General features: G+C 75.8%; 117 protein-coding genes, 3 tRNA genes, 1 rRNA gene and 1 pseudogene. 91 read left to right on the top strand and 31 right to left on the bottom strand.

Annotated elements, in window-relative coordinates:
- Positions 1–97: 97 nt before the first annotated feature.
- The 5 genes from ACI79B_RS03970 to ACI79B_RS03950 form a co-directional block, all read right to left on the bottom strand.
- Complete coding sequence (locus ACI79B_RS03970; protein WP_456929182.1) at positions 98–703, bottom strand: dihydrofolate reductase family protein; 606 nt, start codon at positions 701–703, stop codon at positions 98–100.
- 207 nt (positions 704–910) lie between these two features.
- Positions 911–1,564, bottom strand: coding sequence for a response regulator (locus tag ACI79B_RS03965; RefSeq protein ID WP_456929183.1), 654 nt, complete (start codon positions 1,562–1,564; stop codon positions 911–913).
- Positions 1,561–2,673, bottom strand: a complete 1,113-nt coding sequence (locus ACI79B_RS03960; RefSeq protein WP_456929184.1) for a sensor histidine kinase — start codon at positions 2,671–2,673, stop codon at positions 1,561–1,563. Before ACI79B_RS03960 ends, ACI79B_RS03965 begins: the two co-directional genes overlap by 4 nt.
- Before the next feature lie 112 nt (positions 2,674–2,785).
- Entirely contained in the window at positions 2,786–3,115 is a 330-nt protein-coding gene (locus tag ACI79B_RS03955) for a putative quinol monooxygenase (RefSeq protein WP_456929185.1), read from the bottom strand.
- A gap of 133 nt (positions 3,116–3,248) precedes the next feature.
- Positions 3,249–3,629: a VOC family protein gene (locus ACI79B_RS03950; RefSeq protein WP_456929186.1), complete on the bottom strand. Its 381-nt coding sequence runs from the start codon at positions 3,627–3,629 to the stop codon at positions 3,249–3,251.
- Between the two features lie 54 nt (positions 3,630–3,683).
- Between ACI79B_RS03950 and ACI79B_RS03945 the strand changes: the two genes are divergently transcribed.
- The 10 genes from ACI79B_RS03945 to ACI79B_RS03900 all read left to right on the top strand — a co-directional run bounded on the left by ACI79B_RS03945 (position 3,684) and on the right by ACI79B_RS03900 (position 12,116).
- Positions 3,684–4,496: a fumarylacetoacetate hydrolase family protein gene (locus ACI79B_RS03945; RefSeq protein WP_456929187.1), complete on the top strand. Its 813-nt coding sequence runs from the start codon at positions 3,684–3,686 to the stop codon at positions 4,494–4,496.
- The gene (gene gltX / locus ACI79B_RS03940; RefSeq protein WP_456929188.1) at positions 4,493–5,983 is read left to right on the top strand and encodes a glutamate--tRNA ligase; all 1,491 of its coding nucleotides are present in this window, start codon (positions 4,493–4,495) and stop codon (positions 5,981–5,983) included. The genes ACI79B_RS03945 and gltX overlap by 4 nt, the downstream gene beginning before the upstream one ends.
- Positions 5,984–6,156: 173 nt before the next feature.
- Positions 6,157–7,254 (top strand): CPBP family intramembrane glutamic endopeptidase, encoded by a 1,098-nt coding sequence (locus ACI79B_RS03935; protein ID WP_456929189.1) that lies wholly within the window; start codon positions 6,157–6,159, stop codon positions 7,252–7,254.
- A 61-nt stretch (positions 7,255–7,315) separates the two neighbouring features.
- Positions 7,316–7,387: transfer RNA gene (locus ACI79B_RS03930), tRNA-Gln, on the top strand.
- Positions 7,388–7,432: 45 nt separating this feature from the next.
- Positions 7,433–7,505: transfer RNA gene (locus ACI79B_RS03925), tRNA-Glu, on the top strand.
- A 114-nt stretch (positions 7,506–7,619) separates the two neighbouring features.
- Positions 7,620–7,692, top strand: a tRNA-Glu gene (locus tag ACI79B_RS03920).
- Between the two features lie 130 nt (positions 7,693–7,822).
- A complete protein-coding gene (gene galT, locus ACI79B_RS03915; protein ID WP_456929190.1) occupies positions 7,823–8,911 on the top strand; it encodes a galactose-1-phosphate uridylyltransferase in 1,089 nt (362 codons plus the stop codon).
- Positions 8,908–10,071 carry a galactokinase gene (gene galK, locus ACI79B_RS03910; protein ID WP_456929191.1) on the top strand — a complete coding sequence of 388 codons (1,164 nt, stop codon included), beginning with the start codon at positions 8,908–8,910 and terminating at the stop codon, positions 10,069–10,071. The genes galT and galK overlap by 4 nt, the downstream gene beginning before the upstream one ends.
- A 21-nt stretch (positions 10,072–10,092) precedes the next feature.
- The gene (locus ACI79B_RS03905; protein ID WP_456929192.1) at positions 10,093–11,775 is read left to right on the top strand and encodes a sodium:solute symporter family protein; all 1,683 of its coding nucleotides are present in this window, start codon (positions 10,093–10,095) and stop codon (positions 11,773–11,775) included.
- A gap of 14 nt (positions 11,776–11,789) precedes the next feature.
- A complete protein-coding gene (locus ACI79B_RS03900) occupies positions 11,790–12,116 on the top strand; it encodes a hypothetical protein (RefSeq protein ID WP_456929193.1) in 327 nt (108 codons plus the stop codon).
- Between the two features lie 43 nt (positions 12,117–12,159).
- On the opposite strand, the gene ACI79B_RS03895 is transcribed toward ACI79B_RS03900, so the two are convergent.
- Positions 12,160–12,411, bottom strand: a complete 252-nt coding sequence (locus ACI79B_RS03895) for a hypothetical protein (protein WP_456929194.1) — start codon at positions 12,409–12,411, stop codon at positions 12,160–12,162.
- Between the two features lie 178 nt (positions 12,412–12,589).
- Here ACI79B_RS03895 and ACI79B_RS03890 point away from each other — a divergent pair, with 178 nt between their 5' ends.
- The gene (locus ACI79B_RS03890) at positions 12,590–13,366 is read left to right on the top strand and encodes a helix-turn-helix domain-containing protein (protein WP_456929195.1); all 777 of its coding nucleotides are present in this window, start codon (positions 12,590–12,592) and stop codon (positions 13,364–13,366) included.
- 17 nt (positions 13,367–13,383) lie between these two features.
- On the opposite strand, the gene ACI79B_RS03885 is transcribed toward ACI79B_RS03890, so the two are convergent.
- From ACI79B_RS03885 to ACI79B_RS03875, 3 genes are all read right to left on the bottom strand, one after another.
- Complete coding sequence (locus ACI79B_RS03885) at positions 13,384–13,611, bottom strand: hypothetical protein (protein WP_456929196.1); 228 nt, start codon at positions 13,609–13,611, stop codon at positions 13,384–13,386.
- A 158-nt stretch (positions 13,612–13,769) separates the two neighbouring features.
- The gene (locus ACI79B_RS03880; protein WP_456929197.1) at positions 13,770–14,879 is read right to left on the bottom strand and encodes a sulfite oxidase; all 1,110 of its coding nucleotides are present in this window, start codon (positions 14,877–14,879) and stop codon (positions 13,770–13,772) included.
- Positions 14,880–14,918: 39 nt separating this feature from the next.
- On the bottom strand, positions 14,919–15,581 hold the full coding sequence (locus tag ACI79B_RS03875) for an IclR family transcriptional regulator (RefSeq protein ID WP_456929198.1): 663 nt from the start codon (positions 15,579–15,581) through the stop codon (positions 14,919–14,921).
- Positions 15,582–15,685: 104 nt separating this feature from the next.
- Between ACI79B_RS03875 and leuC the strand changes: the two genes are divergently transcribed.
- Positions 15,686–17,104 (top strand): 3-isopropylmalate dehydratase large subunit, encoded by a 1,419-nt coding sequence (gene leuC, locus ACI79B_RS03870; protein WP_456929199.1) that lies wholly within the window; start codon positions 15,686–15,688, stop codon positions 17,102–17,104.
- Between the two features lies 1 nt (position 17,105).
- Positions 17,106–17,711 carry a 3-isopropylmalate dehydratase small subunit gene (gene leuD, locus ACI79B_RS03865; protein ID WP_456929200.1) on the top strand — a complete coding sequence of 202 codons (606 nt, stop codon included), beginning with the start codon at positions 17,106–17,108 and terminating at the stop codon, positions 17,709–17,711.
- A 22-nt stretch (positions 17,712–17,733) separates the two neighbouring features.
- On the opposite strand, the gene ACI79B_RS03860 is transcribed toward leuD, so the two are convergent.
- The 3 genes from ACI79B_RS03860 to cofC are packed head-to-tail and all read right to left on the bottom strand — an operon-like array spanning position 17,734 to position 21,453.
- Complete coding sequence (locus ACI79B_RS03860; protein WP_456929201.1) at positions 17,734–18,669, bottom strand: NUDIX hydrolase; 936 nt, start codon at positions 18,667–18,669, stop codon at positions 17,734–17,736.
- Positions 18,659–20,764: an RNA degradosome polyphosphate kinase gene (locus ACI79B_RS03855; RefSeq protein ID WP_456929202.1), complete on the bottom strand. Its 2,106-nt coding sequence runs from the start codon at positions 20,762–20,764 to the stop codon at positions 18,659–18,661. The genes ACI79B_RS03860 and ACI79B_RS03855 overlap by 11 nt, the downstream gene beginning before the upstream one ends.
- Positions 20,765–20,817: 53 nt before the next feature.
- Positions 20,818–21,453 (bottom strand): 2-phospho-L-lactate guanylyltransferase, encoded by a 636-nt coding sequence (gene cofC, locus ACI79B_RS03850; protein ID WP_456929203.1) that lies wholly within the window; start codon positions 21,451–21,453, stop codon positions 20,818–20,820.
- Between the two features lie 112 nt (positions 21,454–21,565).
- Here cofC and ACI79B_RS03845 point away from each other — a divergent pair, with 112 nt between their 5' ends.
- From ACI79B_RS03845 to ACI79B_RS03830, 4 genes are read left to right on the top strand one after another with little or no spacing between them, the layout of a single operon-like run.
- Positions 21,566–22,366 carry a lysophospholipid acyltransferase family protein gene (locus ACI79B_RS03845; RefSeq protein WP_456929204.1) on the top strand — a complete coding sequence of 267 codons (801 nt, stop codon included), beginning with the start codon at positions 21,566–21,568 and terminating at the stop codon, positions 22,364–22,366.
- Positions 22,363–23,385: an NAD(P)H-dependent glycerol-3-phosphate dehydrogenase gene (locus tag ACI79B_RS03840; RefSeq protein WP_456929205.1), complete on the top strand. Its 1,023-nt coding sequence runs from the start codon at positions 22,363–22,365 to the stop codon at positions 23,383–23,385. Before ACI79B_RS03845 ends, ACI79B_RS03840 begins: the two co-directional genes overlap by 4 nt.
- A complete protein-coding gene (locus ACI79B_RS03835) occupies positions 23,382–24,521 on the top strand; it encodes a cystathionine gamma-lyase (protein ID WP_456929206.1) in 1,140 nt (379 codons plus the stop codon). Before ACI79B_RS03840 ends, ACI79B_RS03835 begins: the two co-directional genes overlap by 4 nt.
- A 4-nt stretch (positions 24,522–24,525) precedes the next feature.
- Positions 24,526–26,166 carry a TIGR03767 family metallophosphoesterase gene (locus tag ACI79B_RS03830; RefSeq protein ID WP_456929207.1) on the top strand — a complete coding sequence of 547 codons (1,641 nt, stop codon included), beginning with the start codon at positions 24,526–24,528 and terminating at the stop codon, positions 26,164–26,166.
- A 75-nt stretch (positions 26,167–26,241) separates the two neighbouring features.
- Here the strand turns inward: ACI79B_RS03830 and ACI79B_RS03825 are convergent, their stop codons facing one another.
- Positions 26,242–26,979 carry a CDP-alcohol phosphatidyltransferase family protein gene (locus ACI79B_RS03825; RefSeq protein WP_456929208.1) on the bottom strand — a complete coding sequence of 246 codons (738 nt, stop codon included), beginning with the start codon at positions 26,977–26,979 and terminating at the stop codon, positions 26,242–26,244.
- A 157-nt stretch (positions 26,980–27,136) separates the two neighbouring features.
- On the opposite strand from ACI79B_RS03825, the gene ACI79B_RS03820 reads away from it, so the two are divergent.
- Positions 27,137–28,285, top strand: a complete 1,149-nt coding sequence (locus ACI79B_RS03820; RefSeq protein WP_456929209.1) for a D-alanine--D-alanine ligase family protein — start codon at positions 27,137–27,139, stop codon at positions 28,283–28,285.
- Positions 28,282–28,920 carry a hypothetical protein gene (locus ACI79B_RS03815; RefSeq protein WP_456929210.1) on the top strand — a complete coding sequence of 213 codons (639 nt, stop codon included), beginning with the start codon at positions 28,282–28,284 and terminating at the stop codon, positions 28,918–28,920. Before ACI79B_RS03820 ends, ACI79B_RS03815 begins: the two co-directional genes overlap by 4 nt.
- 6 nt (positions 28,921–28,926) lie before the next feature.
- Here ACI79B_RS03815 and ACI79B_RS03810 read toward each other — a convergent pair whose 3' ends face one another.
- Both ACI79B_RS03810 and ACI79B_RS03805 read right to left on the bottom strand, forming a co-directional pair.
- A complete protein-coding gene (locus tag ACI79B_RS03810) occupies positions 28,927–29,421 on the bottom strand; it encodes a DUF3515 domain-containing protein (protein WP_456929211.1) in 495 nt (164 codons plus the stop codon).
- 94 nt (positions 29,422–29,515) lie between these two features.
- Positions 29,516–29,749 (bottom strand): Lrp/AsnC ligand binding domain-containing protein, encoded by a 234-nt coding sequence (locus ACI79B_RS03805; RefSeq protein ID WP_091212468.1) that lies wholly within the window; start codon positions 29,747–29,749, stop codon positions 29,516–29,518.
- Positions 29,750–29,841: 92 nt separating this feature from the next.
- Between ACI79B_RS03805 and ACI79B_RS03800 the strand changes: the two genes are divergently transcribed.
- From ACI79B_RS03800 to ACI79B_RS03790, 3 genes are read left to right on the top strand one after another with little or no spacing between them, the layout of a single operon-like run.
- On the top strand, positions 29,842–30,876 hold the full coding sequence (locus ACI79B_RS03800; RefSeq protein ID WP_456929212.1) for a thiamine-phosphate kinase: 1,035 nt from the start codon (positions 29,842–29,844) through the stop codon (positions 30,874–30,876).
- Positions 30,860–31,390: a GNAT family N-acetyltransferase gene (locus ACI79B_RS03795; RefSeq protein ID WP_456929213.1), complete on the top strand. Its 531-nt coding sequence runs from the start codon at positions 30,860–30,862 to the stop codon at positions 31,388–31,390. The genes ACI79B_RS03800 and ACI79B_RS03795 overlap by 17 nt, the downstream gene beginning before the upstream one ends.
- Positions 31,378–32,007 (top strand): cytidylate kinase-like family protein, encoded by a 630-nt coding sequence (locus tag ACI79B_RS03790; RefSeq protein ID WP_456929214.1) that lies wholly within the window; start codon positions 31,378–31,380, stop codon positions 32,005–32,007. Before ACI79B_RS03795 ends, ACI79B_RS03790 begins: the two co-directional genes overlap by 13 nt.
- An 84-nt stretch (positions 32,008–32,091) precedes the next feature.
- On the opposite strand, the gene rpmB is transcribed toward ACI79B_RS03790, so the two are convergent.
- Positions 32,092–32,274, bottom strand: a complete 183-nt coding sequence (gene rpmB / locus ACI79B_RS03785; RefSeq protein WP_436277817.1) for a 50S ribosomal protein L28 — start codon at positions 32,272–32,274, stop codon at positions 32,092–32,094.
- A 182-nt stretch (positions 32,275–32,456) separates the two neighbouring features.
- Here rpmB and ACI79B_RS03780 point away from each other — a divergent pair, with 182 nt between their 5' ends.
- The 12 genes from ACI79B_RS03780 to smc all read left to right on the top strand — a co-directional run bounded on the left by ACI79B_RS03780 (position 32,457) and on the right by smc (position 44,964).
- Positions 32,457–34,052 carry a DAK2 domain-containing protein gene (locus ACI79B_RS03780; protein ID WP_456929215.1) on the top strand — a complete coding sequence of 532 codons (1,596 nt, stop codon included), beginning with the start codon at positions 32,457–32,459 and terminating at the stop codon, positions 34,050–34,052.
- A gap of 4 nt (positions 34,053–34,056) precedes the next feature.
- Positions 34,057–36,243, top strand: coding sequence for an ATP-dependent DNA helicase RecG (recG, locus tag ACI79B_RS03775; protein ID WP_456929216.1), 2,187 nt, complete (start codon positions 34,057–34,059; stop codon positions 36,241–36,243).
- A gap of 130 nt (positions 36,244–36,373) precedes the next feature.
- The gene (gene rsmD / locus ACI79B_RS03770) at positions 36,374–36,928 is read left to right on the top strand and encodes a 16S rRNA (guanine(966)-N(2))-methyltransferase RsmD (protein WP_456929217.1); all 555 of its coding nucleotides are present in this window, start codon (positions 36,374–36,376) and stop codon (positions 36,926–36,928) included.
- Complete coding sequence (gene coaD, locus ACI79B_RS03765; RefSeq protein ID WP_456929218.1) at positions 36,925–37,413, top strand: pantetheine-phosphate adenylyltransferase; 489 nt, start codon at positions 36,925–36,927, stop codon at positions 37,411–37,413. The genes rsmD and coaD overlap by 4 nt, the downstream gene beginning before the upstream one ends.
- Positions 37,410–38,099, top strand: a complete 690-nt coding sequence (locus ACI79B_RS03760) for a hypothetical protein (protein WP_456929219.1) — start codon at positions 37,410–37,412, stop codon at positions 38,097–38,099. The genes coaD and ACI79B_RS03760 overlap by 4 nt, the downstream gene beginning before the upstream one ends.
- A gap of 125 nt (positions 38,100–38,224) precedes the next feature.
- Positions 38,225–38,851, top strand: a complete 627-nt coding sequence (locus tag ACI79B_RS03755) for a YceD family protein (RefSeq protein ID WP_456929220.1) — start codon at positions 38,225–38,227, stop codon at positions 38,849–38,851.
- Positions 38,852–38,853: 2 nt separating this feature from the next.
- Positions 38,854–39,033, top strand: a complete 180-nt coding sequence (gene rpmF, locus ACI79B_RS03750) for a 50S ribosomal protein L32 (RefSeq protein WP_089402499.1) — start codon at positions 38,854–38,856, stop codon at positions 39,031–39,033.
- 11 nt (positions 39,034–39,044) lie between these two features.
- Complete coding sequence (gene rnc, locus ACI79B_RS03745; RefSeq protein WP_456929221.1) at positions 39,045–39,821, top strand: ribonuclease III; 777 nt, start codon at positions 39,045–39,047, stop codon at positions 39,819–39,821.
- 3 nt (positions 39,822–39,824) lie between these two features.
- Positions 39,825–40,700, top strand: a complete 876-nt coding sequence (gene mutM / locus ACI79B_RS03740) for a bifunctional DNA-formamidopyrimidine glycosylase/DNA-(apurinic or apyrimidinic site) lyase (protein ID WP_456929222.1) — start codon at positions 39,825–39,827, stop codon at positions 40,698–40,700.
- The gene (locus ACI79B_RS03735; RefSeq protein ID WP_456929223.1) at positions 40,697–40,972 is read left to right on the top strand and encodes an acylphosphatase; all 276 of its coding nucleotides are present in this window, start codon (positions 40,697–40,699) and stop codon (positions 40,970–40,972) included. Before mutM ends, ACI79B_RS03735 begins: the two co-directional genes overlap by 4 nt.
- A 151-nt stretch (positions 40,973–41,123) precedes the next feature.
- Complete coding sequence (locus ACI79B_RS03730) at positions 41,124–41,315, top strand: hypothetical protein (RefSeq protein ID WP_456929224.1); 192 nt, start codon at positions 41,124–41,126, stop codon at positions 41,313–41,315.
- A 76-nt stretch (positions 41,316–41,391) separates the two neighbouring features.
- Entirely contained in the window at positions 41,392–44,964 is a 3,573-nt protein-coding gene (gene smc / locus ACI79B_RS03725) for a chromosome segregation protein SMC (RefSeq protein ID WP_456929225.1), read from the top strand.
- A gap of 6 nt (positions 44,965–44,970) precedes the next feature.
- Here the strand turns inward: smc and ACI79B_RS03720 are convergent, their stop codons facing one another.
- Both ACI79B_RS03720 and ACI79B_RS03715 read right to left on the bottom strand, forming a co-directional pair.
- Positions 44,971–45,786: an endonuclease/exonuclease/phosphatase family protein gene (locus tag ACI79B_RS03720; protein ID WP_456929226.1), complete on the bottom strand. Its 816-nt coding sequence runs from the start codon at positions 45,784–45,786 to the stop codon at positions 44,971–44,973.
- Between the two features lie 4 nt (positions 45,787–45,790).
- Positions 45,791–47,506 (bottom strand): alkaline phosphatase D family protein, encoded by a 1,716-nt coding sequence (locus tag ACI79B_RS03715; protein WP_456929227.1) that lies wholly within the window; start codon positions 47,504–47,506, stop codon positions 45,791–45,793.
- Between the two features lie 72 nt (positions 47,507–47,578).
- On the opposite strand from ACI79B_RS03715, the gene ftsY reads away from it, so the two are divergent.
- A complete protein-coding gene (gene ftsY, locus ACI79B_RS03710) occupies positions 47,579–48,814 on the top strand; it encodes a signal recognition particle-docking protein FtsY (RefSeq protein ID WP_456929228.1) in 1,236 nt (411 codons plus the stop codon).
- Here the strand turns inward: ftsY and nicT are convergent.
- Positions 48,811–49,938 (bottom strand): Nickel transporter NicT, encoded by a 1,128-nt coding sequence (gene nicT, locus ACI79B_RS03705; protein WP_456929229.1) that lies wholly within the window; start codon positions 49,936–49,938, stop codon positions 48,811–48,813. The genes ftsY and nicT overlap by 4 nt on opposite strands.
- Before the next feature lie 335 nt (positions 49,939–50,273).
- Here nicT and ACI79B_RS03700 point away from each other — a divergent pair, with 335 nt between their 5' ends.
- The 6 genes from ACI79B_RS03700 (at position 50,274) to ACI79B_RS03675 (ending at position 57,457) form a co-directional block, all read left to right on the top strand.
- Entirely contained in the window at positions 50,274–51,614 is a 1,341-nt protein-coding gene (locus ACI79B_RS03700) for an ammonium transporter (protein ID WP_456929230.1), read from the top strand.
- Entirely contained in the window at positions 51,611–51,949 is a 339-nt protein-coding gene (locus tag ACI79B_RS03695; protein WP_073421809.1) for a P-II family nitrogen regulator, read from the top strand. Before ACI79B_RS03700 ends, ACI79B_RS03695 begins: the two co-directional genes overlap by 4 nt.
- Before the next feature lie 103 nt (positions 51,950–52,052).
- Entirely contained in the window at positions 52,053–54,419 is a 2,367-nt protein-coding gene (locus tag ACI79B_RS03690; RefSeq protein ID WP_456929874.1) for a [protein-PII] uridylyltransferase, read from the top strand.
- Positions 54,420–54,506: 87 nt separating this feature from the next.
- Positions 54,507–54,713, top strand: coding sequence for a hypothetical protein (locus ACI79B_RS03685; protein WP_456929875.1), 207 nt, complete (start codon positions 54,507–54,509; stop codon positions 54,711–54,713).
- Positions 54,714–54,806: 93 nt separating this feature from the next.
- Complete coding sequence (gene ffh, locus ACI79B_RS03680; RefSeq protein ID WP_456929876.1) at positions 54,807–56,378, top strand: signal recognition particle protein; 1,572 nt, start codon at positions 54,807–54,809, stop codon at positions 56,376–56,378.
- Positions 56,375–57,457 carry an amidohydrolase family protein gene (locus ACI79B_RS03675; protein ID WP_456929877.1) on the top strand — a complete coding sequence of 361 codons (1,083 nt, stop codon included), beginning with the start codon at positions 56,375–56,377 and terminating at the stop codon, positions 57,455–57,457. Before ffh ends, ACI79B_RS03675 begins: the two co-directional genes overlap by 4 nt.
- Positions 57,458–57,463: 6 nt before the next feature.
- On the opposite strand, the gene ACI79B_RS03670 is transcribed toward ACI79B_RS03675, so the two are convergent.
- Positions 57,464–58,027, bottom strand: a complete 564-nt coding sequence (locus tag ACI79B_RS03670; RefSeq protein WP_456929878.1) for a hypothetical protein — start codon at positions 58,025–58,027, stop codon at positions 57,464–57,466.
- A gap of 156 nt (positions 58,028–58,183) precedes the next feature.
- On the opposite strand from ACI79B_RS03670, the gene ACI79B_RS03665 reads away from it, so the two are divergent.
- A complete protein-coding gene (locus ACI79B_RS03665; RefSeq protein WP_456929879.1) occupies positions 58,184–59,950 on the top strand; it encodes a proline--tRNA ligase in 1,767 nt (588 codons plus the stop codon).
- On the opposite strand, the gene ACI79B_RS03660 is transcribed toward ACI79B_RS03665, so the two are convergent.
- A complete protein-coding gene (locus tag ACI79B_RS03660) occupies positions 59,917–60,318 on the bottom strand; it encodes a VOC family protein (RefSeq protein WP_456929880.1) in 402 nt (133 codons plus the stop codon). The two genes, ACI79B_RS03665 and ACI79B_RS03660, sit on opposite strands and share 34 nt — an antisense overlap.
- Positions 60,319–60,476: 158 nt before the next feature.
- Here ACI79B_RS03660 and rpsP point away from each other — a divergent pair, with 158 nt between their 5' ends.
- The 10 genes from rpsP (at position 60,477) to ACI79B_RS03610 (ending at position 66,807) form a co-directional block, all read left to right on the top strand.
- Positions 60,477–60,956: a 30S ribosomal protein S16 gene (gene rpsP, locus ACI79B_RS03655; RefSeq protein WP_456929881.1), complete on the top strand. Its 480-nt coding sequence runs from the start codon at positions 60,477–60,479 to the stop codon at positions 60,954–60,956.
- Positions 60,957–60,959: 3 nt separating this feature from the next.
- On the top strand, positions 60,960–61,196 hold the full coding sequence (locus tag ACI79B_RS03650; protein ID WP_387993447.1) for an RNA-binding protein: 237 nt from the start codon (positions 60,960–60,962) through the stop codon (positions 61,194–61,196).
- Between the two features lie 10 nt (positions 61,197–61,206).
- Positions 61,207–61,737 carry a ribosome maturation factor RimM gene (rimM, locus tag ACI79B_RS03645; RefSeq protein ID WP_456929882.1) on the top strand — a complete coding sequence of 177 codons (531 nt, stop codon included), beginning with the start codon at positions 61,207–61,209 and terminating at the stop codon, positions 61,735–61,737.
- Positions 61,734–62,477 carry a tRNA (guanosine(37)-N1)-methyltransferase TrmD gene (gene trmD, locus ACI79B_RS03640; protein ID WP_456929883.1) on the top strand — a complete coding sequence of 248 codons (744 nt, stop codon included), beginning with the start codon at positions 61,734–61,736 and terminating at the stop codon, positions 62,475–62,477. The genes rimM and trmD overlap by 4 nt, the downstream gene beginning before the upstream one ends.
- A gap of 22 nt (positions 62,478–62,499) precedes the next feature.
- Positions 62,500–62,985 carry an NUDIX hydrolase gene (locus tag ACI79B_RS03635; protein ID WP_456929884.1) on the top strand — a complete coding sequence of 162 codons (486 nt, stop codon included), beginning with the start codon at positions 62,500–62,502 and terminating at the stop codon, positions 62,983–62,985.
- 194 nt (positions 62,986–63,179) lie between these two features.
- Positions 63,180–63,536: a 50S ribosomal protein L19 gene (gene rplS / locus ACI79B_RS03630; protein ID WP_387993438.1), complete on the top strand. Its 357-nt coding sequence runs from the start codon at positions 63,180–63,182 to the stop codon at positions 63,534–63,536.
- A gap of 87 nt (positions 63,537–63,623) precedes the next feature.
- A complete protein-coding gene (lepB, locus tag ACI79B_RS03625; protein WP_456929885.1) occupies positions 63,624–64,529 on the top strand; it encodes a signal peptidase I in 906 nt (301 codons plus the stop codon).
- Positions 64,530–64,774: 245 nt separating this feature from the next.
- Complete coding sequence (locus ACI79B_RS03620) at positions 64,775–65,500, top strand: LuxR C-terminal-related transcriptional regulator (RefSeq protein WP_456929886.1); 726 nt, start codon at positions 64,775–64,777, stop codon at positions 65,498–65,500.
- A gap of 234 nt (positions 65,501–65,734) precedes the next feature.
- Positions 65,735–66,490, top strand: a complete 756-nt coding sequence (locus ACI79B_RS03615; RefSeq protein WP_456929887.1) for a ribonuclease HII — start codon at positions 65,735–65,737, stop codon at positions 66,488–66,490.
- On the top strand, positions 66,487–66,807 hold the full coding sequence (locus ACI79B_RS03610; protein ID WP_456929888.1) for a DUF2469 domain-containing protein: 321 nt from the start codon (positions 66,487–66,489) through the stop codon (positions 66,805–66,807). The genes ACI79B_RS03615 and ACI79B_RS03610 overlap by 4 nt, the downstream gene beginning before the upstream one ends.
- Before the next feature lie 46 nt (positions 66,808–66,853).
- On the opposite strand, the gene ACI79B_RS03605 is transcribed toward ACI79B_RS03610, so the two are convergent.
- Positions 66,854–67,831, bottom strand: a complete 978-nt coding sequence (locus tag ACI79B_RS03605) for an SDR family oxidoreductase (RefSeq protein ID WP_456929889.1) — start codon at positions 67,829–67,831, stop codon at positions 66,854–66,856.
- Positions 67,832–67,993: 162 nt separating this feature from the next.
- On the opposite strand from ACI79B_RS03605, the gene ACI79B_RS03600 reads away from it, so the two are divergent.
- From ACI79B_RS03600 to ACI79B_RS03575, 6 genes are all read left to right on the top strand, one after another.
- Positions 67,994–68,353 (top strand): YraN family protein, encoded by a 360-nt coding sequence (locus ACI79B_RS03600; RefSeq protein WP_456929890.1) that lies wholly within the window; start codon positions 67,994–67,996, stop codon positions 68,351–68,353.
- Entirely contained in the window at positions 68,350–69,870 is a 1,521-nt protein-coding gene (locus tag ACI79B_RS03595) for a YifB family Mg chelatase-like AAA ATPase (RefSeq protein ID WP_456929891.1), read from the top strand. Before ACI79B_RS03600 ends, ACI79B_RS03595 begins: the two co-directional genes overlap by 4 nt.
- Positions 69,867–71,123: a DNA-processing protein DprA gene (gene dprA / locus ACI79B_RS03590; protein WP_456929892.1), complete on the top strand. Its 1,257-nt coding sequence runs from the start codon at positions 69,867–69,869 to the stop codon at positions 71,121–71,123. The genes ACI79B_RS03595 and dprA overlap by 4 nt, the downstream gene beginning before the upstream one ends.
- A 115-nt stretch (positions 71,124–71,238) precedes the next feature.
- Positions 71,239–72,174, top strand: coding sequence for a tyrosine-type recombinase/integrase (locus ACI79B_RS03585; protein ID WP_456929893.1), 936 nt, complete (start codon positions 71,239–71,241; stop codon positions 72,172–72,174).
- 73 nt (positions 72,175–72,247) lie between these two features.
- Positions 72,248–73,051: an RNA polymerase sigma factor WhiG gene (gene whiG / locus ACI79B_RS03580; RefSeq protein ID WP_456929894.1), complete on the top strand. Its 804-nt coding sequence runs from the start codon at positions 72,248–72,250 to the stop codon at positions 73,049–73,051.
- Positions 73,052–73,058: 7 nt separating this feature from the next.
- Complete coding sequence (locus ACI79B_RS03575; RefSeq protein WP_456929895.1) at positions 73,059–73,433, top strand: antibiotic biosynthesis monooxygenase family protein; 375 nt, start codon at positions 73,059–73,061, stop codon at positions 73,431–73,433.
- On the opposite strand, the gene ACI79B_RS03570 is transcribed toward ACI79B_RS03575, so the two are convergent.
- Together ACI79B_RS03570 and ACI79B_RS03565 are read right to left on the bottom strand one after the other, a co-directional pair.
- Positions 73,358–73,963 (bottom strand): TMEM175 family protein, encoded by a 606-nt coding sequence (locus ACI79B_RS03570; RefSeq protein ID WP_456929896.1) that lies wholly within the window; start codon positions 73,961–73,963, stop codon positions 73,358–73,360. The two genes, ACI79B_RS03575 and ACI79B_RS03570, sit on opposite strands and share 76 nt — an antisense overlap.
- Before the next feature lie 48 nt (positions 73,964–74,011).
- Positions 74,012–74,524: a peptidoglycan DD-metalloendopeptidase family protein gene (locus tag ACI79B_RS03565; protein ID WP_456929897.1), complete on the bottom strand. Its 513-nt coding sequence runs from the start codon at positions 74,522–74,524 to the stop codon at positions 74,012–74,014.
- A gap of 302 nt (positions 74,525–74,826) precedes the next feature.
- On the opposite strand from ACI79B_RS03565, the gene rpsB reads away from it, so the two are divergent.
- The 5 genes from rpsB (at position 74,827) to ACI79B_RS03540 (ending at position 79,248) form a co-directional block, all read left to right on the top strand.
- The gene (gene rpsB / locus ACI79B_RS03560; protein ID WP_456929898.1) at positions 74,827–75,684 is read left to right on the top strand and encodes a 30S ribosomal protein S2; all 858 of its coding nucleotides are present in this window, start codon (positions 74,827–74,829) and stop codon (positions 75,682–75,684) included.
- A gap of 65 nt (positions 75,685–75,749) precedes the next feature.
- Complete coding sequence (tsf, locus tag ACI79B_RS03555; protein WP_456929899.1) at positions 75,750–76,565, top strand: translation elongation factor Ts; 816 nt, start codon at positions 75,750–75,752, stop codon at positions 76,563–76,565.
- Between the two features lie 139 nt (positions 76,566–76,704).
- Positions 76,705–77,493, top strand: coding sequence for a UMP kinase (gene pyrH, locus ACI79B_RS03550; RefSeq protein WP_456929900.1), 789 nt, complete (start codon positions 76,705–76,707; stop codon positions 77,491–77,493).
- Between the two features lie 71 nt (positions 77,494–77,564).
- Positions 77,565–78,122 (top strand): ribosome recycling factor, encoded by a 558-nt coding sequence (frr, locus tag ACI79B_RS03545; protein ID WP_387993397.1) that lies wholly within the window; start codon positions 77,565–77,567, stop codon positions 78,120–78,122.
- Between the two features lie 22 nt (positions 78,123–78,144).
- Positions 78,145–79,248: a phosphatidate cytidylyltransferase gene (locus ACI79B_RS03540; protein WP_456929901.1), complete on the top strand. Its 1,104-nt coding sequence runs from the start codon at positions 78,145–78,147 to the stop codon at positions 79,246–79,248.
- On the opposite strand, the gene ACI79B_RS03535 is transcribed toward ACI79B_RS03540, so the two are convergent.
- Genes ACI79B_RS03535 through ACI79B_RS03525 form a run of 3 tightly spaced genes read right to left on the bottom strand, consistent with a single transcriptional unit; the run spans position 79,212 to position 81,774 of the window.
- Positions 79,212–80,342: a GNAT family N-acetyltransferase gene (locus tag ACI79B_RS03535; RefSeq protein WP_456929902.1), complete on the bottom strand. Its 1,131-nt coding sequence runs from the start codon at positions 80,340–80,342 to the stop codon at positions 79,212–79,214. The genes ACI79B_RS03540 and ACI79B_RS03535 overlap by 37 nt on opposite strands.
- A complete protein-coding gene (locus ACI79B_RS03530) occupies positions 80,339–81,103 on the bottom strand; it encodes a polyphosphate kinase 2 family protein (RefSeq protein WP_456929903.1) in 765 nt (254 codons plus the stop codon). Before ACI79B_RS03530 ends, ACI79B_RS03535 begins: the two co-directional genes overlap by 4 nt.
- Positions 81,104–81,135: 32 nt before the next feature.
- Positions 81,136–81,774, bottom strand: a complete 639-nt coding sequence (locus ACI79B_RS03525) for a TrmH family RNA methyltransferase (protein ID WP_456929904.1) — start codon at positions 81,772–81,774, stop codon at positions 81,136–81,138.
- Positions 81,775–81,900: 126 nt separating this feature from the next.
- On the opposite strand from ACI79B_RS03525, the gene ACI79B_RS03520 reads away from it, so the two are divergent.
- The 3 genes from ACI79B_RS03520 to ACI79B_RS03510 all read left to right on the top strand — a co-directional run bounded on the left by ACI79B_RS03520 (position 81,901) and on the right by ACI79B_RS03510 (position 84,975).
- On the top strand, positions 81,901–82,989 hold the full coding sequence (locus ACI79B_RS03520; protein WP_456929905.1) for a hypothetical protein: 1,089 nt from the start codon (positions 81,901–81,903) through the stop codon (positions 82,987–82,989).
- A gap of 62 nt (positions 82,990–83,051) precedes the next feature.
- A complete protein-coding gene (rlmN, locus tag ACI79B_RS03515; protein ID WP_456929906.1) occupies positions 83,052–84,242 on the top strand; it encodes a 23S rRNA (adenine(2503)-C(2))-methyltransferase RlmN in 1,191 nt (396 codons plus the stop codon).
- A gap of 16 nt (positions 84,243–84,258) precedes the next feature.
- Positions 84,259–84,975, top strand: coding sequence for a VIT1/CCC1 transporter family protein (locus ACI79B_RS03510; protein ID WP_456929907.1), 717 nt, complete (start codon positions 84,259–84,261; stop codon positions 84,973–84,975).
- 55 nt (positions 84,976–85,030) lie between these two features.
- Here the strand turns inward: ACI79B_RS03510 and ACI79B_RS03505 are convergent, their stop codons facing one another.
- Entirely contained in the window at positions 85,031–85,351 is a 321-nt protein-coding gene (locus ACI79B_RS03505; protein ID WP_456929908.1) for a DUF2631 domain-containing protein, read from the bottom strand.
- A gap of 86 nt (positions 85,352–85,437) precedes the next feature.
- Here ACI79B_RS03505 and dxr point away from each other — a divergent pair, with 86 nt between their 5' ends.
- From dxr to ACI79B_RS03480, 5 genes are all read left to right on the top strand, one after another.
- Positions 85,438–86,640 carry a 1-deoxy-D-xylulose-5-phosphate reductoisomerase gene (gene dxr, locus ACI79B_RS03500; RefSeq protein ID WP_456929909.1) on the top strand — a complete coding sequence of 401 codons (1,203 nt, stop codon included), beginning with the start codon at positions 85,438–85,440 and terminating at the stop codon, positions 86,638–86,640.
- Complete coding sequence (locus ACI79B_RS03495; protein WP_457000066.1) at positions 86,592–88,025, top strand: M50 family metallopeptidase; 1,434 nt, start codon at positions 86,592–86,594, stop codon at positions 88,023–88,025. The genes dxr and ACI79B_RS03495 overlap by 49 nt, the downstream gene beginning before the upstream one ends.
- 41 nt (positions 88,026–88,066) lie before the next feature.
- A complete protein-coding gene (ispG, locus tag ACI79B_RS03490) occupies positions 88,067–89,242 on the top strand; it encodes a flavodoxin-dependent (E)-4-hydroxy-3-methylbut-2-enyl-diphosphate synthase (RefSeq protein WP_456929910.1) in 1,176 nt (391 codons plus the stop codon).
- Between the two features lie 34 nt (positions 89,243–89,276).
- The gene (locus ACI79B_RS03485) at positions 89,277–90,128 is read left to right on the top strand and encodes a GNAT family N-acetyltransferase (RefSeq protein WP_456929911.1); all 852 of its coding nucleotides are present in this window, start codon (positions 89,277–89,279) and stop codon (positions 90,126–90,128) included.
- Between the two features lie 104 nt (positions 90,129–90,232).
- A complete protein-coding gene (locus ACI79B_RS03480) occupies positions 90,233–92,128 on the top strand; it encodes a penicillin-binding transpeptidase domain-containing protein (protein WP_456929912.1) in 1,896 nt (631 codons plus the stop codon).
- On the opposite strand, the gene ACI79B_RS03475 is transcribed toward ACI79B_RS03480, so the two are convergent.
- Together ACI79B_RS03475 and ACI79B_RS03470 are read right to left on the bottom strand one after the other, a co-directional pair.
- On the bottom strand, positions 92,125–92,583 hold the full coding sequence (locus ACI79B_RS03475) for a ferritin-like domain-containing protein (RefSeq protein ID WP_456929913.1): 459 nt from the start codon (positions 92,581–92,583) through the stop codon (positions 92,125–92,127). The two genes, ACI79B_RS03480 and ACI79B_RS03475, sit on opposite strands and share 4 nt — an antisense overlap.
- A 12-nt stretch (positions 92,584–92,595) precedes the next feature.
- A complete protein-coding gene (locus tag ACI79B_RS03470; protein ID WP_456929914.1) occupies positions 92,596–93,072 on the bottom strand; it encodes a hypothetical protein in 477 nt (158 codons plus the stop codon).
- A 316-nt stretch (positions 93,073–93,388) separates the two neighbouring features.
- Here ACI79B_RS03470 and rimP point away from each other — a divergent pair, with 316 nt between their 5' ends.
- The 11 genes and pseudogenes from rimP (at position 93,389) to truB (ending at position 103,050) form a co-directional block, all read left to right on the top strand.
- The gene (gene rimP, locus ACI79B_RS03465) at positions 93,389–94,006 is read left to right on the top strand and encodes a ribosome maturation factor RimP (protein WP_456929915.1); all 618 of its coding nucleotides are present in this window, start codon (positions 93,389–93,391) and stop codon (positions 94,004–94,006) included.
- A complete protein-coding gene (gene nusA, locus ACI79B_RS03460; RefSeq protein ID WP_456929916.1) occupies positions 94,003–95,136 on the top strand; it encodes a transcription termination factor NusA in 1,134 nt (377 codons plus the stop codon). The genes rimP and nusA overlap by 4 nt, the downstream gene beginning before the upstream one ends.
- Before the next feature lie 8 nt (positions 95,137–95,144).
- Positions 95,145–95,528, top strand: a complete 384-nt coding sequence (locus tag ACI79B_RS03455; protein ID WP_456935796.1) for a YlxR family protein — start codon at positions 95,145–95,147, stop codon at positions 95,526–95,528.
- Between the two features lie 94 nt (positions 95,529–95,622).
- Positions 95,623–95,769 (top strand): annotated as a pseudogene (locus ACI79B_RS03450) (translation initiation factor IF-2 N-terminal domain-containing protein); the annotation flags it as partial.
- Between the two features lie 1,035 nt (positions 95,770–96,804).
- The gene (gene infB / locus ACI79B_RS03445; protein ID WP_456929932.1) at positions 96,805–98,637 is read left to right on the top strand and encodes a translation initiation factor IF-2; all 1,833 of its coding nucleotides are present in this window, start codon (positions 96,805–96,807) and stop codon (positions 98,635–98,637) included.
- Between the two features lie 91 nt (positions 98,638–98,728).
- Positions 98,729–99,031 (top strand): DUF503 domain-containing protein, encoded by a 303-nt coding sequence (locus ACI79B_RS03440; protein ID WP_456903791.1) that lies wholly within the window; start codon positions 98,729–98,731, stop codon positions 99,029–99,031.
- A 65-nt stretch (positions 99,032–99,096) separates the two neighbouring features.
- On the top strand, positions 99,097–99,576 hold the full coding sequence (gene rbfA, locus ACI79B_RS03435; protein ID WP_456929917.1) for a 30S ribosome-binding factor RbfA: 480 nt from the start codon (positions 99,097–99,099) through the stop codon (positions 99,574–99,576).
- Positions 99,573–99,818, top strand: a complete 246-nt coding sequence (locus ACI79B_RS03430) for a hypothetical protein (protein WP_456929918.1) — start codon at positions 99,573–99,575, stop codon at positions 99,816–99,818. The genes rbfA and ACI79B_RS03430 overlap by 4 nt, the downstream gene beginning before the upstream one ends.
- Before the next feature lie 3 nt (positions 99,819–99,821).
- On the top strand, positions 99,822–100,832 hold the full coding sequence (locus ACI79B_RS03425; protein WP_456929919.1) for a DHH family phosphoesterase: 1,011 nt from the start codon (positions 99,822–99,824) through the stop codon (positions 100,830–100,832).
- Positions 100,829–102,133, top strand: coding sequence for an MATE family efflux transporter (locus ACI79B_RS03420; RefSeq protein ID WP_456929920.1), 1,305 nt, complete (start codon positions 100,829–100,831; stop codon positions 102,131–102,133). The genes ACI79B_RS03425 and ACI79B_RS03420 overlap by 4 nt, the downstream gene beginning before the upstream one ends.
- A complete protein-coding gene (truB, locus tag ACI79B_RS03415; protein ID WP_456929921.1) occupies positions 102,130–103,050 on the top strand; it encodes a tRNA pseudouridine(55) synthase TruB in 921 nt (306 codons plus the stop codon). Before ACI79B_RS03420 ends, truB begins: the two co-directional genes overlap by 4 nt.
- Here the strand turns inward: truB and ACI79B_RS03410 are convergent.
- Positions 103,047–103,727 (bottom strand): HAD family hydrolase, encoded by a 681-nt coding sequence (locus ACI79B_RS03410; RefSeq protein WP_456929922.1) that lies wholly within the window; start codon positions 103,725–103,727, stop codon positions 103,047–103,049. The two genes, truB and ACI79B_RS03410, sit on opposite strands and share 4 nt — an antisense overlap.
- 72 nt (positions 103,728–103,799) lie before the next feature.
- Here ACI79B_RS03410 and ACI79B_RS03405 point away from each other — a divergent pair, with 72 nt between their 5' ends.
- The 9 genes from ACI79B_RS03405 to ACI79B_RS03365 all read left to right on the top strand — a co-directional run.
- Positions 103,800–104,123: an antibiotic biosynthesis monooxygenase family protein gene (locus ACI79B_RS03405; RefSeq protein WP_456929923.1), complete on the top strand. Its 324-nt coding sequence runs from the start codon at positions 103,800–103,802 to the stop codon at positions 104,121–104,123.
- Between the two features lie 119 nt (positions 104,124–104,242).
- The gene (locus tag ACI79B_RS03400; RefSeq protein ID WP_456929924.1) at positions 104,243–105,382 is read left to right on the top strand and encodes a branched-chain amino acid aminotransferase; all 1,140 of its coding nucleotides are present in this window, start codon (positions 104,243–104,245) and stop codon (positions 105,380–105,382) included.
- 32 nt (positions 105,383–105,414) lie between these two features.
- Positions 105,415–106,383, top strand: a complete 969-nt coding sequence (locus tag ACI79B_RS03395; RefSeq protein ID WP_456929925.1) for a bifunctional riboflavin kinase/FAD synthetase — start codon at positions 105,415–105,417, stop codon at positions 106,381–106,383.
- Positions 106,384–106,511: 128 nt separating this feature from the next.
- The gene (gene rpsO / locus ACI79B_RS03390; protein WP_072920360.1) at positions 106,512–106,781 is read left to right on the top strand and encodes a 30S ribosomal protein S15; all 270 of its coding nucleotides are present in this window, start codon (positions 106,512–106,514) and stop codon (positions 106,779–106,781) included.
- A gap of 248 nt (positions 106,782–107,029) precedes the next feature.
- Complete coding sequence (locus ACI79B_RS03385) at positions 107,030–109,306, top strand: polyribonucleotide nucleotidyltransferase (protein WP_456929926.1); 2,277 nt, start codon at positions 107,030–107,032, stop codon at positions 109,304–109,306.
- 40 nt (positions 109,307–109,346) lie between these two features.
- Positions 109,347–110,687: a M16 family metallopeptidase gene (locus tag ACI79B_RS03380; RefSeq protein ID WP_456929927.1), complete on the top strand. Its 1,341-nt coding sequence runs from the start codon at positions 109,347–109,349 to the stop codon at positions 110,685–110,687.
- A 28-nt stretch (positions 110,688–110,715) separates the two neighbouring features.
- Positions 110,716–111,147: a VanZ family protein gene (locus ACI79B_RS03375; protein WP_456929928.1), complete on the top strand. Its 432-nt coding sequence runs from the start codon at positions 110,716–110,718 to the stop codon at positions 111,145–111,147.
- Entirely contained in the window at positions 111,144–111,950 is an 807-nt protein-coding gene (dapB, locus tag ACI79B_RS03370) for a 4-hydroxy-tetrahydrodipicolinate reductase (protein WP_456929929.1), read from the top strand. The genes ACI79B_RS03375 and dapB overlap by 4 nt, the downstream gene beginning before the upstream one ends.
- Before the next feature lie 332 nt (positions 111,951–112,282).
- Positions 112,283–112,407: ribosomal RNA gene (locus ACI79B_RS03365) — 16S ribosomal RNA — on the top strand; the annotation flags it as partial.

The following is a 112,407-nucleotide window of genomic DNA, read 5'->3' as shown; positions in this document are numbered from 1 at the left end:
CCGGAGGTCACGGCCGCCGGTCACGGTCCGGCGTGACCGGTCCCACCGGCCGTGTCCCTGCGAAGACCACCAGGTACGTGACGACCGCGTCGGTTCCTCACGCAGGGGCGCCGAGCGGCGGGTGCTCGAGCACGCGTGGCCTGTACTCGACCAGCTGGATGCGGCCGTCGAAGGTGCGGTGCCCGATCATCTCGAGGGCGACGTCCGGGTAGCCGTCGTAGATGCGTTCTGCGCCCGTGGCCCCGGTGATCACCGGGAAGATCCCGACCCGGAAGCGGTCGACGAGTCCGGCCCGCAGCAGGGACCGGGCCAGGCTGAGGCTGCCGATCGTGCTGAGGAGCCCCGAGCCGTTCTCCTTCATGGCACGGACCGCCTCGACGGCGTCGCCGCGGACGAGCGTGCAGTTGGCCCACGTCAGCGGCTCCTCGAGCGAGGAGGAGAACACCACCTTGGACGCTCGCGTGAGCTCGTCGATGGACGCCTCTTCCTCGGCCCTGAACTCGTCCTGGCCGTCCGGGACCTCGCCGGCGGCGAAGCCCGACATCAGGCGGTAGGTGTTCGCCCCCATCAGGTACGTGACCTCGGGCTGCTCGCCGAGCCATGCGAGGTACTCCGGGCCCTCGAGGCCCCAGAACCCGGGCCAGCCCTCTCCCGACGCGTAGCCGTCCAGGGAGGTGATGAAGTCGACGAGAAGCTCTGACACGGCGGTGTCCTTTCCTCGGGTGTCTCCAGCTCGGACCGGTCGCGGACCACGAACTCATCGGGTCCGTTCGGTCGTTCCGACGAACCGGCCCGTCGCCTCGAAGCGAGCCAGGTGCCCGGGTCCGGGATCCGCAGCGCCTGGTCGTGCTGGGCTGGACGGGGTCGGCCGGGGGCGGCCGGCCTGCCCCGCGAACGGGGACACGGCCGGTCAGACCAGGTCGAGCGCGCGGGCGCGCAGCGCCGCCTGGGTGCGGTCCCGGGCGCCGAGCTTGCCCAGCACGTTGGTCACGTGGTTCTTGACCGTGCCCTCCGCCAGGTAGAGCGCCTGGGCGATCTCCCGGTTGCTGCGGCCCTCGGCCAGCAGCCGGAGGACGTCGAGCTCGCGGTCCGACAGCGGCACGACCAGCGGCTGGGGCCGCGGCCGCGGGGCGTCGTCGAGCTGGGCGAGGCGGGCGACCACCTTGGCCGCGACCGACGGCTGCAGCACCGACTCGCCCCGGGCGGCCGACAGCACAGCCTCGACCAGGCGGTCGGAGGAGACGTCCTTGAGCAGGTAGCCCAGCGCGCCGGCCCGGAGCGCGGCGAAGACGTCCTCGTCGTCGTCGAAGGTGGTCAGCGCCAGCACCCGGACGTGCGGCTGCTCCACCCGCAGCCGGCGGGCCGCGCCGATCCCGTCCAGCACCGGCATGTGCAGGTCCATGAGGACGACGTCGGGACGCACGGCCGCCGCCCGCTCCAGCGCCTCGTGCCCGTCGCCGGCCTCGCCGACGACCTCGACCTCCGGCCGCGCGCCGAGCAGGGTGACCAGCGCCTCGCGGAACAGCGCCTGGTCGTCGACGACGAGCACGCGGACGGCGCTCACCCGGGCACCTCGACCAGCAGTTCGGTGCCCGCCCCGCCGCACGACCCGACGGTGACCCGGCCGCCCACCCGGGCGGCGCGCTCGCGCAGCCCGAGCAGGCCGAAGGTGGGCCGGTCCCCGGGGGCGTCGGGGATGCCGCGGCCGTCGTCGCGGACCGCCAGCCGCACGGTGCCGTCCCCGCCGTAGGTCAGCGTCACCCGCGCGCAGGTCGCCCCGGCGTGCTTGCGGACGTTGGTCAGGCCCTCCTGCGCCGACCGGAACAGCGACTCCTCGGTCTCCTCCGGCAGCGGTCGCTCGGGGCCGGTGACCTCGAGCGTGGCGGGGAGTCCCGCGGCCGCGGCCTCGCCGGTCAGCGTCTCCAGCGCCACCCGCAGCGGCGGGCGGGACACGGGCGCCCGCAGCGTCGCCACCGACCGGCGCACCTCGGCCAGCGCCTCGCTCGCCTGGGACTGGGCCTTGGCGAGCACCTCGTCGGCGCGCGCGGGATCGGTCGGCAGCACCGCGCGGGCGGCCTGCACCTGCATCTGCACGACGGTCAGGTGGTGGCCGAGGCCGTCGTGGATGTCGCGGGCCAGCCGGTTGCGCTCGCGCGTGGTGGCGAGCTCCCCGGCCTGGGCGGCGTACCCGCGGAGCAGCTCGTTGGCCTCGGCGAGCTCCGCCCGCGCCCGCTGCGCCTGCCGGAGCAGGGCGGTCACGACGGCGGTGAACACCGCGGCGCCGAGCAGCCCGAGCGCGTTGCGGGCGAAGTCGGCCCACCCCATCCCGAGGTGCACCAGCGGCACGGCCAGCGTGACCGCCGCGGCGGCGGGCAGGGGGAGCAGCAGCACGCACTGGGCCACCAGCACCAGCAGCAGCAGCGTCGCCCCGACGCCGGCGTGCGCCGCGCCGAACAGCAGGACCCCGAGCGGCAGCTGCAGGCAGACGTGCCCGGCGGTCAGCCAGTACCGGCGCGGGGCCGGCTGCCGGGACAGCCACGGGAACGCCACCAGGCTGTGCGCCGTGTACGTCGTCCCGAGGGCGACGGCGAGCAGCGGGTGGGGGTCGTCGGTGGCCTCGACCGCGACGGTGAGCAGCGCCAGCAGGGTCAGCACCGCGAGCGCGCGGGTCACCCGGTCACTGTCGCGCCGTCGCCGCGCCGGGGTCAACCACCGGGCCGACGACACGGCAGTGGCCCCCTCCCGGCGGGGGAGGGGGCCACTGCCGTGTGCTCGACGCGGGGCGTCAGCTCCTGGGCGTGACCTCGCCCATCGGACCGAAGCCGGGGACCGACGGTTCGTCGACGTAGATGATCTGCGGCTGCTCGGCCACGAGGTCCGACATCCAGTCGAAGGCGGCCTTGGCGTGCGGGGTGGCCACGTGCGAGGCGCCGGCGTCGGCGTCCCGGAAGCCCTCGATGCAGACGAAGGTGTTCGGGTCCAGCACGCTGCGGGACCACTCGAAGAACAGGCTGCCCTCCTCGGCGTTCACCGCCGCCGCGTACTCGTCGGCCTTGGCCCGGAACTCGTCGATCCTGTCGGGCCGGACGGGGAACTTGATGACGATCAGGATCACGGGATCTCCTCTGGTCGGAGCGGGTCGAGGGTCAGCGCAGGGCGAGGGTCAGCGCAGGGCGAGGGTCAGCGCAGGGCGAGGGTCAGCGCAGGGCGAGGGTCAGCGCAGGGCGAGGGTCAGCGCAGGGCGAGGGTCACAGCGGGTCGAGCCGGCGGCGCAGCAGGCAGAAGGGGTTGCCCTCCGGGTCGGCGAGCACGTGCCAGCTCTCCTCGCCGGTCTGCCCGACGTCGGCCCGGGTGGCGCCGAGGTCCAGCAGGCGCTGGAGCTCGGCGTCCTGGTCGCGGTCGGTGGCGTTGACGTCCAGGTGCAGCCGCGGCTTGCCGGGGCCGGGCTCGGCCACCGGGGCGAACACCAGCGTCGGGGCGGCGGCGCCGAACCCGGCCTCCGGGCCGATCTCGACCGCCCCGTCGTCGTCGCGGCCGAGCACCCGGTAGCCGAGCACCTCGGCCCACCAGGCCGCGAGCGCCTCGGGGTCCCGGCTGTCGACGACGATCTCGCTCAGGCGGCAGGCCACCCGGTCACCGTAGGGCGGGCGGCGGGTGCGCGCGGGGTCAGTAGCCTCGACGTCGTGCGCATCGTCCGCTTCGCCTCGCCCTCGGGCATGTCCTTCGGAGTCCTCGACGGCGACGGCCAGGTCGCCCAGATCGAGGGCCACCCGTTCGGGACCATCTCCTTCACCGGCCAGCGGTTCGCCCAGGCCGACGTCCGGCTGCTCTCGCCGATCCTGCCGAGCAAGGTGGTCTGCGTCGGCAAGAACTACGCCGACCACGTGAAGGAGATGAACACCGGCGACGCCCCGGAGCGGCCGCTGCTGTTCCTCAAGCCCTCGACGTCGGTCATCGGCCCCGGCGACGCCATCCGCATCCCCGCCGGCAGCACCAACGTGCACCACGAGGTCGAGCTCGCCGTCGTCATCGGCGCCCGCGGCGCGCGCAACCTGACCCCCGAGCAGGTCCCGGGCAGCGTCTTCGGCTACACGGTCGCCAACGACGTCACCGAGCGCGACATGCAGAAGGCCGACGGGCAGTGGACCCGCGCCAAGGGCTTCGACTCGTTCTGCCCGCTCGGCCCCTGGATCGAGACCGACCTGCGCGGCCTCGGCAAGGACCCGGCCGACCTGGAGATCACCTGCACCGTCGACGGCGAGCCGCGGCAGGCCGGGCGCACCAGCCAGTTGCTGTTCGACGTCCCGACGCTGGTCAGCTACATCTCGCAGGTGATGACGCTGCTGCCCGGCGACGTCGTGCTCACCGGCACCCCGGCCGGGGTAGGGCCGATCCGGCCCGGACAGCGGGTCGAGTGCTCGATCGACGGCCTGGGCACGCTGACCAACACGGTCAGCGGCGCCGACACCGCCTCCACCGCGGGCGGTGCGCGATGACCGGCGTCCGCACCCGCTTCTGCCCCTCGCCGACGGGCATGGTGCACGTCGGCCTGCTGCGCACCGCGCTGTTCAACTGGGCGCACGCGCGGCACACCGGCGGCACGTTCGTCTTCCGCATCGAGGACACCGACGCCGCCCGCGACTCCGAGGAGTCCTACCGGCACCTGCTGGACTGCCTGCGCTGGCTGGGCCTGGACTGGGACGAGGGCCCCGAGGTCGGCGGCCCGCACGGCCCCTACCGGCAGTCGGAGCGGCACGAGGTCTACCGCGAGGTCGCGGCGAAGCTGCTCGAGGCCGGGCACGCCTACGAGTCCTTCTCCACCAACGAGGAGGTCGAGGCGCGGCGGCTGGCCGCCGGCCAGGACCCCAAGCTCGGCTACGACAACGCCGACCGCTTCCTCACCGACGCGCAGAAGGCCGCCTTCCGCGCCGAGGGCCGCGACCCCGTGCTGCGGCTGCGGATGCCCGACGAGGACCTGGTGTGGACCGACCTGGTCCGCGGCGAGGTCCGCTTCGCCGCGGGCACGGTGCCCGACTTCGTCCTCGTGCGCGGCAACGGCGTGCCGCTGTACCCCTTCGTCAACCCCGTCGACGACGCCCTGATGGGCATCACCGACGTGCTGCGCGGCGAGGACCTGCTGCCCTCGACCCCCCGCCAGCTCGCCCTCTACGCGGCGCTGCAGGACGTCGGCGTCGCCGGCGGCACCCCGCGCTTCGGCCACCTGCCCTACGTCACCGGCGAGGGCAACAAGAAGCTGTCCAAGCGCGACCCGCAGTCCAACGTCGACGTCTACCGCGAGCGCGGCTTCCTGCCCGAGGGGTTCGCCAACTACCTGGCGCTGCTGGGCTGGTCGATCGCCGAGGACCGCGACGTGTTCTCCACCGCCGAGATGGTCGAGGCCTTCGACGTCACCCGGGTCAGCGCCAACCCGGCGCGCTTCGACGTCAAGAAGGCCGAGGCGATCAACGCCACGCACGTCCGCGAGCTGCCGGTGGAGGAGTACGTGGCCCGCGTCGTGCCCTTCCTCGCCGGTGCCGGGCTGGTCGCCGACCCGCCGACGGCCGAGCAGGACCGGGTGCTGCGCGCGATCGCCCCGATGGCGCAGGAGCGGACGGTCGTCCTCTCCGACGCCGTCGGCCTGCTCGGCTTCCTCTTCACCGCGGAGGTGGCCGTCGACCCGGCCGCGGCGGCCAAGAACCTGCGCCCCGACGACGCCGCGGTGCTCGACGCCGCCGCCGACGCGCTGCGCGACCTGGGCGACTGGAGCCCCGCCGGCATCGAGCAGGCGCTCAAGGCGGCGCTGGTCGAGGGCCTGGGCCGCAAGCCGAGGCAGGCGTTCGGGCCGGTGCGGGTGGCGGTGAGCGGCCGCACGGTCTCCCCGCCGCTGTACGAGTCGATCGAGCTGCTCGGCCGCGAGCGCACCCTGGCTCGGCTGGCGGCGGCCCGGGCGACGACGGGCACGACGGGGGACACGGCGGGGTGACCGTCCCGCCCTGGGGACCGCCGCCTCCGGACCGCCCGCCGGCCCCGGAGGACGAGTCCTACACCGGCCCGCCGCCCACCGGCCCGTACGGGGCGCCGCCGCAGGTCCCGGGCACGCCGTACGGCGCCGGGGCGGCCCCGTGGGCGCCGGCCGGGGGAGGAGGGCCCGGGCCGGTGCCCTGGCCCCTGGGGCCGGTGCCGCTGCCGCCCGGCCCGCACGGCCCGGCCGGGCACGGTGCGTTCCCCCCGGGGCCGTTCCCGCCCGGCCCCCACCCGTACGCCCCGTTCCCGGCCGCGCCGTACCCGCCCGGCGTCGCGCTGGCGCCGCCGCCCGGGACCCCGCCGCACGACGAGCCGCAGCCCTACCTGCTCGCGATGCGCGCGCGGGACTGGGGCTGGTGGCGGCCGCTGCTGGGCCTGCTGCTGTTCACCGTCGCCTACGGGGTCGCCGCGTTCGTCGTGGTCCTCGCCGTGCTCCTCACCGGCGTCTCGCCGGACCTGCAGCTGCTCGACCTGGTCGACCCCGGCGTGCTGCTGCTCACCAACCTCTCGCTGATCGTGGCGATCCCCATCGTCTGGCTGGCCTGGGTGGCCGCCCACGGCATGGCGCCGGGGTGGTCGTCGTCGGTGCTCGCCCGGCTGCGCTGGCGGCTGTTCGCGCCGCTCACCCTCCGCGCGCTGGCCACCCTCGGCGTCGGCATCGCGCTCTCGGTCACCCTCGGCTACCTGCTCGACGACGGCGAGGTCACCGGGCCGGTCGACGACCTGGGCTGGCTGCTGGTGGTCGTGGTCCTCACCACGCCGCTGCAGTCGGCGGCCGAGGAGTACGTCTTCCGCGGCTACCTGAGCCAGGCGATCGCCGGCTGGATCCGCAGCCCCCGCACGGGCGCGGTGGTGGCCGCGGTGGTCACCGCCGCGCTGTTCTCGCTGGCGCACGCGCCGGGCGACGTCGTCACCTTCCTCGACCGGTTCGCCTTCGGGCTGGCCGCCTCGGCAGTGGTCTTCCTCACCGGCGGCCTCGAGGCGGCGATCGTGCTGCACGCGGTCAACAACGTGCTGGTGTTCGTCCTGGCCGGGACCCTCGGCGAGGACGTCGCCACGGAGGAGGTCCCGGCCGGCGTCGGGCTGCTGTACCTGCTGGTCACGCTGGTGTCGATGGGCGCCTACGTGGCGGTCGTGGCCGCCTCCCGCCGCCGGCTGCGGGTCGAGACCCTGACCGGGGCGATGGACCTGCGCGTCCCGGCCGTCGACCCGCGGACCGGGGGGTGGTGACACGTGCTCCGGGAACGTCGGGTATCGTCTTCCCCGGCGCCGCGAGGTGCCCGCCAAACCTTGGGGTATGGGGTAATTGGCAGCCCGACGGATTCTGGCTCCGTTAGTCTAGGTTCGAGTCCTGGTACCCCAGCGAGGAAGCACCATCTCCTCAACAGCACGACCAGCACCACCGCACGGCCCCGTCGTCTAGCGGCCCAGGACGCCGCCCTCTCACGGCGGTAGCGAGGGTTCGAATCCCTTCGGGGCTACAGCGCAGCGAGAGCCCCCGGTCACCGACCGGGGGCTTTCGCCGTTCCGGGGGACCGGTCGCCCGGACCCGGTCGCGGGTGCCGGTGCGGGGCGTGGCAGGATGGTCGCCGTCCGGCCCCGTCGTCTAGCGGTCCAGGACGCCGCCCTCTCACGGCGGTAGCGAGGGTTCGAATCCCTTCGGGGCTACAGCGCAGCAGGGCCCCCGGCCACCCGGCCGGGGGCCCTGCGCCGTTCCCGGCCCCCGAGTGGCCCATGATCGCGAGCGGACGTAGCGTTCCCAGGGCCCCATCCCGGGCCGGGAACGGAGGCGGACCTGGTGATCCGGACCAGTCGACGGCTGGCCGACGGCCGCGAGATCGTCTACTTCGACGCGGACGGCACGCCCGCCCGCGTCGCCGAGGACACCCGCGACCTGCCGCCCGTCGGCACCCACTCGCAGCTGCGCCGGGACGCGCTGCTCGGCGAGTGGGTCGTGATCGCCGCCCACCGGCAGACGCGCACCTTCCTGCCGCCGGCCGACCAGTGCCCGCTGTGCCCGTCGCGGCCCGGCCGGCCCACCGAGGTGCCCGAGGCGGACTACCAGGTCGCCGTCTTCGAGAACCGCTTCCCGTCGCTGTCGACCGCCGTCGACCGCGACGTGCCGCCCACCGCGCCCGGCGCCCCGCTGGCCGAGCTGCGCCCCGGGTTCGGCCGCTGCGAGGTGGTGCTGTTCACCAGCGACCACGACCAGCACTTCGCCGGGCTGGGCCGCGACCGCGCGCGGCTGGTGATCGACGTCTGGGCCGACCGCACCGCGGAGCTCGGCGGCATCGACGGCGTCGAGCAGGTCTTCTGCTTCGAGAACTCCGGTGAGGAGATCGGGGTGACGCTGTCGCACCCCCACGGGCAGATCTACGCCTACCCGTTCGTGACCCCGCGGGTGGAGAAGGTGCTCGCCTCGGTGCGCCGGCACCGCGAGGAGACCGGCGGGGACCTGTTCGCCGAGGTCGTGGAGTCCGAGCGCACCGGGCCGCGGGTGGTGGCGGCGAACGAGCACTGGGTGGCCTTCGTCCCGGCCGCGGCGCGCTGGCCCTACGAGGTGCAGCTGTTCCCCACCCGCCGGGTGCCCGACCTGCCCGCCCTCGACGACGCGCAGCGGGACGCGCTGGCCGAGGTCTACCTCGACGTCCTCGGCCGCTTCGCGCACCGCATGGACACCCCGATGCCCTACATCGCCGCGTGGAACCAGGCGCCGGTGCGCACCGGCCGCGAGGAGTGGTGGCTGCACCTGCAGCTGTTCTCGCTGCGGCGCGCGCCGGGCAAGCTCAAGTACCTGGCCGGCTCGGAGTCGGGGATGGGCGCGTTCATCACCGACACCAACCCGGAGGACGTCGCCGAGCAGCTCCGGAACGTGGTGGTCCCGTGAGCGACCTGCCCACCGACGAGGAGGCCGTGGCCCGCGCCGTCGCCGCCTTCACCGAGCGGTTCGGCGCCGCGCCCGAGGGCGTCTGGGCCGCGCCCGGGCGGGTCAACGTCATCGGGGAGCACACCGACTACAACGGCGGGCACGTGCTGCCGGTCGCCCTGCCGCACACCACCCGGGCCGCGGTCGCCCGCCGCGACGACGGCCGGCTCGTCCTCGTCTCCGCCCAGCACCCCGGCGCCGACGCCGACGTCGCGGTCGCCGACCTCGAGCCGGGCACCCCGGGCGGCTGGGCCGGCTACCCGGCCGGCGTCGTCCACCAGCTGCGCGAGGCCGTGCCCGGGGGCCTGAACCTGCTGGTCGACGGCGACGTCCCGGCCGGCGCGGGGCTGTCGTCGTCGGCGGCGCTGGAGTGCGCCGTCGCCGTCGCCCTGCGCGACCTGCTGGACCTGGATCTCGGCCCGGACGAGCTGGTCGACGTCGCCCGCCGGGCCGAGAACGACTTCGTCGGCGCGCCCACCGGGATCCTCGACCAGTCCGCGTCGGTGCTGTGCACCGCCGGGCACGCGCTGCACCTGGACACCCGCGACCGCGGCAGCGAGCAGGTGCCCCTCGACCTGGAGGCGGCCGGCCTGGCGCTGCTGGTGGTCGACTCCGGCACCACCCACAGCCACGCCGACGGCGGCTACGGCGACCGGCGCCGCGAGTGCGAGGAGGCCGCCCGGCGGCTCGGCGTCGGCCTGCTCTGCGAGGCGACCGGCGTCGACGCCCTCGCGCCGCTGGACGACGGCACCGGGCCCGGCGCGCTGCTGCTGCGCCGGGCCCGCCACGTGGTCACCGAGGACGCCCGCGTGGCGGAGGTCGTCGGCCTGCTGCGCGCCGGCGGCGACCCGCGGGAGGTCGGCCCGGTGCTCACCGCCGGGCACGCCTCGCTGCGCGACGACTTCGAGGTGTCGGTGCCCGAGCTCGACGCGATCGTCGAGGCGGCGCTGGCCGCCGGGGCGCACGGCGCGCGCATGGTCGGCGGCGGCTTCGGCGGGAGCGCGGTCGCGCTGGTCGACGCCGCGGCCGTCGACGACGTCGCCGCCGCCGTCACCGGGCGCGCCGGCGCCACCCGTTCCTACGTCGTGGTCCCCTCCGCGGGGGCCCGCCGCCTGTCCTGACCTGACCCGAGGGAGGCCCGAGTGGACGACCTGAGACTGGACGCGGGGTTCGTCGACTACCTGCTGGTGGCCGTCTACTTCGCCGTCGTGCTGATGATCGGCGCCGCCGCCCGCCGGCGGGTGTCCGACAGCCTGGACTTCTTCCTGTCGGGTCGCTCGCTGCCCGCCTGGATCACCGGCCTGGCGTTCATCTCGGCCAACCTGGGCGCGGTCGAGATCGTCGGTATGTCGGCCAACGGCGCGCAGTACGGCATGAGCACCGTGCACTACTTCTGGATCGGCGCGGTCCCGGCCATGCTGTTCCTGGGCGTGGTGATGATGCCCTTCTACTACGGGTCGAAGGTCCGCAGCGTCCCGGAGTTCATGCGCCGCCGGTTCGGCACCGGCGCCCACCTGGTCAACGCGCTCAGCTTCGCCACCGCGCAGATCCTCATCGCCGGCATCAACCTGTTCCTGCTCGCCACGATCGTCAACGCCCTGCTCGGCTGGCCGCTGTGGGTGTCGCTGATCGTCGCGGCGGCCGTGGTGCTCAGCTACATCACCCTCGGCGGGCTGTCGGCGGCGATCTACAACGAGGTCCTGCAGTTCTTCGTCATCGTCGCCGCGCTGCTGCCGCTGACCCTCATCGGCCTGCACCGCGTCGGTGGCGTCGACGGTCTGGTCGACAAGGTCACCGACGCCGGACGCGCCGAGGAGCTCAGTTCGTGGCCGGCCACGGAGCTCTCCGGCATCGAGAACCCGGTCCTGTCGGTGATCGGCATCGTCTTCGGCCTCGGGTTCGTGCTGTCGTTCGGCTACTGGACGACGAACTTCGTCGAGGTCCAGCGGGCCATGGCGACCAAGTCGATGTCCGCGGCGCGCAGCACGCCGGTCATCGGGTCCTTCCCGAAGATGTTCGTGCCGTTCATCGTGGTGGTCCCGGGCATCATCGCCACGGTCCTGGTGCCGGAGGTCATCGAGGCCCGGGCCAACGCCGACGCGGAGTTCGACTACAACAACGCGCTGCTCATGCTGATCCGCGACACCCTGCCCAACGGCCTGCTCGGTGTCGCGCTCGCCGGCCTGCTGGCGGCCTTCATGGCCGGCATGGCGGCCAACATCTCCGCCTTCAACACGGTCTTCAGCTACGACCTGTGGCAGCAGTACGTGAAGAAGGGCCGGCCCGACCACTACTACCTGGTCGTGGGCCGGTGGGCGACCGTCGGCGCCACCGTGGCCGCCATCGGGACGGCGATCATCGCGTCGGGCTACACGAACCTGATGGACTACCTGCAGACGCTGTTCGGCTTCTTCAACGCCCCGCTGTTCGCCACGTTCATCCTCGGCATGTTCTGGAAGCGGATGACGGCGACGGCCGGATGGGCGGGCCTGGTGTCCGGGACGCTGGCCGCGGTCACCGTCGCCTTCCTCAGCGAGGACGCGTTCGGGGCGGCGTCGCTGGGTGTGCTCCCCATCAGCGGCCAGGGCGCGAGCTTCGTGGCCGCCAGCGCCGCGTTCCTCGTCGACATCGTGGTCAGCGTCGTGGTCAGCCAGGTGACCGCGCCCAAGCCGGTCGCCCAGCTCGCCGGGCTGGTCTACTCCGAGACGCCGAAGGAGCAGCGGACCGACCCCGACGCGGCCCGGCTGCCCTGGTACCAGTCGCCGACCAAGCTCGCCGGCATCTCGCTGGTGATGGTCATCATCCTCAACGTGATCTTCCGGTGAGTCAGGAGCCCGACATGAGCAGCAGCACCTCGCGCTCCGGCGCCTCGCACCCCGGCGCTCCGGCGCACCAGGCCGGCGCGTTCGACGTCCGCAACGTCATCGCCGCCCTCATCGGGTTCTACGGCGTCGTGCTGGTCCTCGCGGGCCTGTTCGGGAACTCGCCGGCCGAGCAGGAGAAGACCGGCGACGTCAACGCGAACCTGTGGGCGGGCCTGGCCATGCTCGTGTTCGCGGCCGCGTTCGCGCTCTGGTCGCGGCTGCGCCCCATCGTCGTCGAGGCCCCGCCGGACCGGCAGGACCCCGAGGACGACGGCAGCGGCCGCACGGTCCCCGGGCACTGACCCCCGGCCCGCCGTCCCCACGGACGGCGGGCCCGGGCGCCGCTCAGCAGAGCAGCGCGGCGGCCACCGACTCCAGGTTGCCGCAGATCTCCACGGAGGGCGGGACCCCGCCGGTGTCCTCGACGGCGGGTTCGGCCGGGGGCGTCGTCCCGGTCACGGGCTCGTCGCTGCTCAGCTGCACGAGCAGGACGATGCCCACGGTGACGGCGGCCGCCATGAGGACGGCGATGACGGCGATGAGCATGCGGTGCGTGGTGGCCCACGCGCCGGCCGGGTGGTGGACGGGCACGGTCATCGGGAGCCCCTCTCCGGGTGCGGCCGTGCCGCCCCTGAGGCGCCGGTCCCGGGCGTGGCACACCCGGGGACGACGACGCTGCACCTCCGCCGCGACAGGCGGAATACGTCAGAGTGCGTATCCCGCGAGCGCGGCCGGGCGGCCTAGCGTGTCCGGCACGGCCGACGGGGGGTCCGCCATGGCCTCGGGGCACCTGCGCGCGCGGGACGCCGAGGACCTGCTCGCCCTGCTCCGGGCGGCGCGGGCCCTCGACCCCGGGCCGGTGCTGCCCTGGGAGCTGCTCGAGGGGCTGCTGCGCCTGGTGCCCGCCGACCTCGACCTGACCTCCCGGCTGGTCGACCATCGGGACCTCCGGACCGTCGTCGTCCAGGGCGTGCTGGCCGACGGCACCCGCGGCGTCGAGCGCGCCGGCGAGGACGCGCTGAGCGCCTCCTCCGGCGGGCTGCGCTCGCCGCTGGTCGGGCCGCAGCCCCAGCGCGTCCTGCGCCGCGTGCTGTCGGCCGCGGACCTCTCCCCGGGCGACGGCACCGGCCCGCTGCACCCCGAGGTGACCGCCGACGTGCCCGGGGAGCTGGTGGTGCCGCTGCGCGCGCCGCTCGGCGAGGCCCCGGTGCTGCTGTTCCTCCGCTCCGGCCGCACCCCGTTCGGCGAGCGGGACCGGCGGCTGCTGGAGCTGGCCCGGCCGCACCTGCTGGAGCTGTGGCTGCACGCCGAACACCGCCGGGCGGGCGTGCCGCGGCTGACCGCGCGGGAGTGGGAGGTCCTCGGCCTGGCCGGCGCGGGGCTGTACGCCGAGGAGATCGCCGCGGCGCTGCGCATCGCCGTCGGCACGGTGCGCAAGCACACCGAGCACATCCGGGAGAAGTGCGGGACGCACACCGTCGCCGAGGCGGCCGCCCGGTGCCTGCCGTACGGGCCGGGACCGGGTCAGCCGGTGGTGCGGTGGGGTGGCTGACCCGGTCCGCGGAGCCGTCAGCAGAACGGCTTGGCGAGGGCGACCGTCATGGCGCCGGGCAGGGCGCAGGCCTCCTCGGCCGGCGCCGGCGACGGCGCGACCGGGGCCGCGTCGTCGGTGGCCAGCAGCACCGTCAGGGTGACGGCGGCGACGACGGCGAGCGTCGCCACGACGGCGAACAGGACGAGCAGGGAGCGGTGGGCGGCGGCCCAGGCGGCGGCCGGGCCGTGCGTGGCAGTGGTCATCGGGAGGCCCCTCCGGGTGCGGCACGGGGCCGTCCCTGGGATGTGCCGACCCGGCGGTGGGTGACCGGGGACCACGACGTTCCGCCCGCGCCGGGCCGCGCGGAATACGCGACGGGGCGTATCCCGGGCGGCCCGCCGGCCCGGTCGTCCCGGCCGGCTCAGTCGGCGAGGACGGTGACCGGCACCCGCTGCACGAGGTTGTTGGCCATGCCCTGGCGGTTCCAGGGCTGCTCGACCGGCTGCGGGCCCTCGGCGTCGGCGGCGCGCACGACCACCTCGTACCCGCCGGGCTCCGCGTCCCAGGTGCAGGTCCACGCCCGCCAGGCGTGCGGGTGCGCCGGGTCGGGCGGCGCGAGGTCGGCCGGGGTCCAGGTGGCCCCGCCGTCGGTGCTCACCTCGACACCGGTCAGCGGGGCGCGGCCGGACCACGCCCGGCCGGTGAGCGTCACCGGGCCCGGCCGCAGGAACCGCTCCCGGGTCATGAAGTCGGGGAAGCCGGGCGGGGCCACCAGCGCCCGCGGCGCGATCCGGGTGACCGGCACGCCGGCCTCGTGCGCCTCGGTCTTCAGCCGGTAGGCCGTCGCGTTCTGGAACCCGTCGAAGGGGTGCTCGAGCACCTCGACCCGGGTCAGCCACTTCACGTGCGCCATGCCGTACCAGCCGGGCACCAGCAGCCGCACCGGCGCCCCGTGCTGCGGCGGCAGGGGAGCACCGTTCAGCTCCCACACCAGCAGCACGTCGGGCCGCAGCGCCTCGGCCAGCGGCAGGCCGCGGGTGTAGTCCTGCTCGACGCCGCGCTCGACCCCGTGGTCGGCGCCGGTGAAGGCGACGTCGACCGCGGCGGGGGAGACGCCGGCCTGGGCCAGCAGCGGCGCCAGCGGCGTGCCGGTCCACTCGGCGTTGCCGACGGCCTCGAGCAGCCACGGCTGGCTGACCGGGCGGGGCTCCAGCCGGGCGCGGCCGTTGCCGGCGCACTCGAGCAGCACCCGCGCGGAGACCGCCGGCCGCCGGCGCAGGTCGTCGAGGTCCAGCCGCAGCGGCCGCTCGACCGCGCCGGTGACCTCCAGCCGCCAGGTGGCGGGGTCGACGGCGGGGATGTCGTAGTGGGTGAGCACGTAGTGCAGGCCCGGCGGCGTGACGTCGTAGCGCAGCGCCTCGAGCGGCAGGCCGTGGTTGCGGGTGGCCAGCGCGAGCTCGTCCAGGCCGATGCCCTCACCGGGCCCGGCGATCCGGGCCCGCCCGCGCTGCCGGGGCTCCGTGGCGGTCATGGGAGGAGTCTCCGCCCCGCGGCCGCCGGCGAGAACCTCCTAGGAGGCGGCCCGGGCGATCGCCGCCGCCGTCTCCAGGACCGCGCCGACCACCTCGGGGCTCGGCCGGCGGCCCAGCCGCTCGACCGGGCCGGAGATCGACACCGCGCCGAGCACGGCGCCCGCCGGGTCGCGCACCGGCGCCGACAGCGAGGCCACCCCGGCCTCGCGCTCGGCCACGCTGTGCGCCCACCCGCGCCGGCGGACGTCGAGCAGCGTGCGGGCGGTGAAGCTCGCCTGCGGCAGCAGCGGCGTGACCTCCTCCGGCGGCGCGAAGGCCAGCAGCGCGTGCGCCGCCGACCCCGCCGTCATGGGCAGCCGCGCGCCCACCGGCACCGTGTCGCGCAGCCCGTGCGCCCGCTCGGCGGCGGCGACGCACACCCGCGACCCGCCCTCGCGGACGTAGAACTGGGCGCTCTCCCCGCTGGCGTCGCGCAGCGCCGCGAGGTGCCGGCCGGCGACCCGGGCCAGGTCGGCGCTGCCGTGGCTGAGCTCGGCCAGGGCGGGACCGGGCGCCCAGGTGCCCGCCGGCGTGCGCCGGAGCAGCCGGTGGCCCTCCAGCGCGACGGCCAGCCGGTGGGCGGTCGCCCGCGGCAGGTCGGTGCGCGCGACGAGGTCGGCGAGCGACGCCGGCTCCTGCGCGACGGCGCGGAGGATGGCCACCGCTTTGTCCAGAACGGCGACGGGGTTAGGCTGTCCCACACAGCGATACTCTCATCCCACACAGTGAGATGCCACCGTGGGATGACCCGATCGGGAGGGACCCCGTGCCGAAGACCCTGGCGGAGAAGGTCTACGACGCCCACGTCGTGCGCAGTGCCGCGGGCGAGCCGGACCTGCTCTACATCGACCTGCACCTCGTGCACGAGGTCACCAGCCCGCAGGCGTTCGACGGGCTCCGGGCCGCCGGCCGCCCGGTCCGCCGACCCGACCTCACCATGGCCACCGAGGACCACAACGTCCCGACGCTCGACGTCCTCGCGCCGATCGCCGACCCGGTCAGCCGGGCGCAGGTCGAGGCGCTGCGGCGGAACGCGGCGGAGTTCGGCATCCGGCTGGCCCCGATGGGCGACCGCGACCAGGGCATCGTGCACGTCATCGGCCCGCAGCTGGGGCTGACCCAGCCGGGCACGACGATCGTCTGCGGCGACAGCCACACCTCCACCCACGGCGCCTTCGGCGCGCTGGCGTTCGGCATCGGCACCAGCGAGGTCGAGCACGTGCTGGCCACCCAGACGCTGCCGCAGTACCGGCCCAAGCAGATGGCGGTCACGGTGAACGGGGAGCTCCCCGAGGGCGTCTCGTCGAAGGACGTCATCCTCGCCGTCATCGCGCGGATCGGCACCAACGGCGCCGCCGGCCACGTCATCGAGTACCGCGGCAGCGCCATCGAGGCGCTGTCGATGGAGGCCCGGATGACGATCTGCAACATGTCGATCGAGGCCGGCGCCCGCGCCGGGATGATCGCCCCCGACGAGACGACGTTCGCCTACCTGCGGGGCCGCCCGCACGCCCCGCAGGGCGCCGACTGGGACGCCGCCGTCGCGCACTGGCGCACGCTGCGCACCGACGAGGGCGCCATCTTCGACACCGAGGTCGTCCTCGACGCCGCGGAGCTGTCGCCGTTCGTCACCTGGGGCACCAACCCCGGCCAGGGCCTGCCCCTGACCGGGCGGGTGCCCGACCCGGCCGACTTCGCCGACGACAACGAGCGCCGCGCCGCCGAGCAGGCGCTGGCCTACATGGGCCTGACGCCGGGCACGCCGCTGCGCGAGATCGAGGTGGACACCGTCTTCCTCGGCTCCTGCACCAACGGCCGGATCGAGGACCTGCGCACCGCCGCCGAGCTGCTGCGCGGCAAGCGGATCGACGCCCACACCCGGATGCTCGTCGTCCCCGGGTCGATCGGGGTCAAGCTGCAGGCCGAGGCCGAGGGCCTGGACGAGGTGTTCACCGAGGCCGGGGCCGAGTGGCGCGGCGCCGGGTGCTCGATGTGCCTGGGCATGAACCCCGACCAGCTCGAGCCGGGGGAGCGGTCGGCGTCGACCAGCAACCGCAACTTCCAGGGCCGGCAGGGCAAGGGCGGGCGCACGCACCTCGTGTCGCCGTCCGTCGCCGCCGCCACCGCGCTCACCGGCCGGCTGACCGCCCCCGCCGACCTCGCCGACGTCCCCGCTGGAGTCTGAGATGCAGCCGTTCACCACGCACACCGGCACCGCGGCCCCGCTGCGCCGCAGCGCCGTCGACACCGACCAGATCATCCCGGCCGAGTACCTCAAGCGGATCACCCGCACCGGGTTCGAGGACGGCCTGTTCGTCGCCTGGCGCACCAACGAGCCGGACTTCGTGCTCAACCAGCCGCACCACGCCGACGCCTCGATCCTGGTCGCCGGCCCCGACTTCGGCACCGGCTCCTCGCGGGAGCACGCCTGCTGGGCGCTGCTCGACGGCGGCTTCCGCGTCGTGATCAGCTCGCGGTTCGCCGACATCTTCCGGAACAACTCGACCAAGTCGGGCCTGCTGACCGTCGTCCTGCCGCAGGCCGAGGTCGAGGCGCTGTGGCAGGCGGTCGAGGCCGACCCGGCGCTGCCGGTGACGGTCGACCTGCAGGCGAAGACGGTCACCTACGGCGACACCACGGTGCCGTTCGAGGTGGACGACTACATCCGCTGGCGGCTGCTGGAGGGGCTCGACGACGTCGGCCTCACCGAGCGGCACCTGACCGACATCGAGGCCTACGAGGCGCAGCGCCCCTCCTGGCTGCCCAAGGCGCTCCCGGCCCTCCCCGCCTGACGTCCGCCGACCCCGGCGCCCCTCACTCGGGGGCGTCGGGGTCCGGGCCGAGGTCGCGGTAGTAGTCGGCGAGCAGCGCGCCGGGGTGGCCGCCCAGCGCCCACACGCTGCCCTTGGCCGCCGGCGGGTACAGCCGCCCGGCGACGCCCTCCCACCGGACGCCGATGCTCATCAGCACCGACGGGATCGCCCCGCCCTGGCTGCACACCACGGTGACCCCGGCGCCCTCGCGCGGCTCCAGCAGCCGCTCCACGACGGCCAGGCCCGCCTGCGGGTCGGCGGCGAACTCCTCCTCGCCGAGCTCCGGCAGGTCGCCCACGGGCAGGCCGGTCCGCTGGGCCAGCGGCTCCAGGGTCTGCCGGCAGCGCACCCGCGGGGCGGTGAGCAGCTCGACCGGCCCGAACGCCGGCAGGACGTCGGCCAGCTGCTGCGCCTGCCGCCACCCCTTGGTCTCCAGCGGCCGCTCGTCGTCGGGGCCGTCCCAGTCGCTGCGGCTGCCGGCCTTGGCGTGGCGCACCAGCAGCAGCGACGGCGCCCGCGGGACGTCGTCGCGGGCGAGGTCGGCCAGCACCCGCCGGTCGTGCTCGTGGGTGACCAGCGCGGAGGCGTCGTCGAGGGGCAGCCAGCGCAGCTCGTCGACCTCGTCGTTGGGCTCGAACGGCTGCTCCGTGCCGACCGCCTGCATGAGCCAGTAGTCCACGTGCTTGGGCCCGGCGGCGACCTCGTAGAGGGTGCGCAGGCTGCGGCGGCCGAGCGCGACCCGCAGGCCGGTCTCCTCGACGACCTCCCGCACCGCGGCGGACAGGGCGTTCTCCCCGGCGTCGAGCTTTCCCTTGGGCAGCGACCAGTCGTCGTAGCGCGGCCGGTGCACGAGGACCGTCTCGACCCCGCCGTCGGCGGCCGGCCGCCAGACCACCCCGCCGGCGGCCGCGACGACCGCCGTCCGCTCAGCCGGCATGCTCGGTCACCCGGTGCATGAGGGCGGCCTGGTAGTCCCGGGTGCCGGTGCGGGTCCACTGGCCCTCGGAGCCGAGCTCCCAGCAGCGCACGCCGGGGGCCATGGCGGCGTCGAAGACCGCCTGCAGCTCCCGCTGGGCGGTGTCGTCGCACACCCGCAGCAGCACCTCGACCCGGCGGTCGAGGTTGCGGTGCATGAGGTCGGCGCTGCCGAGCCACCACTCCGGCTCGCCCGCGTTCTCGAACGCCATGACCCGGGAGTGCTCGAGGAACCGGCCGACGATCGAGCGCACCCGGACCGTCTCGCTCAGCCCGGGCACGCCCGGGCGCAGCGCGCAGATGCCGCGGATGAACAGCTCGACCGGGACCCCGGCGCCGGAGGCCTCGTAGAGCGCGTCGATGACCCGCTCGTCGACCAGCGAGTTCACCTTGAACCGGATGCCCGACGGGCGGCCCTCGGCGGCGTGCCGCGCCTCCCGGCGGATCTTCTCCACCAGCCCGGCGCGGATCCCCTGCGGCGCCACCATCAGCTGCCGGTAGGTGGTCTGCCGCGAGTAGCCGGTGAGCACGTTGAACAGGTCGGTGAGGTCGGCGCCCACCCGCGGGTCGGCGGTGAGGATGCCGAGGTCCTCGTACTGCCGCGCCGTCTTCGGGTTGTAGTTGCCGGTGCCGATGTGCACGTAGCGGCGGATGACGCCGTTCTCCCGGCGCACCACCAGCGCCGTCTTGCAGTGCGTCTTCAGGCCCACCAGGCCGTAGACGACGTGGCAGCCGGCCCGCTCCAGCGACCGGGCCCAGGTGATGTTGGCCTCCTCGTCGAAGCGCGCCTTGATCTCGACCAGGACGACCACCTGCTTGCCCAGCTCCGCGGCGGTGATCAGCGCGTTGACGATCGGGGAGTCCCCGGAGGTGCGGTACAGCGTCTGCTTGATCGCCAGCACGTGCGGGTCCTCGGCGGCCTGCTCGATGAAGCGCTGCACGCTCGTGGCGAACGAGTGGTACGGGTGGTGGACCAGCACGTCGCCCTCGCGCAGCGTCGCGAACACGCTCTTGGGCGTCTCGCCCTCGGACAGCCGCGGGTGGGTGGCCGGCACGAACGGCTCGTCCTTGAGCTCGGGGCGGTCGATGTCGTACAGCGCCCACAGCGAGGCGAGGTCCAGCAGCCCGGGCACCGTGACGACGTCCTGCGGGCTGACCTCGAGCTCGGAGACGAGGACGTCGAGGATCTGCGGGTCCATCGTCTCGGTGACCTCGAGCCGGACCGCGGGCCCGAACCGGCGGCGGGCGAGCTCCCGCTCGAGGGCCTGCAGCAGGTCCTCGTCGCGGTCCTCCTCGACCTCGAGGTCGGCGTTGCGGGTGACCCGGAACAGGTGGTGGTCGATGACGTCGAGGCCGGGGAACAGCAGCGACAGGTGCGCGGCGATGAGGTCCTCGAGGGGCAGGAACGTCGCCTGGGAGTCGACCGGCCCCACCGGCACGAACCGCGGCACGTTGTTGGGCACCTTGAGCCGGGCGAAGCGCGGCGCGCCGGTCTCCGGGTCGCGCACCACGACGGCGAGGTTGAGCGACAGGCCGCTGATGTAGGGGAACGGGTGCGCCGGGTCGACGGCCAGCGGGGTGAGCACCGGGAACACCTGGTCGCGGAAGTACTCGCGCAGCCGCCGGGTCTCGGTCTCGGCGAGGTCGTCCCAGTGCACGATCCGGATGCCCTCGGCCTCCAGCCGCGGCGTGACGTCCCGCTCGAAGCAGTCGGCGTGCCGGTGGACCAGCTCCTGGGTGCGCTCGGTGACCCGGGCCAGCTGCTCGCGGATGGTCAGCCCGTCGGGGGAGCGCACGGTCAGCCCGGTGCTCAGCCGCCGCTTCAGCCCGGCGATGCGGACCATGTAGAACTCGTCGAGGTTGCCCGCGAAGATCGCCAGGAACTTGACCCGCTCGAGCAGCGGCATCGACGCGTCCTCGGCCAGCTCGAGCACCCGCGCGTTGAAGTCCAGCCAGGACAGCTCACGGTTGAGGAAGCGGTCCGCGGGCAGCGGGGGCTGCTCCGCGGGCACGGGCGTCTCGGGCCCGGTGATCGGGGACGTCGTCTCGGCTGCCACGGCGCTCATCGTGCCCCACGCACGTGAACGGCCGGTGCCCCTGCGCGGTCCCGTCAGGCGGCCGGGCGCGGGAGCCGCGGCAGCAGCGCCGCCGTCGCCGTCCCGACGCCGAGGCCGGCGGCGGCGGCCAGGTCGGCGGGCGTGTCGACGTCGCGGCGCAGCCCCGGCCAGTCGCCGTCCAGCGGCACCGCGCCGGCGGCGGCGTGCGCGGCGGCGGAGTCCCGGCCGAACCGCGGGTCCAGCGGCACGCCGGCCGCGGTGAGCAGGGTGGTGCCGGTGCCCGCGGCGTCGGCGACGAAGCAGCGCGGCGCCGCCGCGGCCGCGGCCAGGGCGGCGGCCAGCTCCGCCGGCCGCAGCGCCGGCAGGTCCGACGACAGGGCGGCGACGGCGCGCCCGCCGCTGGCCCGGGCGCCGTGGGCGAGCGCCGGGTTGAGCCCGCGGTCGGGCTCGTCGGGCACCGTGCGCGCGCCGAGCGCCCGGACGGTGGCGGCCGCGCGGTCCTCGTCGGTGACGACGACGACGTCGGCCACCGCGGGGCAGGCGCGGGCCGCGGAGACGGTGTCGGCCAGCAGCGCCAGCACCAGGTCCGCGTGCAGGCCGGGACCGCCGCCGGTCAGCGGCACGAGGCGGGTCTTGGCCGCGGACAGCCGCTTCGCCGGGACGACCAGGGACCACCGCACGGGCACCATGTGAGCACACCGCCGCGGCCCGCCGCGGACGCCGGGAGGACCCCGGTGCGCACCCGGACCGCCCGGAGGGTCGATCATGTGCCGGTCGTCACGACCGAGCGGAGGTGTGCCGGTGACCGAGGAGCAGTCCTCCGGGACCACTGCGGTACAGCGGCGCGCGCTGCACGAGCGCGGCCGGCTGCCGTGGTCGCTGAAGCTGGCGGTCGCGCTCATCTACCCGACCACGTCGCTGGTGTTCCGGCTGCGCTACCGGGACGGCGACCGGCTGCCGCGCACCGGCCCGGTGCTGCTGGTGGCCAACCACGTGTCGGTGCTCGACCCGCTGGCCTGCGCGCGGCTGGTCTACGACAACGGGCGGGTGCCGCACTTCCTGGCCAAGCAGGCGGTGTTCAAGGGCGTCATCGGGAAGATCCTCCGGCACGCCGGGCAGATCCCGGTGGCCCGCGGATCGGCCGACGCCCGCGGCTCCCTGGCCGCCGCGGCGGCCGACCTGGAGGCGGGCAACGTCGTCGTCATCTACCCCGAGGGCTCGGTGACCCGCGACCCCGACTGGTGGCCGATGCAGGCGCGCACCGGCGTCGCGCGGCTGGCGCTGACCACCGACGCGGTGGTGCTGCCGGTGGCCCAGTGGGGCCCGCACCGGGTGCACGACTACCACGCCAAGAAGCTGCACCTGCGCTTCCGGGCGCCCGCCGACTACGCCGTCGGGGAGCCGGTCGACCTGTCCGCGCTCCGGGCCGAGGTCCGCGCCGGCCGGCCGCTGACCCCGGACCTGCTCCGCGAGACCACCGACCTCATCATGGGCCGGGTGCGCGACCTGCTGTCCGGCCTCCGGGGTGAACCGGCCCCCGCCTCGTTCGCCCCCCGGCCGGGGCGGTCGCTGCCCGGCGACCTCCCGGGGAGCGCTGCGTGAGCGAACTGGACCGCCTCGGGCGGGGCACCCGCGCCGCCGTCCTGGGCGCCGGCTCCTGGGGCACCACCTTCGCCAAGGTGCTCGCCGACGCCGGCTGCACGGTGTCCCTGCACGCCCGCCGGCCGGAGCTGGCCCGGGCGATCGCCGAGACCGGGGAGAACGCCGAGTACCTGCCCGGCGTGCCGCTGCCCCGCGCGCTGACGGCGACCCCCGACGCCGCGGAGGCCCTCGACGGCGCCGACGTCGTGGTGCTCGCCGTCCCCTCCCAGTCGCTGCGCACCAACCTGCTCGAGTGGGCGCCGCTGCTGCCCCCGGACGCGACGCTGCTGTCGCTGATGAAGGGCGTCGAGCTCGGCACGACCAAGCGGATGAGCGAGGTCATCTGCGAGGTCACCGGCGCGGGCCCGGACCGGGTGGCGGCGCTGTCGGGGCCGAACCTGGCGCGGGAGATCGCCGAGGAGCAGCCGGCCGCCACCGTCATCGCCTGCACCGACGCCGACCGGGCCGCCGCGCTGCAGGCCGCCTGCCACACCGTGTACTTCCGGCCGTACACCAACTCCGACCTCGTCGGCTGCGAGCTCGGCGGCGCGGTGAAGAACGTCATCGCGCTGGCCTGCGGCATCGCCGAGGGGATGGGCTTCGGCGACAACACCCGGGCGTCCCTGATCACCCGCGGCCTGGCCGAGACCACCCGCCTGGGCGTGGCCCTGGGCGCGGAGCCCTCGACCTTCGCCGGGCTGGCGGGGCTGGGGGACCTGGTGGCCACCTGCAGCTCGCCGCTGTCGCGCAACCGCACGTTCGGGGAGAAGCTGGGGCGGGGCCTGTCGCTGGAGGAGGTGCAGGCCACCACCCGGCAGACCGCCGAGGGGGTCAAGAGCTGCCGCCCGGTGCTGGACCTGGCCCGCGCGCACGGCGTGGACGTGCCGGTGACCGAGGCGGTCGTGCGGGTCTGCCACGAGGGCGTGCCGGCCGCGCAGATGGTGAAGGAGATCATGTCCAGGGAGGCCAAGCCGGAGTGACGACGCTCCCCGCTGGGTGGGGCGACGGCACCCGCGCGGTCCGGGCGGGCGACGCCCCGCCGGTGCCGGGCACCCCGCTGCGCCCCTCGCCGGTGTTCGCCGCCCCCTTCCACCTCGGCGACCGCCCGCCGCGCGCGGACGGCGCCGACGCCTACGCCCGCACCGAGCACCCGACGTTCCGGGCGTTCGAGGAGGCCGTCGGCGAGCTCGACGGCGGCCGCTGCCTCGCCTTCTCCACCGGCATGGCCGCGGTCACCGCCGCGGTGACGGCGCTGGTGTCGGCCGGCGACCGCCTGGTGCTGCCCGCCGACGGCTACTACGCGACCCGGCTGCTCGCCCGCGACGAGCTCGAACGGCTCGGCGTCCGGGTGGAGTACGTGCCGACGACCGGGATCGGCGACGTCGCCGCCCGCGGGGACCTCGACGGCGCCCGGATGGTCCTCCTCGAGACGCCGAGCAACCCGCAGCTCGACGTCTGCGACGTCGCGGCGGTGGCCCGCGCGACCCGGGCGGCCGGGGCGCTGCTCGCCGTCGACAACACCACGGCCACCCCGCTCGGCCAGCGGCCGCTGGCGCTGGGCGCCGACCTCACCGTGGGCGCCGACACCAAGGCGCTCACCGGGCACAGCGACCTGCTGCTCGGCCACGTGAGCACCACCTCCGGCGAGGTGTTCGACCGGCTCAAGGGCTGGCGCGACCACACCGGCAGCACGCCCGGCGCGTTCGACGCGTGGCTCGGCCACCGGTCGATGAGCACGCTGGACCTGCGGCTGGCCCGCCAGGCGCAGACCGCCGCGGCGGTGGCCGAGGTCCTCTGCGCCCACCCGGCGGTGACCGGCGTCCGGTGGCCCTGGCTCCCCGCGGACCCCTCCCACGAGCTCGCCACCCGGCAGATGCTGCGGCCGGTCGGCGTCGTCTCGGCCGAGCTCGCCGACGAGGCCGCGGTGTCGCGGTTCCTCACCGCCAGCCGGCTGTGGACCGCGGCGACCAGCTTCGGCGGCGTGCACAGCACCGTCGACCGGCGGGCTCAGTGGGGCGGGGACGCCGTCCCGGGGGGCTTCCTGCGCTTCTCCTGCGGCATCGAGGACACCGATGACGTCGTCGCCGATCTCACCGCCGCGCTCGACGCCGTCTGACGGGATGAGCCGCACCACCCTCGACCGCGTCCTCGCGGCCGGCCCCGTGCTGCACGCCGGCCGGGACGGCGACTACCGGGCGCTCGCCTGGGCGGCCGGCGAGCCGCACCGGGTGCGCCGCGAGCTGGTCGGGCCGGCGTGGCAGCCGCCGCGCCGGGGCGTGCGGGCGGTCGCCTGCCTCGCGCACGTCACCGACCTGCAACTGGCCGACGTCTGCTCGCCGGCCCGCTTCGAGTTCTTCCACCGCTTCGAGGCCGACCCGCGGATGCGCGCGCTCGTGCCCATGCACCGGCCGCAGGAGGCGCTGACCGCGCACGCCGTCGACGCGCTGGTGCGCACCCTCAACGGCCTGGCCGGGGCGCCGCGGACCGGCCAGCCGCTGCAGGTGGTGGTCACCACCGGCGACGCCATCGACAACGCGCAGTGGAACGAGCTGGAGCTGTACCTCGCCGTCCTCGGCGGGGGAGTGGTCTCACCCGGCGCCGGGCTGACCGCCTACGACGGCGTGCAGGCCTCCGGATGGCCGCACGACCTGTTCTGGCGGCCCGACGACGACGGCGGCGTCCACCACGAGCGGTTCGGCTTCCCCGCCCGCCCCGGGCTGCTGGAGGCGGCGTTCGCGGCCTTCGCCGCCGAGGGGCTGCGGCTGCCGTGGCTGGGCTGCCACGGCAACCACGAGGCGCTCATCCAGGGCGTCGGCGTCCCCACGCCCGCGCTGGCCGCCGTCCTCGGCGCCGGGCGCAAGCCGGTCGACGTCGACCCCGCCCTGCCGCTGGACGACGCGCTGCACCTGTTCACGCACCGCTCCGAGGTCTTCACCACCGCCACCTCCCGCCCGGTGACGCCCGTGGCCGACCGCCGGTTCATCGACCGCCGGTCCTTCGTCGCCGCGCACCTCTCCGACGGCGGGGCGCCGGCCGGCCACGGGTTCACCGAGGAGAACCTGCGCGACGGCACCGCCTACTACGCCTGGGACGGGCTGCCCGGGGTGCGCGTGGTCTGCCTGGACACCACCCGGGTCACCGGCGGCGCCGCGGGCTCGGTCGACGCGGCGCAGGCGCGGTGGCTGGAGGAGCGGCTGCGCGAGGTGTCGTCGTCGGCGCCCGGTCCCGACGGCGGGCGGGTGGCCACCGGCAACGCCGACCGGCTGGTGGTCCTGCTCTCGCACCACGGGTCGGGCACGCTCACCCGCTCCGACGCCCTCGGCGGGCAGCCGGCCGCCGACGACACCGCGCTGGGCGCCCCCGAGCTGCTCGCGCTGCTGCACCGGTACCCGAACGTGGTGCTGTGGCTCAACGGGCACACGCACGTCAGCGAGGTGCGGCCGTGGGCGCACCCGCACGAGCCCGGCCGCGGGCTGTGGGAGGTCACCACCTGCGCCGTCGTCGACTGGCCCGGGCAGGCCCGGCTGGTGGAGCTGCTCGACAACGGCGACGGCACCCTGTCGCTGGTCTGCACGATGGTCGACCACGACAGCCCCGCCCGGCCGCCGGCCGCCGACGACCCCGCCGCCGGGGACCCCGCCGCGCTGGCGGCGCTGCACCGCGAGCTGGCGGCCAACGTGCCGTACGCGGGCCTGGGCTCGCCGCTGGCCGGCACGCCCGCCGACCGCAACGTCGAGCTGGTCCTCCGCGCCCCGTTCTGACCCGCGGCACCGAGCGTGTGCGCCGACGCGGGGTTCCGGCGTCCGGGGTGCGGCGTCAGCGCACCCGCTCGGCGGTCACCCGGCGGTGCGGGCGTCCCGGCGGCGGCGGTGGGCGGCGCGGGCAGTAAGCCAGCCGCTGAAGGCCAGGTAGTAGACGACGTAGGCGAACGACAGCGCGACGACGAACGGGTTCGGGTCGGGCAGCTGGGCGACCAGCACGGCGTAGGAGACGAACCAGACGGCGGTCAGCGCCATGCTCACCTGCCACAGCGCCTCGGTCCGCGACGGGTAGAGGTAGCGCACCGGCACGAACACCAGCACCGAGCAGACGACGAGCACCACGCCGACGGCCACCTGCGACAGGTCGAGCACGACCGCGTAGAACGCGACGACGTTCCAGTAGCTCGGGAAGCCGAGGAAGGTGTGGTCGTCGGTCTTCGCGTCCACCCGGCAGAACTGGTAGCTCGACGCCAGCAGCGGCAGCGCGGCCAGCACCCAGCCCACCGGCCCGTGCGGCAGCACGCCGGTGGTCCACAGCAGGACGACCGGGGCGAAGACGTAGGTCAGGTAGTCGACGATGTTGTCCAGCAGCGAGCCGTCGAACCAGGGGATCGTCTCCTTGACCCGCGCGCGCCGGGCCAGCATCCCGTCGGTGCCGTCGACCACCAGCGCGGCCAGCCCGATCCACAGCGCGGCCTCGACCTCGCCCTCGATCGCGGCCAGCACGAACAGCAGCGCCAGCACCGAGCCCAGCGCCGTGTAGGCGTGCACCGCGGCGCCGGCCAGCCGCAGGGGGAGCGGGTGCCGGCGCACGGCGGCGTCCCCCTGGTGCGCCGTCGTCGCCGGAGGTCGGGGGTCCACCGGAGGGGCCGCGTTCTCCCGCATCGCCGACGAGGTTCCCACACACCCCGCGTGCCGGCTCCGCGGGAGCCGGGGGACGCGCGGAGGCCGTCGACTAGGGTCGGCCGCGATGAGCGGAACGGGCAAGGTGCGCGTCGCGGTCGTGTTCGGGGGGCGCAGCGCCGAGCACGCCATCTCCTGCGTCAGCGCCGGGAGCGTGATGGCGGCGCTGGACCGGGAGCGCTACGAGGTGGTCCCCGTCGGCATCGCCCGCGACGGCCGCTGGGTGCTCCCCGACGAGGGCCAGCGGCTGGCCATCGACGGCGGCCGGCTGCCCGAGGTCACCGGCGGGACGGCGGTGTCGCTGGTCGGCGACCCCGCCGGGCGCGGGCTGGCCGTCCTGGAGCCGGCCGCCGCGATCGGCCCGGTGCTCACCGAGGTCGACGTCGTCTTCCCGGTGCTGCACGGCGCCTACGGCGAGGACGGCACCATCCAGGGGCTGCTGGAGATGAGCGGGCTCCCGTACGTCGGGTCGGGCGTGTTCGCCAGCGCCGCGTCGATGGACAAGGAGTTCACCAAGAAGCTCCTGGCCGCCGCCGGGCTGCCGCAGGGCGACCACGTGGTGCTCCGCGACGCCGAGGGCGCCCTGTCGGCCGACCCGGACCTGCTGACCGCCGAGGACCGCGAGCGGCTGGGCCTGCCGGTGTTCGTCAAGCCCTCGCGCGCCGGGTCCAGCATCGGCATCACCCGGGTCACCGACTGGGCGCAGTTCCCCGAGGCGGTGGCCACCGCGGCCGCCGTCGACCCGAAGGTCGTCGTCGAGGCCGCCGTGCCCGGCCGGGAGATCGAGTGCGGCGTGCTCGCCGGCCGCGACGGCGGGCCGCCGGAGGCCAGCCTGCCGGCGGAGATCCGGCTGAGGCCCGGCACCGACTGGTACGACTTCGACGCCAAGTACCTCGAGGACGCCGTCGAGTTCGACGTCCCGGCCGACCTCACGCCCGAGCAGACGCGGATGGTGCAGGAGGCCTCCCGCCGCGCCTACCTCGCCCTGGACTGCGAGGGCCTGGCGCGGGTGGACTTCTTCCTCGGCACCGGGCCCGACGGCCGCGAGCGGCTGGTCGTCAACGAGGTCAACACCATGCCGGGCTTCACGCCCATCTCGATGTTCCCGCGGATGTGGGCGGCCAGCGGGGTGTCCTACCCCGAGCTGGTGGACCGGCTGGTCACCTCCGCACTGACCCGTGCGGGCCGGCCGGGGGACCAGCGGACCCCCCGGTGACCCCGGGCCGCCTCGCGGCCGTCCTCGCCGGGCTGGTGTCGCTCGTCCCGGCCACCGGCTGCACGCCGACCAGCGCCACCCCCGCGCCCGCCCCCGCCACGCCGGAGGGCGTCGAGGAGCTGGAGGAGCTGCTGCTCGACGAGGTGCCCTCCGGCCTCCCGCGGATCGCCGACGCCGACCTGCAGCCCCCCGCCGGCGCCAAGACCGTCGACGACGTGGCCACCTACTCCGACGACCCCGCCCGCGAGCGCGCGGTGCTGCGCGAGTACGGCTACCGGCACGGCTGGGAGCGCTTCTGGGGCGCCACGGCCGGCCCGCTCACCAGCGTCTTCCTCGACCAGTTCGCCGACCCCGCCGGCGCCGCGGCCTACGCGCGCGACCTCGCCGGCAACGACGCCGAGCTCTACGACGGCGTGCTGCGGCACGACCCGGCGTCGCTGCCCGAGGGCTGCAGCCTGCTCACCGTCGCCGAGGTCGACCCGGCGACCGGGCTGTCCGGCCCGGCGGCGTTCGCCTGGTGCGCGCACGGGGTGTTCAGCGTCGGGGTGACCGCCGTGGCGGCCACCGAGCAGGCCGCGGGCGACGAGGTGCACGACGCCGTCCGGGCCCAGCTGGACGAGCTCCCGGTGGCCTGAGGGGCCTCAGCGCGGCGGCAGGGTGTCGGCGACGACGCCGCTGAGCACGGTGACCGGGGCGCTGTCGACACCGGGCGGCAGGGTCACCTGCACGTAGGCGGCACGGTCGACCGCGGTCCAGGTCGTCGCCTCCTCGGTCTGCTCGACGAACCAGGTGACCTGGTCGATCTGCAGCAGGCCCTCGCCGGCGACCAGGCCCGCGGGCTGCGGCACACCGCACACCAGCACGACCGGCGGCTCGCCCCAGGCGGCGGCGTACGGGGTGTCGGAGTCGACCAGCCGCTGCGGCTCCCCGGTCAGGTCGAGGGGGAGGCCGGACATCAGCGCCGGGCAGGTCGCGTCGGCCTCCGGCGTCGGCGGCGGGACCTCGACCGGCAGCACCGGGAGGTCCTCCGCGCGCTGCTGCGTGGGGGCACCGCTGACGTCGGCGACCGGCTCGTCGCCGTCGTCGTCGCCGCCGACCACGCGGACCAGGACGAGCAGCGCCACGAGCACCGGCACGACCACGGCGGTCGCGACCAGCGCCAGCCGGCGCAGCGGGTCGCGCGCGGGCGCCGGTGCCGGGTCCGGGGCGGGGGTGTCCTCGCTCAGCGGCTCAGATGTTGACGACGGGGCAGGTCAGCGTGCGCGTGATGCCGTCGACCGACTGGACGCGGGCGACCACCAGGCGGCCCAGCTCGTCGACGGTCTCTGCCTCGGCGCGGACGATGACGTCGTAGGGGCCGGTGACGTCCTCGGCCTTGGTCACGCCGGCGATCTCGCTGATCGTGGACGCCACCTGGGCGGCCTTGCCGACCTCGGTCTGGATCAGGATGTAGGCGTGGACCACGGGACGACCTTCCTCGGACGGCTCTGCGGGTGGCTGCCTGCCACCGGCAGACGGACCGGAGCGCAACGTACCCCAGCGACCCGGAGTGGCCTGTGACACGGCCCCGTCCGCTCGTGCCGCGCGAGGACCCCGCCGACAGCGTGCGGGTCGTGGGGGAGTTCGGCGTCATCGCCCGGGTGGTCGCCCGCGCCGGCTCCGCCCAGGTCGCGCAGGTCGGCCCCGGCGACGACGCCGCGGTGCTGCGGGTGCCCGACGGCCGGGTGGTCGCCACCACCGACGTGCTCGTCGAGGGCCGCCACTTCCGCCGCGACTGGTCCTCGGCCGAGGACGTCGGGCACAAGGCCGCCGCCGCCAACCTCGCCGACGTCGCCGCGATGGGCGGGGTGGCCACCGCGCTGCTGGTCGGGCTGGCCTGCCCCGCCGACACGCCCACCTCGTGGCTGGAGGGCGTGGCCGCCGGGATGGCCGCCGAGTGCGCGCCGCTGGGCGCCGCCGTCGTCGGCGGGGACACCGTGGCCTCGGCGTCCGACAGCGGCGCCGTCGTCCTGTCGGTCACCGCGCTGGGCGACCTCGGCGGCCGGGCGCCGGTGCTGCGCTCGGGGGCCCGGCCCGGGGACGTGCTCGCCGTCGCCGGGCGGCTGGGCTGGTCGGCGTGCGGGCTGGCCGTGCTGCGCCGCGGCTTCAGCAGCCCGCTGGCCGCCGTCACCGCGCACCGCCGCCCCACCCCGCCGTACCTCGCCGGGCCGGCCGCGGCCGACGCCGGCGCGACGGCCATGTGCGACGTCAGCGACGGCCTGCTCGCCGACGCCGGGCACCTGGCCGCCGACAGCGGCGTCGTCGTGGACGTCGACCGGGCCGCGCTGGTGCGTGCGACCCTGGAGCCGCCCGGTCCGCTGCAGCAGGTGGCGGCGGCCCTCGGCGCCGATCCGCTGGCCTGGGTGCTCACCGGCGGGGAGGACCACGCCCTGCTGGCCACCTTCCCGCCGGCCGCGGCGCTGCCGGAGGGGTGGGTGCCGATCGGGCGGGTCCAGGAGGGGGAGCCGGGCGTGTCCGTCAGCGGGGAGCCCGCGGCCGACGTCGCGGTGGCGGTCGGCGCGGAGGGGACCGGGCATGTCCACTTCGGCTGAGGTGCGGCTGCGCGACGGGTCGGTCGCGCGGCTGCGCGCGGTGCCCTACGACGACCCGCTGGCCCGCGACCTCGTCGAGCGGGTGCAGCAGGAGTACGTGGTCCGCTACGGCGGCCCGGACGGCGCCGCCGTCGACCCGGCCGAGTTCGTGCCCCCGGCCGGGCTGTTCCTCGTCGCCGAGGTCGGCGGCGAGCCGGCCGGCTGCGGCGCCTGGCGCCGGCACGGCGAGGGCGAGGACCCCGCCGTCGCCGAGGTCAAGCGCGTCTACGTCGTGCCGCGCTTCCGCCGGCGCGGCCTGGCCCAGGTGCTGGTCACCGCGCTGGAGGACTCCGCGCGCGCCTCGGGGTACCGCTCGGTCGTGCTCAACACCGGCGACCGCCAGCCCGAGGCGCTCGCGCTGTACGCGGCGATGGGATACACGCCCGTCCCGGGGTACGGCATCTACGCCGGCGAGGCCGGGGCGGTCTTCCTCGGCAGGGACCTCGTCGGCGAGGAGCAGCCGTGGGCGTCGTGACGATCTCCGCGTCCTACGGCGCGGGCGGGCCGGAGATCGGTCCCGCCGTCGCCGAGCGGCTCGGCCTGGCCTTCCACGACCGGGCGATCCCGGCCCAGGTGGCCGGGAGGCTCGGCGTCTCCCAGGACGACGCCGAGGCCAACGACGAGCGCGTCGTGCGCGGCCTGTGGCGGCTGGTGGCCTCGCTCGGGGCCATGCCCGACCCGGTCGGCGGCGTCGTGCCGGCGACCCCGCAGCCCGACGAGCGGGCCTACCGCGAGCACACCGAGCGGGTGCTGCGCGAGATCGCCGACGGCTCCGGCGGGGTGGTGCTCGGCCGCGCCGGGGCGCTGGTGCTGCGCGACCGGCCCGACGCCCTGCACGTGCGGCTCGACGGCCCGCCGGAGGCCCGGCTCCGGGCGGCGGTGGCGCGCTACGGCCGCCCCGCGGACGAGCTGCGGCGGGAGCTCGAGGCCAACGACACCACCCGCGAGGCCTACGTCCGGCACTTCTACCGGTGCGACCCGGCGGCCGCCCGGCACTACCACCTCGTCGTCGACGGGACGGCGCTGCCGCTGGGGACCGTGGTGGACCTGGTGGTCACCGCGGCCCGGGCCCGCGGGATCGGCGCCCGCTGACCCTCCGCGCACGCGAAGGACCCCGGAGGTGGTGACCTCCGGGGTCCTCGGCGAGCGGGCGGCCTCCGTCAGGAGGCCCGGCGATCAGGCGCGGACGACCTTGCCCGCGCGGATGCACGAGGTGCAGGCGTTGATCCGCTTGCGGTTGCCGGGGGCGACGAGCGCCCGCACCGACTGGATGTTCGGGTTCCAACGGCGCGGCGTGCGGCGGTGCGAGTGCGACACCGACATACCGAAACCGGGCCCCTTGCCACAGACATCGCACACGGCAGCCACGGTGGATCACTCCCAGAGAATCGATTTTCAGACGGCGGCGCACAGGCGGCGACCGCGAGACCGTCGTCCAGCATAACCGCTCCTCCGCGGAGCCGTCGCCGAGGTGGCAGGAGGACCGGGTCCGGCACCGCCACGGGACCGGGTCCGTCCGTCTCCGCGGGTACCCTCCGGCCGTGCTGCAGGCGCTGGACGACGCCGCGGTCGGTCGCTGGTGCCGCGCCGCGGTCACCGCGCTGTCCGCGGGACGGCGCAGCCTCGACGACCTCAACGTCTTCCCCGTGCCCGACGGCGACACCGGCACCAACCTGCTGCTCACCGCGCAGGCAGCGGTCGCCGAGCTCGACGCCGCCGGGGGACGCGAGCCGGCCTGGACCGCGCTCACCCGCGGCGCGGTCCTCGGCGCCCGCGGCAACAGCGGCACGATCCTCGCCCAGCTGGTGCGCGGCCTGTCCGACCAGCTCGCCGGCCAGGAACCCGCCGACGGCCCCGCGCTGGCCGCGGCGCTGCAGAAGGCCGCCGACACCGCCTACTCCGCGGTCGCCGACCCGGAGGAGGGCACCTTCCTCACCGTCGCCCGCGCGGGCGCCGAGTGCGCCGTGGCCGCCGTCGCCGAGGGCCGCACCGCCCTGGCCGACGTCGTCACCGCCGCCGCCGACGGCGCCCGCACGGCCCTGGAGGCCACCCCCGGCCAGCTCGACGCGCTGCGCCACGCCGGCGTGGTCGACGCCGGGGGTGCGGGCCTCTGCCTGGTCCTCGACGCCCTGGTGGTCACCGTCACCGGCGTCGAGCCCGCGCGCCCGCCGCTGGTGCCCCGCCCCGCGCACCCCGCCGACCCCGCCACCGTCCCGGCGCAGCCGCCGGCGGGCCCCGGCAGCGAGGTGCAGTACCTGCTCGCCGACGCCGACGAGGCCGCCGTCACCGTCCTGCAGTCCCGGCTGGCCGCCCTCGGCGACAGCCTCGTCGTCGTCGGCGTCGACACCCCCACCGGCCGGCAGTGGAACGTGCACGTGCACACGAACGACGTCGGCGGCGCGATCGAGGCCGGCATCGAGGCCGGCCGGCCGCACCGGATCACCGTCACCCCGCTGGCGCCGGTCCGCCCGCCCGCCCCGGTGCCCGGCCGCCGCGCCGTCGTCGCGGTCGTGCCGGGGGAGGGGCTGGCGCAGTTGTTCTCCGGTGAGGGCGTCCGCGTGGTCACCTGCGGGCCCGACGGCGTGGACGAGGACGAACTGCTCGACGAGGTGCTCGTCTCGGCCGCCTGCGACGTCGTCGTCCTGCCCAACGACCCCGCGCTGACCCCGGTCGCCGCGCGCGCCGCCGAGCGGGCCCGCGAGGCCGGCCGCGACGTCGCCGTCGTCCCCACCCGCTCGCCGGTGCAGGGCCTGGCGGCCATCGCCGTCGCCGACCCCGCCCGCCGCTTCGGCGACGACGTCATCGCCATGGCCGAGGCCGCCGCGGCCACCCGCTGGGCCGAGGTCACCCTCGCCGAGCAGGAGGCGCTCACCAGCGCCGGGTTCTGCCACCCCGGCGACGCGCTGGGCTCGGCGGAGGGCGACGTCGTGGTGGTCGGGCGCGACCTCGCCGCGGTCGCCTGCGACCTGCTCGACCGGCTGCTGTCGGCCGGCGGCGAGATGGCCACGCTCGTCGTCGGGCCGGACGCCGCGCTCGGCGACGCCGTCTGCGCGCACCTGGCCGCCGTCCACCCGACCGTCGAGGTGGTCCGCTACGACGCCGGCGCCGTCCTGCCCCTGCAGGTGGGGGTGGAGTAGCCCGATGGCGGTGACCCTCGACACCGACCTCGCGCGCGTGCTGGGCGCCAAGACGGCGAAGGCGATGGCCGAGTCGCTCGGGCTGCGCACCGTCCGCGACCTCCTGCGCCACTACCCCCGCCGCTACGCCCGCCGCGGCGAGATGACCCGGCTCGACGACCTGCAGGTCGGCGACCGCGTGACCGTGCTCGCCCAGGTCCGGCGGGTGACCAGCCGGCGGATGCGCAACCGGCCCGGCACGCTCACCGAGGTCACCGTCGGCGACGGCGCCGGCGAGATGCAGCTGGTCTTCTTCAACCGCAAGTTCGGGAAGCTCGAGGAGGGCGCCTGGGGGCTGTTCGCCGGCACGGTCGGCGAGTACCGCCGGACCAAGCAGTTCGCCCACCCCGACTTCCACCTCATCACCGGCGACGACGACGAGGACTGGGCCCGCGCGCTCATCCCCATCTACCCGGCGAGCAAGGACGTCTCCAGCTGGGTGATCCAGAAGTCGGTGCGGCTGCTGCTCGACGCCTCCGGCGGCTTCGGTTTCGTCGAGGACCCGCTGCCCGAGGACCTGCGCCGCCGCCACGGGCTGCTCAGCCTCCCCGCCGCCCTGCTCGACGTGCACCGCCCCACCAGCGACGAGGACGTCGAGCGCGCCGAGGAGCGCCTCAAGTGGGACGAGGCGCTGGTCCTGCAGCTGGTGCTGGGCGCCCGCCGCCGGGCCGCGGCCCTGGAGCCGGGCACCGCCCGCCCGCGCCGGGGCGGCGGGCTGCTCGACGCCGTCGACACCGCCCTGCCCTTCGAGCTGACCGAGGGGCAGCGGCAGGTGGGGGAGGAGCTCGCCGCCGAGCTGTCCCGCGAGCACCCGATGCACCGGCTGCTGCAGGGCGAGGTGGGCTCGGGCAAGACCGTCGTCGCGCTGCGGGCCATGGCGCAGGTGGTCGACGCGGGCGGGCAGGCCGCGCTGCTGGCACCCACCGAGGTCCTCGCCGCGCAGCACGCCCGCAGCATCTCGGCGATGCTCGGCCCGCTGGCCCGCGCCGGCGAGTTCGACGGCGACCCCGCCGGCACGAGGGTCGTGCTGCTCACCGGCTCGCTCAAGGCCGCCGCCCGCCGCGCCGCCCGCGCCGCGGTGGCCGACGGCAGCGCCGGCATCGTCGTCGGCACCCACGCGCTGCTGCAGGAGGGCGTCGAGTTCGCCGACCTCGGCCTGGTCGTCGTCGACGAGCAGCACCGCTTCGGCGTGGAGCAGCGCGACGCGCTGCGCGCCAAGGGCAACCGGCCGCCGCACGTGCTGGTCATGACCGCCACGCCGATCCCGCGCACCGTCGCGATGACCGTCTACGGCGACCTGGAGACCTCCGTGCTGCGGCAGCTGCCCAGCGGCCGCGGTGGCGTGGCCAGCTCGGTGGTCCCCGTCAGCGACAAGCCCACCTGGCTCGACCGCGCCTGGGAGCGGCTGCGCGAGGAGGTCGCCGCCGGGCGGCAGGCCTACGTCGTCTGCCCGCGGATCGGCGACGAGGACACCGGCAGCGAGGACGAGCCCGACGAGGCCGACGCCCCGCAGGAGAGCGGCGGCGACGGCGACCGGCGGCCGCCGCTGGCCGTCCTCGACGTCGCCGAGGCGCTCAGCGAGGGCCCGCTCGCCGGGCTGCGGCTGGCGGTGCTGCACGGCCGCATGACGCCCGAGGCCAAGGAGGCGACCATGCGGGCCTTCGCCGCCCGCGAGGTCGACGTCCTGGTCGCCACCACCGTCGTCGAGGTCGGTGTCGACGTGCCCAACGCCACCGTCATGGTGGTCATGGACGCCGACCGCTTCGGCGTCAGCCAGCTGCACCAGCTGCGCGGCCGCGTCGCCCGCGGACGACACCGGGGGCTGTGCCTGCTGGTCACCGAGGCCCGCGAGACGACGGCGACCGGGCAGCGGCTGGCCGCGGTCGCCGGCACCTCCGACGGCTTCGAGCTCGCCCGCGTGGACCTCGAGACCCGCCGCGAGGGCGACGTCCTCGGCGCCGCGCAGTCCGGACGGCGCTCCACCGTCAAGCTGCTGTCCCTGCTCGAGGACGAGGAGCTCATCGCCACCGCCCGCGCCGAGGCGACCGCGCTGCTGGCCACCGAGCGCGGGCTGGCCGACCACCCGGGCCTGGCCGCCGAGGTCGCCGCCCTGGCCACCGACGAGCGCGCCGACTACCTCGAGAAGGCATGAGGACGGACCCCCTGCCCCCCGCCACTCGCAGCGTAAGGGCCCCGTCCTCCCCACCCTTCGCGAGCTCAGGGCGGGACCCGGGACGGGGCCAGGGACCCTGCAGGGGGCCGTCGACGTCGGGGACGGGGCAGTGACCCGCCTGATCTCCGGCGCGGCCGGGGGCCGGCGGCTCAAGGTGCCGCCCAGCGGGGTGCGGCCCACCGGCGACCGCGCCCGCGAGGGGTTGTTCAACAGCCTGGGCACCCTGCTCGACCTCGACGGCGCCGCCGTCCTCGACCTCTACGCCGGCTCCGGCGCGCTCGGGCTGGAGGCGCTGTCCCGCGGCGCCGCGCAGGTGGTGCTCGTCGAGAACGGCCCCCGCGTGCTGCCGGTGCTGCGCGCCAACGTCGCCGCCGTCGGCCTGCCCGGCGCGCGGGTGGTCACGGGGTCGGTGCCCACCGTCGTCGGCGGCGCGCCGCCGGCCCGTTTCGACCTCGTGCTGGCCGACCCGCCCTACGCCGTCCCGGCCGAGGAGGTGCGCGGCGTGCTGAGTGCGCTGGTGACGGGGGAGTGGCTCGCCCCGGACGCGGTCGTCGTCGTCGAGCGGTCCTCCCGCGAGGAGCCCTGGGAGTGGCCGACACCGCTGACCGGTATCCGCGACCGCCGCTACGGGGAGGCGTTGCTCCGGTACGGTCGCCTCCCGTGAGGCGAGCGGTCTGTCCCGGGTCGTTCGACCCGGTCACCAACGGCCACGTCGACGTGATCACCCGGGCCGCCGCGCTGTACGACGAGCTGGTGGTGGCCGTCCTGGTCAACCCCGGCAAGGCCGGGCTGTTCTCCGTCGACGAGCGCATGGAGCTGCTGCGCGACGCGGTGGCCGAGCTGCCCAACGTCGTCGTCGACAGCTTCAGCGGCCTGCTCGTCGACTACTGCCGCAGCCACGACATCCCGGTGGTGGTCAAGGGCCTGCGGGCGGTCGGCGACTTCGAGTACGAGCTGCAGATGGCGCAGATGAACCGCGAGCTGGCCGGCGTGGAGACGCTGTTCGTGCCCACCGCGCCGCAGGTCGGCCACCTGTCCTCCAGCCTGGTCAAGCAGATCGCCACCTTCGGCGGCGACGTCTCCCGGCTGGTGCCCAAGGCGGTCCTCGAGCGGCTGCTGGCCAAGCGCGACGACGGGGCGGCGTCGTGACCGAGGTCGTCTACCGGCTCTACGAGGTCGTCGACGAGCTCAGCCGGGTCATCGAGAGCGCGCGCAGCGTGCCCATGTCCGGCTCCTGCATGGTGCCGCGCGACCACCTGCTCGACCTGCTCGACGACCTCCGGGAGAACCTGCCGGAGGAGGTGCACGCGGCCGGCGCGATCGTCGAGCAGCGCACCGAGATCCTCGAGCAGGCGCAGGCCGAGGCCGAGCAGCTCACCGGCCGGACCCGCGAGGAGGCCGACCGGCTGGTCGCCTCCGCCCGCCGGCAGCGCGAGGAGGTCCTCGGCACCGCCCGGCGGCAGCGCGACGAGCTGCTCGCCCGCGCCCAGGCCGAGGCCGAGGACCTGCTCACCCGGGCCGAGGCGGAGGCCGACCGGCTGATCGCCGAGGCGCAGGCCCACCACGAGGCGGTGCTCGCCGACGCCCAGGCCCAGCACGCCGAGGTGCTCGCCACCGCGCAGGCCGAGCACGAGCGGCTGGTCAGCGAGACCGAGGTCTACCGCGGCGCGGTCGCCCGCTCCGACGAGCTCGGGGCGCAGACCGTCGCCGAGGTCAACCGGATGCGCGCCGAGGTCGACGAGTACGTCGACACCCGGCTGGCCGACTTCGGCACCACCCTCGAGCGGATGCTGCGCTCGGTGGAGAAGGCCCGCGAGACGCTGCGCGAGCCCTAGGCCGGAGGACGTCCCGGCGGCCCGGACGGCGACGGCGCGGGATCGGGTAGTCTCGGTTGCTGGTCCGACCACCGGTGTCCGCGCCCGGCCGGATCCCCTCCCACCTGACGACCGCGAGTACCGACATGCCTGCCGCACCTGCCGACCGCCGCCCCGGCGCCGCGTCCTCCGACGCCCGGCGCCCCGCTGCCGACCCCTGGGCCGTCGAACTGCGCGAGCTCGGCCGCCGCCCGGGCTCCATGCAGGAGCTCGACCGCACCGTCCCGGCCCCCGAGGGCTGGCGGCTGGAGATGATCGGCGTCCCCGAGGGCGCGCCGGTCCACCTGCGGCTGCGGCTGGAGTCGGTGATGGAGGGCGTGCTGGTCTCCGGCGACGTCGAGGTCCCGGTCGAGGGCCAGTGCGCCCGGTGCCTGGACCCGGTCGAGGACACCTACGACCTCGACGTCCAGGAGCTGTTCGCCTACCCGGGCAGCGCCACCGAGGCCACCAGCGAGGAGGACGAGGTCCGCCTCGTCGAGGGCGAGCGCATCGACCTCCAGCCGATGGTGCGCGACGCCGTCGTCCTCGCCCTGCCGCTCTCGCCCACCTGCACCGAGGACTGCGCCGGCCTGTGCTCCGGCTGTGGCCAACGCCTCGACGACCTGCCGGACGACCACTCGCACGAGCTGGTCGATCCCCGCTGGGCCGGCCTCGCCGGCCGTTTCACCACCGGAGCGGTCACCGACCGTCCGGGCGACCCTGAGGAGAACTGACCGTGGCCGTCCCGAAGCGGAAGATGTCCCGCGCCAACACCCGCGCCCGCCGGTCGCAGTGGAAGGCGAGCGCCCCCACGCTGGCCCCCTGCCCGAACCGCGCCTGCGGCCAGCTCAAGCCGCCGCACCAGGCCTGCCCGAACTGCGGCCAGCACGCCGGCCGCCAGGTCCTCTCGGTCTGACCCGGCACGACGTGGGCAGCGCCGCCCGCACGCCGGTCGTCCCCGACGGCGGCTCGCCGGCGGGACCGGCGCACGCCGACTCCGCGGCCGCCTGGCTGCTCGACGCCCTCGGCATCGAGCTGCCCGGCGGCCTGCTGGCGTTGGCGCTGACCCACCGCTCCTACGCCTACGAGCACGGCGGCCTGCCCACCAACGAGCGGCTGGAGTTCCTCGGCGACGCGGTGCTCGGCCTCGTCGTCACCGACGAGCTCTACCGCAGCCAGCCGGACCTGCCCGAGGGCCGGCTGGCCAAGCTGCGCGCGTCGGTGGTCAACATGACCTCGCTGGCCGGGGTCGCCCGGCGGCTCGGCGACGGCGGCCTGGGGCCGCACCTGCTGCTCGGCCGCGGCGAGGAGACCACCGGCGGCCGGGAGAAGGACTCGATCCTCGCCGACGCGCTCGAGGCGCTGATCGGCGCGGTGCACCTGGGCGTGGGCCTGGAGGTCGCGGCGGCCGTCGTGCACCGGCTGTTCGACCCGCTGCTGGTCGAGTCCGCCACCCGCGGCGCCGGCCTGGACTGGAAGACCAGCCTCCAGGAGCTCGGCGCCGCCCGCGGCCTGGGCGCCCCCGTCTACGACGTCACCGACGAGGGCCCGCCGCACGCCAAGACGTTCACCGCCGCGGTGTCCCTGGCCGGCGTCGTCCGGGGCAAGGGCACCGGGCGCACCAAGAAGGCCGCCGAGCAGGAGGCCGCCGAGGCCGCCTGGCGCGCCGTCTCGGCCGACACCCCCGCGGCCGCCGGGGACTGACCCGTGCCCGAGCTGCCGGAGGTCGAGGTGGTCCGGCGCGGCCTGGAGCGCTGGGTCGCCGGGCGCACCGTGGCCGCCGTCGAGGTGCACCACCCGCGCGCGGTCCGCCGGCACCTCGAGGGCGCCGAGCACTTCGTCGCGGCGCTGACCGGCCGCACGCTCAGCGCCGCACACCGCCGCGGCAAGTACCTGTGGCTGCCGCTCAGCGAGGCCGACGGCACGCCCGCCGGCCGGGCGATGGTCGCCCACCTCGGCATGAGCGGGCAGCTGCTGGTGGAGAAGCGCTCCCAGCCCGACGAGACCCACCTGCGCGCCCGGTTCACCTTCACCGACGGCGGCCGGGAGCTGCGCTTCGTCGACCAGCGCACGTTCGGCGGGCTGGCGGTGGGGGACGCCGACGGCGAGCGCATCCCGCAGCGGCTGGCGCACATCGCCATCGACCCGCTGGACCCCTCCTTCGACGAGGCCGGCTTCAGCGCCGCGCTGCGCCGCCGGCGCACCGAGGTCAAGCGCGCGCTGCTGGACCAGACGCTGATCGGCGGCGTCGGCAACATCTACGCCGACGAGGCGCTGTGGCGGGCCCGCCTGCACGGCGCGCGGCCCACCGACTGGCTGACCCGCACCCAGGTCGCGGACCTGCTCGACGGCGTGCGCAGCGTGCTCGGCGAGGCGCTGGCGCAGGGCGGCACTTCGTTCGACTCGCTGTACGTCGACGTCAACGGGCAGAGCGGCTACTTCTCCCGCTTCCTCGCCGTCTACGGCCAGGCCGACCGGCCCTGCCCGCGGTGCGGGACGCCGATCGTCCGGGAGTCGTTCATGAACCGGTCGAGCTACAGCTGCCCGCAGTGCCAGCCGCGCCCGCGCGCGAGGCGGTCGTGAGCGACGCCGTCCGCGTGCGCGTGCTGGTCTCCGGCCGCGTGCAGGGCGTCGGCTACCGCTGGTTCGTCCGCGGCCTGGCCGAGGCCACCGGCCTGTCGGGCTGGGCGCGCAACCTGCCCGACGGCCGCGTCGAGGTCGAGCTGGAGGGACCGGCCGACGACGTCCGCGCCGTCGTCGCCGCGCTGAGCGGCCCGGACGCCCCCGGCCGGGTGACCGGGACGGCGCAGGAGGACCGCGGGGTGCAGGGGGTCCGCGGCTTCACCACCGCGTGACGAAGACGACATCCCCCCGACACGATGACGCTCCAGTCTTGGCGTTGACCTGCGTGTCGGGGGCTGTCACCCTGGGGACACGAAGCCCGCGCCGACCGACCTCCCGGGGCGGCGGGCACCCCCTCTCGCTGTCGGAAAGGCCGTTTCCGCCATGGCCAAGGCCCTGTTCGGTTCCGTCGTGTCCCCCGCGGAGCTCCGCGTACTCGAGGAGAACGCGGTCCTGCGTGCCAAGGTGCGCCGCCTGGAGCAGGAGCTGACCGAGCTGCGGGCCCAGCGGGAGGCGGCCATCGCCCACGAGCTGCTGAGCCTGACCGGCGACAACGCCGAGCCGGCCCTCGCGTAACCGCGTTCTCCTCCTCAGCACCACCCGCCTCGTCCGTCCCGGCGCATCACCCCGGGAGGACTAGGCTGCCGAGTCCGTGCACCTGTCCAGCCTGACGCTCAAGGGCTTCAAGTCCTTCGCGTCCCCGACGACGCTCCGGCTCGAGCCGGGCATCACCGCCGTCGTCGGCCCCAACGGCTCGGGCAAGTCCAACGTCGTCGACGCCATCGCCTGGGTCCTGGGCGAGCAGGGCGCCAAGTCGCTGCGCGGCGGCAAGATGGAGGACGTCATCTTCGCCGGCACCGCCGGCCGCCCGGCCCTGGGCCGGGCCGAGGTGACCCTCACCATCGACAACGCCGACGGCGCGCTGCCGATCGACTACACCGAGGTCTCGGTCACCCGCCGGATGTACCGCTCCGGCGAGAGCGAGTACGAGATCAACGGCGACAAGGTCCGCCTGCTCGACGTGCAGGAGCTGCTCAGCGACGCCGGCATCGGCCGCGAGATGCACGTCATCGTCGGCCAGGGCCAGCTCGACGCCGTGCTGTCCGGCCGCCCCGAGGACCGGCGCGCGTTCGTCGAGGAGGCCGCCGGCGTCCTCAAGCACCGCAAGCGCAAAGAGAAGGCGCTCCGCAAGCTCGACGCGATGCAGGCCAACCTCGACCGGCTGGCCGACCTGACCGCCGAGCTGCGCCGCCAGCTCAAGCCGCTGGGCCGCCAGGCCGAGGTCGCCCGCCGCGCCGCCGGCGTGCAGGCCGAGCTCCGCGACGCCCGCCTGCGGCTGCTCGCCGACGACCTGGTCGGCCTGCGCGACGCCCTGGCCAAGGACGTCGCCGACGAGACCGCGGCCCGCGAGCGGCGCGCCGTCGTCGAGGCCGAGCACGCCGCCGTCTCCCGTCGCGAGTCCGAGCTGGAGGCGGCACTGGCCGCCGACGCGCCCCGCCTGGGCGCCGCGCAGGACACCTGGTACCGGCTGTCCGCGCTGGGCGAGCGGTTCCGCGGCGTCGCCCAGCTGGCCGCCGAGCGGCACCGCCACCTGTCCGCCGCCGGGCCCGCCCCCACCGGCGGCCGCGACCCCGAGCAGCTGGAGGCCGAGGCCGACCGCGTCGCCGCGACCGAGGCCGAGCTCGCCGCCGGGCTCGAGGCCGAGCGCGGCCGGCTGGCCACCGCCGTCACCACCCGCACCGGGCTGGAGGAGGCGCTGGCCGCGGAGGAGCGCGCCTGGGTGGCCGCCACCCGCGCGCTCGCCGACCGCCGCGAGGGCCTGGCCCGGCTGTCGGGCAAGGTCGCCGCCGGCCGCTCCCGCGCCGCCGCCGGGCAGGCCGAGGTGGAGCGGCTGGCGCAGGCCGCCGCCGAGGCGGCCGCGCGCGCCGAGGCCGCCGGGGCGCGGCTGGCCGAGCGGCGGGCCGGCGTCGCCGACGCCGACGACGAGGACGTCGCGCTGGTCACCGCGCACACCGACGCCGTCGCCGCGCACACCGCCGCCGCGCGCACCGTCACCGAGCTCGCCGACGCCGAGCGCGCCGCCGAGCGCGACCGCGCCTCCTGGGCCGCCCGCCGCGACGCGCTCGCCCTGGGCCTGGCCCCCGCCGACGGCGCGGCTGCCGTCCTCGCCTCGGGCCTGCCCGGCGTGGTCGGGCCGGTCACCGAGCGGATCACCGTGGCGCCCGGCGCGGAGGTGCCGCTGGCCGCCGCGCTCGGCGGGCTGGCCGAGGCCGTCGTCGTCACCGGCGTCGCCGAGGCCACCGCCGTGCTCGCGCAGCTGCGCGACACCGACGCCGGCCGCGCCGGGCTGCTGGTCACCGGCGGCCCGCCGCCGCTGCCGCGCGAGGGCTGGCCGGCGCTGCCCGAGGGCCTGTCCTGGGCGCTGGACCTGGTCGAGGCGCCCGCGGAGCTGCACCCGGCGCTGGCCCGCGCGCTGGACCGGGTCGCCGTCGTCGTCACCCTCGACGCCGCCCGCGCGCTGGTCGCCACGCACCCGCGGGTGCGCGCCGTCACCGCCGACGGCGACCTCGTGGGCGCCGACTCCGCCACCGGCGGCGCGACCAACGCCCCCTCGGGCCTGGAGGTGCGCGCCCGCGTCGACGAGGCCGAGCGCGAGCTCGCCGCCGCCAGCGACCGCGCCGCCGACCTGGCCGACCGGCTGGCCGCCGCCCGCGACACGGCCCGCGCCCGCTCGGCCGACGTCGACACCGCGCTGGCCGCCCGTCAGGCCGCCGACCGCAGCCGCTCGAAGCTCGCCGCGGAGCTCGCCGAGCTCGGCGCCGCGGCCCGGTCGGCCGTCGCCGAGGCCGAGCGCTCGGACGCCGCCCGGCGCCGCGCCGAGCGGGCGCTGGAGGAGTCGCAGGCGGGCCTCGCCGAGCTCGAGGCGCGGCTCGCCGAGGCGGAGGCGGCGCCGGTCGAGGAGGAGCCGTCGGCCGAGCAGCGCGACCGGCTGCGCCTGGAGGTGGCCGCGGCCCGGCAGGCCGAGACCGAGGCCCGGCTGGCCGTGCGGACGGCGGAGGAGCGGGCCCGCGCCCTGTCCGGGCGCGCCGACGCGCTGCGCCGCCAGGCCCGGCAGGAGCGGGCCGCCCGCGAGCGCGCCGCGGCCGCCCGGCTGGCCCGCCGCCGCGGCGCGGAGGTCGCCGCCCGGGTGCGCGCCGGCGCCGAGGAGGCCCTCACCGCGCTGGCCGGCTCGCTGACCCGCGCCGCCGCCGAGCGCGACGAGCTGGCCCGGCAGCGCACCGCCCGCGAGGCCGAGCTGCTCGAGGTCCGCACCCGGGTCCGCGCCGCGACCGCGGAGCTGGAGCGGCTCACCGACGAGGTGCACCGCGACGAGGTCGCCCGCGCCGAGCAGCGGCTGCGCATCGAGGCGCTGGAGGAGCGCGCCGCCGAGGAGTTCGGCGTCGACCTGCCCACGCTGGTCGCCGAGTACGGGCCGGCCGCGCCGGTGCCGCCGACCCCCGCGCAGGTCGCCGCCGCCGAGGCCGCCGGGGAGCCCGAGCCGCCCGCGGCGCCCTACGACCGCGCCACCCAGGAGCGCCGCGCCGCCCGCGCCGAGCGGGACCTCACCACCCTCGGCAAGGTCAACCCGCTGGCGCTGGAGGAGTTCGCCGCGCTCGAGGAGCGGCACACCTTCCTCGCCACCCAGCTCGAGGACCTCAGGGCCACCCGCCGGGACCTGCTGACCGTCGTCCGCGAGGTCGACGGGCGCATCCACGACGTGTTCGCGTCCGCCTTCGCCGACGTCGCCCGCGAGTTCGAGGGCGTGTTCGCCACGCTGTTCCCGGGCGGGCAGGGTCGGCTGGTGCTCACCGACCCCGAGGACATGCTCACCACCGGCGTGGAGATCGAGGCCCGCCCGCCCGGCAAGAAGGTCAAGCGGCTGTCGCTGCTGTCCGGCGGCGAGCGCTCGCTGACCGCCGTCGCGCTGCTCGTGTCGATCTTCCGGGCCCGGCCCTCGCCGTTCTACGTGCTCGACGAGGTCGAGGCCGCGCTCGACGACGTCAACCTGGGCCGGCTGCTCACCCTCGTCGAGCAGCTGCGGGCGACGTCGCAGCTGATCGTCATCACCCACCAGAAGCGGACGATGGAGATCGCCGACGCCCTCTACGGCGTGAGCATGCGCGGCGACGGCATCACCGGCGTCATCAGCCAGCGCCTGCGGGAGGCCGACGCCGCCTCGGCCTGAGGGGTCTCACACCCCCGAGGGGACCAGCAGGTCGACGACGAGCGGCAGGTGGTCGGAGGCGCCGGCGCCGTCGAGGACGCGCGCCCCGGCGACCTGGATGCCCGGGGTCACCCACACCTGGTCGATGCGCACGTGCGGGGCGCGGGCGGGGTGGGTGAGGCCCTCGTCGCGCTGCCAGAAGCGCCACCGCGCCTGGTCCTCGCGCTCGCCGGCGGCCTCCCAGGCGTCGGTGAACCGCCCGCGCAGGCCGGCGAGCTCGGGGGCGTCGGGGCCGGCGTTGAGGTCGCCGACCAGCACGCCGGTGGCCATCGGCTCGGTGGTCAGCGCCGCCAGCAGGTCCACCTGCGCGGCGCGCTCCTCCGGCGAGCGGGTCGTCAGGTGCGTGGTGGTCACCCACAGCGCGCCGCCGTCGAGCTCGACCAGGGTGCGCAGCGCGCTGCGCGGCTCGCCGCTGCCCGGCAGCGGGTGGACGTCGCTGACCAGGATCGGCAGCCGGGACAGCAGCGCGTTGCCGTACTGCCGCCGCGGCGCGTCGCCGGGGCGGGCCTCGTCGATCGCCGGGCCCCAGGCCAGCTGCATGTCCAGCGCCCGGGACAGCAGCAGCGCCTGGTCGACGTCCTCGCTGCGCTCGCCGAAGTGCCGGTCCACCTCCTGCAGGCAGATGACGTCGGCGTCGGCGGCGGCGAGCACCTTGGCCAGCCGCGGCAGGTCGTGCCGCCGGTCGTCGCCCACGCCGTGGTGGGTGTTGAAGGTGACCAGCCGGACGGGGATGGGCGGCTGGTCGGGTCCGGGGGCCGGCTTCTGACCACGGGGTTCGGTCACCCCGTCAGCCTGTCACCTCCGCCGTCGGGGCCGCAGCGGGCACCGGACCGGCCAGCGGCAGGTCGAGCACCTGCTGCAGGCGCTCCTCGCCGTCGGGCCGGTGGTCGCTGACGTGCAGCAGGAACCGCGCCCGCCGGCCCTCGAGCACCAGCTCGCCCACCTGGTTGCCGAAGAACGGCCCGGCCGCCTTGGCCCACTCGACCGACGCGGGACGGACGCGGGCCGCCCGCGCGACCGCCCCGGTCAGCCGCCGCGCCCAGCGGCTCCAGCCGATGCGGAAGCCGACCCGGATCGGGTGCGGCGCCTGGTTGTGCAGCGGCGAGACGGTGAGCTGGTGCACCCGCCCGGCGAGGCCGCCGGGGGAGACCACCTCGGCGGCGTAGGCGTGGTGGACGTCGCCGGAGAGCACCACCGCCGTGGCCGGCGCCCGGCCGTGCTCGCCGCGGGCCACGGCCAGCAGCGCGGCGGCCAGCCGGTCGAAGGAGTGCCCGAACGCGGCCCAGTGCTCGAGGTCGGCGGCCTGCCGCAGCGCCTCGGCCAGCCGGCCCAGCGGCCGCCCCTCGTGCCGGACCGCCAGCGCCTCGTCCCAGCGCTCGATCGCGTCGATCGCGTGGGGGAGCAGCCAGGGCAGCGACGTGCCGACCAGCAGGTGCTCGACGCCGTCCGCGACCGCGGCGCGCATCTGCTCCTCGATCCAGCCGAACTCGTCGTCGTCGACCATCCGGCGGGACCGCTCCTCCAGCACCCGCCCGGCCCGGCTGTCGACCACGAGCAGCCGCGCCTCGCCCCAGTGGCGCACGTAGCTCCAGCGCACCGACCGCGGGTCCCGGTCGGCGGCCTCGGCCATCTCGCGCAGCACCGGCTCGGCGTCGGCGCCCTCGGGCAGCGCGCACACGGCCTGCCACGTCCCGCTGGCCGCCAGCTCGGCGGGGGAGAGGTTGCCCAGGTGCTGGTAGACCCAGTAGCTGACCATCCCGCCGGCGATGCGGTCGGCCCACCAGTCGGTGGCGGTCACCCGGCGCCGCCAGGCGGCCGAGGTGTTCCAGTCGTCGATCATCTCGTGGTCGTCGAAGACCATGGACGACGGGATGGTGGCCAGCAGCCACCGGACCTGCGGGTCGCTCCAGGACTCGGCGTAGAGCCGGGTGTACTCCTCCAGGTCGCGGACCTGGGCACCGCGCTCCACCGGCCCGCCGCGGCGCAGCCCCAGCCACGAGCGGGTCGCCGGGGTCAGCTCGTCGGCGTAGACCTGGTCGCCGAGCAGCACCAGCGCGTCGGGCCACTCGTCCTCCGGCAGCGCCGCGACCCGCTCGGCGTAGGCGTCCAGCGCGTCGGGCGGGATGCCCTCGGTGACGTCGACGGTGCCCGGCGCGGCGTAGCGGCAGGAGCCGAAGGCCAGCCGGAAGGGCCCGGGCCGCCCGGGTGTGCGGATCCGGCTCGGCGGGAACGGCGAGCCCTCCTCGGGCCACACCCGGACGCCGTCCGTGCCGTCGGTCGAGAGGTGCACCTCGTAGGGCGTGGTGCCGCCCGGCGCCAGCGCCTCGACGACGACGAGCGCGTAGTGGTGCCGGCCCACGCGGAAGGTGCGCGCGCTGCGCCCGAGGACCTCGACGGTGCACGCGCGGTCGGTCTCGACCCACACGGTCGCCGACACCGGGTCGACGTGCCGCAGCAGCGGGCCGAGCAGGAGGGCCGGGGCGTCCCCGGTGGGCAGCGCCATGACCGCCAGCCTCGCCGACCGACCCGCGTTCCGCCCAGAGCCTCCGGTGCGGATGCTGGGAGACTGACGGCCATGGAGTTCGTGCTGATCGCGATCGCGATCGTCCTCGTGGCCCTGGTCGCCGGGGTGGGCCTCCTGGTGGGCCGCGGTCGCCGCACCACCCGGCTGGACGAGGACGCTGCCGCCGGCACCACGCTCACCCGCCCGCGCCCGCCCACGGCGCCGCCCGCGCCGCCGCGCGAGGACCGCCCGTCCGGTGCCACCGCCTCCGGTCAGGGTCTCGCGCCGGCCGAGCCGGACACCGTCTCGCCCGAGGCGCCGCCTGCCGTCGAGCTGCCGCCGGCCGAGGCGGAGCCGGGCGTCGTCTTCGAGACGCCCCCGCCCTCGGCCGGCCGGCTGGTGCGGCTGCGCTCCCGGCTGGCCCGCTCGCAGTCCTCGCTGGGCCGCGGCCTGCTGACCGTGCTGGCCCGCGAGCGGCTCACCGAGGACGACTGGGAGGAGGTCGAGGAGACCCTGCTGGCCGCCGACGTCGGCGTCGCCGCGACCACCCAGATCGTCGAGCGGCTGCGCACCCAGTCGATGGTGCTGGCCACCGCCACCCCCGCCGACCTGCGCGCGCTGCTGGTCCGCGAGCTGACCGCCGTCCTCGGGCCCGACCTCGACCGCGGGCTGGCCACCGACCGGCACGGCGGCCGGCCGGGTGTGCTCCTCGTCGTCGGGGTCAACGGGGCCGGCAAGACGACGACGGTCGGCAAGATCGCCCGCGTGCTCGTCGGGGACGGGAGGAGCGTCGTCCTCGGCGCCGCCGACACCTTCCGCGCCGCCGCCGCCGACCAGCTCGAGACCTGGGGCGAGCGGGTGGGCGTGCTCACCGTCCGCGGGCGGGAGGGCGCCGACCCGGCGTCGGTGGCGTTCGAGGCGGTGCGCACCGGCGTCGAGGCCGAGGTCGACACCGTCGTCGTCGACACCGCCGGGCGGCTGCACACCAAGTCCGGCCTCATGGACGAGCTGGGCAAGATCAAGCGGGTCGTGGAGAAGCAGAGCCCGGTCACCGAGACGCTGCTGGTCCTCGACGCGACCACCGGCCAGAACGGCATCGTGCAGGCGCGGGTGTTCACCCAGGCCGTCGACGTCACCGGCGTGGTGCTCACCAAGCTCGACGGCACCGCCAAGGGCGGCATCGTCGTCTCGGTGCAGCGCGAGCTCGGCATCCCGGTCAAGCTCATCGGCCTGGGGGAGGGCGCCGACGACCTCGCGCCGTTCGAGCCGGAGGTCTTCGCCGAGGGCCTGGTCGGCGCCGCGGACTAGCGGGCCCCGGCCGGGTCCGACCAGCGCTGCTCGATCCGGCCGACCCGCCAGACCACCGCGGCGACCGCCCAGGTCACCACGAACAGCCCGACGATCGCGAACCCGACGAACTCCAGGTCGAGCGAGGCCAGCCAGGCCAGCGGGCCGCCGTCGACGTGCAGCCGCTCGACCAGCAGGCCGATGAGCACGAGGGCGCCGATCACCAGGGCCACGGTCACCGACAGCACCGTGATGGTCAGGTTGTAGAAGACCTTGCGGACCGGCTTGAGGAACGCCCAGCCGTAGGCGCGCGACATCAGGACGCCGTCGGCGGTGTCGAACAGGCTCATGCCGGCGGCGAACAGGACCGGCAGGACGAGGATCGCGTACCAGGGCAGCACGAACGCCGCCGAGCCCGCGGCCAGCACCAGCAGCGCGACCTGGGTGGCGGTGTCGAACCCGAGGCCCATGAGCAGCCCGACCGGGTAGAGGTGCCAGGCGCGGTCGACCCGGCGGGTCACCCGGCCCAGCAGCCGGGCGAGGAAGCCGCGGTTGTGCAGGTGGTGCTCGAGCTCGGCCTCGTCGTACTCGCCGGTGCGCATCCGGCGGAACACCCGGGCGATGCCCACGGCCGAGCCCAGGTTCATCAGGCCGATGAGCAGCAGGAAGCTGCCGGCGACGAGCGTGCCGACCAGCGCCAGCGTCTGCCCGACGGCGTTGTCGTCCTCCTGGACCACCCCGGCCACCGAGCGCACCCCGGCCACCAGCAGCAGGCTCGCGACGAAGACCACCGACGAGTGCCCGAGGGAGAACCAGAAGCCGGTGCTCACCGACGGGCGGCCGTCCTCGACCAGCTTCCGGGTGGTGTTGTCGATCGAGGCGATGTGGTCGGCGTCGAAGGCGTGCCGGACGCCGAGCATGTAGGCGGTCAGGCCCACGCCGACGCCGAGCACGCCGGTGCTGCCCAGCCGGTACTCCTGCGGCGCCACGGCGAGGACGAGGACGCCCCAGCCGACGACGTGCAGCAGCAGCACGAACGCCGCCATCCCGCCGATGGACCGCCACTCGCGGGGGGAGAAGCCCCCGCGCGCCCCGGCGGGCGAGCGCGGTGCACCGAGCGGGGCGGGCACGGCTCGGGCGGGCACGCTCACGGGTTCCTCCAGCGGGGACGGCGGACGGACGCGCCGACCTTATTGCACACAGTTTGCAACTGCACATGCCTCGCAGGCGGGCCCCGCGCGTGGCCGTCGCCCCGCCCGGACGGGCCGGCAACACGGCCGTCACACGACCCCGGGACACGCGGCGCGGAGTTCACGGTCCGGAAACGCGGCGACGACGCCTTCGGAAACAACGCCCCGGCACCGTGAACGCCGCGTCGCCGCCAGGGACGGAGGCGACCGCGACCCCACTCGTCCCCGGCCCGCCGGGGCCCTCTCCCTCGTTGCGGCCGACGGCCCACGACCCACCTCAGGAGGTTGCCGTGGTCAACACCGGCGACACCGCCTGGATCCTCACCAGCGCGGCTCTCGTGCTGTTGATGACGCCGGGCCTCGCGCTCTTCTACGGCGGCATGGTCCGCGCGAAGAGCGTGCTCAACATGATGATGATGAGCTTCGGCGCGCTGGCGCTCATCACCGTGCTCTGGGTGCTCTACGGCTACTCCGTCGCCTTCGGCAACGACGTCGGCGCCGGCCTGCTGGGCGACCCGGGCGAGTTCTTCGGCCTCAAGGGCCTCATGGAGGACACGACCAGCGAGGCCGGCGGCCTGCCGTCGATGGCCTTCGTCGGCTTCCAGGCCGTCTTCGCGATCATCACCGTCGCCCTGATCTCCGGCGCCATCGCCGACCGGGCCAAGTTCGGCTCCTGGATGGTCTTCGCCGGCCTGTGGGCCACCGTCGTCTACTTCCCGGTCGCCCACTGGGTGTTCGACTTCACCCTCACCGACGACGACGGCGTGGTCACCCACACCGGCGGCTGGATCGCCAACAACCTGGCGGCGATCGACTTCGCCGGCGGCACCGCGGTGCACATCAACGCCGGTGCGGCGGGCCTCGCGCTCGCCCTGGTGCTCGGCAAGCGGCGCGGCTTCGGCCGCGAGGCGATGCGCCCGCACAACCTGCCGCTGGTCATGCTCGGCGCCGGCCTGCTGTGGTTCGGCTGGTTCGGCTTCAACGCCGGCTCCGCGCTCGCGGCCAACAACACCGCCGCCGTCGTCTGGGTCAACACCCTCGCCGCCACGGGCGCCGCTGTCCTCGGCTGGCTCGCCACGGAGAAGGTCCGCGACGGGCACGCCACCTCGCTGGGCGCGGCCTCCGGGGCCGTCGCCGGCCTGGTCGCCATCACCCCGGCCTGCTCGTCGCTCTCGCCGGTCGGCAGCATCGTCGTGGGCCTCGTCGCCGGTGCGCTGTGCGCCCTCGCCGTCGGGCTGAAGTACCGCCTCGGCTACGACGACTCGCTCGACGTCGTCGGCGTCCACCTGGTCGGCGGCCTCTGGGGCACCCTCGCCGTCGGGTTCTTCGCCACCGCCGACGCGCCGGCCGGTGTCGACGGGCTCTTCTACGGTGGCGGTGTCGACCAGCTCTGGCGGCAGGCCGTCGGCGCCGTCGCGGTGCTCGTGTTCTCCTTCGTCCTGACGCTGGTGATCGCCACGGTCGTCAAGGCCGTCATGGGCTTCCGGATCAGCGAGGAGGACGAGGTCGCCGGGATCGACACCGTCGTCCACGCCGAGTCCGGGTACGACTTCACCAGCCTCGGGGGCGGCAGCGGGTCCGCCCTCCACCAGGCCACCACCCCGAAGACCACGGAAGGGGTCCGGGCATGAAGCTCGTCACCGCCATCATCAAGCCGTTCAAGCTCGACGACGTGAAGAACGCCCTCGAACTGATCGGGATCACCGGGCTCACCGTCAGCGAGGTCCAGGGCTTCGGCCGCCAGCGCGGCCACACCGAGGTCTACCGCGGCGCCGAGTACCAGGTGGACTTCGTCCCGAAGGTCCGCATCGAGGTCGTCGTCGGCGAGATCGAGGCCGCCCGCGTGGTGGACGCCGTCGTGGAGTCCGCCTCCACCGGCCAGATCGGCGACGGCAAGGTCTGGGTCACCACGATCGACGAGATCGTGCGGGTCCGGACCGGCGAGCGCGGCGAGGACGCGCTGTAGCCGGTCCCGACCGGAGCCCGTCCGGGGGGCCGGGGGGGGGGTGGGGCCCCCCCCCCCCCCCCCCCCCGACGCCGTTCCCGAACCGCTGACCGAGGGGGAGACCGTGCCGGACCTGGGGTCGCTGCCCGAGCTGCCGCGCGCCGAGCGGGTGCGGGTGCTCGACGCCTGGCTGGGCGGCCTGCTGGCCGACGCCGTGGCCGGCACGCCGCCCCCGCGGCCGCGCCGCGGGGGTCCGCCGCCGCGGACCGGCACCGACGGCGTCGCGCTCGTGGCCGTGGGCAGCCTCGGCCGGCGCGAACCGCCCCCGCACGGCGACCTGGACCTCGTGCTGGTCCACGACGGCCGGCCGGAGGTCGCCGCCCTCGCCGACGCCGTCTGGTACCCGATCTGGGACGCCGGCGTCCGGCTGGACCACTCGGTGCGCTCGGTCGCCGAGGCCGTGTCGGTGGCCTGCACCGACGTGAAGGCCGGCCTCGGGCTGCTCGACGCGCGGCTGGTCGCCGGCGACGCGGCCCTCGCCGCGTCGCTGCGCACCGCCACGCTGGCCAGCTGGCGGCAGTCGGCGTCGAAGCTGCTGCCGCAGCTGCGCGACCTGCGCCGCGGCCGCGCCCGGCAGGTCGGGGAGCTGGCCTTCCTGCTCGAGCCCGACCTCAAGGAGGCCTACGGCGGCCTGCGCGAGGGCCAGGTGCTGCGCGCGGTCGCCGCCGCCCAGCTCGGCGACGAGCCCTCCGCCGAGGCCGAGGCGGCCTACTCCTTGCTGCTCGACGTCCGCGACGAGCTGCGCCGCCGCTCCGGCCGGCCCACCGACGTCCTGGTGCGCCAGGAGCAGCGCCCGGTCGCCGCGGCGCTCGGCCTCGCCGACGAGGACGTGCTGCTGCGCGAGGTGAGCCTGGCCGGGCGCCGGCTGGCCTTCGTCGCCGACGACACCTGGCGGCGGGTGGAGGCCGCGCTGGTCCGGCGGCCGCGCGCCCGCTACCGCCGGGTGCGCCGCGAGCCGCTGGCCGAGGGCGTGGTGCGCCAGGGCGACGAGGTGGTGCTCGCCCGCGACGCCCGCCCGGCCGCCGACCCCGGCCTCGTGCTGCGCGGCGCCGCGGCCGCCGCCCGGGCCGACCTGCTGCTGTCGCCCTACACGCTCAAGGTGCTCGCGGTGCACTCGCCGCCGGTGCCCGAGCCGTGGCCGGCCGAGGTCCGCTGGTCGTTCCTGCGGCTGCTGGCCAGCGGCCGCGCGGCGGTGCCGGTCCTCGAGCAGCTGGACCAGGAGGGTCTGCTGGCCCGGCTGCTGCCGGAGTGGGACCGGGTGCGGTCGCTGCCGCAGCGCCACCCGTGGCACCGGTTCACCGTCGACCGGCACCTGGTCGAGGCCGCCGCGGCCGCCGCCGAGCTCACCCACGACGTCGACCGGCCCGACCTGCTGCTGGTGGCGGCGCTGCTGCACGACGTCGGCAAGGGCTGGCCGGGCGACCACAGCGTCGTCGGGGAGCCGATCGCCGCCGGCGTCGCCGAGCGCATGGGCTTCACGCCGGCCGACGTCGCCACCGTGGGCACGCTGGTCCGCCACCACCTGCTGCTGCCCGACACCGCCACCCGCCGCGACATCGACGACCCCGCCACCATCGAGCGGGTCGCCGACACCATCGGCCGCGACGCCCAGGTGCTGCAGCTGCTGCACGCGCTGGCGCAGGCCGACGGCGCGGCCACCAGCACCTCGGCGTGGTCGCCGTGGAAGGCCCACCTGGTCGCCCACCTGGTGGCGCGCGTGCAGGCGCACCTCGGCGGCACCGTGGTGGACGGGCCCGACCCCGTGCTGCACCCCACCGAGCCGACGGTCACCCAGGCCGGCGGCGACGGCGCGGTCACCGTGGGGGTCGAGGACGTCGCCGACGGCCAGCAGGTGACCATCGGGGCGCCCGACGCGCACGGCCTGTTCAGCCGGCTCGCCGGGGTGCTCGCGCTCAACCAGCTCGACGTCCGCGCGGCGAAGGTGAACGTCGTCGAGGGCCGGGCGACCGCGGTGTTCGCCGTCCGCCCGCGGTTCGGCCGCGCGCCGCAGCCGACGATCCTGGCCGACGCCGTCCGCGCCGCCCTGGAGGGGACGCTGCCGCTGGCCGACCGGCTGCGCCAGCGGGAGGCCGACTACCGGCAGGACGCCGCCCGGTCCGCGCCGCCGCGGATCTCCTGGCACGACTCGGAGGTCAGCGGGGAGGCGACCAGCATCGTCGAGGTGCGCGCCGGCGACCGGGCGGGTCTGCTGTACCGGCTCACCGCCGCGCTCGCCGCCGAGGGCCTCGACGTCACCTCCGCGCGGATCGAGACCCTCGGGGCCGACGCCGCCGACTACTTCTACGTCTGCAGCCCCACCGGCTGCCCGATCGACGCCGGGCAGCGGGCCCGGGTCGAGGCGGCGCTGGTGGCCGCGGCGCGCGGTGCCGTCCCCGACCCGGCACGCACCGGCGGCGACACGCCGGGCTGAGGCGGCCCGGGACTGTCGGTGCCCCGTGCGACCGTCGGGACGAGGCGGGACGGACCGGTCCCGCATCCGACGCCGAGGGGGATCCGCGTGACCGTCCAGCAGACCGCAGCCCTGCCGACCTGGCCGTGCCGGGACTGCGGCGGGGACCAGGTGTTCGAGCAGCCGCCGTGCGCCGACGGGCACACCGACGACGGCGGCGAGTGCCCCGAGTGGATCTGCACCGGCTGCGGCGGCGCGCTCCTGGTCGGCGGGGCCGAGGTCGTCGCCGGGGCGGCGGTGCGGCGCGCGGCCTGAGCGGTGCGCACGGCCGGGCCGGGATGTCCCGGCTGGATACCCTGGGGTCAGGTGGCGCGGCCCGTCCGCGCCCGTGACTGCTGAGGACTGCTCGTGTTCGAGACTCTCTCCGACCGCCTCGACAAGGTCTTCACCGGCCTGCGGGGCAAGGGCCGGCTGACCGACGCCGACATCGACGCCACCGCGCGCGAGATCCGCATCGCGCTGCTGGAGGCCGACGTCGCGCTGCCGGTGGTGCGCGCCTTCATCGCCGCGATCAAGGAGCGGGCGCGCGGTGCCGCGGTGTCGCAGGCGCTCAACCCGGCCCAGCAGGTCATCAAGATCGTCAACGAGGAGCTCATCGAGATCCTCGGCGGGGAGACCCGGCGGCTGCGCTACGCCAAGACCTCGCCGACGGTGATCATGCTCGCCGGTCTGCAGGGCTCCGGTAAGACCACGCTGGCCGGCAAGCTCGGCCGCTGGCTCAAGTCCCAGGGGCACACGCCGCTGCTGGTGGCCTGTGACCTGCAGCGCCCCAACGCGGTCAACCAGCTGTCGATCGTCGCCCAGCAGGCCGGCGTCGACGTCTACGCGCCGGAGCCGGGGAACGGGGTCGGCGACCCGATCCGGGTGGCCGCCGACTCCATCGAGCACGCCCGCCGCACGATGCACGACGTCGTCGTCGTCGACACCGCCGGCCGGCTGGGCATCGACGCCGAGCTGATGGCGCAGGCCGCCGGCATCCGCGACGCCGTGCAGCCGGACGAGACGCTGTTCGTCGTCGACGCGATGATCGGCCAGGACGCCGTCACCACCGCCGAGGCCTTCCGCGACGGTGTCGGCTTCTCCGGCGTCGTGCTCACCAAGCTCGACGGCGACGCCCGCGGTGGCGCCGCGCTCTCGGTCCGCTACGTGACCGGGCAGCCGATCATGTTCGCCTCCACCGGCGAGAAGCTCACCGACTTCGACGTCTTCCACCCCGAGCGGATGGCCTCGCGCATCCTCGGCATGGGCGACGTGCTCACCCTCATCGAGCAGGCCGAGCAGGCCTTCGACGCCGAGCAGGCCGAGAAGATGGCCGGCAAGCTCGTCAGCCGCGAGGGCTTCACCCTCGAGGACTTCCTCGAGCAGATGATGGCCATCCGCAAGATGGGCCCGATCGCCAACCTGCTCGGCATGCTGCCCGGCGCGGGCGCGATGAAGGAGCAGCTCAAGCAGGTCGACGACCGCGACCTGGACCGCACCGCGGCGATCATCCGCTCGATGACCCCGCAGGAGCGGGTCGACTCGAAGATCATCAACGCGTCGCGGCGGGTGCGCATCGCCAACGGCTCGGGCGTGACCGTCACCGAGGTCAACCAGCTGCTGGAGCGCTTCGCGCAGGCCCAGAAGATGATGGGCCAGATGGCCGGCAGCATGGGCCTGCCGGGCATGGGCCCGATGTCGAAGAAGGCCCGCGGCCGGCAGATGCAGGCCCAGTCCTCGAAGAAGGGCAAGGGCAAGAAGGGCAAGGGCGGCGGCAAGGCCCCGGCCCGCCGGCCGATGGGCGCCTCGGGCCTGCCCCCGGGCGCCGGCTTCCCGGGCGGCCTGCCGGGGGGCATGCCCTCGCTGCCGCCGGGCCAGGCGCTGCCGGACCTGTCCAAGCTCGACTTCAGCAAGTTCGGGGACGAGCGGCCCGGGCGGTGACCGCCCCCTCCCTGCACCTGTCCGGGGTCGTCCTCCCCGAGGGCGAGCACCGCGACCTGTGGATCCGCGACGGGCGGGTCACCTTCGAGCGGGTCCCGGGCGCCGAGACCGTCTCCCGCGGCGGCTGGCTGCTGCCCGGCCTGGTCGACGCGCACTGCCACGTCGGCATCGGGCGCGGCGGGGTCCCCGTCGAGGACCTTGCCGGGCTGCGCGAGCAGGCGCTGGCCGAGCGGGCCGCCGGGGTGCTGGCGCTGCGCGACTGCGGCTCGCCGGTGGACACCCGGGCCCTGGACGACGAGCCCGACCTGCCGACGATCGTCCGCGCCGGCCGGCACCTGGCCGCGACCCGGCGCTACATCCCGGGCCTGGCAGTGGAGCTGGAGCCGGCCGGGCTGGTCGAGCAGGTACGGGTGCAGGCCCGCCGCGGCGACGGCTGGGTGAAGCTGGTCGGCGACTGGATCGACCGCTCGGTGGGCGACCTCGCGCCGGAGTGGCCGGCCGACGTCGTGGCCGAGGCGATCGCCGCGGCGCACGAGGAGGGCGCGCGGGTCACCGCGCACACCTTCGGCACCGACGCGCTGCCCGACCTGATCCGCGCCGGCATCGACTGCATCGAGCACGGCACCGGGCTCACCGAGGACCTCGTCGGCGAGATGGCCGCCCGCGGCACCGCGGTCGTCCCGACGCTGGTCAACGTGGAGAACTTCCCCGGGTTCGCGGCGGCGGGGGAGGCGAGGTTCCCGGCGTACGCGAGCACGATGCGGCGGCTGTACGCGTCCTCGGGCGCGGTGGTGCGGGCGGCCTTCGAGGCCGGCGTGCCGGTGTTCGCCGGCACCGACGCCGGCGGCGGCATCGAGCACGGCCGGATCGCCGACGAGGTCCGCGCGCTGTGCGAGGCCGGGCTGCCGGCCGAGGCGGCGCTGGCCGCGGCGTCGTGGTCCGCGCGGGCCTGGCTGGGCCTGCCCGGCATCGAGGAGGGGGCGCGGGCCGACCTCACGGTCTACGACGGCGACCCGCGCGCCGACCTCGGCGTCCTGACCCGGCCGCGGCTCACGGTGCTGCGCGGCCGGGTCGTCTGAGCGCGGTCAGACGTCGACGCCGGCGGCGGCGCAGGCGGTGCCGAACTCGGTGACCGGGCCGGTCAGGTCGGTGACCGCGGTGATGACGTCGCCACCCGACTGCACGTCGTCGATCGCGGCGTCGGTGGCTGCGGAGACGGCGTCAGCGGCGGCGAGCAGGGGCGCGCCGGCGTCCCGGTGGTCGGCCGGGGCGTCGCGCAGCGCCTCGAGCAGCGGGACGACGCCGGCGGGGTCGACGTAGCCGGTCTCGTCGACCGAGATCAGCGACAGGCCGACGTAGCCGAACCAGCCGGCCACCGCCTGGCACAGGCCCTCGTCGCCGGGGACACCGGCGCCGGGGACCGGCAGGTCGTCGTCGCTCGCGGGCACGCTGCCGGTCTCCGGCGCCGGGTCGGTCACCGGTTCGGTCTCCCCGGCCTCCTCCACCGGCGGGGCGGCCGTCTCGGTCGAGGCCTCGGCGGACCGCGACACGGGCGTGGCCGAGCCGCTGACCGCGGTGGAGCAGGCGGCCAGCGAGGCGCCGGCGGTGAGGGCGAGGACGGCGGTGGCCAGGCGGCGGGGGGTGCGCACGGGGGACTCCAGGGAGCTCGAGCCGGGTGTCGGCGGGGGTGAGGCCGCCGGTCGGCGGCTCGCCGGGGACGACGGTCGCGGCCGGTGCTTGTGCCGCTCTTGCGGGCGGCTGACCGTGCGGCACAACCCGTTCGCGCGCCCTGGGAGACTCGTGTCGTGCTGTTGCGGATGTCCTCCCTGTTCCTGCGCACCCTGCGCGACGACCCGGCCGACGCCGAGGTCCCGAGCCATCGCCTGCTCGTGCGGGCCGGCTACATCCGCCGGGCCGCGCCGGGCGGCTTCACCTGGCTGCCGCTGGGCTACCGGGTCTTCCGCAACGTGGAGCGCGTCGTCCGCGAGGAGATGGACCGGATGGGCGCGCAGGAGGTGCACTTCCCGGCGCTGCTGCCCCGCGAGCCCTACGAGGCGACCAACCGCTGGACCGAGTACGGCCCCAACCTCTTCCGCCTGCAGGACCGCCGGGGCGCGGACTTCCTCCTCGGGCCCACGCACGAGGAGGTGTTCACGCTCCTGGTGAAGGACCTGTACTCGTCGTACAAGGACCTGCCGCTGTCGCTGTACCAGATCCAGACCAAGTACCGGGACGAGGCGCGGCCCCGGGCGGGGCTGTTCCGCACCCGCGAGTTCACGATGAAGGACAGCTACTCCTTCGACGTCGACGACGCGGGCCTCGACGCCTCCTACGCCGCGCACCGCGCCGCCTACGTCCGGATCTTCGACCGGCTGGGCCTCGAGTACGTGATCGTCTCGGCGATGTCCGGCGCGATGGGGGGCTCCAAGAGCGAGGAGTTCCTGCACCCGACCGAGATCGGCGAGGACACCTTCGTCCGCTCGGCCGGCGGCTACGCGGCCAACGTCGAGGCGGTCAGCACCGTCGTCCCCGAGCCGCTGCCGATCGAGGGCCTGCCCGAGGCGCACGTCGAGGACACCCCCGACACCCCGACCATCGAGACGCTGGTCGCCGTCGCGCGGGAGCTGTTCCCCGACGCCGGGTACACGGCCGCCTCCACGCTGAAGAACGTCGTCGTCACGCTCGTGCACCCCGACGGCACGCGGGAGCCGCTGGTCATCGGCATCCCCGGCGACCGCGAGGTCGACGCCAAGCGGCTGGAGGCGCAGGTGGCGCCGGCCGAGGTGGAGCCGTTCACCGACTTCGAGGCGCACCCGGCGCTGGTCAAGGGCTACATCGGCCCGCAGGTGCTCGGGAAGGACAGCGAGTCGGGCATCCGCTACCTCGTCGACCCCCGCGTCGTGCCCGGCACCCGCTGGGTCACCGGCGCCAACGAGCCGGGCAAGCACGTGTTCGACCTGGTGGCCGGGCGCGACTTCTCCTGGGACGGCACCGTCGAGGCCGCCGAGGTGCTGCCCGGCGACCCCGCGCCCGACGGCTCGGGCCCGCTGGAGCTCGCCCGCGGCGTGGAGATCGGGCACATCTTCCAGCTGGGCCGCAAGTACGCCGACGCCCTCGGCCTCCAGGTGCTCGACGAGAACGGCAAGCTCGTCACCGTCACCATGGGCTCCTACGGCATCGGCGTCTCCCGCGCGGTCGCCGCGATCGCCGAGTCCACCCACGACGAGCTGGGCCTGGTCTGGCCGCGCGAGATCGCCCCGGCCGACGTGCACGTCGTCGCCACCGGCAAGGACGCCGCGGTGTTCGAGGCCGCGCAGGCGCTGTCCGACGAGCTGGTCGCCGCCGGGCTGACCGTGCTCTACGACGACCGGCCGAAGGTGTCGCCCGGGGTGAAGTTCAAGGACGCCGAGCTGCTCGGGATGCCGACCATCGTGACCGTCGGCCGCGGGCTCGCCGACGGCGTCGTCGAGCTGCGCGACCGGGCGACGGGGGAGCGGTCGGAGGTGCCGGTGGCCGACGCCGCGGCGGCGGTGCTCGCTCAGGTCCGGTCGGAGACCAGCTCGACCTCGTAGCCGTCGGCGTCCTCGAGGTAGGCCGCCCGGTGCTGCGGGCCGCCGGCGAACGGGTGGCGGTCGGCGAACAGCAGCCGCCACCCGTGCGCCGGCGCCGCGGCCACCAGGGCGTCGAGGTCGTCGGCGGTGCCGGCCCAGAACGCGAGGTGGTTGAGGCCGGGCCGGCGGCGCTCGTGGGTGTCCGCGGCGAGGTCCGGCGACCGCTCGACGACGACGTAGACGTCGCCGAGCCGCCAGGACCGGCCGTGCTCCCACGACTGGTACGGCGCCGCGCCCAGCGCGGTGAGCAGCCAGCCCCAGGAGCGCTCCGCGCGGGCCAGGTCGGGCACCCACAGCTCGACGTGGTGCAGCAGACCCCGGCTGGTCATGGCACGCCTCCCGGCATCTGGCATCATGGTCGGTCGAACACGGCGGTGTGCGGCCCTCTCACCGACGCCGGCCGTGTCCCTGGCTCCGCCCCGGCGTAACCCCACGCGTCCGTCCGGCGAGCACCGACGAACAGCGTTCGAGGAGATTCCGAGCCACCGTGGCCACCAAGATCAAGCTCATGCGTCTGGGCAAGATGCGTGCTCCGTACTACCGCATCGTCGTCGCCGACTCGCGCACCAAGCGCGAGGGCCGCGTCATCGAGACGATCGGCAAGTACCACCCGAAGGAGGAGCCCTCCTTCATCGAGGTCGACAGCGAGCGCGCGCAGTACTGGCTGGGTGTCGGCGCGCAGCCGACCGAGCCGGTCGCGGCCATCTTCCGCGTGACCGGTGACTGGCAGAAGTTCAAGGGCGAGCCGGCCCCGCCGCCCATGAAGGTCGCCGCCCCCAAGCCCGACCGCAAGGCCCTCTACGAGGAGGCCGTCCGCAGCGCCGGCGAGGAGCCGGCCGCCGGTGCGACCACCCCGAAGAAGAAGGCCGCTCCCAAGGCCGACGACGCCGCCGCCACGGTGGCCGAGGCCGCCGGTGCCGGTGGCGCGGGCCCGGCCGCCGGCGCCACCACGACGCCCGCCGAGTAAGACGTGCTCGAAGAGGCGCTCGAGCACCTGGTCAAGGGCATCGTCGACCACCCGCGCGACGTGACCGTCGACCTGGTCGGCGGCCGTCGCGGCAAGACCCTCGAGGTCCGGGTCCACCCCGACGACCTCGGCAAGGTGATCGGTCGCGGCGGGCGCACCGCCAAGGCGCTGCGCACCGTCATGACCGGCGTCGGCGGCCGCGGCCTGCGGGTCGACGTCGTCGACACCGACGGGCGCTGAGCCGCGCGGCTTGGACGCGCAGAACTCCTCCACCGACACCGTGGTGGTCGGCCGCATCGGCCGGCCCCACGGTGTCCGTGGTGAGGCCACCGTCGAGGTCCGCACCGACGACCCCGGTGAGCGCTTCCGCCCCGGTGCCGTCCTGCGCACCGTCCCCGCCGGGCGCGGTCCGCTGACCGTCGCCGGCGCCCGCTGGCACCGCGAGGTGCTGCTGCTCGCGTTCGAGGGCTATGACAGCCGCGAGGCCGTCGAGACCCTCCGCGACACCCTGCTCGAGGTCCCGGTCGCCGACCTGCCGGCGCTGGAGGACCCCGACGCCTTCTACGACCACCAGCTGGTCGGCCTGGCCGCCCGGCTGACCGACGGCACCCCGCTGGGCGAGGTCACCGCGGTCCGCCACGAGGGCGCGGACCTGCTGGTTGTCGCGCGCCCCGACGGCGGCGAGCTGCTGGTGCCGTTCGTCACGGCGATCGTGCCGACCGTCGACGTGCCCGGCGGTTTCGTCGTCGTCGACCCGCCCGAGGGGCTGCTCGACCTGTGAGCGACGCCTTCCGGATCGACGTCGTCACGATCTTCCCCGAGTACCTGGCGCCGCTGCGCCAGTCGCTGCTCGGGAAGGCCGCCGAGCGCGGCCTGGTCTCCGTCGGCGTGCACGACCTGCGGCAGTGGACCGACGACGTCCACCGCACCGTCGACGACGCCCCCTACGGCGGCGGCCCCGGCATGGTCATGCGCCCCGAGCCGTGGGCGCGCGCCCTGGAGGCCGTCCGCCCGCCCGGCACCCGGCTGGTCGTGCCCACGCCCGCCGGGCGCCCGTTCACCCAGGCCGTCGCCGCCGGGTGGGCCGCCGAGCCCGGGCTGGTGTTCGCCTGCGGCCGCTACGAGGGCATCGACCAGCGGGTGGCCGAGTGGGCCGCCGCGGCCGGGCCGGTGTCGGAGGTCTCGATCGGCGACTACGTGCTCGCCGGTGGCGAGTCCGCGGTGCTGGTGATGGTCGAGGCGGTCACCCGGCTGATCCCCGGCGTCGTCGGCAACCGCGAGTCGGTCGAGTTCGACTCGCACGCCGACGGGCTGCTCGAGGGCCCCTCCTACACCCGCCCGGCGTCGTGGCGCGGGCTGGACGTCCCGCCGGTGCTGCTGTCCGGCGACCACGCCGCCATCGCCCGCTGGCGCCGCGCGGAGTCGCTGCGGCGGACCGCGACCCGGCGTCCCGACCTGCTGGCCGCGCTGCCCGAGGACGCGCTGTCGCCCGCCGACCGGGCGGTCCTCGACGGTGCCTGAGCGCGCGGAGGTCGCTCGGGCGGTGGTCCGCCCCACGGCGCGGGTCGTCGTGCTCGACCCCGACGGCCGGGTGCTGCTGCTCGGCGCCCGGCTGACCGACCCCGCCGTCCCGCCCGGCGACGTGCTGTTCTGGTACACGCCCGGCGGGGGAGTGGAGGACGGCGAGAGCGTCCGCGAGGCCGCCGCCCGCGAGCTGGCCGAGGAGATCGGCCTGGTCGTGGACCCCGCGGCCCTGGAGGGCCCGGTGTGGTTCCGGCGGCACGTCGGATCGTTCGCCGGCGTGCAGATCGACTCGCGGGAGACCTTCTTCGTCCTGCGCGACGTCGTCCACGAGGTGGACGCCACCGGCCGCACCGAGCTTGAGCTGCTGGGTGAGGAGCCGCACCGCTGGTGGACCGCCGCCGAGATCGCCGCGGCGGACGTGGAGTTCGCGCCCCGCGAGCTCGCCGGCGTGCTGCCCGAGCTGCTGGCCGGGCCGTGGCGCCGGCCACCCCGCGTGGTCGACTGACCGGCCCGGGGGCCAGCCCTGCCCGGCCCGCGCTCGGCAGGGTGGCACCCGTGTGGCACAGTAGAGAGTCGCTGCAGACCGGAGGCGCCGCCGACGGGCACTCCTCCCGGAGTCGCAGCCACCTGGTCCGGAGCGTGGGGCACCCCGATGCCCGGGCCGACGACGAGCCAACGCTGAGACCGAGGAATGCTGCGATGAACACCCTGGACGTACTCGACGCCGACTCGCTGCGCGACGACATCCCCGAGTTCCGCCCCGGGGACACCGTCAAGGTGCACGTCCGCGTCGTCGAGGGCAACCGCTCGCGCATCCAGGTCTTCCAGGGCGTCGTCATCCGGCGCCAGGGCGGCGGGATCCGCGAGACCTTCACCGTCCGCAAGGTGAGCTTCGGCGTGGGCGTGGAGCGCACCTTCCCGGTGCACACCCCGGTCGTCGAGAAGATCGAGGTGCTGACCCGCGGTGACGTCCGCCGGGCCAAGCTCTACTACCTGCGCGAGCTGCGCGGCAAGGCCGCCAAGATCAAGGAGCGTCGCGAGACCGTCGCGCGCTGACCGTCCCCGGCTCCGGCCGGACGACTCCGGGCCGGTCCGACCCGGCCTGACCACGGCGGGTCCTCCGCGGCCGTACGCTGGCTCTCGATGAGCAGCGATCGGTCCGGAGGGCCCGCCGACGTCGTCCCGGGGGACGACCCCACGCCCGAGCGGCCGGACGCCGGTGGCCGCCGCCGCACCTGGCGGAGGCGGGACGAGCCGGAGAAGAAGAGCTCGCTGCTGCGCGAGCTGCCCGTGCTGCTGCTCGTGGCCTTCGTGCTCGCGCTGCTGGTGAAGACCTTCCTCGCGCAGGCCTTCTTCATCCCCTCCGGGTCGATGGAGCAGACGCTGCACGGCTGCACCGGCTGCACCGGGGACCGCGTCCTGGTCAACAAGGTCCCGTACTGGTTCGGCGACCCCGAGCCCGGCGACATCGTCGTCTTCCAGGGACCGGACACCTGGACGCCCGAGGTCGTGGTCTCCGAGCCCACCAACTGGTTCACCGGCGGGCTGCTGTGGCTGGGCCGGGCCGTCGGCGTGGCGCCGCCGAGCGAGGACGACTACGTCAAGCGGGTCATCGCCGTGGGCGGCCAGACCGTGCAGTGCTGCGACGCCGAGGGCCGGGTGACCGTCGACGGCGAGCCGCTCGACGAGCCCTACATCTACGAGGACACCCCGCTGGAGTCCCGCGCCTTCGGCCCCGTCACCGTGCCGGAGGGCCGACTCTGGGTCATGGGGGACCACCGGTCGGCCTCGGCCGACTCCCGCTCGCACGTCGGCGACCGCTACGGCGGCACCGTCGCCGTCGACGACGTGATCGGCAAGGCCGCGCTCATCGTGTGGCCGGTGTCCCGGTTCGGCACGCTGGACTCCCCGGACATCCAGGGCACGGAGGCGGCCGCCGCCGCGGGCACCGTCGGCCAGGTGCTCCCGCTCGGCGCGGGCGTCGTCGGCGCGCTGCCGGTCGCGGCGTGGAACCGCCGACACCGGCTGCGCCACCCGCCCCCGCGCTGACCTCCGCCCGCCTCCCGACGGCGCCGTCCCTCCCCGAGGGGCGGCGCCGTCGTCTTTCGTGCGCCATTCCCGGGATCGGCGTCCCCATGTCGACAAAGGGGAGACGGTCGCCTTTCCGGTTTCTCCTGTGACGAGCGCTATCAATACGGGCTGCGAGAAAAATCCCCAGGAAGTGTTCAAGGACCGTGCCATTCATCCCGATGGAGTAGTCGAGAGCAACCCGGTCCACCGAAATGGAGAAAGTCGTGTCCGCACCCCTGGCGAGCGCTACCCGAGGCGTCACCCGCGTGCTCCTCCTCGCCGACGCCCCCGTCCTGCGGCGCGGCCTGGTCAGCATGATCAACGAGACCGCCGGCATGCAGTCGGTGGGCACCCCCGGCGAGCTGCGCCGCGCCCTCACCCTCGTCGAGACCGCCCGGCCCGACGCCGTGGTCGTCGAGATGGGCGCCGGCCGCGCCGCCACCCTCAACGTCGTCCGGGACCTGCGCCGCCGCTTCCCGCGGGTCGCCGTCGTCGCCCTCGCCACCTCCGAGGACCCGGCCGTGGTCAACGAGGCGGTCGCCGCCGGTGTCCGCGGCTACCTGATGCTCAACACCTCGCCGACGCTGCTCGGCTGGGCGATCCTGGCCGCCCGCGCCGGCCGCACCGTCGTCGACCCGCAGATCCGCCGGGTCGAGGGGGCCACCGCCGCGCCGGCCGGCAAGCCGCTCACCCCCGAGGTGCCGCTCACCCGGCGCGAGCAGGACGTCCTCGACGAGCTGCTGCAGGGCCAGTCCAACCGGCAGATCGGCCGCAACCTGTTCATCAGCGAGGACACCGTCAAGTCGCACGTGAAGGCGATCCTGCGCAAGCTCGGCGCCCGCGACCGCGCGCACGCCGTCTCCCTGGTCCTGTCCTCCCGCTCGTCGGGCAGCTGCACCTGCGGCGCCCACGCGCTGACCGTCCCCGCCGCGGCCCCGGCCGAGGTCTGATCCCGGCGCCCGGACCCGGCAGCACCGCGCCGGGTCCGGCGCTCCCCGGCCGGCCGTCCGCCTCCTCGGCGACCGGACCGGGACGACGGGCCGGCCCCCTCTGACCCCGGGGGCCGGCCCGCCGCCGTCTGCGCCCCGGCCCGTCCCGCCGTCCCGGGGACGGGACGTGTCCCCGGGGCGTCGTAGTGTCGGACGGCGATGGCAGGCCGTCTTCCCCCCGCACACCGGGCCGCCGTGACGCCGGCCGCCCGCACCCGCCGTCCCGACCCCGTCGGCGACCCGGGCCGCGACGACGCGCTCTGGGACATGGAGCGCTCGCTCCGTCGGCGCGGGTTCTCCGCCGTCGCCGGCGCCGACGAGGCCGGCCGCGGCGCCTGCGCCGGACCGCTGGTCGCCGCCGCGTGCGTGCTGCCCCCCGGGCGCCGCGGGCGGGTCCCCGGGCTGGCCGACTCCAAGCTCCTGACCGCCGCGGCGCGCGAGCGGGTCTACGCCGAGGTCGTCGACCGCGCGCTGTCCTGGTCGGTCGTGGTCATCCCGGTCGCCGACCTCGACGCGCGCGGCATGCACGTCACCAACCTCGAGGCGCTGCGCCGCGCGGTCAGCGCGCTGGACCCGCCGGCGGACTACGTGCTCACCGACGGCTTCTCCGTGCCCGGCCTCGGGGTGCCGGCCCTGGCCGTGTGGAAGGGCGACCGGGTCGCCGCCTGCGTGGCCGCGGCGTCGGTGCTGGCCAAGGTCACCCGGGACCGGATCATGCTCGGCGTGCACGAGCGCTTCCCGGAGTACGACTTCGCGGTGCACAAGGGCTACACCACCGAGGCGCACACCGCCGCGCTGGAGCGTCACGGGCCCTGTCCCGAGCACCGGTCGCGCTTCGTCAACGTCGTCCGCGCCCGCGACGCGCGCGCCGTCCGGGAACTCCAGCTCACCGCTGCCGGCGGCATGGTCGATGATGGGGGCATGCGCACGATCTCCGGAGAGCCGCGATGAGCACCGAGGACCTGGAGAAGTACGAGACCGAGATGGAGCTGCAGCTCTATCGCGAGTACCGGGACATCGTCCGGCAGTTCACCTACGTGGTGGAGACCGAGCGGCGCTTCTACCTGGCCAACGCCGTCGACCTGCAGGTCCGCGAGGCCGGCGGCGAGGTGTTCTTCGAGCTCAAGCTGTCCGACGCCTGGGTCTGGGACATGTACCGGCCGGCCCGGTTCGTCCGCAACGTCCGGGTGCTGACGTTCAAGGACGTCAACGTCGAGGAGCTGGACAAGCCCGACCTCGAGCTGCCCGAGGGTCCGCGCCTGTCCTGATCCGCAGTCCGGGCCAGGGACGCCGCAGGTCCGGGGCGCTCCCGGCTCAGGCCGGTGAGGGGACGGCCGCCTTCTCGCGCAGCACCTCCGCGACGGTGCTCATGTTCTCGACGCCCATCCGCCTGGTCAGCTCGGTGGTGTCCCAGGGGGTCTCCAGGCAGGCCACGAAGCGGTCGAGCGCCATGACGGTGGCCGCGGCGGGTGCCACGGGCGCCAGCACCCGCTGGGCGACGGCGTAGGCCGCGGCGGGCGTGCTCAGCACCCGGACGCGCCGGTCCAGCACCTCCTCGAAGTGCCGGGCGACGTCGGCCCACGTGAGCACCTCGGGGCCGCCGACGTCCACGGTGCCGTCGACGTCGTGGGCGTCCGCCGCCGCCACCATCAGCCGCGCGACGTCGTGCACGGAGATGAACGCGTGTCGCGCCGACGCCGGTCCGGGCACGAGCATGAGGCCGTGGTCGTCGATGCTGCGGCCGGTCAGGCGGCGGAACCGCTGCAGGAACGGGAAGGGCCGTGACGTGACCGGACGCAGCTCGGCCCGGACCGGGAGAGAGCTGCCCACGAGCGCCAGCCACACCTCGGTGAACGGCGGCAGCCGCAGCGATGCCCACGACAGCGTGGACGCTGCGAGCCGCTCCTCCGTCCGGCGCTTGGCCCGGACCGGTGGCACGGCCTCGTCCACCGGGCCGGCCGGCACGCTGGCGTACACGAAGCGGCGCACCCTGGCCCGCTCGGCCCGGGCCACCAGCTCGGCGTAGCCGCGGACCTCTGCGGCGTGCGTGTCGCCGCGCTGTGTCGGCGCGATCACGCTGGCGGTCGCGACGACGCCCCGGACTCCGGTCAGCGCCGCGTCGAGCGTCTCCGGCGCCCGCAGGTCGGCCGCCACGATCTCCGCGCCGGTCGCTGCGAGGTCGGGCGCGGCCTCCGGCCGGCGCACCACTGCGCGCACCGGACGGCCCTGTGCCGCCAGCAGCCGGACGACCTGGCAGCCCACCTGGCCGGTCGCCCCCACGACGAGGATCACGGTGGTCCCTCCTCCCTGCCGAGCCCGGACGGGGACGCGGCGACGCTAGGAGCCTGTGGGCGGGGACCGACAGGGCACGAGGGCCTCTCCACAGGCCCTCACCCCGTCCACAGAACTGCCGGGAGGTCCCGGACGTCGAGCGTGCGGGCCCACGGTCGGTGGGTGTCCACGAGAACCGAACTCGGCAGCCGCGGGGAGACGATCGCCGCGGCCTACCTCACCGACGCCGGGCTGACCGTCCTCGACCGCAACTGGCGGTGCCGCGACGGCGAGCTCGACATCGTCGCCCGCGAGGGGACGGCGATCGTCTTCTGCGAGGTCAAGACCCGCCGCGCCACCGGCTTCGGCCACCCCGTCGAGGCGGTGACCGCGGCCAAGCAGCGGCGGCTGCGCACGCTGGCCCAGCGGTGGCTGGCCGCCCACGACGAGCACGCGCCCGACCTGCGCTTCGACGTGGTCGGCGTGCTGGTGCGGCCGGCCGCGCCCGCGCTGGTCACCCACCTGCGCGGGGCGTTCTCGTGACGCTCGCCCGCACCTGGTCGGTCGGGCTGGCCGGGGTGTCCGGCGCGATGGTCGAGGTCGAGGTGGACATGTCCGCCGGCGTCCCCGGCGTGGTGCTGGTCGGCCTGCCCGACGCCGTGGTCCGCCAGTCGGTCGACCGGGTCCGCGCGGCCGTGGTCAACACCGGGGCGTCCTGGCCGATGCGGCGGATCACCATCGGGCTGTCGCCGGCGTCGATGCCCAAGCAGGGGAGCGGCTTCGACCTCGCGCTGGCCGCCGCCGTGCTCGCCGCGGCCGGCACGCTCCCGGCCGACGCCGCCGACGGGCTGGTGCTGCTCGGTGAGCTCGGGCTCGACGGCTCGGTGCGCGCGGTCCGCGGTGTCCTGCCCGCCGTGCTGGCCGCCGCCCGGGCCGGGCACGGCACCGTCGTCGTCCCGGCCGGCAACGCGGAGGAGGCCGCGCTGGTCGACGGCGTCGACGTCCTCGCCGTGCACGCCCTCGGCGACCTGGTGGCCCACCTGTCCGGCCGCGCCCGGCTGGCGCCGCACGTCCGCGGCCCGCTGCCCCCGCCGGCACCGGCCCCGGACCTCGGCGACGTCGTCGGCCAGGCCGCGGGCCGGCGTGCGGTGGAGGTCGCCGCGGCCGGCGGGCACCACCTGCTCCTCACCGGGCCGCCGGGGGCGGGCAAGACGATGCTCGCCGAGCGGCTGCCCGGCCTGCTGCCCGTCCTCGACGAGCGGGCCGCGCTCGAGGTCACCGCCATCCACTCGGTCGCCGGCACGCTGCCGCCGGACGCGCCGCTGCTCAGCCGGCCGCCGTTCGAGGCGCCGCACCACTCGGCCACCATGGCCGCCCTCGTCGGCGGCGGCTCGGGCGCCATCCGCCCCGGCGCGCTGTGCCGCGCCCACCGCGGCGTGCTGTTCCTCGACGAGGCGCCGGAGTTCGCCCGGGCGACGCTGGACACGCTGCGCCAGCCCCTCGAGCGGGGCCAGGTCACGATCAGCCGGGCCGCCGGGTCGGCGACCTTCCCGTGCCGCGCCCAGCTCGTGCTGGCCGCCAACCCCTGCCCGTGCGCCAGCGCGGCCGGCGACTCCGTGTGCACCTGCAGCCCGCTGGAGCGCCGCCGCTACCAGTCCCGGTTGTCCGGCCCGCTGCTGGACCGCATCGACCTGCGGATCGAGCTGCCGCCGGTCACCCACGCCGCCTGGCTGGACACCGGCGCGGCCCCGGAGCCGACCGCCGCGGTGGCGGCCCGGGTCGCGGCCGCCCGCGGAGCCGCCGCTGCCCGGCTGCGCGGCACCGGCCTGCTGCTCAACAGCCAGGTGCCCGGGCGGCTGCTGCGCGAGCGCTGGGCGGTGCCGCGGCCGGCGCTGGCGCTGGCCGAGCGGGCGCTGGACCGCGGCCTGCTGTCGGTCCGCGGGCTGGACCGCGTGCTGCGGGTGTCCTGGACGCTGGCCGACCTCGCCGGGCGGGCGGTGCCCGACGGCGGCGACGTCGCCGAGGCGCTGGGCATGCGGCTGCAGCGGGTGGCGGCATGACCGCGCCCACCCTCGACGAGGACCTCGAGGACGCCCTCGCCGGCCCGGCCGCGGTCGACGGTGTCGCGGTCCCCGGCATCCGGCGCGCCCGCGCCTGGCTGACCCGGGCCGCGGAGCCGGGCTCGGTGGCCCTGTGGCGGTGGGTCGACGACGTCGGCCCGGTCGCCGCGGTGCGCGCCCTGCGGGCCGGGGCGGCGCCCGAGCGGGCCCGCGCCCTGGTCGGCGTGCGCGCCGAGCAGGACGCCACCCTCGCCGACCTCCGCCGGGCGGAGCGGTGCGGGGCCCGGCTGGTGGTCCCCGAGGACGACGAGTGGCCCGCGCTGCCGCTGCACGCGCTGACCGTCGCCGCGTACACCGACGGCGACGGCGAGGGCCGGCGCGACCGGACCACCGCGCTCGTCCCGCCGGTCGCCCTGTGGGTGCGCGGCGGCCCGCCGCTGGGACCGGCCGTCGACCGCTCCGTGGCCGTGGTCGGCGCGCGGGCGTCCACGGCCTACGGCGAGCACGTGGCCGCCGACCTCGGCGCGCAGCTGGGGGAGCGCGGCTGGACGGTCGTCTCCGGCGGCGCGTACGGCATCGACGTCGCCGCCCACCGCGGCGCGCTGTCCGCGGGCGCCCCCACCGTGGTCGTGCTCGCCTGCGGGGTCGACCGGGCCTACCCGGCCGCCCACTCCGCGGTGTTCGAGCGCATCGTCAGCGGCGGCGGCCTGCTGGTCAGCGAGTGGCCGCCGGGCGCGGCTCCGCACCGGCACCGCTTCCTCGTCCGCAACCGGATCATCGCCGGGCTCACCCGCGGCACCGTGGTGGTCGAGGCCGCGGCCCGCTCCGGCGCGCAGGCGACCGCCCGGCGCGCCCGCGCCCTGGGCAAGGAGGTGCTGGTGGTGCCCGGTCCGGTGACGAGCGCGATGTCGGTCGGCTGCCACGAGCTGCTGCGGGAGCAGGAGTCCGGCGCCCGGCTGGTCAGCAGCGCCGCGCAGGTCATCGAGGCCGTCGGCAGCCTCGGGGACGACCTGGCCGCGCCGGCGCACCGGCCCGTGTCACCGCGCGACGGCCTGTCCGACCTGGCCCGCCGGGTGCTCGACGCCTGCCCGGTGCGGACCGGCGTGAGCGCCGAGCGGCTGGCCGCGGTCGCCGGCTGCGACCCGCTGGAGGCGATGCGCGTGCTGCCCGGCCTGGAGATCGCCGAGCTCGTGCAGTGGACCGGCACCGGCTGGCGGCTGGCGCCACCGCCGCGGGCGGGACGCGGCCGCTGACCCGGCGGGTGCGCCGCCGGGGGCCGGCCGGCGGGACCCAGGTGCGACATCCGTCGCGCACGACCGGACGGCGCGGCGGCTTGACCCACGGACTGTGCCGTCGGACGGTCGGAGCGTGACCGCCCGGACCGCCGACGCCCGCGCCGCGCTGCCGCCGGCGCTCGCGGCCGCGCTGGAGGGCTACGAGGACGCGCTGCGGGACGAGCGGGACCTGTCCGAGCACACCGTCCGCGGCTACGTCACCGACGCCGTCTGGCTGCTCGACCACCTCGCCCGCCGCGGCGGCACGCGGGTCGACGAGCTGGACCTCGCCGCGCTGCGCAGCTGGCTGGCCCAGGGGCGCACGCGCGGCGCCAGCCGCGCGACCACCGCCCGCCGCGCCGCCGCCGCCCGCTCGTTCACCGCCTGGCTGCGCCGCTCGGGGCACACCCCTGAGGACGTCGGCCTGCGGCTGGTGAGCCCCAAGGCGCACCGGACGCTGCCCGACGTGCTCGCCCCCGACCAGGCCCGCGCCGTCGTCGAGTCCACCGCCGGCGCCGAGGACCCCGTGGGCCTGCGCGACGCCGTCGTCCTCGAGCTGCTGTACGCCAGCGGCATCCGGGTCAGCGAGCTGGTCGGCCTCGACGTCGACGACGTCGACCGCGGCCGCCGGCTCCTGCGGGTCCTCGGCAAGGGCCGCAAGGAGCGCAGCGTGCCCTACGGCGCACCGGCCGAGCGGGCCCTCGACGCCTGGCTGACCCGGGGCCGCCCGGCGCTGGCCACCCCCGACTCCGGCCCGGCGCTGCTGCTGGGCCTGCGGGGGCGGCGGCTGGACCCGCGCGAGGCCCGCCGGACCGTGCACTCCGCGGTGGCCCGCGCACCCGGCGCCCCCGACGTCGGCCCGCACGGGCTGCGGCACTCCGCGGCCACCCACGTCCTGGAGGGCGGCGCCGACCTGCGCTCCGTCCAGGAGCTGCTCGGCCACGCTAGCCTCGCGACGACGCAGATCTACACGCACGTGACCGTCGAGCGGCTGCGTGCGGTGCACGCCCAGGCGCATCCGCGGGCCTGAGCCGACCGCCCACCCGAACGACCGTCCCGGGGTCCGGCAGGACCCCCAGCCACCACGAAGCGGGAGACCCGACGTGCCCGAGGCCACCATCCACCGGATCGGCGGCGAGTCCGAGGAGGACGCCGACGCCGCGCTGGCCGAGCTGTGGGCGCAGTACGTCGCCGACCGCGCCCCCGAGCTGCGCGACCGGCTGATCCTGCACTACGCGCCGCTGGTCAAGTACGTCGCCGGCCGGGTCGGCAGCGGCCTGCCGGCGCACGTCGAGCAGGCCGACCTGGTCTCCTACGGCACCTTCGGGCTCATCGACGCGATCACCCGCTACCAGCCCTCGCGCGAGGTCAAGTTCGAGAGCTACGCGATGTCCCGCATCCGCGGCGCGATCATCGACGAGCTGCGCAGCACCGACTGGATCCCGCGGTCGGTGCGGATGCGCGCCCGGCAGTTCGAGCGGACGGTCGCCACGCTGGAGAACCAGCTCCGGCGCAGCCCGACCGACGAGGAGATCGCCGCGGCGATGGAGATGGACGTCGAGGACGTCCGCAAGTTCCTCGGCCAGCTCTCCCTGGTCAACGTCGTCGCCCTCGACGAGCTGCTCACCGACGACGACGGCGGCGCGCCCCGGCTGGTCGACACGCTGCAGGACGCCAACGCCCTCGACCCGCAGGCGATGGCCGAGCACGGCGAGGCCCGCCAGCTGCTCGCCCGCGCCGTCGAGCAGCTGCCCGAGCGGGAGAAGGTCGTCGTCAGCCTGTACTACTTCGAGGGCCTGACGCTGGCCGACATCGGCCGCGTCCTCGGCGTCACCGAGAGCCGGATCTGCCAGCTGCACACCAAGGCCGTGCTGCACCTGCGCACCAAGCTCGCCGACATCGCCTGAGCCACCGGTGGTGCTCGAGCACGCGCTCCTCCCGGTCCGCCCCGGCCGGGAGGACGCGTTCGAGGCGGCCTTCGCGCGCGCCCGGCCGATCGTCGAGGCGTCCCCGGGGTTCCGCTTCCTGCGGCTGTCCCGGTGCCTGGAGCGGCCGGGGACCTACCTGCTGCTGGTCGAGTGGAACCGGCTGGAGGACCACACCGAGGGGTTCCGCGGCTCGGCCGCCTACCAGGAGTGGAAGGCCCTGCTGCACTCGTTCTACGACCCGTTCCCGGTCGTCGAGCACTTCACCGACGTGGCGGCGGCCGGGGATCAGGCCGCCGCGGCGCGGCGCCGCAGCGCGGCCTCGACCGGCCCGGACAGGAACAGCAGGAACATCGCCCAGTAGTGCACGCCCGGCAGCAGCGTGCCGGCCAGGAGGGCGACGAGGAACAGGCCGCTGGCGACCAGCGACGGCCACGGGGGTCCGACCGGCGCGGCGGCGTCGCGGCGCAGGGCGGGGCGCCGCCACAGCAGCAGGCTGATCGCCGTGAGGCAGAACGAGCTCAGCGTGATCGTGCCGATGTAGAGCGCGACCGCGGGCCGGTCGGTGCCGTAGCGGGCCGACACCTGGGTGGCGAACGGCAGCAGGACGATCGTGAGGATCCACAGCAGTTTGGCGGTGAGGAACGCGTGGTCGTAGGACCCGACGGTCTCGACCACCCGGTGGTGGACCAGCCAGAGCCGCGCGATCACGACGAAGCTGAGGAAGAACGCGCCGATCTGTGACGCCTCGTCGGTCAGCAGCGTGCCGAGGCCGGTCCGCGGCTCCGCGCCGTCGAGCAGATCGGTCAGCGGCAGCACCAGCAGGGTGATGGCAGTGGCGACGACCGCGTCGAGGAACGTGACGAAACGGTCGAGGCCCCGTTCGGTCTGCACCCCGCGCAGGCTAGGGGCGGCGGCCGGTCCGGCAGCGGTCCCCGCACGTCACCCGAGCGGCAGCAGGCGCACCCGCGGCGGGCGCAGCAGCGACAGCGGGTCCAGGTACACCTCCCCGCGCCGCAGCCCCCAGTGCAGGCACCCGGCGGTAGGGCAGCCGGCGTGCCCGGCCGCCAGCGTCCCCAGCGGGGAGCCGCGGGCGACGCGCTGTCCGGCCGCGACGGTGGGGTCGACCGGCTCGTAGGTGGTCCGCAGCCCGTCGGGGTGGTCGACGCTGACCACCGGCCGGCCCGCCACCCGCCCGGCGAAGACGACGACGCCGTCCCCGGCCGCGACCACGACGTCGCCGGGGGCGCCGGCCAGGTCCGCGCCGCGGTGCCCGGGGCCGTAGGGCGAGGGCGGGGGCGCGAACGGGCGGGTGACGACCGGCGCCCCGCCGAGCGGTGCGGTCCAGGAGGCGACGGCGGGGACGGCGGGAACGGCCGGCTCCGCGACGGCGGGCGCCGGCACGAGCAGGGCGGCGCAGGCCAGCAGGAGCACGGGCAGCGGGCGGGCGGGCACGCCGTCGAGGCTCGCCGCCGGCGGGTCTCCGCGGGGCGGCGACCGCGCACCTGTGGACGGCCCGGACGCGGGGGAGGAGCGGTCCGGCCCGGCGCGTATGCTGTCCGGTGCGACCCGTCTGCACGGGTCGACTCCGCGCGTCCTCCACCCGCCAGCACGGCGGGGCAGCCCCACCTCGGTCCCGGTCTCCCCGGGTCGGTGGCGCCGCGGGACGCCAGGGCGGGACACCACCCGGTGCCCGCGTCAACCGAGGAGCGCGGCCGCCGGGCGGCCGCGCGCGAGCACGAGAGGCTGCGCCCCCCATGGCAGTCGTCAGCATGAAGCAGCTGCTCGACAGCGGCGTCCACTTCGGGCACCAGACCCGTCGCTGGAACCCGAAGATGAAGCGCTTCATCTTCACCGAGCGCAACGGCATCTACATCATCGACCTGCAGCAGACGCTCGGGTACATCGACTCGGCCTACGAGTTCGTCAAGCAGACCGTGTCGCACGGCGGCACGATCCTGTTCGTCGGCACCAAGCGCCAGGCGCAGGAGGTCGTCGCCGAGCAGGCGCAGCGCGTCGGCATGCCCTACGTCAACCAGCGCTGGCTGGGCGGCATGCTCACCAACTTCTCCACCGTCCACAAGCGGCTCCAGCGGCTCAAGGAGCTCGAGGACATGGAGCAGACCGGCGTGATGGCCGGCCTGTCCAAGAAGGAGCAGCTGGGCCTGACCCGTGAGAAGGCCAAGCTCGAGCGCAGCCTGGGCGGCATCCGCGACATGCAGAAGGTGCCCAGCGCCATCTGGATCGTGGACACCAAGAAGGAGCACATCGCCGTCGGCGAGGCCCGCAAGCTGGGCATCCCGGTCGTCGCGATCCTCGACACCAACTGCGACCCCGACGAGGTCGACTACAAGATCCCGGGCAACGACGACGCGATCCGCGCCATCAACGTCCTGACCCGCGTGATCGCCGACGCCGTCGCCGACGGCCTCATGGCCCGCTCGGCCGCGCAGGCCAACGCCGGCCGCGAGGACGGCGCCGAGCAGGCCATCGGTGGCGACGAGCCGCTGCCGGACTGGGAGCGCGAGCTGCTGACCGGTGGCGCCGAGGCCGCGACCGAGCAGCCCTCGGACACCTCCGCCACCGCCCCGGCCCCCGCCGCCGGCGAGGCCTGAGAACTCCCGCGCCGCCCTCGGGCGCCCTCGGGACGCCCACCCCTCCACACCGACGAGGAAGTGACATGCCTGCCTTCACCGCCGCCGACGTCAAGCGGCTCCGCGACGCCACCGGCGCCGGCATGATGGACGCCAAGAAGGCCCTCACCGAGGCCGACGGCGAGTACGACAAGGCCATCGAGCTGCTGCGCATCAAGGGCGCCAAGGACGTCGGCAAGCGCCTCGAGCGCTCCACGACCAACGGCATCGTCGTCAGCAAGCACGGCGCGCTGCTCGAGCTCGACTGCGAGACCGACTTCGTCGCCAAGAACGCCGACTTCGTGGCGCTCGCCGAGCGGCTCATCGAGATCGTCCTCGAGCAGTCGCCGGCCGATCTCGACGCCCTCATGGCCACCGAGGTCGACGGCCAGACCGTCGCCAAGCTCATCGAGGCCGAGTCCGCCCGCATCGGCGAGAAGCTCGTCCTCTCCCGCTTCGCCACCTTCGAGGGCCCGACCGCGGTGTACCTGCACAAGCGGGCCACCGACCTGCCCCCGGCCATCGGCGTCGCCGTCCAGTACCAGGGTGGCGACGAGGAGGCCGCGCGCGCCCTGGCGATGCACATCGCCGCCGCCCGCCCGCGCTTCCTGTCCCGCGAGGAGGTCCCGGCGGAGGCCGTCGAGACCGAGCGCCGGGTCGCCGAGCAGACGGCCAAGGAGGAGGGCAAGCCCGAGCAGGCGATCGTCAAGATCGTCGAGGGCCGGGTCAACGCCTACTACAAGGACTTCGTCCTGCTCGAGCAGCCGTCGATCACCGAGCCCAAGCGCACGGTGAAGCAGGTCATCGACGAGGCCGGCCTGACCGTGCAGCGGTTCGCCCGCTTCGAGGTCGGCCAGGCCTGAGCCGCAGGCGACGGAGACACCGCGCCACCGGCCCCGTCCCATCCCTGGGACGGGGCCGGTGGTGCCTCCGGGCCCGGCTGGCGAGCGCCGGGCACTCTGTCAGGATCACGAAGAACGACGTCGAGCGAGGGAAGAGCTGTTGACCGATACCGCCACGACGCAGACGACCGAGGCACCCCACCCGCCGCTGTCGGCCCCGAGCGCCTTCCAGCCGGCCGACGGCGCCGGCTACCAGCGGGTGCTGCTCAAGCTCTCGGGTGAGGCGTTCGGCGGCGGCAACGTCGGCGTCGACTCCGGGATCGTCCACGACATCGCCACCCAGCTGGCCGAGGTCGTCCACGGCGGCACGCAGGTCGCCGTCGTCGTCGGCGGGGGCAACTTCTTCCGCGGCGCCGAGCTGTCCCAGGCGGGCATGGACCGCCGGCACGCCGACTACATGGGCATGCTCGGCACGGTCATGAACTGCCTGGCGCTGCAGGCCTTCTGCGAGCAGGTGGGCCTGGAGACCCGGGTGCAGACGGCGATCACCATGGGCCAGGTCGCCGAGCCCTACATCCCGCGCAAGGCCGTCCGGCACCTGGAGAAGGGCCGGCTGGTCATCTTCGGCGCCGGCGCCGGCATGCCGTACTTCTCCACCGACACCGTCGCCGCCCAGCGCGCGCTGGAGATCGGCTGCCAGGTGCTGCTCATGGCCAAGAACGGCGTCGACGGCGTCTACGACGACGACCCGCGCACCAACCCGGCGGCGACCATGTACGACGAGCTGGACTACGCCACGGTCCTCGCCGACCAGCTCAAGGTCGCCGACGCCACGGCCATCAGCCTGTGCATGGACAACCAGATGCCGATCGTCGTCTTCAACCTGCTGGAGAACGGCAACATCGCCCGCGCGGTGGCAGGTGAGAGGATCGGGACGCTGATCAGCTGAGCGCGCGCCGGAACGCGCACGCCGCACCGCAGGACGACGGCGGGGACGATCCCGCCGCAGGAGGAGAGACCGTGATCGACGACACCCTGCTCGACGCCGAGGAGCGGATGGACAAGGCCCTGTCGGTCGCGCGGGAGGACCTCGGCTCGGTGCGCACCGGCCGCGCGGCGCCCTCGATGTTCAACAAGGTCCTGGTCGACTACTACGGCGCCCCGACCCCGGTGCCGCAGATGTCGTCGATCACGGTGCCCGAGGCGCGCATGGCGGTCATCAAGCCCTACGACAACAGCCAGCTGTCGGCCATCGAGAAGGCCATCCGCGACAGCGACCTGGGCGTCAACCCGACCAACGACGGGCAGATCATCCGCGTGGTCTTCCCGCAGCTGACCGAGGAGCGCCGTCGCGACCTGGTCAAGCAGGCCCGGTCCAAGGGCGAGGACGCCAAGGTCGCCATCCGCAACGTGCGCCGCCGCAGCAAGGAGGAGCTCGACCGGATCGCCAAGGACGGCGAGGCCGGCGAGGACGACGTGCGCCGTGCGGAGAAGGAGCTCGACGACCTCACCGCCCAGCACGTGGCGGCCATCGACGAGGCCGTGAAGAACAAGGAGTCCGAGCTGCTCGAGGTCTGAGCCGCTCGCCCCGATCCCTGCCATGACCTCCCGTCCCGACGCCGCCGGGGCCGGCCCGTCCGGGGACGCCGACACCGGGCCGATCCCCGCGGTCCGGCGTCCCTCGCCGCCGCCCCCGCCGCCCGGCCCGATCCGGCCGGCGGCCCCGCCGACCAGCCCGATCGCGACAGCCCCCGGGTCCGCTGCACCGGGCACCCAGGAGATGGCGGTGCCGGCCGCCGGCATCGCCGTCCCGCCGGTGCCCGAGGCGCCGGCGGCGCCCGGCCCCGACCCGGCCGGCGGCGACGCCGGCGCCGAGCCGGAGCCGCGCAAGGGCGGCCGGGCCGGGCGTGACCTGGTCGCCGCCATCGGCGTCGGCCTGGGCCTCGGCGCGGTCATCCTCGCCTCGCTGCTGGTCTACCGGCCGGCGTTCCTGCTGGTCATCGTCGCGGCGATCCTCGTCGGCATCGTCGAGCTCGTCCGCGCGCTCCAGGCCGGCGGCGCCCGGCCGCCGCTCGCCCCGGTGCTGGTCGGCGCCGTCGCGATGCTGGCGCTGGCGTGGACCCGCGGACCCGACGGCCTCGTCGTCGGCTTCCTGCTCACGGTCGTCGCGGTGCTGCTCTGGCGGCTCGGCGACGGCCCCGGGGACTACCGTCGCGACGCCGCGGCCGGGGTCCTGGTCACCCTCTACGTGCCGCTGCTGGCCGGGTTCGCGGTCCTCCTGCTCGTCCCCGACGACGGCGTCGCCCGGGTGCTCGCGTTCATCGCCACCGTGGTCGGGAACGACGTCGGCGGTTACACCGCGGGCGTGCTGTTCGGCCGGCACCCGATGGCGCCGTCGGTGAGCCCGAAGAAGTCGTGGGAGGGCATGGCCGGGTCGGTCGTGGCCTGCGTCGCCGTCGCCACCCCGATCGTCGTGCTCGCCCTCGACGGCCCGTGGTGGGGTGGCGTGCTCGTCGGCGTCGCGCTCGCGGTGACCGCCACGGTGGGCGACCTCGGCGAGTCGCTGATCAAGCGGGACCTCGGCATCAAGGACATGGGCAACCTGCTGCCGGGCCACGGCGGGATCATGGACCGGCTCGACAGCCTGCTGCCCTCGGCGGCGGTGGCCTACCTGCTGCTGTCCTGGGTCGCGCCGCCGGGCTGAGGCGGCCAGGGGGCGCTGAGCTCCCACGTCGACCCGACCGCGGCGAAGCCGCGGCGGGCATACCAGTGGCGCGGCCAGTCGCCGGCGTCGGCCTCGAGGACGACGAGGTCGCAGCCGGCGCCTGCGGCCAGCTCCAGCAGCCGGGCGAGGACGGCGTCGGCGTGGCCGCGCCCGCGGGCGGCGGGCTCGGTCATCACCGACTCGACCGCCGCGGTCGCGCCGTCGACCCGCAGCTGCCCGGCGGCCACGACCCGGCCGCCCTCCCGCACCACGACGTCGCCGACCGCGACGACCCGGTCGTTGCGGGACTCCCGGCCCACCAGCTGGGCGACCACCTCGTCGAGGTCCGGGATCCCGGCCAGGCCGCGCCGCCACCCCGCCTCCCACAGCGGGTGCACCTCCTCCTGCGCGACCACCTCGGCCCGCTCCGCCCCGGGCAGGCCCGGGGTGGCGGGGCGGGCCATGACCACCAGCTCCCCGGCCTCCCAGCCGGCCGCGGCCAGCTCGGCGGCGACCGCGCCGGCGCCGGGCCAGCGCAGCACCGCCGCCCGGGCCGGCCAGCCTGCGTCCGCGGCGACCTCGCCGGCGGTCCGCGCCACCGTGGCGGCGTCGACGCCGTCGTCGAGCACCAGCCGGTTGTCGTCGCGGGAGTGCGCGAAGCGGGGGTCGAGGACGGCCACCCCGCCGGGGACGTCGCGCACCTCGGCGGCCCGCCGGGTGCGCAGCGACAGCCCGTGCGCCAGCGCCCGGCCCAGCGCGTCGTCCGGCCCGGGCAGGACCGGCGGCACGGGCGGGCGGTACGGCACGACCGCGACCACCGCCGCCGTCGGCAGCGGGCCGTACAGGTGCGGGAAGCGCATGCCCGCGGGGTCGGTGCCCACGCCGGGCTCCTCGACCACCGGGTCGGTCAGGCGGGCCGGGTCGACGACGAGCAGCACCAGGTCGCGCCGGCCCGGGAACAGCCGCGCGGCCGGCACGTGCACCTGCTCCGGGTGCGACAGGTGCACGAACGGCGCCCCGGCGGGCGGCACCGCACCGGCGGACAGCGCGGCCCGCCAGTCGGCCGGCTCGCACAGGTGGACGAGGACGCTCATCTCCCCGGGGTCTCGTCCGGGTCGATCCCGCGCGCGGCCAGCGCCTTCTCGATCGCCTCGCAGACGGCGCGGACGACGGCCACCCGCGCCCACCGCTTGTCGTCGCCGGCGACCAGCGTCCACCGCCCCGCCGGGTGGTCGGTGCGCTCGAGCATCTCCTCGACGGCGGCCTCGTACGCCAGGCGCTTCTCCCGGTTGCGCCAGTCCTCGTCGGTCAGCTTCCAGGCCCGGTAGGGGTCGGCCGCGCGGGACTCGAAGCGGCGCAGCTGCTCCTCGGGGGAGACGTGCACCCAGAACTTCACCAGGACCATGCCCTCGGCGGCCAGCGTGGTCTCCAGGTCGACGATCTCGCCGTAGGCCCGCCGCCAGGCCTCCTCGCTGGCGAACCCCTCCACCCGCTCGACCAGCACCCGGCCGTACCAGGTGCGGTCGAGGACGGCCATGCCGCCCCAGCCGGGCAGCACGGGCCAGAACCGCCAGAGGAAGTGGTGCCGCTTCTCGTTCGACGACGGGGCGGCGAACTGGGCCACCCGCACGTGCCGGGGGTCGAGCTGCTCGACCAGCCGCTTGATCGCGCCGCCCTTGCCCGAGGCGTCCCAGCCCTCGAACAGCACGCAGACCGGCGGTCCGAGCGGGGTGCCCAGCTGCCCGCCGAGGAACAGCCGCAGGTGCACCAGGCGCTGCTGCGCGGCGGCCAGCTGGTCCTTGGCCTCGCGCTTGCCCAGCCGGAGGGTGAGGTCCACGTCGTCGAGTCGGCCCACCCCGCAGAGAGTGGCCCATGCGGCCCGCGCTGTCAGGTCGGCAGCTGCGCGTGCTGGCGGATCCAGGCGTGCATGGCGATCCCCGCCGCGACGCCGGCGTTCACCGAGCGGGTCGAGCCGAACTGGGCGATGGACAGCACGTCGTCGGCCACCGCCCGCGCCTCCTCCGACAGCCCGGTGCCCTCCTGGCCGAACAGCAGCACGCAGGACCGGGGGAGGACGGCGGTCTCGATCGGTCGGGCGCCGGGCAGGTTGTCGACGGCGAGCACCGGCACGCCCCGCTCCCGCGCCCAGGCGCCGAGCGCGGCGGCGTCGGGGTGGTGCCGCACGGTCAGGTACCGGTCGGTGACCATCGCGCCCCGGCGGTTCCACCGCTTCCGGCCGACGACGTGCACCTCCGCGGCGAGGAAGGCGTTCGCGGTGCGCACGACCGTCCCGATGTTGAGGTCGTGCCGCCAGTTCTCGATGGCGACGTGGAAGCCGTGCCGGCGCGGGTCGAGGTCGGCGACGATCGCCTCGACGGTCCAGTAGCGGTACCGGTCGACGACGTTGCGCCGGTCGCCGTGCGCCAGCAGCTCGGGGTCGTAGCGGGGGTCCTCCGGCCACGGCCCCTCCCACGGGCCGACGCCGACCGAATCGAGCGGGACGGGTGCGCGCTCGGCCTCGGACACCCGGCCGACGCTAGCGGTCCGCGCCCCGCCGCCCGGCCGCGCCTCCGCCACCCGGTCGGGTCCGTCGGGCACGATGACCACTCCACGGGGTGAGCGACAGATGACCGTGAGTGACAGCGAGGTGGGATGACGGCGCGGCAGCACGGCGACCCGGGCGACCCCGAGGAGGCCGGCACCCCGGTCGAGCCGTGGGGGGAGTGGCTGCCCGGGTGGGTGAACGAGCCCGACCCCGAGGCGGCCGACGAGGACGCCCCAGTCGACGAGGTCCCGGTCGACGAGGTCCCGGTCGACGGGACAGCGGAGGACGAGGCACCGGTCGACGAGGCCGCCGGGGCAGAGTTCCTGGTCGAGGAGACGCCTGTCGAGGAGGCACCGGACGGCGGGACCGCGGAGGACGAGGGCGTCCCCGGGGACCCCGTGCCGCCGGACGGCGCCGTCGCCGAGGAGGCCCCCGAGGTGGCGACCGCCGTCCCGGACGTGCTGCCGGCCTCGGATGTACTGCCGGCCCTGGACGTGCTGCCGGTCCCGGCGCTCGCCGAGGTCGTGACGCCGCGGGTCGTCGTCCGCCCGCGGGTGCGGTCCCGGCGCCGGGTCGGCGTCGCCGTGGCGGCGGGCGTTCTCGCCGCCTGCGGCATCACCGGTGCGGTCCTGCTGGCGGGCGCCTCGTCCGGCTCGGTCCCGACGGCGGCCGTGCAGTCCACGTCCCCGGCGGCCGCCGCGCCGACCCGGGCCGTCCCGGTGCCGCGGCCGTCCACCGTCGCCGTCGTCGTCCCCGTTGCGCCGACGAGCAGCGTGCCGGTGCCGTCCCCGTCCCCGGCGGAGCCCGACCCCGACCCGGCCCCGGTGCGGACCAGCGCGACGCCGTCCCCCGCGACGATCCCGGAGGCGCCACTGCCGACGGCCGTCGCACCGGAGCCGTCCGCGCCGCCGGAGACCGTCGCGGTGCTGCCGCCCGTCGAGCCGTCGGACCCTGTTCCGGACCCGACCCCGACCACCGGGGCCGTGCCCACGCCGACCGGGACCGACCAGACCCCGGAGCCCACGGCCGAGCCGACGGCGCCGACGCCGTCCGAGACCCCGGCGCCACCCTCGACCCCGACCGAGGACCCCCTCCCGGACCCGGCGGGCGACGAGGTGACCCCCGCCCCGACGTCCGCCCCGCCCCCCGGGACACCGGGGCCCACGGCCGCACCGACGGACACGGACCAGGCCTGAGCGAGCGACCTCACCCGCACGGCGGCCCACGCCCGGCGCAGGGGTGGGACGATGGAGCGGTCATGACTGCCCTGCCGCTCGTCCTCGACGCCCCCCGCCGGGGCAAGCCGCCGCGCCACCTCGCCGACCTGGACCGCGAGGAGGCGCGCGCCGCCGTCGCCGAGCTCGGGCAGCCGGCGTTCCGCGCCGACCAGCTCGCCCGGCACTTCTTCCGCGGCACCACCCACCCGGCGCAGATGACCGACGTGCCCGCCGCGGTGCGCGAGACGCTGTCCGAGGCGCTGCTGCCCGGCCTGCTCACGCCGGTGCGCCACCAGTCGGCCGACGGCGGGCGCACCCGCAAGACCCTGTGGCGCCTGCACGACGGCGCGCTGGTCGAGAGCGTGCTCATGCGCTACCCCGACCGGGCCACCGTCTGCATCTCCAGCCAGGCCGGCTGTGGCATGGCCTGCCCCTTCTGCGCCACCGGCCAGAACGGGCTGACCCGCAACCTGTCGGCCGCCGAGATCATCGGCCAGGCGGTCGCCGCCGCCGCGGCCATGGCGTCGGGGGAGATCCCCGGCGGGCCGGGCCGGCTGTCCAACGTCGTCTTCATGGGCATGGGCGAGCCGCTGGCCAACTACGCCCGCGTCCGCCGCACGCTGGACGCGCTGCTCACCTCCGCGCCGTGGGGCCTGGGCCTGTCGCAGCGGTCGGTCACCGTCTCCACCGTGGGCCTGGTGCCGGCGATCCGGCGGCTGACCGAGGAGGGCCTGGGCGTCACCCTCGCGGTGAGCCTGCACGCCCCCGACGACGAGCTGCGCGACACCCTCGTGCCGATCAACACCCGGTACAAGGTGGCCGACGTCGTCGAGGCGGCCGACGCCTACGCCGCGCGCACCGGCCGCCGCTACTCGGTGGAGTACGCGCTCATCCGCGACGTCAACGACCAGCCGGAGCGCGCCGACCTGCTCGGCCGGCTGCTGGCGAAGCGGCTCGCGCACGTCAACCTCATCCCGCTCAACCCGACGCCGGGCAGCCCGTGGGACGCCAGCCCGCTGCCCGCCCAGCGGGAGTTCGTGGCCCGGCTGCGCGCGCACGGGGTGCCGACGACGGTCCGCGACACCCGCGGCCAGGACATCGACGGCGCCTGCGGCCAGCTCGCCGCGGCCGACCGCGCCGCTGCTGACGACGGGGTGGGCGTGCCGACCGTGGCCACGCCGGTCCCCGCCCTCGAGCCCCCGGTCGAGCTCGGGGCCGAGGCGGACGCGTGAGCACCGGGGCCGCCGCGTGAGCGCCGAGGTCCCCACGGCCGAGGCCCACGAGCACAGCCACGCCGACGTCTCGGGCGGGTGGCTGCGGGCCGCCGTCTTCGGCGCGATGGACGGGCTGGTGACCAACACCGCGCTGGTCGCCGGCGTCGGCGGTGGCGGCGCCTCGTCGCACGCGATCGTGCTCTCCGGCGTCGCCAGCCTGGTCGCGGGCGCGATCTCGATGGCGCTGGGGGAGTACACCTCGGTCAGCACGCAGAACGAGCAGCTCGACCTCGAGGTGGAGAAGGAGCGCCGCGAGCTCGAGCGCAACCCCCGGGGCGAGCTCGCCGAGCTGGTGGAGATGCTGCGCGTGCGCGGCGTCGACGCCGACCTCGCCGAGCGGGTCGCCGTCCAGCTGCACCGCGACCCCGACACCGCGCTGCGGCTGCACGTGGTCGCCGAGCTCGGCCTCAACCCGGCCGACAAGCCCTCGCCGTGGACCGCGGCGGTCTCCTCGTTCCTCACCTTCGCCGCCGGCGCGGTGATCCCGCTGCTGCCCTACCTGCTCGGGTTCTCAGTCCTGGCCGCGGCGCTGGTGTGCGGCGCGGCCGGCCTGGCCGCGGCCGGGGCGCTGTCCTCACGGTTCACCCCGCGCTCCTGGTGGTCGGCGGCCCTGCGGCAGCTGCTCTTCGGCGCGCTCGCGGCAGGGGCGACGTACGCCATCGGCGCGGCGATCGGCGTCGCGGCCTCCTGACACGACGACGCCCGACCCGGCAGGAGCCGGATCGGGCGTCGGGTGTCGATGGGGATCAGCGGCGCCAGGCGGTGCGCTTGCGGCGCAGGTCCCAGAGCAGCAGGACGACCAGGCCTGCGGCGATGCCGAACAGCCACACGTCCTCCATGCGGCCCTCGTGGTTGCCCCACGTGTAGGACAGCATGACCAGCACGGTCAGCCAGCCGGCGACCTGCGGGGCGGTCCGCATGCGGTGGTGCCAGCCCCAGTCCTCGGGCCGCTCCTCCTCGACCGGGTGCTCCCCGGCGCGGACGATGCCCTCCTCGCGGTTGGGCTGGTTGACGCGCGTGGTCAGCGGGTCGTGCTGGCGGACCCCGGGGCCGGACTGCTCGCTCACGCCCCTCATCCTGCCAGTCCCGTCCGCGGGTCACCGGTCGAGGTGGGGTGGGCAGGTCGCGCCGCGCGTCGGGGAGGATGCCGTCCATGACCGAGCCGCGCGAGGTGACCGTGCTGGGCTCGACCGGGTCGATCGGCCGGCAGGCGATCGACGTCGCCGAGCAGAACCCCGGCCGGCTGCGGATCACCGCGCTGGCCGCCGGCGGGGGCGACGTCGCCCGGCTGGCCGAGCAGGCGCTGACCCTCGGCGTCCGCACGGTCGCGGTGGCCCGCGCGACCGCCGCCCAGGACCTGCAGCTGGCCTTCTACGCGGCGGCCTCCCAGCGCGGCTGGGCGCGCGGCGAGTACGCGCTGCCGGAGATCCTCGCCGGGCCGCGCGCCGCCGAGGAGCTCGCCGCCCGCCCCACCGACGTCGTCCTCAACGGGATCACCGGCTCGATCGGGCTGGGCCCCACCCTCGCCGCGCTGCGGGCCGGCAACGTCGTCGCGCTGGCCAACAAGGAGTCGCTGGTCGCCGGCGGGGACCTCGTGACCGCCGCGGCCGCGCCCGGCCAGCTGGTGCCGGTCGACTCCGAGCACTCGGCGCTGGCGCAGTGCCTGCGCGGCGGGCACCGGAGCGAGGTCGCCCGGCTGGTGCTCACCGCCAGCGGCGGGCCGTTCCGCGGGCGCAGCGCCGCCGACCTCGCCGGCGTCACCGTCGAGCAGGCACTGGCGCACCCCACCTGGGCCATGGGCCCGGTGGTGACGATCAACTCGGCCACGCTGGTCAACAAGGGCCTGGAGCTGATCGAGGCGCACCTGCTGTTCGGCGTGCCCTACGCCGACATCGACGTCGTGGTGCACCCGCAGTCGATCGTGCACTCCATGGTCACCTTCGCCGACGGCGCGACCATCGCCCAGGCCAGCCCGCCGGACATGCGGCTGCCGATCGCGCTGGCGCTGGCCTGGCCCGACCGGCTGCCGCACGTGCAGGCGGCGCTGGACTGGTCGACGGCGAGCACCTGGGAGTTCGCGCCGCTGGACGCCGAGGCCTTCCCGGCGGTGCGGCTCGCGCGCGCGGCGGGGGAGGCCGGCGGCGTCGTCCCGGCGCTGTACAACGCGGCCAACGAGGAGGCGGTCGCGGCCTTCCTCGCCGGGCGGCTGCGTTTCACCGACGTCGTGGGCCTGGTCGCGCGTACCCTCGACGACGCGCCGGACCTCGGCGCCCCCACCTGCGTGGACGACGTGCTGGCCGCGGAGCGCTGGGCCCGGCAGCACGCCCGCGCCGCTGTCGCCGGAGGCCTGAGCTGACCACCCTCCTGACGGTCCTCGGGATCGTCGCGTTCGCGATCGGCCTGCTGTTCAGCATCGGCTTCCACGAGTTCGGCCACTTCTACTGGGCGCGGAAGTTCGGCATGCGCGTGCCGCAGTTCATGGTCGGCTTCGGCCCGACGGTGTTCTCCTTCCGGCGCGGCGAGACCGAGTACGGCATCAAGGCGATCCCGCTCGGCGGCTACATCCGCATCGTCGGCATGATCCCGCCGGCCGCGGAGAACGAGAGCAAGCGCGCCACCCGCATGCGGACGTTCATCGCCGAGGTGCGCGGCCAGGCCCTCGACGACGTCCGGCCCAGCGACGCCGGCCGGGTCTTCTACGCCAAGCCCTGGTGGCAGCGCGTGATCGTCATGTTCGCCGGGCCGTTCCACAACCTGGTCCTCGCGGTCGTGTTCTTCGCGGTCACGCTCACCGCGATCGGCACCAACGTCGTCACCACCCAGCTCGAGACCGTCCCCGCCTGCGTGGTCCCCGCCGGCGCGGAGAGCATCGCCGTCGCCGAGGAGCAGCGCAGCGACGTCTGCGACATCCCGATCGTCACCAGCGGTGCCGACGCCGGGCAGCTCTGCGAGGCGGGCACCCCCGGCTGTGCGGAGCCGGTGGCCAGCCCCGCCGCCCAGGCCGGGCTGCGGCCGGGCGACACGATCGTCGCGATCGACGGCCGGGAGGTCGACCCGACCGCCTACGACAGCTGGACGACGGTGCAGCAGGCGATCCGCGGCTCGGCGGGGGAGTCGCTGACCCTCACCGTCGAGCGCGACGGCGAGCGCCGGGACCTCACCGTCACGCCGATCGAGAACGTCGTCGCCACCGACGACGGCGAGGGCACGATGACCGCCGGGTACCTCGGCGTCAGCCCGGTGTTCGGCTTCGCCCGCCAGTCGGTGGCCGACCTGCCCGGCTACTTCGGCATGGTCGTGTCCCAGTCGGTGCAGCGGCTGCTGGAGGTCCCCGAGCGCGTCCCGCAGCTGTTCCGCGCCGCCTTCCTCGGCGAGGAGCGCGACGCGAACGGCCCGATCGGCGTCGTCGGCGTCGGACGGATCTCCGGCGAGGTCTTCGCCATCCAGGAGTTCAGCGGCGCGGAGAAGCTGAGCTTCTTCCTCGGCCTGCTGGCCAGCGTCAACCTCGTGCTGTTCCTGTTCAACCTGCTGCCGGTCTACCCGCTCGACGGCGGGCACGTGGCCGGGGCGCTGTACGAGAAGGCCCGCTCGGTGGTCGCCCGCTGGCGCGGTCGGCCCGACCCCGGCCCGTTCGACATCGCCCGGCTGATGCCGGTCGCCTACGTCGTCGCGGGGCTGTTCATCGCGCTGTCGGGGCTGCTGCTCATCGCCGACGTCGTCAACCCGATCACACTCCAGTAGGCGTCGGCGCCGACCCCGGGAGAGCGGGGATACTCGTGGCCATGGCCATCCCCGTCGCTCTCGGCATGCCCGCCGCGCCCCCGCCCGTCCTGGCCCCGCGCCGGAAGACGCGGCAGCTGGACGTCGGCGGCGTGGGCGTCGGCAGCGACTCCCCGGTCAGCGTGCAGTCGATGACGACGACGAAGACCGCCGACGTCAACGCCACCCTGCAGCAGATCGCCGAGCTGACCGCCGCCGGCTGCCAGATCGTGCGGGTCGCCGTCCCCGACACCGACGACGCCGAGGCGCTGCCGGCGATCGCCAAGAAGTCGCAGATCCCGGTCATCGCCGACATCCACTTCCAGCCGCGGTACGTGTTCGCCGCGATCGACGCCGGCTGCGCCGCGGTGCGGGTCAACCCCGGCAACATCAAGAAGTTCGACGACCGGGTCGGCGAGATCGCGAAGGCGGCCAAGGACGCCGGCATCCCGATCCGCATCGGCGTCAACGCCGGGTCCCTCGACAAGCGGCTGCTGGCCAAGTACGGCAAGGCCACGCCCGAGGCGCTGGTCGAGTCGGCGCTGTGGGAGTGCTCGCTGTTCGAGGAGCACGACTTCCGCGACATCAAGATCTCGGTCAAGCACAACGACCCGGTGGTCATGGTCCGCGCCTACGAGCTGCTCGCCGCGCAGTGCGACTACCCGCTGCACCTCGGCGTCACCGAGGCCGGGCCCGCCTTCCAGGGGACGATCAAGTCCGCCGTCGCGTTCGGCGCGCTGCTGTCGCAGGGCATCGGTGACACCATCCGCGTCTCGCTCTCGGCGCCGCCGGTCGAGGAGGTCAAGGTCGGCACCCAGATCCTGGAGTCGCTGAACCTGCGCCAGCGCGGCCTGGAGATCGTCAGCTGCCCCTCGTGCGGCCGCGCGCAGGTCGACGTCTACAAGCTGGCCGACGAGGTGACCGCCGGCCTCGACGGGCTCGAGGTGCCGCTGCGGGTCGCCGTCATGGGCTGTGTCGTCAACGGCCCCGGCGAGGCCCGCGAGGCCGACCTCGGCGTGGCCTCGGGCAACGGCAAGGGGCAGATCTTCGTCAAGGGCCAGGTCGTCAAGACCGTGCCCGAGTCGCAGATCGTCGAGACGCTCATCGAGGAGGCCATGCGCCTCGCCGCCGAGATGCCTGCCGGCGAGCAGGTCGACGCCGGCACGCCGTCCGGCCCGCCGGTCGTCACCGTCAGCTGACCCGCCCCGCCGTCCGTCCTCCTGGGCCAGACCCGTGCTCCGCTCGCCGACCGCCCGCGTCCTCGACGAGACCGACGAGCCGGCCGTCCGCCGGCTGCTGGACTCCGACCCGGTCGCCGCGTGCGTGCTCGCCGGGCGCGTGGAGGCGGCCGGCACCGCGCCGTCGACCCTCGGGGCGCCGCTGTGGGGGATGGGCGCCGGCCGCAGCCTCGACGCCGTCTGCCTGGCCGGGGCCAACCTCATCCCGTTCGCCGTCCCCGGCGCCGAGCAGGCGGCGGCCGAGGCGTTCGCCGAGCGCGCCCGCCGGGCCGGCCGCCGCTGCTCGACGATCGTCGGGCCGGCCGCGGCCGTCGACCCGCTGTGGGAGCTGCTCGAGCCCGCGTGGGGCCCGTGCCGCGACCACCGGCCCCGGCAGCCGCTGATGGCCATCGAGGGCCCGCCGGCGGTCGCCCCCGAGCCGCGGGTCCGGCCGGTGCGCCCGCGCGAGGTGGACGTGCTGCTGCCCGCGGCGGTGGCCATGTTCACCGAGGAGGTCGGCGTCAGCCCGCTGCGGACCGACGGCGGCGTCGGCTACCGCGCGCGGGTGGAGGACCTCGTCCGCGCCGGCCAGTCGCTGGCCTGGATCGAGGACGGCCGGGTGCTGTTCAAGGCCGAGATCGGCGCGGCGTCGCGGGCGGCCTGCCAGGTGCAGGGCGTGTGGACCGCCCCCGAGATGCGCGGCCGCGGCATCGGCGCGGCCGGGATGGCCGCCGTGGTCGAGTACGCGCGGACCATGATCGCCCCGGTGGTCAGCCTCTACGTCAACGACTACAACGCCCCCGCCCGCGCGGTGTACCGCCGGGTCGGGTTCCGCGAGGTCGGCCGCTACGCCAGCGTCCTCTTCTGACGAAGGCCCCCCACGCCTCGCGAGCTCGGCGCGGGTCCCTGGAGGGTGGCCGTTCCAGCACGTCACCACCGGAACGCCGGCCCGGTCTGAGAGGGTGTCCCGTCGTGGCAGCACGACGCACGGCGGTCCTCGGCACGGTCCTCACGCTCCTCTCCGCACCGGCCCTCGCCGCCTGCTCCGGCAGCTCCGAGGACGAGGTCCGCGCCGCCGCGCAGGCCTTCCTCGACGACTGGGCCGGGGGCGACACCGGTGCCGCGGCCGAGGCCACCACCGACCCCGACGCCGCCACCGCGCTGCTCGAGCAGACCGCCACCGACCTGCCCGAGGCCACGCTCGACGCCGAGCTCGGCGACGTCACCGTCCGGGACGGCACCGCCACCGCCGCCTGGACCGCCACCTGGGACCTCGCCGCGGCGCCCGACTGGAGCTACGAGGCCACCCTCGAGCTGCGGGAGGGGGAGGACGCCTGGCAGGTGGTCGCCGAGCCCATGCTCGTGCACCCCGAGCTGGGGGAGGGCCAGCGCCTGCAGCTGACCCGGTCGCTGCCCGAGCGCGCGGCGATCACCGACGCCGCCGGCCAGCCGCTGTTCACCCCGACCGAGGTCGTCAACGTCGGCGTCGACACCGGCCAGGTCGCCGACCTGCCCTCGCTGGCCGCGGCGCTGTCGGTGGCCACCGGGGTGTCCGCCGAGGAGATCACCGCCGACGTCCAGGCCGCCCCGGCCGGCCAGTTCGTCCCCGTGATCACCCTGCGGCGGCCGGACTTCGAGGCCATCCGCGCCCAGGTCTTCGACCTGCCCGGCGCGGTGTTCCCCACCGAGACGCGGTTGCTCGCGCCGTCGGCCGGGTTCGCCTCCGCGCTGCTCGGCCGGGTCGGGGCGGCCACCGCCGAGGTGCTCGAGGAGACCACCGGGGACGGCGGGGCCGTGTACGCCGCGGGGGACCAGCTCGGCCTCTCCGGCCTGCAGCGCGCCTACCAGGAGCAGCTCACCGGTGCCCCCGGCTTCACCGTGTCGGTGGTGAGCACCGACGCGTCCACCGGCGACACGGGCCGGGAGGTCGGCGCCGTCGAGCCCGTCCCCGGCGAGCCGATCCGGACGCCGCTGGTCCGCGCACTGCAGGACGCCGCCGACGGCGCCGTCGCCACCCAGCCGCTGGCGACCCACCTGGTCGTCGTCCGGCCCGGCACCGGGGAGGTGCTGGCCGTCTCCTCGAACGAGGCCGCGGCGGCCGGCAACGCCCTGACCGGGCAGTACCCGCCGGGCTCGAGCATGAAGACGATCACGGCGACGGCGCTGCTGTCCGCCGGCGCGCTAACCCCCGGCACCGCGGTCCCCTGCCCGGGGACGACGGTCGTCGAGGGCCGCGAGTTCGAGAACCAGGACCAGTTCGACCTCGGGACCGTGCCGTTCACCGAGGCGTTCGCCCAGTCCTGCAACACCACCTTCATCCAGGCCGGCCTGCAGCTGCCCGACGACGCCCTCGCCGCGGCGGCCGCCTCCTACGGGGTGGGCAGCGACTGGCAGCTGCCGGTCGACGTGTTCAGCGGCAGCGTCCCGGCCGACGCCACCGGCACCACGAAGGCCGCGGACGCGATCGGCCAGGGCCAGGTGCTCGTGAGCCCGGCGCAGATGGCGCTGGTCGTCGCGGGCGTCGCCAGCGGCACCCCGGCCGCCCCGGTCGAGGTGGTCGGCGCCGACCCGGCGGGCCCCGCGCCGGCCGGCCCGGGCCAGGCGGTGCTCGACCAGCTCCGGCCGATGATGCGCCAGGTCGTGCTGACCGGCACCGCGCAGGCGCTGGCCGACCGCGGCGAGGTCTACGGCAAGACCGGTACCGCCGAGTTCGGCAGCAACACCCCGCCGGACGCGCACGGCTGGTTCACCGGCTACCAGCTCGGCGGCCCGCAGGGCGACATCGCGTTCGCGGTGCTGGTCGAGGGCGGGCAGTCCAGCAGCGCCGCGGTCGCCGTCACCGACGCCTTCCTCGGCGCGCTGGGCTAGCCCTTGGGCAGGCCCGGCAGGGCCGACGTGACCGGGGTGCGGCCGGCGGCGGCGCGCCAGGTCACGGCGCGCTCCTCGCCGGCGCCCAGGGAGTCGACGGCGAGCTGCCGCACCCCGGGCTCCTCCGCCGCGTCGAGCAGCGCCACCCAGGCCGCGGAGACGCCGTCCTCGAGCACGACCGCCAGGGCCGCGGCGTCGACCGGCGAGAGCACCGGGAAGGGCAGCTGGTAGCCGGCCTCGGCGGGCACCGGGTCGGCGTCGCGCTCGTCGAGCAGCTCCGCCAGGCGGTCGCGGGCGTCCCGGTGGGCCTGCTCGGCGTCGGCGGCGGGCGTCCGGCCGTCGGCCGGCAGGGCCGCCCCCACGACGCCGTACCCCCACACCGCCGCGTGCTCGGCGGCCACCACCTCGCGCAGCGCGGTGTCCTCCGCGCTCCCGGCGGTCCCGTCCTCAGCCACGTGCGGCCTCCCTCACGCCAGCGCGGCGGCGTGCCCGCGCAGCCCCGCCGCGATCGACCCCAGCAGCGCGGCCCCGGCACCGGAGGCCTCCACGCAGGCGGCCGCGTGCGCGGCGGCCGCGGCGCCCACCTGCTCGCGCAGCCACGCCCGCAGGTCCCCGCCCGCCGGCGGCGCCGGCGGGGCCGAGGACGACGGGGTCGCCCCCGGCGCCGCCGCGCGCAGCCGCTCCAGCTGCTCCTGCGCCTGTCCGGCCAGGTCGGCGACGGTCCCGCCGAACGCGGGGTCCGCGGCGACCGCCGCGTCGTAGGCGGCCACCACCGCCTCCTGGACGGCGACCTGGCCGGCCAGCCGCTCCTGCCGGGCCGCCGTCTCCCGGGCCGCCTCCCCGGAGTCGCCGGAGGTGCAGCCGGCCAGCAGCAGCGCCAGCCCCGCCGTGCCCGCGAGCAGGCGGCGGCGCGGGAACCCGGCGGGGGCGGGGGAGAGGGACATCGCCCGCCATCCTCCCAGGAGCCGCCCGGCCCGCCCGGAGGGCTCCCGGGCGCGTCGGGACCTCCGGGACGTCACCCGCCCGAGCGGCCGGGCCCCGGTGCGCGGTGGAGCGGTAGCCTGACGACTCCCCGGGTACGCCGCGGCCGGTGCCGCGCTGACCCGCGCCACCGGGCGCGGCCCCGGACGGTGCGGTCCGCCGAGCACGAGCTCCGACCGGTTGCAGGAGGGGAGGGAGCCCGTGTCCGCGAGGGGACGGCAGGACCCGGCCGTGGGGTCCCGGCAGGACCCGGCCGTGGGGTCCCGGCAGGACCCGGCCGTGAGGTCACGGCAGGACCCGGCCGCCACACGGCTGGCCGGCTGGATCGAGCCCGTGGTGGGGGCCGCCGGCTACGACCTCGAGGAGCTCGTGGTCACGCCCGCCGGCCGGCGCAGCGTCGTCCGCGTCGTCGTCGACAGGGACGAGGGCGTGTCCCTCGACGACGTCGCCGAGGTCAGCCGGGCGGTGTCGGCGGTCCTCGACGAGAACGACGGCGAGCTCGGCCGTGCCCCCTACGTGCTCGAGGTGACCAGCCCCGGCGTCGACCGGCCGCTCACCGAGCCGCGGCACTGGCGGCGCAACACCGGCCGGCTGGTCACCGTGACCGTCGGCCCGGCCGGGGCGGCCGAGCAGGTGACCGGCCGGGTCACCGCCGTCGACGACGAGGGCGTGACCCTCGCCGTCGAGCCGAAGGCCAAGCCCGGGGCCCGCAAGCGGCCGCCGACGCCGCGGCAGGTGCCCTGGGCCGAGCTGGGCCCCGGCCGGGTGCAGGTCGAGTTCGGCCGCCCGGGCAAGGACGACCTGACCGACGACCTGACGGACGACCCGGCGGACGAGCCGGACGACGTGCTCGACGCGGACGACGACGAGGGCGACGACGACGGAGGAGGACAGTGAACATCGACGTGACCGCCCTCAAGGCGGTCGAGCGGGAGAAGGGCATCCCCGTCGACACGGTCATCGAGGCCCTCGAGACGGCGCTCGTGACCGCGTACCGCCACGCCGACGGCGCGGCCAAGCACGTGCGGGTGCACGTCGACCGCAAGACAGGTGAGGTCGCGGTGCTCGCGCAGGAGCTGGGCCCCGACGGCGAGGTCGTGCGCGAGTGGGACGACACCCCGAGTGACTTCGGCCGCATCGCGGCCAGCACCGCCAAGCAGGTCATCGTCCAGCGGCTGCGCGACGCCGAGCACGAGCAGACCTTCGGCGAGTACGCCGGCAAGGAGGGCGACATCGTCAGCGGCGTCGTCCAGGCGGATGCGCGCCGCAACGCCCAGGGCGCGGTCCTGGTCGACATCGGCAAGGTCGAGGCGGTCCTGCCCGCCGCCGAGCAGGTGCCCGGCGAGAGCTACCCGCACGGCAGCCGGCTGCGCGCCTACGTCGTCTCGGTGTCCCGCACCCACCGCGGCCCGCAGGTGACCGTCTCGCGCACCCACCCGAACCTGGTGCGCAAGCTGTTCGCCCTCGAGGTCCCCGAGATCGCCGACGGCAGCGTGGAGATCGTCGCCGTCGCGCGGGAGGCGGGGCACCGCTCGAAGATCGCCGTCCGCACCTCGGTGCCGGGGCTCAACGCCAAGGGTGCCTGCATCGGCCCGATGGGGCAGCGGGTGCGCAACGTCATGAGCGAGCTGCACGGCGAGAAGATCGACATCGTCGACTGGTCCGACGACCCGGCGACCTTCGTCGCCTCGGCCCTCAGCCCGGCCCGGGTCAGCAGCGCCACGCTGGTCGACCCGAAGGCCAAGGCGGTGCGCGTCGTCGTCCCGGACTTCCAGCTGTCGCTGGCCATCGGCAAGGAGGGGCAGAACGCCCGCCTGGCCGCCCGGCTCACCGGCTGCCGGATCGACATCCGCAGCGACGCCCGGCCCGACGACGCCACCCCCTCGCCCGGGGTGGGGCGCCCGCCGCTGCGCTCGGGCCCGCCGCCGGTCCGGGCCGGCGCCCCGGGCGGGCGGCCGTCCCCCGGTGGGGGCGGGCTGCGGTCCGGTCCGCGGCGTCCGGAACAACGGGGTCCCGCAGCGCGCTAGAGTGACGGGTGGCCGAAACGTCGATCCCGGTGCGCACGTGTGTGGGCTGCCGGGAGCGCGCTCCGGTCACCGACCTGCTGCGTGTCGTCCTCCGGTCCGGGACCCTCGTGCCCGATCCGCGACGGCGGCTCCCCGGCCGGGGCGCCTCCGTGCACCCCACCCCGGAGTGCCTCCACGCAGCGGAGCGACGCCGGGCCTTCTCCCGGGCGCTGCGCCTCCCGCGCGGCGCCGCGGTGGAGGCCGGTCCGCTCCGGGCCCACGTCCTCGGCGCCTCCGCGCCGGGGGACCCGGGCCCGGGACGGGCGACAGCGGACGAACGACAGACCGCACTTCCCACAGACGGACCGGCAACCGGCCGGTCCGCACGTCGAGAGCAGGACGTCGTCGGATGAGTCAGCCGTGAAGTCCCCACGATGACAAGCCAGACCATGTACCACTGACGACGAGGTCGCGCGGGCGAGCCGCCGGCCTCACAAGAGGAGATCCGTGCCAGGCAAAGCCCGCGTCCACGAACTCGCCAAGGAGTTCGGGGTCGACAGCAAGACCGTGCTCGCCAAGCTCAAGGAGCAGGGCGAGTTCGTGAAGTCCGCCTCCTCGACCGTCGAGGCCCCCGTGGCCCGGCGGCTCCGGGAGGCCCTCGGCGCGTCCACCGGCGGCAACGCCGGCGGCGGCAACGGCGGCGGTGCCCCCGCCCGCCCGGCCGCCCCGCGCCCGGCGGCGCCCTCGCCGGCCGCACCGGCCCCCGCGCCGTCGCCCGCCGCGCATGCGCCGCAGCCCCCCGCCGCGCCGTCCGCGCCCGCGCCGTCGGCCGGTCCGACGCCGGGTCCGCGGCCCGGTGCCCCGCGTCCGGGTGCGCCGACGCCCGGCCCGCGTCCGGCCGCGCCCCAGGCCCCGGCGGCCAGTGCGCCGGCGCAGCAGCCGGCCGCGCCCTCGGCTCCGCGTCCGGCCGCGCCGGGTGCCCCGCGCCCGGGTGCGCCCGCGCCGCGTCCGGCCGGCGGCCCCGTCCCCGGTCCCGCGCGTCCGGGTGCCCCGCGCCCGGCGGCTCCCGGCGGGGCCCGTCCCGGCGGTGCCGCGCCCGGCGCCCCGGGTGCCGGTCCGCGTCCGGGCCCGCGCCCCGCTCCGCGGCCGGGCAACAACCCCTTCAGCAGCGCCCCGCGTCCGGGTCCGGCTGCCGGTGGCCCGCGTCCGGGCCCGGCGGCGGGTGGCCCGCGTCCGGGTCCCGGTGCCGGCGGTCCGCGCCCGGCGCCCGGCGCCGGTGGTCCCCGTCCCGGTGGCCCGCGTCCGGGTCCCGGTGCCGGCGGTCCGCGTCCCGCGGCCGGCCCGGGTGGTCCCCGGCCGAACCCGGGCATGATGCCGCCCCGGCCGAACCCGGGCATGATGCCGCCGCGTCCGGCCGGTGCCGGCCGTCCCGGCGGCCCCGGTGGTGCCGGTGGCCGCGGCCGTCCCGGTGGTCCCGGCGGCGGTGGCGGTTTCCGTCCCGGCGGCGGTGGCCCCGGTGCCGGTGCGCCGGCCGGTGGTGGCTTCCGTGGCGGCGGCGGTGGCGGTGGCCGCGGCCGCGGTCGCGGTGGCTCTGGTGCGGGCACCGCGGGTGCCTTCGGGCGTCCGGGTGGCCGCGGTCCGGTCCGCGGGCGCAAGAGCAAGAAGCAGCGGCGCCAGGAGTTCGACCAGATGGCGGCGCCCAACATGGGCGGCGTGAGCCTGCCCCGCGGCAACGGGCAGACCGTCCGGCTGCCCCGCGGCGCCTCGCTGACCGACCTGGCCGAGCGCATCGGCGCCCAGCCCGCCGCGCTGGTGACCGCCCTGTTCCACCTGGGCGAGATGGTCACCGCGACGCAGTCGGTGAACGAGGACACCCTGCAGCTGCTCGGTGCCGAGATCGGCTGGAACATCGAGGTCGTCAGCCCGGAGGACGAGGACCGCGAGCTCCTCGAGACCTTCGACCTGACCTTCGGTGACGAGGGCGACGAGGAGGACTGGGAGACCCGTCCGCCGGTCGTCACGGTCATGGGTCACGTCGACCACGGCAAGACGAAGCTGCTCGACGCCGTCCGCAACACCAACGTGGTGGCGCGGGAGGCCGGCGGCATCACCCAGCACATCGGCGCGTACCAGATCGCCACCGAGCTGGACGGCCAGGAGCGGGCGATCACGTTCATCGACACCCCGGGTCACGAGTCGTTCACCGCGATGCGTGCCCGTGGCGCGAAGGTGACCGACATCGTCGTCCTGGTGGTCGCCGCCGACGACGGCGTCATGCCGCAGACGGTCGAGGCGCTCAACCACGCCCAGGCCGCCGAGGTGCCGATCGTGGTCGCGGTGAACAAGGTGGACAAGGAGGGGGCCAACCCCGCCAAGATCCGCCAGCAGCTCACGGAGTACGGGCTGGTGGCCGAGGAGTACGGCGGCGACACGATGTTCGTCGACGTCTCGGCGGTCACCCGGCAGGGTCTGGACGACCTGCTGGCGGCGATCCTGCTCACCGCGGACGCCGCGCTCGACCTGCGCGCCAACACCGAGATGGACGCCCAGGGCGTCGTCATCGACGCCAAGCTGGACCGTGGCCGCGGCCCCGTCGCCACGGTGCTGGTCCAGCGCGGCACCCTGCGGGTCGGTGACTCGCTGGTCGCCGGTGACGCCTTCGGCCGCGTGCGGTCGCTGCTTGACGAGCACGGCGCCAAGCTCAAGGAGGCCACGCCGGCCCGCCCGGTGCAGGTCGTGGGTCTCACCTCGGTGCCGCGTGCCGGTGACACCTTCCTCGTCGTCGAGGAGGACCGCGTCGCCCGGCAGATCGCCGACCGGCGGCAGGCCCGCATCCGCAACGCGCAGAACGCCTCGATGCGCAAGCGGATCAGCCTGGAGGACCTCGACGCCGCGCTGAAGGAGAACCGCCAGCTCAACCTGATCATCAAGGGCGACAACTCGGGCACCGTCGAGGCGCTCGAGGACGCGCTCATGAAGATCGAGGTGAGCGACGACGTCTCGCTGCGGGTCATCCACCGCGGCGTCGGCGCGATCAGCAAGAGCGACATCGACCTGGCGCTGGCCGACGACGTCATCGTCATCGGCTTCAACGTCCGGGCCGAGGGCCAGGCCACCGAGCTCGCCAACCGCGAGGGCGTCGACGTCCGGTACTACTCGGTCCTCTACTCGGCGATCGAGGAGATCGAGGCGGCCCTCAAGGGCATGCTCAAGCCGGAGTTCGAGGAGGTCGAGCTCGGCACGGCGGAGATCCGCGAGGTCTTCCGGGTGCCGCGCATCGGCAACGTCGCCGGCTCGATCGTCCGCAGCGGCACGATCAACCGGAACTCGAAGGCCCGGGTCATCCGCGACGGTGTGGTGATCGCCGACAACCTGACCGTCGAGTCGCTGCGCCGCTTCAAGGACGACGTCACCGAGGTCCGCGAGGGCTACGAGTGCGGTATCGGCCTGGGGTCGTTCAACGACGTCAAGGTCGAGGACGTCATCGAGACCTTCGAGGTCCGCGAGAAGCCGCGCGACTGAGGGAGGACCCCGCTGCCCCCACGCCTCGCACGCTCGGCGCGGGCCCCTGCAGCGGGGGCCGTTCCAGGACGTCACCAGTGGTAGGGAGGCGGTGAGCGTGTTCACCGGCACGCTCACCGCCGACCTGCTGCTGGGCGACGTCCACTCGCTCAAGGGCAAGCGCGCCGTGGTCCGGCCCATCGTGGCCGAGCTGCGGCGCCGCTTCGCCGTGGCCGCGGCCGAGGTGGGCGACGTCGACCTGCACCGCCGCGTGCAGGTCGGCGTCGCCACCGTCGCGGGGGACGCCGGTCAGGTGACCGACGTCCTCGACGCCTGCGAGCGGTTGCTGGCCGAGCGGCCGGAGGTGACGCTGCTGTCGACGCACCGGCAGCTGTTCTCCGACACCGACGCCTGACCCGGCCTGCCCACGCCCGTCCGGGCGCGCCTCCCTGCGCGCCCCCGAGACCCCGGAGGTCCGCCGTGGCCGACCCCGCCCGCGCCCGCAAGCTCGCGGTGCGCATCCGACAGATCGTCTCCGCCGCGATCGAGTCCCAGATCAAGGACCCCCGGCTGGGCATGGTCACCGTGACCGACGCCCGGGTGACCAGCGACCTGCGCGAGGCCACCGTCTTCTACACCGTCTACGGCGACGCCACCGCCGTCGCGGACTCCGCCAAGGCGCTCGCCTCGGCCACCGGGGTGCTGCGCTCGACCGTGGGCCGGCAGACCGGCATCAAGTTCGTGCCGACGCTGGCCTTCGTCGCCGACCACGTGCCCGACACCGCGCGCGAGCTCGACGAGGCCCTCGAGCGGGTCCGGCACGCCGACGCCGAGCTCGCCCGGCTGCGCGAGCACGCCACCTACGCCGGCGAGGCCGACCCCTACCGGCACCCGGAGGAGGGCGACGAGACCTCCGACGTCGACGTCAGCACGTCCCCCGAGCACAGGAGTGCCTCGTGAGCGAGAACGACCCGGACCCGTACCTCCCCGGGGAGGGGCAGGGCCGCTCGGAGCTCGGCGGGCGGGCCGAGCCGAACGCCGGGGACCCCACCGAGGGCGGCCGGGAGGGCCAGATCGGGGAGGTGCCCTCCATCGCGGAGGACGAGCCCGACGACGGCGGCCCGCCGCTGCCCCCCGGGGGCGGGCTGGTGACCGAGGACCGCAACGCGCCCCCGGTGGCCGATCCCGGCCCCGACGCCTGACCGGTGACCGCACCGACCGCCGGGGTGCCCCTGCGCACCCCGGCCGCCGTGCTGGCCGCGGCCACCGAGACGGGCGCCACCGTGGTGCTCAGCGGGCACGTACAGCCCGACGCCGACGCGCTGGGCAGCACCCTGGCCCTCGCCGAGGGGCTGCGCCGCCGCGGCGCCCGGGTGACCGCCACGTTCCCCGGCCGCCCCGTGCTGCCCGACTCGCTCGGCTGGCTGCCCGGCGCCGGGCACCTGGTGCCCTCCACCGCCGTCCCCGCGTCCCCGGACGTCTTCGTCAGCCTCGACGCCGCCTCGCCCGCCCGCCTGGGTGAGCTGGCCGCGGTGCTCGGCGACGCCGGCACCTCGGTCGTCGTCGACCACCACGCGAGCAACCCCGGCTTCGGCGACGTGCGGCTGGTGGACCCGGCCGCCCCCGCGACCGTCGTCCTCGTCGCCGGCCTGCTCGACGAGCTCGGCGTCGCCCTCGACGCCGAGCTGGCCACGCTGCTCTACGCCGGCCTGACCGCCGACACCGGCTCCTTCCGCTTCAGCAGCACCCGGCCGGACACCCACGCGCTGGCCGCCCGGCTGCTGGCCACCGGCATCGACCACGCCGCCATCAGCCAGCGGCTGTTCGACACCGCCCCGTTCGGCTGGCTGCGGCTGCTGTCGGCGGTGACCGGGCGCGCGGTGCTCGAGCCCGGCGTCGGCGCCGGCCTGGTGTGGACCTGGTCGACCACCGCGGAGGCCGCCGAGCACGGCCTGCCCGGCGAGCAGCTCGAGGCGCTGGTCGACGTCGTCCGGTCGACCGCCGAGGCCGACGTCGCCTGCGTGCTCAAGGGCCAGGACGACGGCTCGTGGGCGGTGTCGCTGCGCTCCCGCGGCGGCACCGACGTCGCCCGGGTCGCGATGGCGCTGGGCGGCGGCGGGCACCGGGCCGCGGCCGGCTTCACCTCGTACCTGGACCGCGAGGCGACGGTGGCGGCGATCCGGGCGCAGGTGTCGGCCGCGACGACGGCGCGGTGACCGGGCGGGCGCCGTCCGTCCTGGGGCTGGCCGTCCCGGCGCTGGTCGTGCTGGCCGCCGAGCCGCTGTACCTGCTGGTCGACACCGCGGTCGTCGGCAACCTGGGCACCGTCCCCCTGGGCGGGCTCGCCGTCGGCGGCGGGCTGCTGGCCTGGGCCGCCGCGCTGCTGAACTTCCTCGCCTACGGCACCACCGCGCGGGCCGCCCGCCGGGCCGGGGCGGGGGACCGCGCCGGCGCCGTCGCCGAGGGCGTGCAGGCCACCTGGCTGGCGCTGCTGCTCGGCGCCGCCGTCGTCCTGCTGTTCCAGGTGCTGGCCGGGCCGCTGACCCGCGCGCTGGCCGGTGGGCCGGGCGCGGTGGCCGCGGCGGGGGAGCAGTGGCTGCGCATCGCCGGCTGCGGCGCCCCGCTGCTGCTGGTGTCCCTGGCCGGCAACGGCTGGCTGCGCGGCGTGCAGGACCTGCGCCGCCCGGTGCGCTTCGTGCTCGCCGGCAGCCTGCTGAGCCTGGTGCTGTGCCCGCTGCTGGTGCACCCGGCCGGTCTCGGCCTGCCCGGGTCCGCGGTGGCCAACCTCGCCGGCCAGTCGCTGACGGCGGCGCTGTTCGTGCGGGCGCTGCTGCGCGAGGGCGCCGACTGGCGGTTCCGGCCGGCCGCCGTCCGCGCGCAGCTGGTGCTCGGCCGCGACCTGCTGCTGCGCGCCACCGTCCTGCAGCTGGCCTTCCTGGTCGCCGCCGGGGTCGCCGCGCGCGCCGGCCAGGCGCAGCTCGGCGCCCACCAGATCGCGCTGCAGCTGTTCCTGTTCCTCGCGCTGGTCCTCGACGCCTACGCCATCGCCGCGCAGACGCTGGTCGGTCACGCGCTCGGCGCGGGCCGGCCCGACGAGGCCCGGGCCACCGCCCGCCGGGTGACCCTGTGGGGCCTGGGCACCGGCGTGCTGGTCGCCGTCGCGCTGCTGGCCGGCCGCGACCTGCTCGTGCCGCTGTTCACCGGCGACCCCGCCGTCCGCGAGCAGGCGGAGCTGGTCTGGTGGTTCCTCGCCGGGTTCCAGCCGCTGGCCGGGGTGGTCTTCGCCCTCGACGGCGTGCTCATGGGCGCGGGCGACGTCGCCTACCTGCGCACGGTCACCGTCGGCGCTGCACTGGTCGGCTTCCTGCCGCTGTCGCTGTTGTCGGGGCCGCTGGGCTGGGGTCTGGCCGGCGTGTGGACCGGCCTGACGGCGTTCATCGCGCTGCGGCTGGTCGCGGTGCTCGCCCGGGTGGCGGGGGACAGGTGGCTGCAGGCACCTGCCACGGTGGGGGCATGAGCCGCCGCCGCGCCGCCGACGCCGACGTGACCCCGGGGATCCTGCTGGTCGACAAGCCCGGCGGGATGACCTCGCACGACGTCGTCGCCCGGGCCCGGCGGGTGCTGTCGGTCCGCCGGGTCGGGCACGCCGGCACCCTCGACCCGATGGCCACCGGCCTGCTCGTGCTCGGCGTCGGGGCGGCGACCCGGCTGCTCGGCCACCTCGGCGGCTCGGACAAGGTCTACGACGCCACGATCCGCCTCGGGCAGACCACCGTCACCGACGACCGCGAGGGCGAGGTCCTCACCACCACCCCCGCCGGGCACCTCGACGACGACGCGGTCCGTGCGGCGCTGGCCGCCCAGACCGGCCCGCTGCTGCAGGTGCCCTCCTCGGTGAGCGCGGTGAAGGTCGGCGGCCGCCGCTCCTACGACCGCGTCCGGGCCGGCGAGGAGGTCGTGCTCGAGCCCCGCCCGGTCACCGTGCACCGCATCGACGTGCACCGCGTCGACCGGACCGGGCCCGGCCTGGTCGACGTCGAGGTGACCGTGGTCTGCTCCGCGGGGACCTACGTCCGGGCGATCGCCCGAGACGCCGGTGCCGCGCTCGGGGTCGGCGGGCACCTCACCGCGCTGCGCCGCACCGCCTCCGGCCCGTTCACCACCGCCCAGGCCGCGCCCGTCGAGGAGGCCGCGGCGGCGCTCGCCGCCGGGGGCGGGCCGGGGACGCTGACCCTCCCCGAGGCCGCGACGGCGATCTACCCCGAGCGGCGGCTCACCGACGACGAGGCGCGCGCCCTCGGGTACGGCCAGCGGGTCCCGGCGACCGGGCGGCCCGGGCTGACCGCCGCCGTCGACCCCGCGGGGCGGCTGGTCGCGCTGGTCGAGGACGCCGGGTCCACCGCCCGGGTCGCCGTCGGATTCCCGCCGTCCTAGCCCCGGGCGGCCTTGCCGATCAGCGAGTCGTCGAGGTGGTCGAGCAGGTCGGCGGGGTCGTCGTAGACCTCGTCGGCACCGGCCTCGAGCAGCTCGGCGCGGGAGATGCCGCCGCAGGTCAGCGCGATGCACGGCAGCCCGGCGTCGCGCGCGGACCGCACGTCCCAGACGGTGTCCCCGACGACGACGGTGCGCGAGGCGTCCAGGCTGTGCTGGTCGACGGCGGTCTGCAGCAGGTCCGGCGCCGGCTTCGCCGACTCGACGTCGGCCGAGGAGGTGGCCCCGTCGACGACGTCCTCGCCGCCGATCGCCGGCACCATCCACTCCAGGTCCGAGTCCTTGCCGCTGGTGGCCAGCACCACCGCCAGGTCCCGCTCCCGGCACGCAGTCAGCAGCTCGTCGACGCGCGGGAAGGGGGTCACCAGCTCGCGCAGCGGCTCGTAGCGGCGGGTCTTGGCGTCGGACACCTCGGACGCGTCGTCGGCGTCGTCGCCGAGGAGGTGGGTGACCAGCTCCTCGCTGGCGATGCCGATCGCCCGGTGGCAGTCGGCCATCGACACCTCGGGGTGCCCGGTGTCGCGGAAGGCCTGCCACCAGGCGAGGACCTGCAGGTAGTTGGTGTCCAGCAGGGTGCCGTCGACGTCGAGGAGCACGCCGGGCCGTGGAGCCGGGGTCATCGGGCCATCCTCGCCCGGCCCGCGGGACGCCGCAGGGGATTGACGGTCCCCCCGGGCGGGAAGGGGCCTGCCATGAGCGTCGTCAAGATCAACGCCATCACCGTGCCGCCGCACATGCAGGAGCGCTTCGAGGAGCGCTTCCGCGGCCGCGCCGGCGCCGTGGAGAAGACCCCCGGCTTCGAGTGGTTCGAGCTGCTGCGCCCGCTGGAAGGCACCGACCAGTACCTCGTCTACACCCGGTGGGAGAGCGAGGAGGCCTACCGCTCCTGGGAGGACGGACAGGACTTCGCCCGCGCCCACGAGGGCGGCGGGGACGAGCTGGCCCCGGCGGCCAGCGACTCCCACCACCTGTGGTCCTACGAGGTCATCGAGAGCTCGGCGCCGGACCGGCCCTGACCCGCGCGGGCGACGGCGGCGGTCGGCTCCCGGCCGCCGCCGGGCCCGGGGCTACTGTGAGCGGAGGGGCGGGCCCGACGCCGCCCCGGCCGCAGACGGAGCACGCGCAGGTGGGAGCCATGACCGACACGCTCGCCGACAGCAGGACCACGCCCCGGGTCTTCACCGAGGGCGTCCCGGTGACCGTGGAGGACGTCTCCCGCCGCCCGGCCGCCGAGCGCCAGGAGGTGCTGGCCGACCCCGGCTTCGGCCGGCACTTCACCGACTCGATGTTCGTGGCCCGGTACACGGCCGGCCGCGGCTGGCACGACGCCCGCCTGACGCAGTACGCGCCGCTGCAGGTCGACCCGGCCACCGCCGCGCTGCACTACGCGCAGTCGATCTTCGAGGGGCTCAAGGCCTACGCCCAGCCCGACGGCAGCGTGGCGACCTTCCGGCCCGAGGCCAACGCCGCCCGCTTCGCCCGCAGCGCCCGCCGGCTGGCGATGCCGCCGGTGCCCGAGGATGCCTTCCTCGCCGCCGTCGACGCGCTCGTCGACGCCGACCGCGACTGGGTGCCCACCGGCCCCGACCAGACGCTCTACCTCCGGCCCTACCAGCTGGCCACCGAGCCGTTCCTCGGCGTGCGGCCGGCCAACGAGTACCTGTTCCTCGTCATCGCCAGCCCCGCCGGCGCGTACTTCCCGCGCGGCGTGCACCCGGTGAGCGTCTACCTGTCCGAGGACTACATCCGGGCCGCGCCCGGCGGCACCGGCGACGTCAAGTGCGCCGGCAACTACGCCGCCAGCCTGCTGGCCCAGGAGCAGGCCATCGCCGCCGGGTGCGACCAGGTGGTCTGGCTCGACGCGGTCGAGAAGCGCTACGTCGAGGAGATGGGCGGGATGAACCTGTTCTTCGTCCTCGGCTCCGGCGACGACGCCGAGCTGGTCACCCCCGAGCTCACCGGCACGCTGCTGCCCGGCATCACCCGCGACTCGCTGATCTCCGTGGCCCGCGAGCGGGGCATGCGGGTCACCGAGCGGAAGTTCAGCGTCGACGAGTGGCGCTCCGGCGTCGCCGACGGCATGGTCACCGAGACCTTCGCCTGCGGCACCGCCGCGGTCATCACCCCGGTCGGCGAGGTGAAGGCGCGCACCGGCGACTTCACCGTCGGCGACGGGACGCCGGGGCCGGTCACCATGGGCCTGCGCGAGCACCTGCTCGACATCCAGCACGGCCGGGTGCCCGACACCCACGGCTGGCTGCACCGGGTCGCCTGAGCGACCCGGCGGCGACACGGGGGAGCGGGCGGGTGCGGCACTGGCGCGGGCTGGCCGACGTCCCGGCCGACCTCGGCCGGACGGTGGTCACCGTCGGCATGTACGACGGCGTCCACCGCGGCCACCAGCAGCTGATCGGCACCGCCGTCGCCCGCGCGCGGGCGCTGCACCGGCCGTGCGTGCTGGTCACCTTCGACCCGCACCCGACCGAGGTCGTGCGGCCCGGCTCGCACCCGGCGATCCTCACCTCGCTGCACCGCAAGGCCGAGCTGGTCGCCGGGCTCGGGGTCGACGCGATGTGCGTCATCCCGTTCACGCCCGAGTTCAGCCGGCTGACCCCCGAGGAGTTCGCCCACGGCGTGCTCGTCGAGGACCTGCACGCCTCGGCGGTCGTCGTCGGCGAGAACTTCACCTACGGGCACCGGGCCGCCGGCAACGTCGGCACGCTGACCCAGGAGGGCCGCCGGTTCGGCTTCGCCGTCGAGGGGATCCCGCTGGCCGGCGACGCCTCCGCCGACGGCGAGGTGACGATCTCCTCGACCTACATCCGCGCCTGCGTCGCCGCCGGCGACATGGACAGCGCGGCGCGGGCGCTGGGCCGCCCGCACCGGGTCGACGGCGTCGTCGTCCGCGGCGACCGCCGCGGCCGGGAGCTGGGCTACCCGACGGCGAACGTCGAGTGCCCGCCCTACACCGCGATCCCCGCCGACGGCGTCTACGCCGGGTCCCTGGTCACCCGCGACCCCGCCGGGCGCACCCTCGACAGCCGGCCCGCCGCCGTCTCGGTGGGCACCAACCCCACCTTCCAGGGCTCCCGGCGCACCGTGGAGGCCTACGTCCTCGACTTCGCCGGCGACCTCTACGGCGAGCACGTCGGCGTCGAGTTCGTCTCCCGGCTGCGCCCGATGACCACCTTCGCCGGGGTCGACGAGCTCGTGACGGCCATGGCCGACGACGTCGTCCGCACCCGCGCCGTCCTGGGACTGCCCCCCGCCGGGTGATCACCGCGCCGGGCCCCCGCCGGCGCGCTGGTAATGTGCTTGACGCCGTGTATGCACGGCTTCGTGTGCACCCCTGCCCCCGTGAACCAGACCGGGGGCCACACCCGACCTGGCCAGGAGGCCCGCCCATGGCGCTCGACAGCGCGACGAAGCAGCAGATCATGACCGAGTACGCGACGGTCGAGAAGGACACGGGCTCGCCCGAGGTCCAGGTCGCGATGCTCACCCGCCGGATCAGCGACCTGACCGAGCACCTCAAGCAGCACAAGCACGACCACCACAGCCGGCGCGGCCTGCTGCTGCTGGTCGGCCGCCGTCGCCGGCTGCTGAACTACCTGGCGAAGACGGACATCAACCGCTACCGCTCGCTCATCGAGCGGCTCGGTCTGCGCCGCTGACCCCAGAGGGGACCGTCCCGCCCGGGACGGTCCCCTCTCTCGTGGGGCGCCCGCCCCACGGGACCCACGGCGCCCCGCCCGCGCACCCCGACGCTGGTCGGTCCTCGGTGGTGGCCCCCGGGAATGCCCCTCCACGGGAGGGGGAACGACCCCCGTGGGCTTCGATCGAAGACCGGTCATCCCGGAGCAGTCCGGCGCAGGACGCCACGAAGAGGACGTCGCCGCATGCGACGTAGGAAGAGGACGACGTGTCCGCACCCACCACCCAGGGCAGCATCGCTGCCGAGTACGACCCCGAGGACGGGGTCACCACCGCCACCGCGGTCATCGACAACGGCAGCCACGGCAGCCGCAGCATCACCTTCGAGACCGGGCGGCTGGCCAAGCAGGCCGCCGGCTCGGTCGTCGTCAGCACGGGCGACACCATGCTGCTGTCGGCCACCACGGCCAGCCGGCAGCCCAAGGAGCACTTCGACTTCTTCCCGCTGACGGTCGACGTCGAGGAGCGGATGTACGCCGCCGGGCGCATCCCCGGCTCGTTCTTCCGCCGCGAGGGCCGCCCCAGCGAGGACGCGATCCTCACCTGCCGCCTGATCGACCGCCCGCTGCGCCCGACCTTCGCCAAGGGCCTGCGCAACGAGGTCCAGGTCGTCATCACCGTGCTGTCGCTGGACCCGGCACACCTCTACGACGTGCTCGCCATCAACGGCGCGTCGGCGTCCACCCAGCTGTCGGGCCTGCCGTTCTCCGGCCCGGTCGGCGGCACCCGCGTCGCGCTGGTGGGCGGCCAGTGGATCGGCTTCCCCACGCACGCCGAGCTCGAGGACGCCGTCTTCGACATGGTCGTGGCCGGCCGCCTGCTGCCCGACGGCGACGTCGCGATCATGATGGTCGAGGCCGAGGCCACCGAGAAGACGATCGAGCTGGTCCGCGGCGGCGCCACCGCGCCGACCGAGGAGGTCGTCGCCCAGGGCCTCGAGGCGGCCAAGCCCTTCATCAAGGCGCTGTGCGAGGCGCAGACCGCGCTGGCCGAGAAGGCCGCCAAGCCGGTCGCGGAGTTCCCGCGCTTCCTGGACTACCAGGACGACGTCTACGCCGCCGTGGAGTCCGCCGCCCTCGAGCGGCTGACCGAGGCGCAGGCCATCGCCGGCAAGCAGGAGCGCAACGACGCCACCGACGCGCTCAAGGACGAGGTCGCCGCCTCGCTGGCCGAGCAGTTCGCCGGCCGCGAGAAGGAGGTGTCGGCCGCCTTCCGCGCCGTCACCAAGAAGGTCGTCCGGCAGCGCATCCTGCGCGACAAGGTCCGCATCGACGGCCGCGGCGTCACCGACATCCGGCCGCTGTCGGCCGAGGTCGAGGTCGTCCCGCGGGTGCACGGCTCGGCGCTGTTCGAGCGCGGCGAGACCCAGATCCTGGGCGTCACCACGCTGAACATGCTCCGCATGGAGCAGCAGCTCGACACGCTCTCGCCCGAGACGCGCAAGCGCTACATGCACAACTACAACTTCCCGCCGTACTCCACCGGCGAGACCGGCCGCGTGGGCTCGCCCAAGCGCCGCGAGATCGGCCACGGCGCGCTCGCCGAGCGCGCCCTGCTGCCGGTGCTGCCCGACCGCGAGGAGTTCCCCTACGCGATCCGGCAGGTGTCCGAGGCGCTGGGGTCCAACGGCTCGACGTCGATGGGCTCGGTGTGCGCCTCGACCCTGTCGCTGCTCAACGCCGGTGTGCCGCTGCGCGCCCCGGTCGCCGGCATCGCCATGGGCCTGGTCTCCGACGAGGTCGACGGCAAGACCGAGTACGTCGCGCTGACCGACATCCTCGGCGCCGAGGACGCCTTCGGTGACATGGACTTCAAGGTCGCCGGCACCAAGGACTTCGTCACGGCCCTGCAGCTGGACACCAAGCTCGACGGCATCCCGTCCGACGTGCTCGCCCAGGCGCTGACCCAGGCCCGCGCCGCCCGCCTGCACATCCTCGACGTGATGAACGAGGCCATCGACGGCCCCGACGAGATGAGCCCCTACGCCCCGCGCGTGACCACGGTGCGCATCCCGGTCGACAAGATCGGCGCGGTCATCGGCCCCAAGGGCCAGATGATCAACTCGATCCAGGACGAGACCGGCGCCGAGATCACCATCGAGGACGACGGCACCATCTACGTCGGCGCCTCCGACGGCCCCTCGGCCCAGGCCGCGGTCGACCGCATCAACGCGATCGCCAACCCGCAGATGCCGAAGGTCGGGGAGCGCTTCCTCGGCACCGTCGTCAAGACGACGCCGTTCGGCGCCTTCGTCTCGCTGCTGCCGGGCAAGGACGGCCTGGTGCACATCAGCAAGCTGGGCGGCGGCAAGCGCATCGGCAAGGTCGAGGACGTCGTGAACGTCGGCGACAAGCTGCAGGTCGAGATCACCGACATCGACGCCCGCGGCAAGATCAGCCTGGTCCCGGTGGCCGCCGAGGGCGAGGGTGCCGCCGCCGGCGACGGCGCGGCCCCGGCCGACGCCCCCGCTCCCGCGGAGGCCTGACACGGTCGCCGAACCGACGACGACCGGGGCCGGGCCGGGCGTGGGGTCCACCGACCTCACGTCCGCCCCGGCCCCGGTCGGTGTCACCCGCGTCATCGACGTCGACGAGGTCGGCGGCCGGGTCGAGCGCACGGTGCTGCCCGGCGGGCTGCGCGTGCTCACCGAGACGATGCCCGGCGTCCACTCGGCCACCCTCGGCATCTGGGTGGGCGTCGGCTCCCGGGACGAGACCGACCGGGTCGCCGGCGCCTCGCACTTCCTCGAGCACCTGCTGTTCAAGGGCACCCGCAGCCGCAGCGCCCTGGAGATCGCGACGGCGATGGACGCCGTCGGCGGTGAGATGAACGCCTTCACCGCCAAGGAGCACACCTGCTACTACGCCAACGTGCTCGCCAGCGACCTCCCGCTGGCGGTCACGCTGCTCGGCGACCTGGTGACCGAGGCGCTCAACACCGCCGAGGACCTGGAGTCCGAGCGGACGGTGGTGCTCGAGGAGATCGCCATGCGCGACGACGAGCCCTCCGACCTGGTGCACGACCTGTTCGCCGAGACCCTGTTCGGCGGCACCCCGCTGGGCCGCTCGGTGCTCGGCACCGTCGAGTCGATCGAGGGGCTGACCCGCGACGACGTCGACGGCTGGTACCGCTCGCGCTACACCGTCCCCTCGATGGTGGTCACCGCCGCCGGCCGGGTGGACCACCAGCAGGTGGTCGACCTGGTGACGGCGGTCTTCGGCGACCGGCTGTCCGGCCCGGCGTCCCCGGCGCCGCTGCGCCGCGGCGAGGAGCTCGTCCCCGGCCGCCCCGCCCGGCCCGCGGGGCTGGTCAACCGCAAGACGGAGCAGACCCACCTGCTGCTGGGCAGCCTCGCCCTCAGCCGCTTCGACGAGCGGCGCTACGCCGCCGCGGTCCTGGAGACGGCGGTCGGCGGCGGGATGAGCTCCCGGCTGTTCCAGGAGATCCGGGAGAAGCGCGGGCTGGTCTACAGCGTCGGGTCGGCGCTGACCTCCTACGCCGGCACCGGGGCGTTCTCGGTCTACGCCGGGTGCGCCAAGAAGCGCGTGCCCGAGGTGCTGCGCCTGGTGCGCGAGGAGCTGGCCCGGGTGGCCGCCGAGGGGCTCACCGCCGAGGAGGTGGCCCGCGGCCGCGGGCAGCTGCGCGGCGGGACGGTCCTCGGCCTCGAGGACACCGGTTCGCGGATGAGCCGACTGGGCAAGAGCGAGCTGTCGCACGGGGAGTACGTGCCGGTGCGCGAGGTGCTCGACCGGATCGCCGCCGTCGACGAGGAGCAGGTGCGCGCGGTCGCCGCGGACCTGCTGGGCCGGGAGACCTGCCTCGCCGTCGTCGGCCCCTACCGGGAGTCCGACCTCGACCGGCTCTGACCCCGCCCAGCCCGACGACCGGAGACCGATGACCGCCCCGAGCCCCACCTCGGCGTTCCGCGTGCACGGGGCGCTGTCCCGCGGCGCCTTCTCGGTGACGGTGCTCGTCTCCCTCGCCGTGCTGTTCGCGCCGGCCTCCGACGTGCCGGCCGCCCCGCCGGGCGTGGACAAGCTCGTCCACCTCGTCCTGTTCCTCGCGCTGGCGCTGGCCGGACGGTGGGCGGGGGCGTGCCGGGGGCCCCTGGCGGTGCTGCTGCTCGTCTACGGCGCGGTCAGCGAGGTGATCCAGGCGGTCTCGCCCGTGGAGCGCTCGGGCTCGGTCCTCGACTGGCTCGCCGATGCCGCCGGTGTCGGGCTCGGCCTGCTGCTGTGGGCAGTGGGGGAGCGCCGGACCGCCGGGGTTACCCGTGCCGGGGCCGTCTTGCATCGGGACGGGCCGCCGGGAAGCCTGACCCGGTGACCACGAGCACCCCCACACCCGACCAGCAGGCGACCGGCGCGACCACGGGCGAGCCGCCCCGGATCTCGGTCGGTGTCCTCGGCGCCCGGGGCCGGATGGGCACCGAGGTGGTGAAAGCGGTCAACGCCGCCGACGACCTCGAGCTCGTCGCGATGGTCGACGAGGGGGACTGGCTGTTCAACGTCGCCGACGCCGGCGCGCAGGTGGTCGTGGACTTCACCCGCCCGGACGTCGTCATGGACAACATCCGGTTCTGCATCGACCAGAACATCCACTGCGTCGTCGGGACGACGGGCTTCGACGAGGAGAAGCTGGCCACGGTCGCCGAGTGGCTGCAGCCCAAGCCCGAGGTGGGCGTGGTCATCGCCCCCAACTTCGGCATCGGCGCCGTGCTGCTCATGCGCTTCGCCCAGGAGGCGGCGCGCTTCTTCTCCTCCACGGAGATCGTCGAGCTGCACCACCCGAACAAGGTGGACGCCCCGTCGGGCACCGCCGTCCGCACCGCGCGCCTCGTGGCCGCCGCCCGCCGGGCGGCCGGGCTGCCGGCGTCGCCGGACGCGACCACCGACGCGCTCCCCGGCGCCCGCGGTGCCGACGTCGAGGGGATCCCCGTGCACGCCGTGCGGCTCACCGGCCTGGTCGCGCACCAGGAGGTCCTCATGGGGGCGGCGGGGGAGACGCTGACGCTGCGGCACGACTCCTTCGACCGCGCGTCCTTCATGCCCGGTGTGCTGCTCGCCGTCCGCGAGATCGGCCGCCGGCCGGGGCTGACCGTGGGGATCGAGTCCTTCCTCGGCCTCTGATCGGTCCCGTGACGGGTGTGACCGAGACCCCGTGTGCACGGCCCTCAGATGTCGTGTACTGTTCTCTTCGCGCCGGACGGAGCCCGCGAGGGCCACGGAGGAGCACCCGAGAGGTGCAGGACTCCGGAGCCGGCGTAGAGTAGGACAAGCTGCCACCGAGGAAGCCCGAGAGGGTCGAGTTGGTGTGCGTCCGCTCCTTGAGAACTCAACAGCGTGCCGAAAGTCAGTGCCAAGTAACAAACCCCCGTCCGCGTCTTCGGGCGCGGGGGGATTCCTTTGGTTGATGACATCGAGAGTGCTAGCTCTCGGTTCTCGGCCAGCGATTGAATGCATCTACGGAGAGTTTGATCCTGGCTCAGGACGAACGCTGGCGGCGTGCTTAACACATGCAAGTCGAACGCTGAACCCCGCTTGCGGGGGGATGAGTGGCGAACGGGTGAGTAACACGTGGGCAACC

The organism is Geodermatophilus sp. SYSU D00879, assembly GCF_054050375.1.
This window is presented reverse-complemented; position numbering and strand designations above follow the sequence as displayed.

What these genes read in the sequence shown, in the direction of transcription:
- gltX (WP_456929188.1), top strand. Translation starts at nt 4,493, where the DNA reads ATGACCGGCGTCCGCACCCGCTTCTGCCCCTCGCCGACGGGCATGGTG.
- ACI79B_RS03900 (WP_456929193.1), top strand. Translation starts at nt 11,790, where the DNA reads ATGAGCAGCAGCACCTCGCGCTCCGGCGCCTCGCACCCCGGCGCTCCG.
- ACI79B_RS03895 (WP_456929194.1), bottom strand. Translation starts at nt 12,411, where the DNA reads ATGACCGTGCCCGTCCACCACCCGGCCGGCGCGTGGGCCACCACGCAC.
- ACI79B_RS03890 (WP_456929195.1), top strand. Translation starts at nt 12,590, where the DNA reads ATGGCCTCGGGGCACCTGCGCGCGCGGGACGCCGAGGACCTGCTCGCC.
- ACI79B_RS03885 (WP_456929196.1), bottom strand. Translation starts at nt 13,611, where the DNA reads ATGACCACTGCCACGCACGGCCCGGCCGCCGCCTGGGCCGCCGCCCAC.
- ACI79B_RS03880 (WP_456929197.1), bottom strand. Translation starts at nt 14,879, where the DNA reads ATGACCGCCACGGAGCCCCGGCAGCGCGGGCGGGCCCGGATCGCCGGG.
- leuD (WP_456929200.1), top strand. Translation starts at nt 17,106, where the DNA reads ATGCAGCCGTTCACCACGCACACCGGCACCGCGGCCCCGCTGCGCCGC.
- ACI79B_RS03860 (WP_456929201.1), bottom strand. Translation starts at nt 18,669, where the DNA reads ATGCCGGCTGAGCGGACGGCGGTCGTCGCGGCCGCCGGCGGGGTGGTC.
- cofC (WP_456929203.1), bottom strand. Translation starts at nt 21,453, where the DNA reads ATGGTGCCCGTGCGGTGGTCCCTGGTCGTCCCGGCGAAGCGGCTGTCC.
- ACI79B_RS03830 (WP_456929207.1), top strand. Translation starts at nt 24,526, where the DNA reads ATGAGCCGCACCACCCTCGACCGCGTCCTCGCGGCCGGCCCCGTGCTG.
- ACI79B_RS03820 (WP_456929209.1), top strand. Translation starts at nt 27,137, where the DNA reads ATGAGCGGAACGGGCAAGGTGCGCGTCGCGGTCGTGTTCGGGGGGCGC.
- ACI79B_RS03795 (WP_456929213.1), top strand. Translation starts at nt 30,860, where the DNA reads ATGTCCACTTCGGCTGAGGTGCGGCTGCGCGACGGGTCGGTCGCGCGG.
- recG (WP_456929216.1), top strand. Translation starts at nt 34,057, where the DNA reads ATGGCGGTGACCCTCGACACCGACCTCGCGCGCGTGCTGGGCGCCAAG.
- ACI79B_RS03755 (WP_456929220.1), top strand. Translation starts at nt 38,225, where the DNA reads ATGCCTGCCGCACCTGCCGACCGCCGCCCCGGCGCCGCGTCCTCCGAC.
- ACI79B_RS03730 (WP_456929224.1), top strand. Translation starts at nt 41,124, where the DNA reads ATGGCCAAGGCCCTGTTCGGTTCCGTCGTGTCCCCCGCGGAGCTCCGC.
- ACI79B_RS03715 (WP_456929227.1), bottom strand. Translation starts at nt 47,506, where the DNA reads ATGGCGCTGCCCACCGGGGACGCCCCGGCCCTCCTGCTCGGCCCGCTG.
- ftsY (WP_456929228.1), top strand. Translation starts at nt 47,579, where the DNA reads ATGGAGTTCGTGCTGATCGCGATCGCGATCGTCCTCGTGGCCCTGGTC.
- ACI79B_RS03695 (WP_073421809.1), top strand. Translation starts at nt 51,611, where the DNA reads ATGAAGCTCGTCACCGCCATCATCAAGCCGTTCAAGCTCGACGACGTG.
- ACI79B_RS03660 (WP_456929880.1), bottom strand. Translation starts at nt 60,318, where the DNA reads ATGACCAGCCGGGGTCTGCTGCACCACGTCGAGCTGTGGGTGCCCGAC.
- rplS (WP_387993438.1), top strand. Translation starts at nt 63,180, where the DNA reads ATGAACACCCTGGACGTACTCGACGCCGACTCGCTGCGCGACGACATC.
- lepB (WP_456929885.1), top strand. Translation starts at nt 63,624, where the DNA reads ATGAGCAGCGATCGGTCCGGAGGGCCCGCCGACGTCGTCCCGGGGGAC.
- ACI79B_RS03610 (WP_456929888.1), top strand. Translation starts at nt 66,487, where the DNA reads ATGAGCACCGAGGACCTGGAGAAGTACGAGACCGAGATGGAGCTGCAG.
- dprA (WP_456929892.1), top strand. Translation starts at nt 69,867, where the DNA reads ATGACCGCGCCCACCCTCGACGAGGACCTCGAGGACGCCCTCGCCGGC.
- rpsB (WP_456929898.1), top strand. Translation starts at nt 74,827, where the DNA reads ATGGCAGTCGTCAGCATGAAGCAGCTGCTCGACAGCGGCGTCCACTTC.
- tsf (WP_456929899.1), top strand. Translation starts at nt 75,750, where the DNA reads ATGCCTGCCTTCACCGCCGCCGACGTCAAGCGGCTCCGCGACGCCACC.
- ACI79B_RS03540 (WP_456929901.1), top strand. Translation starts at nt 78,145, where the DNA reads ATGACCTCCCGTCCCGACGCCGCCGGGGCCGGCCCGTCCGGGGACGCC.
- ACI79B_RS03535 (WP_456929902.1), bottom strand. Translation starts at nt 80,342, where the DNA reads ATGAGCGTCCTCGTCCACCTGTGCGAGCCGGCCGACTGGCGGGCCGCG.
- ACI79B_RS03520 (WP_456929905.1), top strand. Translation starts at nt 81,901, where the DNA reads ATGACGGCGCGGCAGCACGGCGACCCGGGCGACCCCGAGGAGGCCGGC.
- rlmN (WP_456929906.1), top strand. Translation starts at nt 83,052, where the DNA reads ATGACTGCCCTGCCGCTCGTCCTCGACGCCCCCCGCCGGGGCAAGCCG.
- dxr (WP_456929909.1), top strand. Translation starts at nt 85,438, where the DNA reads ATGACCGAGCCGCGCGAGGTGACCGTGCTGGGCTCGACCGGGTCGATC.
- ispG (WP_456929910.1), top strand. Translation starts at nt 88,067, where the DNA reads ATGGCCATCCCCGTCGCTCTCGGCATGCCCGCCGCGCCCCCGCCCGTC.
- ACI79B_RS03470 (WP_456929914.1), bottom strand. Translation starts at nt 93,072, where the DNA reads ATGTCCCTCTCCCCCGCCCCCGCCGGGTTCCCGCGCCGCCGCCTGCTC.
- infB (WP_456929932.1), top strand. Translation starts at nt 96,805, where the DNA reads ATGGCGGCGCCCAACATGGGCGGCGTGAGCCTGCCCCGCGGCAACGGG.
- truB (WP_456929921.1), top strand. Translation starts at nt 102,130, where the DNA reads ATGAGCCGCCGCCGCGCCGCCGACGCCGACGTGACCCCGGGGATCCTG.
- ACI79B_RS03410 (WP_456929922.1), bottom strand. Translation starts at nt 103,727, where the DNA reads ATGACCCCGGCTCCACGGCCCGGCGTGCTCCTCGACGTCGACGGCACC.
- ACI79B_RS03405 (WP_456929923.1), top strand. Translation starts at nt 103,800, where the DNA reads ATGAGCGTCGTCAAGATCAACGCCATCACCGTGCCGCCGCACATGCAG.
- ACI79B_RS03400 (WP_456929924.1), top strand. Translation starts at nt 104,243, where the DNA reads ATGACCGACACGCTCGCCGACAGCAGGACCACGCCCCGGGTCTTCACC.
- rpsO (WP_072920360.1), top strand. Translation starts at nt 106,512, where the DNA reads ATGGCGCTCGACAGCGCGACGAAGCAGCAGATCATGACCGAGTACGCG.
- ACI79B_RS03375 (WP_456929928.1), top strand. Translation starts at nt 110,716, where the DNA reads ATGACCGCCCCGAGCCCCACCTCGGCGTTCCGCGTGCACGGGGCGCTG.